This is a genomic window from Chlamydia sp., assembly GCF_017472245.1.
Taxonomy (GTDB): domain Bacteria; phylum Chlamydiota; class Chlamydiia; order Chlamydiales; family Chlamydiaceae; genus Chlamydia.
Genome location: NZ_JAFUQR010000008.1, coordinates 1 through 115343, shown reverse-complemented (window position 1 = coordinate 115343; position 115343 = coordinate 1). Strand labels below are relative to the sequence as shown.

Here is a 115343-nt window from a genome sequence, read left to right as displayed (position 1 = left end):
GTTACAGAAGCATTGAAACATCCGAGAGCTATTGATATGGCTTTAGTGAATGCGCAGCAGGCACGACGGTTTCTTGATCGCATAGTGGGATATAAAATTTCTCCTATCTTAGGTCGTAAGCTGCAACGTTGGTCTGGAATTTCCGCTGGTAGAGTGCAGTCTGTAGCTTTAAAATTAGTTGTCGATCGCGAATATGCTATAGAGAAGTTCGTTCCTGTCGAGTTTTGGAATATCCGTGTACATCTCAAAGATCCTAAAAGTGAAAAGGCTTTTTGGGCTCATTTACATTCTGTAAATGGGAAAAAATGGGAAAAGGAAATTCCAGAAGGAAAAACTCCAGAAGAAGTTACTTTAATTAACTCTAAAGAGAAAGCAGATCAAATTGTTGTTCTATTAGAATCTGCTAAGTATTTTGTAGACCGTGTAGAGTCTAAAGAGAAAAAACGGCACGCATATCCGCCATTCATTACTTCCACTTTACAGCAGGAAGCTAGCCGTCACTATCGCTTTTCTTCTTCCAGAACCATGAATATTGCCCAGACCTTGTATGAAGGAGTAGATTTAGATAATCATGGTACAGTGGGATTAATTACCTACATGAGAACAGATTCAGTTCGGACTGATCCTGAAGCAGTAAAACAAGTGCGCAATTACATTAAAAATAGTTTTGGAGAAGAATATGTCCCTCCTTCTCCAAATGTATATGCCTCAAAAAAAATGGCTCAAGATGCTCATGAAGCCATACGTCCTACGGATGTTTCTTTAACTCCAGATGCTGTTCGTAGTAAGTTAACAGACGATCAATATAAGCTTTACGCCCTGATATGGAAGCGTTTTATAGCTTCGCAAATGACATCTGCGATTTATGATACTCTTACTATTCGTATTACGACGAATAAAAAGATTGATCTGCGGGCGACGGGATCTTGTTTGAAGTTTAAAGGGTTCTTAGCTGTCTATGAGGAGAAAACAGATGAGGAAGGAGAAGAAGAAGAAAATATTCATCTTCCAAAGCTTCTGGAGCAGGATGCACTTGATAAGGAAAAAGTAGAAGCAGAGCAATCACATACCAAACCTTTACCACGTTTTACAGAGGCTTCTTTAGTTAAGGAGTTAGAAAAATCAGGAATAGGGAGACCTTCCACCTATGCCACTATCATGAATAAGATTCAGAGTCGGGAGTATACCTTGAAAGAAGGGCAAAGATTGCGTCCTACCGAACTTGGAAAGGTCGTATGTCAATTCTTGGAGACAAATTTCCCTCGTATCATGGATATCGGTTTCACGGCCAAGATGGAAGATGAGTTGGAACTGATCGCCGATAACAAAAAACCCTGGAAGCAGTTATTACAAGAATTTTGTGAATTGTTCCTGCCTTTTGTTGTTACTGCTGAGAAAGAAGCGTTTATTCCTCGCATTGTGACAGAAATGGATTGCCCAAAATGTCATAAGGGGAAATTAGTGAAGATTTGGGCTAAAAATCGATACTTCTTTGGCTGTTCCGAATATCCAGCTTGTGATTACAAAACTTCAGAAGAAGAACTGACGTTTGATAAAAATGAATACGCTGAAGATACTCCCTGGGATGCTCCTTGTGCTCTTTGTGGAGGACACATGAAGGTTCGACATGGAAAATTCGGAAGCTTTTTAGGCTGCGAGAATTATCCACAATGTCACCACATTATAAATCTTTTTAAGAAAGGGGAAGTTGGTTCTGAGCCTGAAGAAATGGTAGGATGCCCTGCAGAAGGTTGCTCTGGCCATCTTGTTAAAAGAAGATCTCGATTTAATAAAATGTTTTACTCTTGCTCGGAATATCCTTCTTGTAGCGTGATTGGGAACACTATAGACGCAGTTCTTGAAAAATATACAGGAACACAGAAGACTCCGTACGAGAAGAAACCGAAGAAGAAGAAAGTAGCTTCTACTAAAAAAGGAAAAGAAAGCAAAATAACGAAGAAACCAGCACTCTCGAAAAAACGAACTGTTCCCACTTACATGCCCTCTGCAGCCTTAGCTGCTGTGATTGGTCCAGATCTTGTAAGCCTTCCAGAGGCTACAAAAAAGATCTGGGCATATATTAAAGCTAATGGATTACAATCCCTCGATAACAAAAGAGTTATTGTCCCAGATAGTAAGTTGAAAGGAGTTATAGGGGAAGAGCCCATTGATATGTTCGCCTTATCAAAAAAATTGAGCGCCAATTTAATAAAAGGAGAATAGGTGGTCTTTTTTCTATTCAGAAAAGAGTTCTTCAACCTCTTCCTGGGGTTCTTCAAAATTTTCAATAAGTTGATAGATTTCCTTTGCTGAAGAAGCTTTGGCTAAACCTGCGCGCAAAGAACGTACTTTAGGAGAAAGTATTAAGTAATAGCCGCAAAGTTTTCGCGTGTCTGTTAATAGTTTTTCTTCGCTTTGGTAATACTCCTCTATCCATTGTAAATGCTGTATGAAAGCTTGTTTTCTCATGGAGAAGGAAGGAGTGGAGTATGTCCCTGTCGTTAGGTAATCTTCTATTTGCTTCCCAATCCAAGGAGCTCCCATAGTACCTCGAGCAACAAGGATTCCATCGCAAAGAGTGGTTTCTAGCATAGTTTTAGCGGCCTCTGGGGAGAAAACATCTCCGTTTCCGAAAACAGGAAAATGATTACCTGCAGCTTGTTTTGCTTGTGAAATAAAATCTAAGTTACTGGGCCCGTTATATCCTTGCGAACGGGTTCTTCCATGTACAAAGACAGCGCTAGCACCACTTTCTTTGATAATACGGACGGTTTCTTCAACGTTAATATGTTCGAAATCCCAGCCAGAACGGATTTTAACAGTTACAGGAAGAGAAACAGCCTCTACCATCTTCTCAATGACTTTGCCTATTAGCTCTGGAGTTTTAAGCATTCCGGAACCGCTACCATCTTTAGTAATGCGGTCTGTGGGGCATCCACAGTTAAGATCTATGAGATCAAATCCTAAATCCTCTAGTACTTTTGCAGATTCTCCAGCAAGCTCCGGGCGGCTACCACAGAGTTGGCCACCGATAGGGCGCATAGATTCTGAAAAATCTAGTAGACGTAACGTTCGTTTAGGACAGTAGTGCAGCCCCTCCATTTTAACCATTTCGCAAAACATGAGTGCGGGATGGTATTGGGCTGACATACGGCGATAGGGGTAATCAGAAAATCCGGCTAAAGGGGCGTAAACTATCGGGGATTTGAGAGGAAGATTTTTTATAAAAATTGTAGAAGCCATGGTGATTGAAACACATTCAAAACAATGAAATGTAAAATTTTTAGAATCATGAAAGGAAGAATTCCAAGACAAAGGAGAGCAATCATTGGGCTAATGTCGATAAATCCTATGCGAGGTACAAATTTATGAAAAATACGGAGATATGGGGTTACCCAACGACGAATGACTCGATACCACTGCATATTGTGGCATTCTGGCAGCCAAGAACAAAGAACGTAAATTAGAATTAAAAAACTATAAATATTAACTGCAGTTCTAAGCAAATAAGAAAGCATTTTAAAACTTTGTTTGTTGTTAATAATGTTTTTCTTGAAAAAGATGCTTTTATTTTCTAAAATGTGCGTTTTTCATTTTAAAAAGAAAAAGAAAAACGCTAAATGGATTTTAAGCTGCCTATTTACTGCGTCGGAGTGACCCAAAATGCAGAAAACGTCACCAGGATAGCAATTTTACAGAAAACCTGTAAAGCGTGGCGTCTTTGTCGTTGCGAAGAGCTCGCGGAAGGGGTTCCATTATCTTTGCCTAAAAGATCCTTATCTTTAAAGATTGTTTTGTACTTACAAGGAAGAGAGACTTTAGTAAAAAGTGTTATCTCTTCTTTAAAAAGCAAAAAATATTTTTTAAAAATGGTCTATGCGGAGCAAGAAGCTACTGCAGCGCTCCCCTTGAAAAACCTCGTTGTTACACATAGTCTTGGAAAATGGAATTCTCATCAAGAAAGGGCCGTTACATTATGGATGTTACAAAGACAATCTGTTGTTAAAGAGATGGCTGTTTTAGAAGAAAAAGGGGGGATTGCCACGACGATCTCTTGTCGAGCTAAAGATATCTTTTCTGCTCTTCAACACTCTCTTTTACATCAGCTCACAGCTTATTTTTTTGTATATGAAAGTATAGACGAAACGATATGTATCTTTGTTCAAGAAGGGTCCTTACTATTGTCTCGGGGATTTAGAAATGATGCTACAAACCTGTTGGATGACTTGTTGGCATCTTTCGTCTATGTTCAAGAGACATATAAAGTGTCTTTGTCAGAAATTCATGGGGCTTATCTATCCAATTCTTTACGTATTTTATTAAGCCGACGGGCTGGAGTGCCTGTAATCATTAGCCCCCTGTTCCCAGAGCTTTCTGCAGATCAAGAACCTTATCGCGATGCGGTCGCTGCAGCCTATCATGAAGTACGTGGTAAAGATCCTTGTTTTTCTTATGGAATGCAAGACTTTTCTAGAAAAGCATGTCGTCGTTGGTTGCAAAGAAAAATATGGACTATCACTAAGTTCGCTTTAGCAGGTGCCTTTGCTGTATTTGTAGGCAGTGGTTTAGAAACCCTGCTGGTAGTTCGAAATACTCGACGAGTCTTTGAAGAAGTATCTTTTGGAGAAACATTACCGTACACACTTCGCTCAGCTCAACAGGTAGTGAAAGAGGTTTGTGATTCTGATCATAGTTCAGGATATGAGTATTTTCCTACAGTCCCTACGAGCCAAGAAGTGATGGAGAAGCTGGGTCAGATGACAGAGGGTCTTCCTTCTCTTTCCTTCTCTCGCTATGTGTATAAACTAGAAAATATTCCTTATGAGAACAATCCTTCGGGAGAGTATCGAGCTTATGTTTCCTTACAAGGATTTGCTAATGATGAAGATTTTTCATCTTTCGTGGACAAATTATCGGTTTGGTTGGGTTCGGCGGTTCTTTCTACAAAGTTAGCAGACCGAAATTTTGATGTACGAATGGCTTTGAAAGGGAGGGGGTAATGCGGCGGCTCTGGATTTTGACTTTACTATTTTTGGCTAGTTGTGTTGCCCCTCTTCCTGCGATAGGTGTGTGGTGCTGGCGGCAACGTATCAATGCAGCTTGGGAAGATTTGCTTAAGGATATGCAAGCGTTGCAAAATAGACGGGATCGTGTTCACCGGGTAGCAGTCAAGAATGCTCAGTGGAAGGCGTCTCGACAACAAGTAGATTTTTCTGACTGGATCGCAAAGGGAGAGCAGCTTGTTTTTTTAAATAGGGAACGGGAAGCAGTTGGTCAGCTTCCTATCACGACTTGGGTAGGAAGAAGCCGTGAGATCAAAGATCGGCAAGCTTTCTTACAAGATAACCGGTTGTTTTGGGAAGAAAAAGAGTTGGGAAGCCATCATAAGTTATTTTCTTTACGAAAAAAGATCCAAGTAGAGGGAGAAGATCTTCCTAGTTTATTGAAGTTATTTGATCTTAAAGATCCTCAAATCCCTTTGGTGTTTCTCTCTTATTGGGAAATGACTAGACAGACTTCTTCATTAGGAAACGAGGTGTGGGTTGTGCACGCGGAGGCTTGGGGACGATGTTTATAACTAGAAGCATCAAGTTGTGTTTGTGTTTTCTTTTACTTAATGGATTAGTAGATGCGGGAGTTTATGATAAACTTCGCCTTACGGGGATTAATATTATTGATAGGAATGGTCTTTCTGAGACAATTTGCTCCAAAGAAAAATTACAAAAATATACGAAGGTTGATTTCCTTTCCCCTCAACCCTATCAAAAAGTCATGCGTACCTACAAGAATGCTTCGGGGGAGGCTGTTGCCTGTTTAACGACTTACTATCCAAATGGACAAATTCGGCAATATTTAGAGTGTTTGAATAACCGAGCTTTTGGACGTTATCGTGAATGGCATAGTAACGGAAAGATTCGTATTCAAGCTGAAGTTATCGGCGGTATCGCAGATTTACATCCTTCTGCAGAAGCGGGATGGTTATTCGATGGAATAACGTATGCTTATGATAGTGAGGGACAACTAGAGGCTGTTATTCAATATGAAAAAGGCTTTTTAGAGGGAGTCTCTACCTATTATCACTCTAACGGAAATGTGTGGAAACAATGCCCTTATCATAAAGGAGTGGCTCATGGAGATTTTCTGATATTCACTGAAGAAGGGAGTCTTTTAAAAAAGCAAACTTTTTGTAAAGGGTTGTTGTCAGGAAGCTCGTTACGCTATGAACCCAATTCTCAACAACTACTTGCCGAAGAAGAATTTTTTCAAGGAAAACTTTGGACAGGAAAATATTACGATCCAGCCACTAAGGCAGAACTTTTTCGTGTAGTAGATGGTAAAGGAAAACAAGCGGTTTACGGAAAATATGCAGTTATAGAAACACGACAAATCCTTCGTGGGGTTACACATGGAGAGGTCGTGGTTTTCGATGAGACAGGAACAGAGGTTCGACAAACTTATTCTCTAATCAACGATCACAAAGAGGGGGAAGAGGTATTTTTTTACCCGCTGGGAGGAGGGAAAAAAATGTCGTTAACCTGGTCTAAAGGTATTTTACAGGGATCAGTAAAAACTTGGTATCCGAATGGAACTTTAGAGAGCAGTAAAGAACTTGTCCAAAATAAAAAACAGGGACTTTTGATGCTGTACTATCCTGAAGGACAGATTATGGCAACCGAAGAGTACGCGGAAGATCTGCTGATTAAAGGTGAGTATTTTCGACCCGATGATCGTTACCCATACGCTAAAGTAGAAAAAGGTTGTGGGACAGCGGCCTTTTTTAGTCCGACAGGAGGACTTTTAAAAAAAGTTTTTTATGAAGATGGTAAGCCTGTTATTCACTCATGAAGACAATTGTAGAGCAGAAGTTTTGTTTACGGCGAGAGGGATTAGCTAGACGTGAGCAAATTCCTCCTTTTCGAAGGAAGGAAGCTGCTCGTCATTTGTGGGATTTTGTTGTTCATCATATTCCTAAAGGATTGGTGTTGTCTTACGTTCCCTTTCGTGCCGAGCTAGATGTTCATGCAATTAATATTTGGTTGGCTCAACAGAAACGGGTTCTTTTTCCAAAAATACAAGGATTGGATTTAATCCCTGTTGCATTTTCTTTTGCGGAGACGCAAAGACTTTCTTCTCCGAAAGACTTAGATGCTGTAAAAGGAGAGGCAGTGGATGCACGATGCATTACAGCAGCCTTGGTTCCCGCTGTCGTTTTTGATCAGAATAAATTCCGCTTGGGATATGGCGGGGGATATTATGATCGGTTTTTGATGAGATATCCATATATTTGGACTGTAGGGGTAGGTTTTAAGGAGCAACAGATAGTACATCTTCCTAGGGAAGAACATGATATTCCTTTAAATATGCTGTATTTGACGTAATAAGAATTTATGTTTTTATGAGGAAAAATGGCAGGTGTTTTTTGAAATTCTAGCACTTGACTGTTGCCTTTGAAATATTGCAAACTGACGCCACGAAATACAAGAGGTTGTAGGTAGCAACCTCCTAGAGTAGAGTCTTCTAGGAAGCGCAACAAGGAGTATACATGAGCGTTCCCGACCGAAAAAGGGCTTTGGAAGCCGCCATTGCTTATATTGAAAAACAGTTTGGCGCAGGATCCATCATGAGTTTAGGAAAACATTCCTCTGCTCATGAGATATCGACTATCAAAACAGGTGCATTGTCGTTAGATTTAGCCTTGGGAATAGGTGGGGTTCCTAAAGGAAGAATTATAGAGATTTTTGGTCCAGAGTCTTCTGGAAAGACAACTCTGGCAACGCATATAGTAGCTAATGCTCAAAAAATGGGGGGAGTAGCAGCCTATATCGATGCTGAGCATGCTTTAGACCCTAATTACGCGGCATTAATAGGTGCTAATATTAATGACTTGATGATCTCTCAACCTGATTGTGGAGAGGATGCTTTGAGTATTGCAGAGCTTTTAGCACGATCCGGAGCTGTAGATGTCATCGTTATCGATTCTGTTGCTGCTTTAGTTCCAAAAAGTGAGTTGGAAGGAGAAATTGGAGACGTGCATGTGGGCTTACAAGCTCGTATGATGTCGCAAGCTTTACGAAAATTGACAGCAACTTTAGCACGAACAAATACTTGTGCAATTTTTATTAACCAAATTCGTGAGAAAATAGGCGTGAGTTTTGGTAACCCGGAAACAACAACCGGGGGGCGAGCGCTTAAGTTCTATTCTTCTATTCGTATAGATATTCGGCGTATCGGCTCCATAAAAGGAGGAGAAAACTTCGATATAGGAAACCGAATTAAGGTGAAGGTTGCTAAGAACAAATTAGCTCCTCCATTCAGAACTGCTGAATTCGATATTTTATTTAATGAAGGAATCTCTTCCGCAGGATGTATTATCGATCTTGCTGTAGAGAAGAATATTATTGATAAGAAAGGCTCTTGGTTTAATTACCAAGATCGCAAGTTAGGTCAAGGACGAGAAGCTGTTCGAGAAGAACTAAAAAGAAATAAAGAGTTGTTCCAGGAGTTGGAGCGACGCATTTATGAATCTGTACAAGCTTCCTCGATGCAAACTCTTGCATCCTCTTGTATGGAACAGGAACCCCGAGAGGTTGTCGAGACAATTAAATAGCTTTAGGTACCTACTGAAGTTGGTTGTGACACAAGGGAAAGAGGTGCACTCTTTCCCTTTTTGTTGCGCACGTTTTTATGATTGTCCCCCCCCTCCCTCCGAAATCACAGAGGAACTTGTTTTATACTTTTTCTTTGAAAGGTTAAATTTTTTTGATATAAACTCCACAACTCTTTAACGGGTTGCTTTTTGTACTGTTGAAGTGAACTAGGCAGCTTAGATAAAAAGATCCGACTTAAAAGTAAGGTATTTTAAGGAAAGAGAAGGCTTTGTGGTTCGCATTTTCTTGCTAGTGGGTTTTCTCCTCTCTTGTTTTTCTGCAGGAGGTAAGTTATATCTGTTTTTTGCTTCTAAAGACTCTTCGTTGGCACAACATGAAAGTAAATATCGGACCATCGCAAGGCTCCGAGAAGGAAGCACCTTGGCAGAGGGGCTCCCTGTAGAGCAAGAACAAATGTATTTACTCTGCTGTCAGGGATTTGCTTTGCAAATTCAAAAAAAATTCAAAGAATCTGAAGAGATTTTCTCTCGTATCTATAAAAGAAAGACAACTGCTCCCTTCTTTTTAAATAGGGAGTTGTTAGAGGGACGCATTCTGAATGCGTATTTTTTAGATAATATGCCGCTAATGGCGGAATATATTGCTGAGTTAGAAAAAGAGAAAGGAGTAGAAGCGCATCTTTGGTTTTTCAAAGCTTTATATGCACATCGTGTCAAAGAATATAATGCAACTATCGAAGCTTTTTCTTTATGGTTTGAGCATGTGGATCAGAATAAGCCGCTATGCTTAGATACAAACATTTACGAGTTGTTTCCTCCCTATGTTTTGGAAGATATAGCCGCAGAGAGCTTAATTTGTTCTGGGCAATATACAGAAGGGCGGATCGTTCTTGATAGAATTTTTAATAAAATTCTTTCTCGGGAATACGTTTGGTCCACGGATATGTACAACCGCTTAGTATTAATGTTGGGGAAAAGTTATCTACTGGAGTTGCAAGAAGGTGTACGAAGCGACTTATTACCAGAATATTATGCAACGATTATTTTCTATCAGAAACAAATGCGGGGATTTGACGCGTTTGTTTACAAAACATTTTTCCCAGAAAGTTCTCTTATTCCTACATTGATGCAGCACATTTGTGTTGTTCCAGAAACCATGCTCCCTCTTTTCATGGATGCGCTACTGCTTTGGGAGAATAGTTATGTACACCCGAATTATGCGTTAGTTTTAGATGGTATCAAAAAAGAAGTGGTGGCAGGTTCCGGATATGCGCAAAAGATATGCCATGCAATCGCTAATTCAAAAATTCAAAAATTAAAAGAGAAGGCTATTGAGTCTTTTAGCGATGAGCTTGTCTTTTGGGTAGCACAAGGGAATACCCGATTGGCTAGTGAGTACTTAGCATTGTTAAAGATTTTGGAACCACGAACTTCTTGGGGATATAAATTACTGCTTTCTAAGCAAGATATTATGAAAATGGTTTGTGAAGATGATGAACACTATACGCGCCTCAAAGAATATTTGATTTTATGGGAAGAGCAAGATGTTTCTGATGTAGATCGGCAACAGTTAGTGCATTATCTCTTTTTCAGTGCTAAGCATTTATGGAGAAGCGGACAAGAAAAAGCGTGTTTGCGCTTACTCAAAGAGATTATGTCTTTTTCTCAACGAGAGAAGGCATGTCAAAATCGAGTTCTGCAATTTGTGAAGCGTTTTTATAAACAAGCTTTAGCTATGCGGACCTTCTCTCAACTCATGTTGATAGAAAATTTTTTAGATGAAGAGGATTTCCCGAAAACATTAGCTTGTGATGCAGAAATTGCGAACTGTCTCGCGGATGCGCAATATCTATTCTCTAAAGGAGATTACCAGCTTTGCATAATATATAGCTCTTGGCTTGTGCGAGTATCTTCTTCTAAGGAAGCTTTACGATTGCTGGGGTTAAGCCTAGTGGAACAGAAAGAATATCATCAGGCTTGGGAAGTTTTGCAAAAACTTTCGTCGAAAGAGGATGGTTGCAATTCTCAAGTGCAAAAAGCATCGCTTTTATGCTATAAGCATGTAGCGCAAAGGTAGAAAAATTCTTTTCTCTGTGAACGTACATTCGCTTGTTCAAGATAGTTTACAATCTTTAGTAGATCAGCATGTCCTTCTTCCTTTTGATATTGCTTTTGCTCAAAAACACTTGTCTCAAAAGGATTCTCCCCCACAAGCAGAGGCTTTTTTGGCTGTAGCATCCGCCTTGTTGCGTTGCGGATATCCATATTTCTCCATTCATGAAGAGGCAATGAGTCCTACTCTTCCTGGGATTACAAATCGGGAGTTATTTCAATGGTTTCAGGCTCTTCCTCGTGAGGTGAAGACCGCTCTTTTTGAAGTTGTTAATGAGAAAATTTATTTGCGGCCACTTTTTCTTTTACGTGAGCAGGTTTTTCAAAAACTTCAGGTATTGGTGAAAGCAATTCCTCGCATCCCTCTTGTCTTTGAGGAGATTCCTCAGCTTTCAGAAGAACAGAATCGAGTGTTGAAAAATGTGTTAAATTCCTGTTTTTCCCTTGTTTGTGGAGGGCCTGGAACAGGAAAGACTTTTCTAGCTGTACAAATGATTCGGTTGGTGCTTTCTCAAATTCCTTCGGCACAGATTGTGGTTGCTTCTCCCACAGGGAAAGCGTCTACTCATTTACACAGCGTGTTAACTTCTCAGGGGATTATTGGAGATTCTGTAGAAGTAGTTACTATTCATAAATTTTTGAAAGACACGCGTAACGGACGCTCTCCAGCGGATTTGCTCTTAGTAGATGAGGGATCTATGGTGACCATGAATCTTTTACATGGTCTGATAAAGACTATACGGGGAGAGTATCGAGGGGAAACTGTATTCACAGATAGAATAGTCGTTTTTGGGGATGCCAATCAGCTTCCACCGATAGGAATTGGGGTAGGAAATCCTTTTCGTGAGATTGTTTCAGGATTCTCTAAGCAGACTTTCTCCTTATCTACTTGTCATCGAGCGAAGCATAAAGAATTACAAGAGTTAGCCTATGCTGTTCTTCAGAAACAACCGATACCCTTTCAGCAGTTACCCAGTCGTCGCGAAGCAATTCGAAGACTGTCGACTGCATTTATGCGAGCAGCTGAGGAAGGGGTATCATTATGTGTATTGACTCCCATGAGACAGGGGCCTTGGGGGTTTTTACAATTGAATCAACTACTATTTAATGAAATGCAAGAGCATTATCCGCAGGTATCTATTCCCATTATGGTTACAGAGAGATATGAAACTTGGGGATTAACAAATGGAGATACAGGAGTTCTGGATCCTCTGACACACAAACTTTGTTTTATGAATGGAGAGATTCTACAAAAAGAGGATTTTCCTCATTACTCCTACAATTATGTTATGTCGGTTCACAAAAGTCAGGGTAGTGAGTATGATCGTGTGATCATTATTTTTCCCAAGGGAAGCGAAGCTTTTGATTCCGCGATTCTTTATACAGCGATCACAAGAACGAAACAGCATGTAGAAATTTGGGCAGACCGTGAGACGTTGGATGCACTCATTTTGAAAAAAGGGCGTTATTAAGGGAACTGGCACAGTTTTTGCTCCTAATAAGAAGTGAACGATTCCAGAAAAAAGGAGCGGCCATATGGATCGGTTATCTCAGGTACACCAAGAGTTAGCCCGTTTAGAATTTATTAATGATCAACTTCAGTCAGAAAGAGCATATATCCATAACTTATTGTGTGCTATAGGATTTCCTGAAGGTTTGAAGACTATAGCTGCGATAGCGAATGAGGTACTTGCTGAGGAAGATCCTCAAGGATAGAGCAAGCTCCTTTTCTTTTGTGATACAAAAAAGTTCTGCCCTGGGTTTATTCGGGCTGTGAACAGGTTATCCAGAAGTTTTTTGTCTAACTTTAAGAAAAAGAGTCTCCCAAATAGTGCTGTCGTACCATGGGATTTGCGATCATTTGTGCGGAAGATCCTTCAAAAAAGATCTTCCCATCAATAATGAGGTAACATCGATCAGCAATAGACAGCAATTCCTTAGCATTGTGATCTGTAATTAAGATGCCGATGCCCCGACTGGCTAAAATTTTGATGAGATATTTAACATTTTGAATCACAAGAGGATCTACGTTAGCAAACGGCTCATCTAATAAAAGGACGCTGGGATTCAAAGCAAGAACACAAGCAATTTCTAATCGGCGCCGCTCGCCTCCGGACAAAGAGCCTGCTTTTTTATGTAAGCTGGTTGTCAACTGAAGATCATCGATAAGGGCATTCAGTAAATGAGTTTGTTCCTTACGTGTTTTGTAGATAATTTCAAGGACACAAATCAGGTTTTCTTTAACGGTGAGCTCTTTAAAAATCGTAGGTTCTTGTGCTAGATAGCCAATCCCCAGGCGGGCGCGATAGTCCATAGATTTTTTGGTGATATCTGTATTTTTAAAGAGAATTTTCCCTGAATCGGGGCGGATTAATCCCACAGTTTGATAAAAAGCGGTGGTTTTCCCTGCTCCATTTGGACCTAATAATCCAACGATCTCTCCAGCGTTGACTTGAAAGGATACGTCGTTGGTAACGGGTTTTTTATTATATTTTTTGACTAGGTTACAAACAGATAGTACTGGCATAAAAAAGTTAGTCCCTAAGTAAGGAAAGAGAGAGAACTTTCATTCCGCCCTCAGCAATTCCCTTATTGGTTTCTGATGTTGTATCCGAGTTCGTATCGGGGTCATTAATAGAAAAACAACAATTATACACGCTCAAAGAATAATCTTTGTAATTAAGGAGCCCTCCTGTTCCTCGAAAAAACATAGCACGCTCTGCTGTTTCGGTTTGTAGACTCCCTGTCAGATGCGATAGGAGTTCTCGACAGTATACATTTGCATTTGAGAGATGCAGCTCCATACAAGACTTGTCTATCGCACAGTAAAAAAATTGTTTTTCAGGGGAAATAATGCGCTTGCGTACACCAAGTTTCTTTATTTTTAAAAAAGGAGGCGAGGGGAGAGAGGAATCTTGGGGTACGAGAGTGAGATTCGTAAAATTTCCCATTTTGACGACAGCTAATGCTGTGCCGCAAACACATAATACTAAAATAAAAGTGCACCAAATTCCGTGAAAAAGAAATTTTGTCATACAGAAACCGTATCCATTTCTTGAATGTAGGAAAAGAGCTGAGCCCAAGAAGGAAGTAATCGCTCTAGGTCTTTTAGAGAAAGCATAGAAGCAGCATCACTAAGAGCGGAAGTGGGGTTTGGATGAGTTTCGATAAATAATCCGTGTACTCCAGCAGCGATTGCTGAGCGGGTTAATACTGGGATGAATTCTGTTTGTCCGCCACTTTGGCTGTGTAACGCCCCCGGAAGTTGTACAGAATGTGTGCCATCAAAGATAACAGGAAAGCCAAAGCGGCGGAGAACTTCGATGGAACGCATGTCAGAAACAAGATTATTATATCCGAAAGAATAACCTCTTTCAGTCAGAATGATTTTATTATTCCCTGTGGAAAGGACTTTATCGATCGGTCCTTGCATTTCCCAAGGAGAAAGAAATTGCCCTTTTTTAATATTGACAATAGCTTGGGTCTCTCCTGCAGTAACAAGTAGATCTGTCTGCCGACATAAGAAGGCGGGTACTTGGATAATATCGCAGACTTTAGCGGCTTCGCGAGCTTCTTCAGGAGAATGCACATCGGTTAAGATCTCCACATCTAGCTCTTCCTTAATTTTGGCAAGAATTTGTAGGCCGAGTTTTAGTCCTGGTCCGCGATAGTTTTGTATGGACGAGCGATTAGCCTTGTCATAACTACTTTTAAAGATCCAGTGGACAGAAGACGAGTAAGGAGCAACTATCTCTTTTAATCGTCGTGCAGTTTCGAAAACAGAATGGTTTTCAATAACACAGGGGCCTGCTATCAGAAGCATTTTGTTATTCGGGAACATAAAAAATTATCCTTCTTTAGAGTAGATTTTGCGCGTTTAGTCTGGGTTATAGAAAGCTCTTTAGATGACAGAAACTTGACTATACACCATTTATGTTTGATTGGTATGAGAAACCTTACAAAATCCCGAAGAAGGAAGAGGGCTTCCAGAAAATCGAAATCTGCGGTATAGTATTTCCAGCACCATAAGGAGTGATCTCTTTCTTTTTGGACCGATAGCTCAGTGGATAGAGCATCCGCCTTCTAAGCGGATGGTCGCAGGTTCGAATCCTGCTCGGTCCGAAACACATGGCGCGTCCTTTGCTGGATTACGCATCTTTCTCTTGTGAAAAATACTTTTGCCTCAAGTAAAATACAAAAAAGTCTTTGTGCTTGGGGAGTTGCTTGTATGGACACACAGTTCGTAACGGATCGATCTGTTCAGAACCAGAAAATGCCTTCTGTTGAAGGAAGATTGAGAAATGAGACTGTTCCCTCCACCATGACTTTTGATGGGCCAGTGCGTTCTTTAGATCAGTTGCGTCAGGCTCTTATTGCTAAAATGGGAGAGCAGAAAGGGCAGGAAATGTACGACCGCTTCTTGCAATCCTTACTTATCTCTACATTTACAACTGTCCATAAGGAGATGGATAGAGCCCAACGTGCCTCAAAAAGAATGCGTTCTGTTTACAAAGACTGATGGAAATCCTCTACTTCTTAGCTTTTCTTCTGCGTGAGGAAGAGATAGACAGGTTGAGCAGTGATCAAAGCACAACTGTCCTATTCGATGCTGAGAAATATTTGATGCCGATTCGCTATAAGCAGAGGGTTTACTTAGCAAAGCCTGTAAAGAAGTTTCCTATGTCTGTGGAGGCCTGGCAGCTACAGGTAAGACATGTCACAAGCCTATGGCAACAACGGTTTCATTTTTTTCTGGATCGTGATCCCTTGTTACTCGCTTGCGAGGCTAAACAAGTGATTATGGAAGGGGTTTTCGATCTTTTTATTAGCATTTCTTAACGATTGGTGAGGTTGAATAAAATCTTTTCCGAGCGATATCATAATCGGGTTGCAAATAGATAAGCTGTATTCTAAGGAGTTCTCCCTTGGAAATCGTTGCCCCATCAACTTTTTTTTCTTTTGTTGTTAACGAGGCGTTGATAGGACGCCTAGATAAAGGCCTTGTCTTGTATCATGGAGCCTATTCTCGCGCCTTTTATCAGCAACAGATAGAGAGTGGGCGCGTTCGTGTCAATGGGCAAGTGCGAACACGCGTTTCGTATTTGCTGGTTCCCGGAGATGAGGTGGAGGTTGATCTGATTGAAGAAGAGGCTCCCTCCTCTCTATTACCAGAGGATATTCCTCTGGATAAGGTCTATGAAGATGATATGGTTTTAGTTATCAATAAACCTCGCAATATGGTGGTTCATCCAGCACCGGGACATCTACAAGGAACGGTAGTGCATGCCTTGCTTCATGAAATCGGGGAGCGCCTAAAACAAGAGTTCCCTGAGGAGCCTTGGCGTCCAGGGATTGTACATCGCTTAGACAAAGACACTTCAGGGCTTCTTATTACAGTAAAAACACGGCGAGCTAAGGCTCTATATGGTGAGCTCTTTGCAAAGAAACAGATTAAGAAACTCTATATTGCTATTTGTATAAAAGCCCCTACTCAAGAGAAGATTCATACGCGCATAGCACGTCATCCTGTAAAACGAAAGGAAATGATGGTAGTCGCTAAAAACTCGGAGGGAGGAAAGGAAGCTATCACACATTGCCGTGTTTTAGCTTCAAATGGACAGTTGAGTGTAGTTGCCTTATATCCAGAGACGGGGAGAACTCATCAGCTTCGTGTACATATGAAATATCTTGGAACTCCGATTCTCGGAGATCCCGTTTATGGGCTCCCTGCCATAAACTTTCGTTACGGTCTTGACAAACAACAATTACATGCCTATAGCTTAGTTTTTACTCATCCGGAGAGTGCGGAGCGAGTAGAGCTAGTGACAAAGCTTCCAGACGACATGAGTTCCCTCATAGAAAAGGAGTTTAGAGAAGGACTTTCTGTAATGGATAGTTCGTGTGATTGGTCTGAAATGACTAGGTAGTTTTGTTTTTTAAATAAGAAATGTAAAATTATATTAAGTTATTATTTTATTTTTCTTTCACATCTTCGAAAAAGCTTGTGTAGGGTTTGCTTCGCATGAAAGAGTTTTTAGCATATATTGTCAAAAATCTTGTTGATAAGCCAGAGGAAGTGCATCTGAAAGAGGTGCAGGGGACGAATACGATTATTTATGAACTCACAGTTGCTAAGGGAGACATTGGTAAGATTATTGGGAAGGAAGGACGAACAATCAAAGCGATTCGTACCTTGCTCGTCTCCGTTGCAAGTCGAGACAATGTGAAAGTTAGCCTAGAAATCATGGAAGAACGATAAGCGTGAGCTTCTTTTGTCTTCTGTTTTCACGGTTTTGTGGACGTGCAGTACACATGCGTCGTGATGCAGATTTTTTTTCTTCGGAAGGAAGGTAATCTTTATTGATATAAAGGTTTGTCTTACTTCAGGGTTAGAGAGTCTTCTTCATGAAGGGTCGTGGCTTCCCTAACTTTCTTGTGAGTGACCGCTTTGTCAGAGGGTAAGCTTTCAAATATTTCTATTTTTGTCTTTCGTTTTCCGAGATGCTTGTAGGTATCAAGAAGTTTTTTGATATAAAGAATCGTATATTTTTTCAGTTGATCCAAATCTTTCTGTACTAGCCCGCGCTTTTTCTCTAAGGAGGCCAGTTCCTTTTCGTACGAGCTTTCATCAAAACAAAGTATTTTTTTGATGGTTAACGAAGCAAGTTGTGTGGTTGCTTGCTTATCGGGAGGAAGCAGTGTTCCAAGAAAAGGTGCTAAAGCTTCTAGAACTGCATTGTGAATCGCACTTGTTGAGGGTACCGTTTTTCGTTTGGAAAGCATAGCACGGACAACATCATAGAGCTTGTGTTTGATAAATAGATATTCAAGCGTTTTATGGTAAAGTTCTCGATTGAGCGAGTTTTCTAAAATCAAGAGTTCTTTTTTTAGATAGTTTTGGAGAGTCTCAGTGTGTAAACGTAGGATCTCGCTAATGGTAGTTTCCCAAGGTTTCCCTTGATAGATAGCCGTGGGTCTAGAGGTTAAGACAACTTGACACTCAGTATAAGCATACAGAGGTTGTAGTAGGTCCTTAGCATGTACTCCTTTAGGGAGTTTGATTTCAATATGAGGAAGATCTGTCGAGAAATCTTGAATAGAATCGATTTTGATGATCCCACGTTTAGCAGCATTTTCAATGGAGCGAATCAGAGTTTCTGTCGTTGTTGATGGGCAGATCTCTTTAATTAGTAAAGTTTTATCGTTGATAATGTCTATGGTTGCACGGATAGTGATAGATCCTAAGCCATCCTGGTAATCGGAAGCATCCATGACTCCTCCGGAGGTAAAGTCCGGAAGAAGAGAGAACGAACGGTCATTGAGTATAGCAATTTGAGCTTCTAGTAATTCGCAGAAGTTGTGAGGAAAGATTTTTGTAGTCATGCCTACGGCAATACCATCTACTCCATGGAGAAGCAATACGGGAATTTTCGCGGCTAGAATATCCGGTTCTTGTTCCCGTCCATCATAAGAATCATGAAATGTCATGAGATCGGTATTAAAAAGTACTTCTTTCGCTAAAGGACTCAGACGAGCTTCTATGTAACGAGCTGCAGCATGAGGATCTCCTGTGAGAGGATTCCCGAAATTTCCCTGTGTTTCTATAAGGAAGCCTTTGTTTGCTAGAACAACAAGGGCTTCCACAATAGGTGCATCACCATGAGGGTGTAGCGCCATCGTCCGGCCAGCAATATTGGCTACTTTATGCATTTTCCCGTCATCCATGCGGAATAAAGTCCAAAGGAGACGCCTTTGCACAGGCTTAAGCCCATCTAAAACATGAGGAATTGCGCGCTCTAAGATTACGTAAGACGCGTATTGTGTGAAATGAGTCTTAAATAAGTCTGAAATATCGCTCATACATTGGTAACTAGATTTTCAATAATAAACTGTTTTCTTTCCTTGGTATTTTTCCCCATATAGAACTGTAAGAGAGAATCTAAAGTGTCTTTGTTAGGGAGAGAGACAGGCGTTAGGCGCATATCTGCACCAATAAAAGACTTAAATTCTTTAGGGGAAATTTCTCCGAGACCCTTAAAACGAGTGATCTCAAGAGCAGCTTCTTTTTTTCCAAGTTGCTTTATTGTAGCCAATTTTTCTTCCTCTGAGTAGCAATAAAAGGTGTCATCTTTATAACGAACTTTAAAAAGAGGGGTTTCTAAGATAAACAGATGGTTGCGCTCAACGAGAGGAAGAAAAGTTTTTAGGAAAAAGGTAATCATTAAATTACGAATATGCATTCCATCAACATCAGCATCTGTAGCTAAGATAATGTAATTGTAACGAAGATTTTCAAAAGAATTTTTATGTAGCCCCAGAGCTGTTGCTAGGTAAAAGAGTTCATCATTCTTGTAGATAGTTTCATCTTTTGATGAAAAGACGTTCATGGGTTTCCCTCGTAGAGAGAAGACAGCTTGTGTTAAAGGATTTCGAGAAGCAAGGATGGAGGCAGAAGCAGATTCTCCTTCGGTAATGAAAATCGAAGAATTCTTGCCATACAAAGAGTTGTCTGTGAAATGGAACTTACAATCCCGAAGCTTCGGAATTTTATAGTGCAGTTTTTTTTGTTTATCTTTGAGCTCTTGCTTAAGAAGTTGTACATTTTTTCGGGTTTTTTCATTGAATTTGATTTTTTCTTGGATGCGCTCTGCACTTAAGGGATGTTGTTTCAGGCAAGAGAGGACAGCTTCTTTCACACGTTTGGCTAAGTCTGCGCGGATGTCAGTATTCCCAAGTTTGTTTTTTGTTTGAGATTCAAAAATGGGAGAGGCGATTTTAATCGCGATGCAGCCAGCAAGGCCATCGCGAATATCTTGGGAGGAGAAATTTTTCCCGAAAAATTCGTTAATACCCTTAACCACACCTTCCTTGAAAGCTGTGAGATGTGTCCCGCCATCTGTGGTCTCTTGTCCATTAACAAAGGAGCGGTATTGTTCCGAAGAGGTCTCTGTATGGGAAAAGAGAAAGGATAGATCCGGATGCTGGAAAGCAATAGGAGGATAGAGAACCGCTTGTTGAATCTCTTCTTCGAAAAGATCTGTTAGGCCAAATTGAGAGATAAAGGATTCTCCGTTGTAAAAAATCTTTAAGCCAGGATGGAGATAGGTATATTGACGAATTTTCTTTTTTAAAAATTCAGAGTGAAAAGAAAAATGAGCAAACAGTTCTTGATCAGGAGAAAAGACGATTTCTGTGCCATCGGGATCTTCAGTATATCCTTGCTCTGTGTTCAAGAGAATACCCTTGGAGAAAGAGGCTTTCAGAAATTTTTTGTTCCGCACAGAACGTACAGAGAAATGTTGTGATAAGGCGTTGACTGCTTTGAGTCCCACACCATTTAGTCCAACAGAAAAATGAAAGACATCTTGGGTATACTTAGCTCCAGTATTAATCTTGGAAACACAATCAATAACCTTGCCTAAAGGGATTCCTCGTCCTTCATCTCGGACGGAAAGTTTATGAGCATCTCCAGTTATAAAGATAGTTTGTCCATACCCCATGACAAATTCATCGATGGCATTGTCAACAACTTCTTTAAATAGAGTATATACCCCATCTTCCGGTTGAGAGCCATCTCCTAGTCGTCCAATGTACATACCAGCTCGGAGACGAATATGATCTAAAGAAGCTAAAGAGACGATAGAAGCTTCTGAGTAGGACATTTTTTTTCGCATAAGAATTCTTAGAATAAAATTAAGATTTAATAAAGGATGCTATGGTTTCTAAAAACAAACGGTTATAGTTATGCTCTCTTTAGAAAATTAATGTAAGGCGTAGTATTTCTTTTATCTCGCACCTCTATATGTGGCGACATTCTGAATGGTAAGAGCCTTTTTAACGTTTTTGTTATTTTAAGCTCTAGAGTACAAGTGGGTTTCTTTTTCGAAATAGCAAGAGGGGAAGAGCAGATCAAAAATATTGGTATAAAATCAAGAAACAAGGAGAATAAGCCGACGGGAACCACAGTGGTTAGAGAAGGAAAAGACGAATGAGGACAAAGCTTTCGTTAGGTGTTATTGGAGTAAGCTATCGGGAGACTCCTTTGCAACAACGAGAGCAAGTTCTTCAGATTTTACAACAAGCACAGGTTTCTTTAGATCAAGATCCCTTTCTAGAAGAGGGCAACTATGTTTTGCTATCCACTTGTCATCGGGTAGAGTTGTACGGTATCGCTACGGATGAGTTGTTTTTCGCCTTAAAAAAGGACATGCTTGCTTTAGGGGCAACGCCCTATTTTTATCGGAATCATGAATGTTTTTCTCATTTGTTTTGTGTAGCGGGAGGCTTGGATAGCCTAGTTCTTGGAGAGACAGAGATTCAAGGGCAGGTTAGACGCGCTTATTTGCAAGCTGCTGGAGAGCGGAAACTTTCTTTTATTCTCCATTTTCTTTTTCAAAAAGCTCTTAAAGAGGGGAAGAGTTTTCGGGCAAAAGGATGCGCTCCTCGCTCGGGGATCACAATCTCAACCTTTGTTAATCAAGAACTACAAAAACGAAAGATTGCTCTGAACTCAGCCTTGTTATTCATGGGGTATTCCGAGATTAACCGTATGGTTGCTCATGATTTGCAAAAGCAAGGGTTTTCCTGTCTTACTTTCTGTTCTCGTCAAGAACTCCCTATGTTATTAGCTCATCAAGTTTTGCGAGAAGAAGTGTCTTTTCGTGATCCTTATCAGGTAGTGTTTTTGGGTTCTTCAGAACTTCTTCGTACTCCTCCTTATCCGAATTGGGAACAAATTTGGGATTTCCCAGAGCGAGTAGTATTTGATTTTGCAGTTCCTCGAGCTCTTTCTGCGCAAGCAGCCTTTTGTCATAACTATATCGATATGGAACAAATCAGCGAATGGTTAAGGCAACATCAACTTCAAGTTAGCGTAACACAACTCCAAAGTTTACAAGAGGGGGCTTATCGTTGCTGGGAGTCTTTAGATCGTCGGCTTGAACGTCGTTTTTGTGTTGCGCCTCATGCTTAAGCAAATGCTCATATATGTGAAACTTAAGAAAAGTTTTCTCAAAAGATAAGACAACAAAATGCAGTTTGTGAAAGCAAAGAAAAATAGATGAGAGACTATTTGAGAGCCTTTATAAAAAAAAGACCAAAAACGAATTTTTTTTTCGTTTTGTTACGGACTTTTTAAAGCAAGAACTTTCAAGTTGACATATTCGTGTATTAGAGGTACGTTGCCCTATTTGGCCTTTCATTCGGAAGCTTGCGAATTCCCTAGATGATGGAATGCAAAGTCTTGATAGAAAGCAGGGAGGGGGGATCTGTTAAGCTACGCTTAACCTAAGAACAAAGATCAAAAGGAAGATGGGCTTCTCTTGAGATTTCTTAGATACGTGTTATTTCTTGTATAGATGATTTTTTTGATGAAGGTGCATGTTCTCCGTATGTTATGACACAAGATCTACTTTAACCCAGAGAGTTGTGTCTAAGGGAGACTCCAAAGGAAGTGTGCTTAGGAGATGTCTTTAGAAATCAAAGGAACGAGTCGATTATATCCAATTTTTCTGGAATTCTTTTCTGCTTTACATTGAAAGAGATAAAAGAAAAAACAGAAAAGGCCTTGCTGTCGAGATGAGAAATCGTTTTTCTTTTTAAGGTGGGTATTGGCATAACTCAGCATAAGGTCAGTGGGTCTTTTTCCAACAGCTAAGTATAGAGTATTGCAGACCCAGCGCTTTCTGCTAGAGATAAACTCGTGAACACATGTTAGAAAAGTTGGTAAAAAATTTTGTGGCTTACATGGGAGTGGCGTCCGAATTAGAATTCGACGCCGATGGAGCCTATGTGCTGCCAATCAGTAGTCTTGTACGGCTACGTGTTCGCCAGAATGCTGATGAAGAAATTATCATCAGCGCTTTTTTGGGAGAAATTCCCACATCTATGGATATAGAAAAAGCATATACCCGAATGATGGAAGGCAATTTATTTGGTCAGGAAACCGGGGGAGCTGCTTTAGGACTTGATAGTGACGGACATGCAGTGCTTGTGCGGCGTGTTCCAGGCGAGGTCTCTCAAGAAGATTTTGCCAATTACGTAGAAAGTGTCTTGAATTATGCCGAGGCATGGCTTGAAGATTTAGGGTTAAGTAGAACGGAGCAGGAGTAAGGGATGGGGATACGCTTAGTTGTTGATAAAGGGCCCTTGTCTGGAACCGTCATTATTTTAGAGAATGGAACCAGCTGGTCGCTCGGAAGTGATGGAAAGGCAAGTGACATTCTTTTGCAGGATGATAAGCTTGCTCCTATTCAGATTCGTATAACAGCGAGGGGGGGCAAGTATTATCTCGAAAACCTAGATTTGTCACGGCCAGTTTCTGTGAATGGCTCTGTTATCAGCGACCCTGTCTTATTGAAAGACAAGGATTCTTTCGCTATGGGAAGCTGTCAGTTTTCCTTTTTTGAGGGAGAGGCTGTAGAAGGTGATATAGAAATATCAATACAAACGGGAGATAATAGTGAACAAGAGCAGGTAGAGCAGAACGTTTCTAGCTCTTCTGCAGGAACAGGGAACTCATCTTCTCCGAAAGCTTCTTCCACTTCTGGAGAAGCTTCAAGTCAGGCAACAGAAAAAGAACAAGAATTAGCGGCGTCTTTTTTAGCTTCTGTTAAACAGGATGGCAGTGAAGCAAGAGAGAATTCTCATCAAAATATTTCTCCGGAAGAGGGGAAAGCAGCTCCTGTTACCGAAGAGGCTAAAAATCTTAAACCGTCTTTAGTAAATCAAGAACAACCTAAACAAACTACTCCATCAGGCAGTGGTGAATCAACCCAATCTCAAAACGTGAGTATGGAAGAGAACAAAACATCGCCCGATCAAAATCAGCAGTCGCAGCTTTCTTCTGCTTCAGAACCTGTTTTTTCAAGCCCCGAGAGCGAGGAACAGCCTGCTCAAACACCACCAGCCCCTGCGGATGCTTCTGAGCAACCTGCAGAAACTGAAGATTTAGCAGAAGAAAATCCTTCAGCTCCAGTTGAAGGTACTTCTGAGAAAGAAGAAGAAAATCCTGAATTAAGTGAAGAAGAAAAAAGACCTGAAGAGGAGGAGCCTGTCGAGGAAAAAACAAATACAGAGCAATCTGAGGCAGCGTCTAACGAAGAGAAAAAAGAAGAAGTTTTGGCTCCCTTTAATGTTCAAGATTTGTTCCGGTTTGATCAAGGAGTCTTTCCTGCCGAGATAGAAGATCTCGCGCAGAAACAAGTGGCCGTAGATTTAACACAGCCTTCTCGATTTTTATTAAAAGTTCTTGCAGGGGCTAATATTGGCGCAGAGTTTCATTTAGACAGTGGAAAAACTTATATCATTGGAAGCGATCCTACAGTTGCAGATATTGTTTTGAGTGATATGAGTATTTCGCGTCAGCATGCGAAAATCATCATAGGAAATGATAACACGGTCTTAATTGAGGATTTAGGCAGTAAAAATGGGGTAATTGTTGAAGGTCGAAAGATCGAGAATCAATCCACTCTTTCTGCTAATCAAGTTGTTGCTCTAGGAACAACATTATTCTTACTCGTTGACTATGCGGCTCCTTCCAACACAGTAATGGCAACCATTTCTTCGGAAGATTATGGTCTATTTGGGCGACCACAGTCTCCGGAAGAGGTTGCTGCTAGAATAGAAGAAGAAGAAGAAGAAAAGAGAAAGCGAGCGACATTACCAACAGGGGCATTTATTTTAACGCTATTCATAGGTGGATTAGCGCTTCTTTTTGGAATAGGAACAGCTTCTTTATTCCATACAACGGAAGTCGTTTCTGTAGATCAAGTAGACTTGATCCACGATATCGAGCATGTTATTCATCAGTTTCCTACTGTACGGTTTACATTTAATAAAAATAATGGGCAGTTATTTTTAATTGGTCACGTAAGTAACAGCATCGATAAGAGTGAATTACTATATAAAGTCGATGCGTTGCCGTTTGTCAAATCTGTTGATGATAATGTCATTGATGATGAAGCAGTATGGCAAGAGATGAATATCTTGCTCTCTAAAAAGCCTGAATTTAAAGGCATTAGCATGCAATCCCCAGAGCCAGGGATTTTTGTGATCAGTGGCTACTTAAAAACGGAAGAACAAGCAGCTTGCTTAGCTGATTATTTGAACCTACATTTTAATTATCTTTCGTTGTTAGACAACAAAGTTGTGGTTGAATCCCAAGTCATGAAAGCCCTTGCTGGGCATCTGATACAATCTGGCTTCGCCAATGTGCACGTTTCTTTTACTAATGGAGAAGCTGTTTTAACAGGATATATCAACAACAAGGATGCTGATAAATTCCGAACAGTTGTGCAAGAATTGCAAGATATTGTTGGAATTCGTGTTGTGAAGAACTTTGTTGTCTTGCTGCCTGCTGAAGAAGGGGTTATTGATTTGAATATGCGGTATCCCGGTCGTTATCGGGTAACTGGGTTTTCTAAATGTGGGGATATCAGCATCAATGTAGTCGTTAATGGGCGTATTTTAACTCGAGGTGATGTTTTAGATGGAATGACGGTAACGAGCATTCAGCCGCATTGTATCTTTTTAGAACGGGAAGGGTTGAAATATAAAATTGAGTACAATAAATAGGCGATTCGAGGTTTATTTAATTCTTCCAGGTAGGAATAAATCTATGTTTAATATGGAAAATTCGGCAGCTAAAGAAGAAAAGGCTGCACGACAGTTATTTGATCTAGAGCAGGACATGCACGATTTAACCAAAGCCCATGAAATAAACACCAATGTACAGAATAAAGTACAAATGCTGACATCTTCTCTTCGAGAAGGAGCTTCTAAAGAGTCTTTTGAGAAACAACAAACATTACTCGCGGGATATGTAGCTCTTCAAAAGGTGCTAGGACGTATCAACCGTAAAATGATGTAATGTAAACGGTAAAGGAGAGAGTATCTATGGCGAGCGGTAGTTGTTCGGCTTTTAATTTCAATCAGATGCTGGATGGCGTATGCAAATACGTTCAAGGAGTACAGCAATATCTAACAGAATTAGAAACATCCACGCAAGGAACTGTAGACCTGGGGACAATGTTTAATTTGCAGTTCCGTATGCAAATTTTGTCTCAATATATGGAGTCGGTATCCAACATCTTGACTGCGGTGAATACAGAGATGATCACCATGGCAAGAGCTGTTAAAGGAAGTTAATAAAATAAGAGATGAGTCATGGCTGATTTGGATGTATTTAAAGAAGATTTTGCATTGTTGTTTGAAGCGGGAATGGTCGCTATCAAACAGGGGGATGAGGCTAGTGCTAAAGCTTTGTTTCAGGCATTGCATGTGTTAGATCCTGAGCATGCAGGATATGAATTAGGGGTGGGTCTGATTTATTTGCATAAGATGGAACTAACAAAAGCAGAAAACCTATTTCGTGCTGTTGCTGAAAAAGATCCAGATAATTGGAGCGCTAAGGCATTTCTATCATTAACGTTAATGATGATCGTGCTTCAACAGGGAAGTTCCTTTGAAGTTCGTAGAGAAAGTTTAGAGCGTTGCTTACTTTTAGCTGAGCAAGTACTAGAGAATTGTGAAATAGAGTCAACAAGAGCTTTAGTAAGATCGGTTCTTGATTGGCACGATGGGTTAGTTGCTAAAAGTGGTGGCCCTTTAAATTAGATTAGAGGAAGAACGAGGTATACTGTGATAGATCCTCTTAAGCTTTTTCCAAATTTCGATGGGGATCAGGAGAATGTTGGGGTTAATAAACCCGCAGCATCTCCTATGCCCAGCGAATTAAGTAAGAATATAGCCTCTTTTTCTTTAGGAGGCGAGAATGCAGCTTTTGATTCGAGGGTATCCGCTGAGAAATTATCTTTGATGGCTATGATGCAAGATAAAAATTCAAAGTTGATCGATCCAGAGTTAGAAGAAGCTTTAGATTCTGAAGAGTTGCAAGAGCAAATTCATTTGTTGAAACATCGTTTGTGGGATGCGCAAATGCAAATGCAAAATCAGAATCCAGATCGGTTAGCTGCAGAGCATATGGATGCTTTGGATGTAATCGTTAATTTGATCAATGGAGATTTGCAGACTATAGCTGAACACACACAACAGACGATCCAGCACGAGAACAGTGGTGAGGAAAGATCAGTAACACGCAAGATGGTAGATTGGGTTTCTTCAGGAGAAGAGATTTTAAATCGGGCGTTGTTATATTTTTCTGATCGTAATGGAGAAAGAGAAACGCTTGCAGACTTCTTAAAAGTTCAATATGCCGTTCAGAGAGCTACGCAACGTGCGGAGTTATTTGCCAGTATTTTGGGCGCGACAGTAAGTAGCATAAAAACGATCATGACAACACAGTTAGGTTAACATGGAAGAGCTCACGACCGAGTTTGATTCGCTCATGACGCAATTGCCTGATGTGCAATTGACAGCTGTTGTTGGGCGTATTATCGAAGTTGTCGGGATGTTAATCAAAGCTGTTGTTCCCGATGTTCGGGTTGGCGAGGTGTGTTTAGTGAAACGCCACGAAATGGAGCCCTTAGTCACCGAGGTTGTTGGGTTTACGCAAAACTTTGTATTCCTTTCCCCTTTAGGGGAGTTAACAGGAGTGAGCCCTTCTTCCGAAGTGATATCCACAGGCTTACCTTTACATATTCGGGCGGGAGCGGGGCTGTTAGGTCGTGTGTTAAATGGTCTAGGAGAGCCTATTGATACGGAGACGAAGGGGCCTCTCCAAGATGTCGATGCTATTTATCCTATTTTTAAAGCTCCCCCAGATCCATTACATCGAGCAAAGCTACGTACAATTTTGTCTACGGGAGTTCGATGCATTGATGGTATGCTTACTGTTGCCAAAGGACAACGAGTCGGTATTTTCGCTGGAGCGGGAGTAGGAAAATCTTCTTTATTGGGGATGATTGCTCGTAATGCGGAAGAAGCAGATATTAACGTAATTGCGTTGATCGGGGAACGGGGACGAGAAGTTCGGGAATTCATAGAGAATGACCTCGGTGAAGAAGGAATGAAACGTTCTGTGATTGTTGTTTCTACGTCTGATCAGTCCTCACAATTACGATTAAATGCTGCTTATGTAGGTACTGCTATAGCGGAATATTTTAGAGACCAAGGTAAGACAGTGATTCTTATGATGGATTCCGTGACGCGTTTTGCTCGAGCTTTGCGTGAGGTTGGTCTTGCAGCTGGAGAGCCTCCTGCCCGTGCTGGATATACACCTTCTGTGTTTTCGACCTTGCCTAAATTATTGGAAAGAGCGGGCGCGTCTGAAAAAGGAACAATCACTGCGTTTTATACCGTGTTAGTGGCTGGGGATGATATGAATGAGCCTGTAGCGGATGAAGTTAAATCCATTTTGGATGGACACATCGTTCTTTCTAATGCATTAGCACAAGCTTATCATTACCCTGCAATTGATGTGTTAGCGTCTATTAGCCGATTATTGACAGCGATTGTTCCTGATGAACAGCGACGTATTATTGGTCGAGCTCGAGAAGTTTTAGCAAAATATAAAGCGAATGAAATGTTGATTCGTATTGGGGAATATCGTCGAGGATCTGATCGCGAAGTGGATTTTGCTATTGATCATATTGATAAATTGAATCGTTTCCTCAAACAAGACATTCATGAAAAAACGAATTATGAGGAAGCTGCTCAACAGTTACGGGCAATATTCCGATAAGTCTAAAAAATAGTAGGATCGTGTGGTTAAGTATCCTTTAGAGCCTGTCTTATCCATTAAAAAGGATCGTGTAGACAGAGCAGAAAAGGTCGTTAAAGAGAAGCGCAGACTTTTAGAATTAGAGCAGGAAAAATTGCGTGAATGCGAAGCTGAGCGTGACAAAGTTAAGAATCACTATATGCAAAAAATTCGACAGCTCAGAGAGCAGTTGGATGATGGGACGACAAGTGATGCGATTCTTAAAATGAAAGCTTACATCAAGGTTGTCGCTATACAGCTTTCTGAGGAAGAAGACAAAGTCAATAAACAGAAAGAGAATGTACTAGCAGCAGCGAAGGAGCTGGAAAGAGCTGAGGTAGAGCTGACAAAGCGACGTAAAGAGGAAGAAAAAACGCGCTTGCATAAAGAAGAATGGATGAAAGAAGCGCTTAAAGAAGAAGCTCGCCAGGAAGAAAAAGAGCAAGATGAAATGGGGCAGTTGCTTCATCAATTACGTAAGCAAAAACAACGGGAATCTGGGGAGAATTAGTGTATGGAATTAAATAAAACTTCTGAATCTTTGTTTAGTGCAAAAGTTGAACATAATCAACCGCGAGCGGATGCACACGAGCCAAGAGATCAAAGAGAGGTTAAAGTTTTTTCTTTAGAAGGAAAATCTTCAGCTAAACAAGAGAAATTGGATCGTATGGCAGGCAGAACGACTTCTCGTCAAGAATCTGCAAAAAATTCTGAAGAGAATGTGGTTGAAGATAATTCCAAGAACGTTTCTTCCAGAGAGGAAGAGGAGAAAAAAGAAGACGGATTCTTTGCTGGAAGCAATCCAACATCCGGAATGGCTCTCGTTGATACACCTATGGCTGTAGCAAGCGAAGTCATGATGGAGACAAGTTCTATAACAGTGAGTCAAATAGATTTACAATGGGTTGAGCACCTTGTTTTGTCTACAGTTGAGTCTTTATTAGTTGCTGATGTAGATGGAAAACAGTTAGTGGAAATTGTTTTGGATAACAGCAACACAGTTCCAGAAGCTTTTTGTGGTGCGAATCTCACTTTGGTGCAAACTGGAGAAAACGTTGCAGTGTCGTTCTCGAGCTTTGTCGATCAGACTCAGGTTGCAGAAGCTATTCAATTAGTTCAGCAAAACCCTGAGCAGTTAGCATCTTTAGTAGGTTCTTTGAAAGCTCGTCAGTTAAATCTCACAGAGTTTGTTGTCGGTAATGTTGCTATGAACTTGCCTACTATTGAAAAAATGGAAACTCCTTTGCATATGATTGCTGCTTCCATTCGTCATCATGATCAAGAGGGAGAGCAAAAGGATAAGGGCCAACAAGAACATCATCAAGAACATCATCAAGAAAAGAAAGTAGAAGAAGCTCAGATATAAGGTATCCCCATGGCAGTTGCAGCAGAGCCTAGTAGTGGTTGGTTAAAAGCTAGAGAAGAATTACTACGTTCTTTGCAAAAACAGGAGGAAGAGGCTTCTTCTCTTCCTGTTTTCCCAAAGCAAGAGTGTGAGCAGAAACTTAAAGATAAGTTTCAATTAGAAGAAGTTGAGCTATCTTTTGTTTCGCGAGGACTTCTTTCTGCTGCAACTGCTGTGCAGGAGTACGGAGAGCATGTTTTATTACAATCTTTTTTGGCGACTCCTTTTGAGTCGGGAGAGTTTTATTTAGTTTCTTCAGAAGAAGATTTGCAAGCTCTGATAGGGACGATTTTTAATGACAATTCTCTAACTTCCTATTTTTACGAAAAGGACCGGTTGTTGGGATTTCATTACTATTTTGTTGCAGAGATTTGCAAGCTCTTCCAAGAAAGCGTTTGGATTCCTTCTATGGCTTTACGGGTCACAGGTGATGTGGCATTTTCTGCTCGCTCGTTGCAGGGAGACTATCATGTCGTACAAGTTGTCTGCCGCTTAGATAGTGCCTATGTACGCTTTTCTCTTTTAGTTCCTGAGACTACAGCTCAAAGCGCTTACAAATTCCTGGCGGAAAAAGATCAAGCTTTCGATATGCAGAAAGTGGATCTCCTAGCTCCTGTCACACTCGCTGTAGAAGTGGGCTTCTGTCAGATTTCTGAAGAAGATTGGCATCAAGTTGTTCCTGGGAGTTTTATTCTTCTAGACGCATGTTTGTATGACCCAGATACAGGGGACGCAGGAGCTTTTCTGTCTATTCAAGGCACACGGTTTTTTGGTGGACGGTTTTTAGATAAGCAGTCTGGATCTTTTAAAATTACCGGCCTGCAAGAACTTCAATTGGAAAATCCTCCTGAGGAACAAAGCGCAGAGGTTCCTGCGGCTCCTTTGCCGTCAGCAATGAAGATTGTTGCTGAAGTAGCTCGGTATTCTCTTTCTGTCGGAGAGTTTTTGAAGCTGGGCCCAGGAGGTATTTTACCCTTGGAAGGCGTACATCCTGCTTTAGGTGTCGATATTATTCTTAATGGAGCTAAAGTTGGACGTGGCAATATTCTTGCTTTGCAAGATGTTCTAGGAATTCAAGTTTTAGAAGTATAAGAAACGCTCTTTTAACGAAAAGTATAAGTCTTTATGCTTGGATTGGGTATACCATTTTCCTCATCTATAGCGAACTATCTCTTAACGCGAGAACTCAGTCGTAAAGTAGGATTAACTGTTTATCAAGGGATCGACGAAAGATCTTCTCGTCCTGTAGTTATCAAGACCCTGGTTTCTCCAGGAATTCATGATCAACGCTTTCTACGAGCTTTTGAGAAGGAAGCGAGAATCATGCAGCTTGTAGACCATCCTGCTTTTGTTCGACTAGAGGAAATAGGAGAATGGGAGCGAGGACGTTATTTTGTTTCCGAATATATTTTAGGAAATTCTCTGCGAGAAAGTATCCTCTCATCTCAAATAGCCTTAGATAAGGCCATTTCTATTGTTTTACAAATAGCACAGGCGATCACTACCCTTCATCAACATCAAGTTTTACATCTTGATATCAAACCAGAAAACGTAGTGCTGTCTCAATTAGGAGAGATTAAATTAATCGATTACGGGCTTTCGGCTTGGCAGTTCAATCATTGGGGTTCGCCCGCATACATGAGCCCTGAGCAAAGCAGACAGGAAACACTATCTCCAGCATCAGATGTATATGCTTTAGGGTTATTAGCCTACGAACTAATCATAGGGCAACTTTCTTTAGGAAAGGTATATTTATCTTTACTTCCGTCAAAAATTAGTAAAATTTTAACGCGTGCGCTTCAACCATCACCGGCAGCACGCTTTCCTTCTATGCGGGAGTTTGCTCTGGCATTACAAGAATATCTTGTGCATGATGTGCACGAAGACTATCGCCAAAAAGATCGTGTCCTTTCTCAACTGGAACAGATGCACCAACAAAGTTTATGGTTGTCTCCAGAAAAACTTTCTGCTCCAGAGGAAATGCTCGTTCAGATATATACACATAAAGAGTCCTATTATTTACATAATATTTACTATGATATGCTTGTGTTTGGAGACGTAGTGGAATTTTGGTTTTGCTATGCTCAGGGGAATTGTAGTTTTGCTTTCAGTATGATCAAACAGTTTCTTCATCAAAGGCAAGAGGCAACAAAGGATATTTTAACAGTAATAAATACAATCGATAATCTTTGTAAAACAATGGGAATCCCTATTTGTGAAGGGGGGATTTCCTGTTGTTGTTTTATATTTTTACCAGAAGAACTCATGTGCTTTTCTTGTGGGAAAACTGATTTCTCGTTAAAAAAGCAAACAAAGGGGGTGCAACGATTTCAAGCGGAATCGCAAGGAATTGGGGAGGAGGTTTCCCTAGAGATCCACGAACAATCCGTTGTGTGGGAACTTGGTGATGAGCTAATCGTGCATACTCCAAAGGCTAGAGATTTGGTCTATTTGTATTGCCCTTCTTTCCTGAAGTTGCAAGATAGAGGGCAAATAGATATATTCTGCCAAACAGGTGACCTACAAAAGGGAATAAGGCAGAAGCTTGACGGAAGTCTTTATCCTTCAACACTTATCAGCTTAAAAAGAGTCCGGTGAACATAGTGACGTCGAAAATAGGAAGCAAGATTTTAAGAATCATTCAAAATAACAAGAAATTGGGCCTCTTGTCTGCGTTAGTTGTTCTAGATGCGGCGTTGTTAAGTGTGAATTCACAGTCTAAAGAGGGTCTAAGCAATCCATCCATATCTTTGCAGAACTATCATGATACGGATCAGCATATAGCAGCTTGTCCTAAGAATATCGCGAAAAATTTAGCTAAAAAGAGTGCTCCGGGAGCGAAGCCAGTAACGGGACCTTCATCACCCGCACGCTCTGTATCGGTAAAAGCGAGCCCAGCTACTCCACAAGCTCCCATGACGCAAACACGTCATTTTAAGAAAAATCATCAAATTTTTTCGCCTAACTTTACGCAGCAGGCTCCTCAGCCCATGCCAAGGTCTGAAGAGAGACGCCGTCCTGAGCCTCGATATTTGCCGGGTACAGCTAAGCAGTCTGCAGTGACTAAGGAAAAAAAGGCCAGCGAACAAGATATTTCTAAACAAGAGGAAGAGGCTTTTAAGCTTTGGGAGGACAAACAGAACTACGCGCGTCGTGCAGTTAATGCGATTAATTTCAGTGTAAGAAAGCAGATAGAAGAGCAGCATAAAGCAGCTTCTACTAAAGGAAGTGAGGGCCCTCAATCAGGAAAACGAGATCTTAAGGGTTCCGAAGACCCTTCTATCAAAACTGTACAAGATAGCAGCCAAGATCAAGAAGAAGAAAAAAAAGTTCTTGAAAGATTGAATCAACGCTCGTTGACTTGTCAGGATTTGAAAGATGTTGGCTATACTGTAAATTTCGAAGATATCTCTATTTTAGAGCTGTTGCAATTTGTAAGTAAAATTTCAGGAACGAATTTCGTTTTCGATAGTAATGACTTACAATTTAATGTGACCATTGTTTCTCACGATCCTACTTCTGTAGATGATTTAGCAACGATTCTCTTACAAGTATTAAAAATGCACGACTTAAAAGTCGTTGAGCAAGGGAACAACGTACTAATTTATCGGAATCCGAAACTTTCGAAATTATCAACCGTAGTTACGGATGGATCTGCGAAAAATACGTGCGAAGCTGTAGTGGTTACACGTGTTTTCCGTTTATACAGCGTAAGTCCTTCTGCTGCTGTAGGAATTATTCAACCACTTCTTTCTCATGATGCTATTGTCAGTGCATCAGAATCTACAAGACACATTATTGTTTCTGACATTGCAGGGAATATTGAAAAAGTTCGAGAGTTACTGCAAGCATTAGATAGTCCTGGTGCTGCTATTGATATGTCTGAATATGAGGTGCAGTTTGCCAATCCTGCTGCGTTGGTTAGCTATTGCCAAGATGTTCTTGGAGCCATGGCAGAAGAAGAGGCTTTTCAGATTTTCATTCAACCAGGAACAAATAAAATTTTTGTTATTTCGTCTCCACGATTGACAGCGAAGGCTATTCAATTGTTGGAGTCTCTTGATATTCCAGAAATGGCACATACTTTAGATGATGTGACGAGTCCTGCAGCTGCTTTAGGCAGCTCCGGGGCTGCGAATCCCAAGAGCCTGCGTTTTTTCATGTATAAATTGAAATATCAAAATGGTGCTGCCATCGCGCAGGCAATCCAGGATATTGGGTACAATCTTTATGTTACAACAGCGATGGATGAAGATTTCATCAATACGCTGAACAGTATTCAATGGTTGCCTGTCAATAACTCCATCGTCGTTATTGGAAACCAAGCTAATGTAGATAAAGTTGTGAGCTTGTTAAATGGACTAGATCTTCCACCAAAACAAGTGTACATTGAAGTGTTGATTCTAGAGACTAGTTTGGAAAAATCTTGGGATTTTGGAGTCCAGTGGGCAGCTCTTGGCGATGAGCAGGGTAAAGTAGCGTACGCTTCTGGGTTATTAAGCAATACAGGTTTAACGGAGCCTTTCCGCAATCAAGCATTGCCTATAGCTCCAAATCCAGGAAATATTTCACTGCCAACTCCAGGTCAGCTAGCAGGGATCAGCGATATGATGTACGGATCTTCTGCTTTTGGCTTGGGAATTATTGGAAATGTTCTCAGCCATAATGGGAAATCTTACTTGACGTTAGGGGGATTATTAAGCGCTTTAGATCAAGATGGGGATACAACAATTGTGCTTAACCCTAGAATCATGGCGCAAGATACGCAGCAGGCGTCCTTCTTTGTGGGGCAGACGATTCCTTTCCAAACTACAAGTACGATTATTCAAGAAACAGGCTCTGTTACACAGAACATTGAGTATGAAGATATTGGAGTAAATCTTGTAGTAACTTCAACGATAGCTCCTAATAACGTTGTGACTCTACAGATTGAGCAAACAATTTCAGAGTTACATTCAGCACAAGGAGTGCTCACTCCTGTGACAGACAAAACGTTTGCGGCTACAAGGTTACAAGTACCTGACGGATGTTTCCTTGTGATGAGTGGGCATATTCGGGATAAACTGACAAAAGTAGTTTCCGGTGTTCCTTTGCTCAGTTCTCTTCCTTTAGTTAAAGGTCTCTTTAGTCGGACGATTGATCAGCGTCAGAAACGCAATATTATGATTTTTATTAAACCAAAAGTCATCAGTAGTTTCGAAGAAGGAACGGCCTTATCTAACAAAGAAGGATATCGTTATAACTGGGAAAGTGAAAGAGGATCTTTAGAAATTGCTCCTCGTCATGCTCCCGAATGTCAGCATATTCCTAAGATCCAAGCAGAAAGTGATTTTAAAATGCTGGAAATAGAAGCTGAATAATGTTATAAGGATTGCAAGTTGGTATTCTAACGCCATGGAATAGCTTCTGACTCTAATGTTTTTGCATAAGGGGGAAGTCAAGAGGGACTGGAGTTAGCCGTATCTCCAGTTCTCTTGGCTTTTTATTGAGTTGGCCTAAATAGCTCAGTTGGTAGAGCAACGCATTCGTAACGCGTAGGTCGTCGGTTCGATCCCGGCTTTGGGCATGCTCGGGTAGGGTGTATTGGTTAGGGGAGTCCTTAGATATTTGTTCATGTAACAAGCCGTCAGTGTCTAAGTACGAAAGAGGAAAGCAATCATTCCTTCGTCCCCTCTTTCAGACTCGAATAGTCAATCGCTCTGCCCGAGGTTTTGTTGTCTGAGCTCGTATCTGAGCAATCACTTCTTTCTCAATGGTCTGATTTGAAGCGTCTTGGTTGTATAAAACAAGATGGCCTCGGCGTAGTTCCCAGAACATAGGATCCCATAAAGGGTGTTTTTCTTGATCTTCTATCCATTGCATACTCATTCCTAACCGTATCCAACTTGTTGCATCCAAGGCTTCTTGTAAATCTAAACAACAAGAATGTGTCAGCATGCCTATAGCACGAAGTATCCGGTTCTTCACTTCTGTGGAATGTTCTTTTAAGAGCAAAGCTCTAGCTTCAGTCTCTGAAGATAAAATTTTCGTTACAACAAATCTTAAAGAAGAAAGAATCTGCTCTTCGGATAGGCCTAGCGAGCATATATTGGATAAACATAGAATATCCCCTAAAGATTCCTGAGATAACGGAAGTAATGAAGAACACGTAAACTCACGTTGGTGAGGAGTTAATAGCTCTGTGAGTTTGTTTCTGTGCTTAAGTGCAGGAACATGCACAAAAGCTCGAGCAGTGAGCGCCGTTCCGCAGCGTAAAGGATCCGTAGTTAAAAATCCAAAATCAGTAGAAAAAGCAAAAGAAAGACTCTTTTGTAAGCGTATATCTAAATCTATCAACTTTTGTAGCAAAACTTCTGGCTGCCATACAAAATCGATACCGTGTATGATCAAATGATCACAAAGATTAATCCCTATCAGGAGAGTTCCTGCTCGATTAACCATCAGAGCCTCTCCCTCTAAACAACTTCCTAAATCATAGGGGAAAAGATAGTGCTCCAATAGACACTCTCGTTGCCAAACCGGTAAATCTTTAAGCGGGAGAAGATAAAATTCTTCTCCTTCAATATTTAAAAACGGTTTTGCGATTGTCTCTAAAATATCTCGTTTATTCTCTTTAGAGAGACAGGGCACGAATTTAGCAACAGAAAGATTCCTTGATAAGGAGAGTGTAGAAATAGGACGTAAAGTCTCTATTCTGGACGAGTACTTAGTAGCAGCAATAGCTGTAAGGATATCGTTAGGAAGCATCGGTAGTATTCTGATTTTTTAGCTGATTAATCTGATCACGAATTTCTGCGGCTTGCTCATAATCTTCTCGGCGCAGAGTCTCTTGTAAGGCTTCATGTAAGGCGATCAATTGCATAGCGGGGGTGACACTAGGTGTTTCTACATTTCCCAAAGCTCGGCCGATATGAAAGTGATTGGTCTTGTCTGATGTATAGGATGAAATGGCTTGATAACGCAAGAGCCTAGATAGAATTAGAGATTTAAAGGTCCTATAGCATAACGGACATCCTAATAAGATTTTATCAGTATCGCGAATGCACCATTTCGTTTTACAGTTGCCGCATTCTAGAATGAGTTCGAGATTGGTAGGGGAAGCAAGAAGGGTTTCTCGGTCATAATACCGAGAGGGATATGGGCAGTTGTCGCATACGTAGCATCGCGAGGTGATGGTATCAGAAATCTCCGTGAAGCAAATCGTCGCAGGTTGCTGGCAGTTATAGCAAAGAGCAGAAGACTCTGAAAGGGTCATACCAAAAGCCTTATCAATTACAATGAAGTACTTTCAGCAATAACAGAAAAGACAAAGGAAAGAAATGTTTTTGATAGGAAGAAAAAAGAAATGGGTCTTGAAGGATTCGAACCTTCGACCCTCTCATTAAAAGTGAGATGCTCTAACCGCTGAGCTAAAGACCCATATTTCTTTTTACTAATGACCCCAAGGGGATTCGAACCCCTGTTACCGGAATGAAAATCCGATGTCCTGGGCCAGGCTAGACGATGGGGCCAGGACGGAAGTAATGCTACCATTAAATCCTTTTTTTCTGCAAATTCCTTTTTCTCTTAACTCGTTTACTTTGAAGAAAAAGTCGACTGCAAAAAAGCAGATTATACCGAAGCTAATTCTGCCTCTTTTTGCTTCGCAAGCTCTTCTATCTGCTTACAAAACTTATCTGTGAGTTCTTGAATTTTCTTTTCCAACCCTTTCACAGCATCTTCTGTTAGACTGTTGTCTTTTTTCAGTCTATCATTAAAATTACGGCGAATACCACGAATAGAAACCTTCGCTTCTTCACTTTTTCGTTTCAGTTGCTTGATAACTTCACGTCTGTATTCTTCCGTAGGCTCGGGAATATTGATCCGAACAGTAGAACCTTCCACCACAGGCTGAAGGTTTAAATTCGCAGCTAAAATCCCTTTAGAAATAGCAGAAACAGTCCCCGCATCGTAAGGGGAGATTAAAAGTTGTCGCGTATCAGATACACTAACTGATGCGATATCTGAGAGCCGCATCGTAGTCCCATACACTTCAACGGTAACCGTCTCTACCAGAGCCGGGTGTGCTTTCCCAGTTCTAAATCCACGAGTCTCTTTCTGGAAAAACGTTAAAACCCCGGACATCTCTTTCTCTGCAGAAGCGAGCGTCATAGTTGCCCTCCTTCTGTAGAAGATACTACTGTACCAACAGCATTAAAGATTGCCTCTTCCAAGGAGTGTCTGGCAAAGCTAAACATTTTAATTGGGATTCCTGAATCCATACACAAAGATACTGCTGCAGGATCAATCGCTCCTAGCCCTTGAGAAAGAAAATCTCTATAAGAGATGTGGTCGTACTTTACTGCATCAACGAATTCACGAGGATCTTTATCATAGATACCATCCACATGCATCGTTGCCTTAAGCAAAACATCGACTTTTAATTCACAAGCACGCAAAGCTGCGCCTGTGTCTGTTGTTAAGTACGGTGCGCCTGCCCCCATCGTACAGATAACAACTTTGCCCTGGCTTAGGGCTTCAGATGCCTTTTGCGGATTATATAACTCTGCTAACTGTGGGCACGACAGAGTCGACGTCAACAGATTGGGCACATCCTCAGTCTTCAGAGCATCTGCTAGCGCCATTCCATTGATCAATGTCGCTAACATTCCCATCTGATCAGCCGAAACTCGATTGATCTGTAAGTTTTGACTTTGCGAGAGGCCGCGAAGAATATTTCCCCCACCAATGACCACTGCAACCTCAACATCTGCATTGCGGACAACTTTTAACTCCGCAATCAACCGAGAGAGACGCTCTTCGCTGATTCTATTGTTGGAATTCGCATCAGAGAGAGCTTCCCCAGAGATCTTGAACAAAACTCGTTTTACTCGTTTTTTCATCATCTCGCCACTTAGTTTACGCACCTATTTTCCAAAAAATAAAGTGATCCACCTTCAGAGGCTCCCCACTAGCCTTTGCTGTTCTATTAACTAAATCCTGAACAGTGATCTCAGGATCTTTAATAAAGGCCTGCTCTAACAGGCAAACTTCTTGGAAAAACGCCTTAAATTTCCCCTTAGTAATCTTCTCAATTACCTCTTGGGGTTTTCCAGCAACCTGGGAAGCAAATACTTCTTGCTCACGTTCCAAAACTTCTTGAGGTACGCTTTCCTTACTCAAGAAAAGTGGCTGGCTAGCTACAACATGCATAGCAATATCTTTTGCCAACGCTTCTTGTTTGTCAGAGCCAGAAAGAAAAACTACAGCAATAGCTTTCCCATTCCCGTGAGAATAAATTCCTACACTTTGGTCGGAGTTAACAGGCATATAAAGCGCACGGCTTATACGAATGTTTTCTCCGACTGTCTGCATAGTTACAGCCTTGAGCTCCTCCACAGACAAAGAAGGCTCTTGAGAAGACATTACACGAGCCAACGCCTCAACATCGCTAAGTCTATTGTTGAGGAGATCAGATAATAAACCAGAAACGAACGCTCGAAAGACGCCATTATTGGCGACAAAATCTGTCTCAACGTTCACCTCGATGATAGCTGATCCTCGTTCATCGACTAACGCAGCAACAACGCCTTCTTTTGTCTCTCGGTGTTCCTTTTTACTTGCAGAGGCAAGCCCCAGCTTCCGTAAATAAACAACAGCGTCCTCCAAATTACCCTTTGCGTGTTCAAGAGCCTCTTTACATTTGGTCAGGCCTACACCTGTCTGTTGTCTTAAACTTTTCAATGCTTCCATGGAAAAATTGCTCATTTCAATGCCTCACAATTTTCAACATCAGTCCAAAGGAAAAAACCCTCTTTAGAATCAGAGTCACCCTGAACTTCTCTTGAAAAAGACAACTCCTCCATGACCTCTTCTATAGATTTTTCTATAGGACGTACAGGAGATAAAATTGCCAACCCTGCATGTTTTTTCGCATCGATAACAGCATCTTTGAGTACATTTATGATCAAACGAATACTCTTCATTGAATCATCATTACATGGAATAACATGATTTATGGGTGTTGGATCACAGTTTGTATCAACCAAAGCCATCACAGGAATACCAAGCTTTCCGGCCTCTGCTACAGCAATACGCTCGTAGCCTGGATCAACAACAACCAAAAGCCCCGGAAGAGTACTCATGTGACGAACCCCTTCTAGGTTGTTAAGCAGCTTACGATGTCTCTTAGCTAACAAAGAGATCTCTTTTTTCGTGAGAATAGAATTAGGAGTTTCAAGATCAAGTTCAATTCTGTTTAACGTTTTTACAGAATTTCTGATAGTGGCCATGTTGGTCAACATGCCTCCCAACCATCTCTCAGAAGCAAAAAATTCCCCACATTCAATAGCAGCGTCTTTGATAATTTGCTTGGCCTGTTTTTTTGTCCCAACGAACAAAATAGATTTTTCCTGCTCAACAATTTTCTGAATACAAACAACAGCCCTCTTTAACTGAGAGAGAGTTTTTGCTAGATCGATAATATAGAGGTCATTTTTTTCTTCAAAAATGAAAGGGCGCATCTTCGGATTCCAGCGACTCGTCTGGTGTCCAAAATGTGCTCCGGATTCTAAAAGTTCTTTCAATGTTAATTCGCAGGAAAATGCCAAGCTTTGTCCCTCCTCTTACGTGTCAACAAGGCATCTGAGATAAACTCAGATTTCAGACTTGGTAAAGTCATTTTTTATTTCAAATTTAGCGCCCGATCAGAATCGAACTGACACCGGTAGCTTGGAAGGCTACAGCTCTACCATTGAGCTACGGGCGCGCTCAAATGAACTGATATACTAGTGAAAGTTAAGTTTTTATGCAATAGTGTTTTGGATAAATTTTTGATTCGTAACGAAGAAAAAAGAGAGAAGGAAAAGAAAATATTAGAGATGTTTTGAAAAAACTGGACTCGACCGAAGCCGAGTCCAGAAACACCAGAAGTGTCTATTGATGAAAATAAGCTTAATGAAAAATTTTTTATAAAATCACACCGTTATTAGAAACGGAATTGAGCATTTACGTGAGCTGCTCTTTCATCGATTAAACGAGCTTCAACAGTAACTGCATATTTATCTGCATCTACAACCGTTGTTCCAACAGCTATACCACAAGATTTTCTAGATTTCATCTTGTTGATCTGCATGGAGACAATTTGTAAAGTATCTGCTAAAGCATTTGCTTGTTGTCCGTCGGTGTTTTCTGTCGTTGACCCTGCCCCAGCAATTGTAGGGTTCCAAGTGGTCACTTCCAAAATTGGTTGCGCAAGTTTCGGTTGAGCTATACGAATTGCATCTGCATCAAAGCTAGCTCTGGACCATTTAACCCCAATATATGGAGTAAACATATTTAGTCTATAAGACAAAGCCAAACTTGCTTGCCACTCATGGTAATCGATGGAAGCATCTTTAGTTCCTGTAGCGTTCTCCGTTCCCGCTGTGATATCTAAAGGAAATGTTTGACCAACATAACCCTTAGGTTTATTAATTGTGAACTCTGCGGCGTTGCAAAGAACGTTTAACTCTTCGACCTTAGGTTTAGATTGAGCATACTGGAAGGACGCGCCTAAAGTTGCACAACCACACTCCCAAAGAGCAGCGCGGGCCCCAACGCTCCAGGCAAAAGCTGTGTCAGTGTAAAGTTCAACAACTGCTTGCGATAGGGAAACGTTTGGGACTGTTTTAGCCGTCGCAACGTTATTCACTTGTGTTGGATCCCCAAATAAACCAACCAAGTTAAAAGAGGCAGAATTCCCCTTGAGGTAACCACTAGCGGCCCCTAGTGTACAGAATACATCAAAACGATCCCAAATGTTCAACGCCATGAAAGCTGCATTCGTAAACATTTCGGCATCCTGGAAATGCTTACCATAAGCAGGATTCGTTCGGCTAACCAATGAAGTAGGGGAGGTTACTGCGTCCCCAGTATCTGCTATTGTAGGAGTCGCTCCCATCTCAAACTCTTTACTCACATCTGTTTTCAAAACACGATCGAAAACAAAGTCACCATAGTAGCCTAAACGCATGCTGATAGCATCACACCAGGTAGTGCAAGGATCACAAGGGTCCCCGCCAAAACCTTCCCAAAGAATCCCGTCAATCATAAGACTTGGTTCAGCAGGATTCCCCACAGGCAGAGCGTGCAAGGAGGAAGCAGAACCCAAAGCGGCAAACATTAATACCGATTTCAGGAGTTTTTTCATTCTTACCTCTAAGATTGTATATTTAGCTCTCTTTGTGCTCGCTATCTCTTTCTGGCGGCACTGTGTCCAAGTTAAAGCCAGACAAGATATCCTGTAGCAATGAATGGCTTTGAGGAGTGTCTTGCAAGTATAAAGCAGCCTTAATCAAGAACATTTCGTTCAATGCTCGAGACCATAACAAAAATTTCTTATTATCGTAAAGTTGATAAGAAAAATGCCTGTCTCAGGAAGAAGCCCTTAAGCGCCTCCTGTCCTAGCAATAAAGCAGATTTCTATTTTTGTATATCTTTTTGTTTGTTCTTGTGTCAAAAACGGACTGAAAACAGAGTATGGAGCAAGAATAGAAAAACGTTAGTCACTCAAGATAAGAATGCTAAGAGTTAATTATAAAAGAAGGGGGGTATGATTTTTAATTCTAATAACAGGGATTTTTATTTGAAGCATCTGTAGATTAAAGATTCCATGAAAGCAGATGATTTTTTTGTAAGAAAAGCGAAATTTTTGTTTTGATGGGAACGTTTTTGACAATCATCTAAGAATGTAAACGACACAGTCCGTACATGAGAAGAAAACAACGCAAACTGCTTTCTGTCCCAGAAAAAGCGAACCGATTACTTGTGGGATTTATTATTGCTCTTTCTATCATTACTTTGCGTATATGGCATATCGCTGTCGTTCAACACGAGAAAAAAAAAGAAGAGGCCTATCGTCCACAACGAAGAATTATTCCGGAACATTGTGATCGTGCCCGGGTGTGCGACCGTTTTGGAAGAACGCTGGCAGAAAATGTTTTACAATACAATGTGGGAGTTTCTTACCGCGCAATCCGAGATATTCCCGCTCGTGTTTGGCATACTGATGAGCAAGGGTACAAAAGGTTAGTTCCTGTTCGTAAGGACTATATTAAAAAATTCGCAAATTTTTTAGCTCAAGAACTCAATATGGATCAGGATTTTGTTGAAGATACAATCCATGCTAAAGCTTCTATATTGGGTTCCGTGCCTTATATTCTTCAAGCGAATGTGTCAGAACGCACTTTCTTACGACTCAAGATGATAGAAAAAGACTGGCCAGGATTACATGTCGAATCCTCTGTTCGTAGACATTATCCTGAAGGACGTACAGTCTCGGACTTATTGGGATATGTGGGCCCAATTAGTGCAGAAGAGTACAAAAAAATCACTCGAGAGCTAGGGAAATTAAGGGAATGCATTCGCGCTTATGAAGAAGGTGAAGATCCGAAGTTTCCTTTAGGGATATCGAGCATAGATCAGGTTCGTAAGCTTCTACAAGAGTTGGAGATGCATGCATATGGATTGAACTCTTTGATTGGGAAATTAGGTATCGAATCTTTTTGTGATCGAAAATTAAGAGGATTGATTGGCAAACGATCTATGCTCGTTGATCGCCGAGGAAACTTTATTCAGGAAATGGAAGGGGCTTCAGCAGGGAGTTCTGGAAAAAAAATACAGCTTACGATTTCTACTGAATTACAAGCTTTTGCTCATGAGCTTCTTGCAGAACATGAGCGTGGAGAGACTTTTCGTGATTATCGGCAGTGGCGTCAACAACAATACCTTCCGCCATTTTTCCCTTGGATAAAAGGCGGGGCTATTGTAGCGATGGATCCGAAGAATGGTCAGATTTTAGCTATGGCCTCTTCTCCTCGTTACGACAATAATGACTTTATTAATATGAAAGACTCTCCGCATCAGGAAGAATGTCGTGCTTCTGTTTTGCGATGGTTAGAGAATCTCGAATACATTGGGGAGGTCTTTAATAGACGTATTCCTTTGAGAAGAGAGCGGTTGGATCCTTTTTCTAAGAAATATTTTGATGAGGAACTCTCTTTTTCTTACCGCGCTTTTTTAGACTTTATCCTTCCAGATACCTCTACGGTAAAACAGTTAGTATTGGAGAAAGGTTCTGTGGGATTGTCTATTTATCTGCAAGGGAAGGTAGATCAACTTTTGGAAATCTTTGATTGTGAACCAAAAGATTGTGGGCTGATGTTTGATGTTCTTTTCCCAAAAGAAGATGGTCATGAACCCATAGGAGAGGTCACTTCTCTTAGACGGCAAAAGCTATTAAGAGAAGTCCTTATAGAAAAAAAAGAAGAAATTCAAGCTCTTAAAGAAGAACTACTTCCTATTTTGATCAAGCTTCCAGCGAACTATGATAAGATACTATTTTTGGATTTATTGCGAACGGCGATAGATCCTGAAAAAGTCTCCATCTCTTTGTTAGCGGAGATCGGTCATATGTCTGTGCTAGACTTTGTAGATTATCAAGGGCATTTTGTTGCTTTGAGAAAATCTTTTTCTAAGCTAATGGAGAATGTGTTTATAGATCAAGATTTCGCTGCTTGGAGGAAGGAGTGTTTCGCACAGTTTATCAAAGAGAAGCGTGATGACGAGTTAGCGCGTAAACAACGATTCCCAACACCTTATGTAGATTATTTATTGGAAGAGAGGCTACGGCAATATGCTCTTTTTTGCGAAGAGCATATGGATGCTTTTGTAGCTTTTTTGTTGTCTGATAAAGACACACCTCCTAATCATCCTTACTATAAAGAAATCGCTTGTTGGCGCGATGAGCTGCGTTCAGGGGCGCATCCAGCTTTGGAATGGCGTGAGCATTATGATTTTTTAAGCAATCGTTTGTCTCAAGTTTCTTGCGATCCATGTGAGCTGTTCGCTGCTTTTCGTGAATTTTCTGAACTTAAACGTCCTTTATACGGACAGTATCCACTTACGCTTACGCGGAATAAAGAGCAAATAGAGCAAGATCTTATTGCATCTTTTTATCCTATCTATGGTTACGGTTATCTATCCACTCATGCTTTCGGTCAAGCGGCTACTTTAGGATCGATTTTCAAACTTGTTTCTGCTTATTCAGTATTGGTCCAGCATCTTTCAGATTCTGAAGATTTGTCTAAGTTATTGGTGATTGTAGATAAGCAGTCGTTAGGGTATCGCTATGGAAAATCTCATGTAGGGTTCTTTAAAGATGGCTCTCCCATTACTTCCTTTTTTAAAGGAGGAATGCTTCCTGGGAATGATTATGCGGGGAGAGGATATATCGATCTTATCTCCGCTTTAGAGATGTCGAGTAATCCTTATTTCTCTTTGCTTGTTAGTGAATATCTTTCAGATCCAGAAGATTTGTGTAAGGCAGCAAAGCTGTTTGGATTTGGAGAAAAAACGGGTATTGGTCTTCCTGGAGAATACGCAGGAAGAGTACCTGTAGATGTCGCGTACAACCGTTCAGGGTTATACGCGACTGCTATAGGGCAACATACTCTTGTTGTGACTCCTTTGCAGACGGCTGTTATGATGGCCACACTAGTGAATGGTGGAATTGTTTATGAGCCTAGTCTTATACAAGGAGAGTGGAGTGAAGGAACATTTTCTCCAGTTTTTGCCAAAAAAAAGAGAGAGATTTTTCTGCCTGATTCGATAGTAAATCTGTTCAAGCAAGGAATGCATAATGTGATTTGGGGGCAATATGGGACAACGAGACTTATGCGTCAACGATTTGCTCCTGAACGGTTATCTCGTATCATCGGGAAAACTAGCACAGCGGAGGTTGTTACACGTGTTGGGTTAGATCGTGAGCGAGGGCGGATGAAATTGAAAGATGTATGGTTTGCCGCGGTAGGGTATGAAGATGAGGCGCTCACGCTTCCTGATATTGTTGTCGTTGTCTACTTGCGACTAGGAGAGTTTGGAAGAGATGCTGCTCCTATGGCAGTCAGAATGATAGAAAAATGGGAAGAAATTCGTAAAAAATTTTCGATTAGTCGGTGATTGGCACAGTTTTTGCTCCTGTAATGAGTAAGGTTTTACTTTGACAGGGAACGACTATGGAAGAAGCGGAAAAACGTTTAGCGAAAGAGTTTTTGTGCTCTGGGATCAATTTATTTTTGAGTGGTGAATACGAACAAGCTGAAGAAAGGTTAAAAGAGTCTTTAGAGTTAGATTCAGAAGCTGGATTAGCGTATTGTTACTTAGGGATCATTGCTTTAGAAACAGGCCGTACACCAGAAGCTTTAGTTTGGTGTAAGAAAGGTTTGGATGCCGAACCCGGAGATAGTTACTTAAGGTATTGCTATGGTGTTGCCTTAGACAAAGCAGATCGTACAGAAGAGGCGATCGAACATTATCAAGCATATGCAGAGTTTCATCCTGAAGATATAGAATGTCTTTTTAGCTTAGGAAGTGCCTATCATCGTACTCTGCGCTACGAAGAAGCAATAGCTTGCTTCGATCGTATTATGCAAGTCGATCCTTGGAATCCTCAAGGCCTTTATAACAAGGCGGTTATTTTAGCAGATATGGAAAACCAAGAGGAGGCCATCGCTTTATTAGAATTAGTGGTCAAAAGAAATCCTTTATATTGGAAAGGTTGGGTGAAGTTAGGATACCTACTTTCTAAGAATAAGATGTGGGACCGGGCAACGGAAGCGTATGAGCGTGTTGTTCAATTACGCCCTGATTTGTCCGATGGGCATTACAATCTTGGCTTGTGTTATTTAACGCTTGATAAAACCCGGTTAGCTTTGAAAGCCTTTCAAGAATCTTTGCAGTTGAATGCTGAGGATGCTGATGCGCATTTTTATATAGGATTAGCACATATGGATCTTAAGCAAAATGAGTTGGCCTATGATGCCTTTTACCGGGCTTTGGGTATTAACTTAGACCATGAGCGCTCGCATTACTTGCTAGGATATTTACATCATATGCAGGGAGAGTCTGAAAAGGCGGAAAAGGAGCTTTCTTTCTTAGTCGCTAAAGAATCGATATTCGCACCTCTTTTACAAAAGACTGTGAGTAGTCCTTCTTTTTTCAGTAAAAAAGAGACTCTTTTTTGAAGAACGGAGCATAGAAAAATTTTTATGGCATAGGTAGCAAACTTTCAGGAAGCCATTAAAATTTTCCTGTCTTTTTTGTTTATTTATGTTGTAGAAAAATTCCATTTTTTTTACGATCCGTGTCCAACAAGTTTTTTTCTTAAGGACTGTTAGACAGTCCTTTCCTTGGGTCTAGGGAGAGACAGTCTCTCTTCCTAGGCTGTCTTTTTGAGGGGAAGTAGAAGTAATAGTTTTTCTCTGCGAGTTTCGCTCAAGGCAGAACGGTAGCCTGATGAGGGAGGAGGATCATGGACGCGCCGGTAGATCATTTTCTGCAGCAGCAGGAGTATCCTTATGGATTTGTGACTCCTATACAGTCTGAAGGGTTAGCTCCCGGGATCAGTGAGGAGCATATTGAACAACTGGTTCATTTACGAGGTGAGCCAAAATTTTTATTGGATTTTCGATTAAAGGCTTTTCGTCTGTGGCAAAAGATGGAAGAGCCGCGATGGGCCCGTATCCACTATGCGCCGATTGCTTATGATAAAATTGTGTATTTTTCAGCGCCTAAATCGAAAAAGCCTTTAGGGAAATTAGAAGACGCCGATCCTGAAATCCTCGAAACGTTTAGAAAATTAGGTATTCCTATTGATGAGCAAAAACGACTGCTTAATGTGCAGGATGTTGCTATGGATCTAGTGTTTGATTCCGTTTCGATAGGAACGACTTTTAAAAAAACGTTAGAAGAAGCGGGTGTAATTTTTTGTTCGTTCCGGGAAGCTATTCGTTGTTATCCTGATTTGGTGAAGCGTTATCTAGGATCTGTAGTTCCTGCTCGAGATAACTTTTTTGCTGCCTTGAACTCTGCTGTTTTTAGTGATGGGTCGTTTGTTTACATTCCTAAGGGAGTACGCTGCCCAATGGAGATTTCCACTTACTTTAGAATTAATGATAAAGAGTCTGGACAATTTGAGCGTACCCTCATCATTGCGGAAGATGATGCTTATGTAAGCTATCTAGAGGGATGTACAGCTCCATCTTTCTCTTCACATCAATTGCATGCTGCTGTTGTTGAGCTCATAGCGAATAACCGTTCTGTTATTCGCTATTCAACGGTGCAGAATTGGTATCCTGGAGATCGTGAGACAGGGAAGGGAGGGATTTATAATTTTGTAACAAAACGAGGATTGTGTGCAGGAGAGCGATCTAAGATTTCTTGGTCTCAAGTTGAAGTTGGTGCTGCGATTACTTGGAAATACCCGAGCTGTATTTTAAAAGGAGAGACTAGTGTCGGGGAGTTTTATTCTATAGCATTGACAAATGGGAAGATGCAGGCAGACACAGGAACGAAAATGTTGCATATAGGCAAAGGCACCTCTTCGACTATAGTTTCTAAAGGGATTTCCGCAGAAGAATCCCACAATACTTTTCGAAGTTTAGTTTCGATTTCTGAGCAAGCTGTTGGAAGTTGTAATTATACGCAGTGTGATTCCATGCTTGTTGGCACCTCATGCGGAGCTTACACGGATCCGCAAATTGTTGTTAACAATGGAGAGAGTTGTGTTGAACATGAAGCGACAACTTCTAAACTTCGTGAGGAACAACTGTTTTACTTACGGAGTCGAGGATTGAATACCGAAGAGGCTGTTAGTTTAGTGGTGCATGGTTTTTGTAGAGAAATTATTGAACTTTTGCCTTTAGAGTTCGCTCGAGAAGCGACTAAGTTATTAATGATTAAGTTAGAGAATAGTGTAGGCTAAAGATGCTTCATCTGTGTGATGTACATGTGTGTTGTGAAGAACAACGGATATTGGAAGGGTTATCATTGTCAATTCGTCCAGGCGAGTTGCATATTATTATGGGGCCAAATGGGGCAGGGAAATCAACTTTAGCTAAAGTATTATCTGGAGATGGGAGCGCAGAGGTTATTTCTGGGACAATGACTTTAGAAGGGAAGGATTTAATTGAAATGTCTCCGGAGGAACGGGCACACGCAGGTATGTTTATTAGTTTCCAACATCCTCCAGAAATTCCTGGAGTGAACAATCGTGTATTTTTAAAAGAAGCTTGTAATGCTTGTCGAAAGGCTCGTCAGCAGCCAATTTTTGAGGATATCGCTTTTGATGAGTTTCTTTCTTGTTTGGAAGAGGCCTACGGGTTTCCTGGTTTTCATTTTTTTGCAGATAGAAATGTCAATGAGGGTTTTTCCGGGGGAGAGAAAAAGAAAAACGAGCTTTGGCAAATGTTAGCTTTAGAGCCCAAAATGGTTGTTCTAGATGAACCAGATTCAGGTGTCGATATCGATGCTCTTAAGGGGATTTGCTCTGTTTTACAAACTTATCGAAGCAAGCATCCTGAAGCAGCCTTTTGTATAGTGACGCATAATCCAAAAATGAGAGACCTTTTACATCCTGACTATGTGCATATTCTTTTGAAGGGACGCATTGTTTTTTCAGGAGATCAGCATCTCATGGAAGAGTTGGAACAGAAGAGTTATCAAGAATTACTCGATGTCGTTACCCAGGAGTAAACAATGTGGGGGACCCATCAGCAAAAGTTTATATGTTCTGATGTTCGATTATCAGAAATGGGACGTTCTTTATGGGAGGCATATAAGCATAATCGTATATTTCGAGAGGTTTGTTCTTGGTTATGGGATATGACACAAAGCATAGGGACTTGGTCCCATTGCTTTGGAGGAGAAGAGGCGCTTGTTACTATCCCCGAAAGGAAGGAGATAGAGTGTGTCTTAATTAATGGGTGCTTTATCCCTTCTTTATCGAACCTTCCTTCGGGAACTATTGTGGCTCCCTTACGTGAGGCGCGGGCGTTTTTTCAAAACTCTCAGAGTGCAGATCCATTAGAAGCTTTGCATTCTTTTCTTCGTTCTGAAGAAGGGCTAGTGATTTATATTCCTGAGGGGCAGGAGTTTACTGTTTCTTGGATGGTGCGTCATTATTATATCTGTGAAGAAGAGAATTATCACAAGGTATGTGTTCCCTATATTGTTTTCATTTTAGGCAAGGGAACAGCTGCTTCCATAGAGATGGAAATATTAGCGCTTCCGCAACATTTCCATCTCTTTGGACAAACGCTCTGTTTCCTTGGAGAGGAAGCAGAGCTGATTTTGACTATGCGCTCGCTTCCTAAAGGAGTAGAAAATATTCTTTGGTCTCATCATGTGGAAGTAGAGCGTCGCGGGGCATGTGCTATTGTTCAGGAAATGGACTCAATGGGTAAAGGGTGGTTTCGTAATCACTTTTTATTAAAAGGAGAAGCTGCACATGGGGAGTCGTTGGTTAAAATTCATAATGGAGAGTGTTTAGGTGTGCATAACATGATGTATCATGATGCACAAGCAACCTCTTCTCGCCAAAACATCCGTTCTATTTTAGAGGAAGGATGTTTTGCTTTTGAAGGAGGCATTCATATTAGTTCTAAAGGCAATTTATCGAATGCTTATCAGAAGCACGATACTCTGTTATTGAGTCATCATGCTTCAGCACGAACTTTTCCTCGATTGGAAATATTAACTGATGATGTCAAAGCTTCACACGGGGCTACAGTAGGTTCTTTGGATGCTCATCTACTTGCATATCTTCGTTCTAGAGGATTCAGCTTAATGGATGCGAAAAAAGCTTTGCAGAAAAGCTTTTTAGCTTTGGGTATAGAAAATGATTATTTCCGAAAACTGCAGAAAAAAGGTCTTTCAAATGTATGATGTGAAAAAAGACTTTCCTATTTTTCGAAGTCAGGGAGATTCTTATGTGTATTTGGATTCTGCGGCAACAGCACACAAGCCTCAATGTGTGATTGATGCTGTCACAGATTACTACAGTTCTTCTTATGCTACGATAAATCGTGCACTTTACAGTGCTTCTCATGATATTTCTTCAGCACATTGGCAAGTTCGCTCAAAGGTCTGTTCTTGGATTGGAGCGCAATACGAACAAGAAATTGTATTTACCAGAGGGACAACGTCTTCTCTGAATATGTTGGCGATAGCAGCTAATGATAGTTGGTTAGCTGGGGGCACGGTTGTTATTTCAGAAGCTGAACATCATGCCAATCTTTTGTCTTGGGAAATTGCTTGTCAACGTTCCGGAGCCAAAGTAAAAAAAGTGCGTGTTGATAATGAAGGTATGGTAGATCTTAACCATTTAGAAAGCTTGTTGCAGCAAGGGGTACAGCTAGTTTGCTTAGCACATGTGAGCAATGTTTCTGGAGCCATTTTACCTTTGCAAGAGGTTGCTCTTTTGGTTCATCGTTACGGTGCTCTTTTTGCTGTAGATGGTGCTCAGGGAGTAGGGAGAGGACTTTTGAACCTTTCGGAGTGGGATGTTGATTTCTATGCTTTTTCTGGTCATAAACTCTATGCCCCTACTGGTATAGGAGTTTTGTATGGTAAGAGGGAACTTTTGAAGGCTCTTCCTCCTGTCGAAGGTGGAGGAGATATGGTTATCGTATACAATTCAGAAGAGCCTTACTATCAAGAGCCGCCTTTGCGTTTTGAAGCAGGGACGCCTCATATTGCTGGAGTTTTAGGATTAGGTGCAGCTCTTGATTATTTGCAATCGCTGCCTTTTTCTATTTCTGACCGTTTAACCGAGCTGACGAATTTTTTGTATGAACAGCTACTTACAGTGCCTGAGATTCAGATTGTGGGTCCTCAACAAGGAGCTCCGAGAGGTTGTTTATGTAGTATCACTGTTCCTAAGATGCAAGCTTCCGATTTAAGCTTTTTACTAGACGGAAGAGGTATTGCTGTACGTTCAGGTCATCAATGTTCGCATCCTGCAATGGTGCGTTGGGATTTGGGTCACGTTCTACGAGCTTCTTTAGGTATCTATAATGATCAGCGAGATATTTTTCTCTTTATTGAAGCATTGAGTGATATTTTGCAGTTATGCCATCCGTAAGCCTGTAGTATATGTAAGTGGGATATATGGCTAGCTTCTCCAACTTGATTTGGATTGTGGGATTTTGTATCTTGAGTTTTTGAATTAGGAAAATATTGTGAATAGATTACCTAGTGAAGATACGCTGTTAGAAGTCAATATAGAAGATGTTCGGGTCAGTCCTTTTCAGCCTAGACGTATATTCCTTGAAGAAGATCTAAAAGAGTTGATCCTTTCTATAAAGGCTGTAGGGTTGATTCATCCTCCAGTAGTGAGGGAGATCCGTAACGGAGATAAAATATTATATTATGAGTTAATAGCAGGAGAGCGCCGTTGGCGCGCTCTTCAATTAGCAGGATATAAAACGATTCCTGTAGTTGTGAAACCGGTTTTAGCTGATGATATCGCTGCGGAAGCAACTTTAATAGAAAACATTCAAAGGGTGAACTTGAATCCTTTGGAAATGGCAGAGGCTTTCAAACGACTGATTGTCGTTTTTGGTCTCACTCAAGATAAAGTGGCTCATAAAGTGGGAAAGAAACGTTCAACAGTAGCAAACTATCTGCGTTTATTTTCTCTTTCTAAAGAGATTCAAGAAAAAATCTCGTCTGGGGAGTTGACTCTAGGCCATGCTAAAGTCATTTTATCTTTAGAAGATGACAATTTAAGAAAGATTCTTAGCCAGAAGATCATCTCTTGTAAGCTAGCCGTTCGCGAAGCAGAAATGGAGGCTAAGCGTTTAGTAGAAGGCAAAGAAAATACTTGTAAAAAAGAGATTCCCCAAACCTCTTCTCGTTTAAGCTTATACCAAGAACGATTAGCAACCACGACTGGCTACCCTGTGATAGTCAAGCCTCAAGGGAAACGGATATGTGTGTCATTTTTTGTAGAGGGAGAAGAGGCATTAGAAGCTTTAGAGAAGGCGTTGACCACACCTTCTTCAGAAGCTATTTTGTAAGATTATCCTTTGGAATCTGAAAAGACTCATCTGTTGTTAGAGGAAGATGCAAGTCACGACGATCTTCAGGGAACTCTGGCAATTGCGAATGAAGGAGCATTCGTGTATACGGATGCTGAGGATGACAAAAGATATCTTCTGTGGGCCCCGTTTCTACAAGTTGTCCTTTGTACATGATGAGTAGATCTGTGCAGAATGAACGGACGACGGCAAGATCATGTGAGATGAATAAGTAAGTCAGCCGAGCTTGCTGTTGCAGCGAGGTCAGCATATTGAGGATCTGAGCCTGCATAGAAAGATCCAAGGCAGAAACGATTTCATCACAAATAATTAATTGGGGAGCTCCCAATAAAGCTCTAGCAATAGAAATCCGTTGCAGCTGTCCTCCAGATAACTGATGTGGATACACATATAGATAATCTGTAGAGATACCTACTAAGGAAAGGGCTCTTTCTACAGTAGTTGCTAGTTCTTCTTTAGAAACTAAACGATGATATAATAAAGAGTGGCTTAGGGCATCAAAAATCGTTTTACGAGGGTTTAAAGATGAACGTGGATTTTGAAATACCATGCGTACCTGCGAACTCAGGTATTGACGTCCTTGCTTATTGTGTAAAGGGATGGGTTTATCATTGAGCGTAAGATACCCCGATGTCAAAGGAATAAGGCCTGCAAGCCCTAAAGCTAACGTGGTCTTACCTGATCCAGACTCTCCTATCAGACCAACGATTTTGTGTTTAGGAATAATAAAGGAAACATTATTCAGAGGTGTCGCAGCGATCTTTTTTTTTTGAAACCAGAAAGACCTCTTGTAATAATGCTTTGTCAAGCGACTCGCTTGGAGTAAACTAGGATTATTCATATAACCAGCACCTCACATGATGATGATCGTTTAAAGATGTCGTTTTTGGAGGCTGTTTGAAACAGATCGGAAGAGCTTTACGGCAACGAGGAGAATAACAGCACCCTTCGGGGAGGCGTGTGTAGTGTGGCGGATGTCCCGAAATAGGGATGAAGCTTTGTTTCTTATACTGAGAAGGACGAGAGGCTAAAAGATCCTCAGTATAGGGGTGCATAGGAGAATGAAAGATCTTTTGTACAGAAGAGTATTCCGCCATACGACCTGCGTATAAGACAAAGACATCGTCTGCCATTTCTGCAACGACTCCCATGTCGTGAGTGATTACGAGAAGACTCATCCCTGTTTTTTTCTGCAAAGTTTTAAGAAGTTGTAAAATTTGGTATTGCACAGAGACATCTAAAGCAGTTGTAGGTTCATCTGCTATTAATAGCTCAGGAGATGTCAGTAAGGTCATAGCTATGGCCATGCGTTGAAGCATTCCTCCAGAGAGTTCATGAGGATATAATTTCATACAGCGTTCAGGATCTTGAAAGCCTGTTTCTCGTAGTACCCCTAGAATGCGCTCATGTGCAATTTTCCTTGTTAAATCCAGATGCGTGTGGATCATTTCATGAAATTGTTGTTCGATAGTGAATACGGGATCGAAAGAGGCGAGTGGATTCTGAAAAATCATGGCGATTTTCGATCCGAATAGTGATTTCGAAGTCGTATTTTTCCGATCAAGCAGGTTTTCTCCACAAAAGAGAGCTGTCCCAGAACAAGAGAAATGTTCTTCGGGGAGAAGCTGCATAAGAGATTGCGCAGTGACAGATTTACCTGATCCAGATTCTCCAATGATTGCTAAAGTTTGTCCAGGGAAAACATTGAAAGAGAGCGATTCAACAACAGGAAACGACACCCCATTTTTAGTCAGAGATACAGAAAGATTTTGAACTTGGAGAAGAGGCTGAGCACGCATAGCTATGTATCTCCTACTAGTTTCTAGGAAGGGATTCTCTAGAGAAGAAAAATCCTGAAACATCAAAAAGAGACAAAGTAGCAAGCCTTAAGACATTCCAGATTGCAATTATATATGGGAAGAGAATATATTACGAAGAGCATTTTCTCGAAGACAATGAAAAAGGCTTTTATGCAGGTTCTAGCAAGTTTATTCGGCCAGTCTCCTTTCGCTCCTTTGCAGGCACATATAGAGCTTGTTTCTTCTAGTGTGAGTATTCTTCTTCCTCTTTTTAGTGCTCTTAGGGAGGGTGATTATGAGAGAGTCGAAGCATTAGCAAAGCTCATTTCTTCGAAAGAGCGACAAGCGGACGGTATGAAAAATGATGTAAGAAAACATCTTACGTCAGGGGTGTTCATTCCTGTGCCCCGTCTTGCTATGTTGGAAATTATTTCGATACAAGATTCCTTAGCTGATAACGCAGAAGATGTCGCAATTTTGTTGACAGTGAAAGAGCTACGGTTTTATCCAGAGTTTGAAGAATTATTTTTTGAATTTTTGCAGAAAACTCTGGAGTCTTTCGAAGCTGTTGCGAAAACAATACGAGAGATAGATCGGCTTTTGGAATCTTCCTTCGGGGGAAGTCGAGCAGAAAAGACTCGCACCTTGGTGAGTGAGGTATCGAATCTTGAGCATGAATGCGACGTATTGCAGAAGGAATTAATGAAGATATTCTTCTCCGAAGAGTTTGCTATCGGAACAAAAGATTTTGTTTTATGGATGCAAATTATTAAAAGGGTAGCGGGAATATCCAATAATTCCGAGAAGCTAGCCTATCGAGTGAGTATGACACTAGAAGAGAAGTAGGCATGTGGTTGCTGCTGATTTGTGTAGTTGTGGGCGGATTCTACACAGCCTGGAACATAGGTGCTAATGATGTAGCGAATGCTGTGGGGCCGAGTGTAGGGGCTGGAGTACTCACTTTAAGACAAGTCGTTGTCGTTGCTGCCATTTTTGAATTTCTTGGAGCGGTATTGTTGGGAGATCGGGTTATCGATACCATAGAGAGTGGTTTGGTAGCTCCTTCTGATCTGGTCTTATCTTCTCAAGATTATATCTTTGGAATGGCTGCGGCCCTTTTCGCCACCGGAGTTTGGTTGCAAATAGCCTCTTTTTTCGGATGGCCAGTGTCGACGACGCATGCCGTCGTCGGAGCTGTTCTGGGATTTGGTCTTGTTCTCAGAGAAGATGCTGTTATCTACTGGAATTCTTGCGGTAGAGTTTTCGTTAGTTGGTTGATCTCTCCCATTATCGGAGGATATTTTGCTTTCCTAATCTTCTCCTTTATTCGTAAAGCTATCCTTTATAAAGAAGATCCTGTTTCTGCAATGGTGCGCATTGCTCCATTTTTATCAGCGCTAATTATTTTTTCATTAGGTTTGATCCTTATTCTCGGCGGAGCTATTTCTCGGTTAGTTTCGTTTCCTATAGCTTTTCGTATTGTTTGTGGGTTAGCTATATTCGCTTTCTTTTTTACAATATGGGGAATGCATTTTTTCAAGTTGGCTATGCTTCCCCCAAGCATTGTTCCTGGAACATTGCTGGATCGCTTACTATCTAAAAACACTGGTTACGGACGAAAGTATCTTGTCGTTGAAAGAATTTTTGCTTACTTACAGATTATTATTGCATGCTTTATGGCGTTTGCTCATGGATCCAATGACGTTGCTAATGCGATAGCACCCGTCGCTGGTATCTATCGAACCCTGTATCCGCAAAATTATTCTTCAAAAGTGTTATTTATTTTTATGTCTTTGGGAGGATTTGGCTTAGTCTGTGGATTAGCAACCTGGGGATGGCGAGTGATTGACACTATTGGGAAAAAAATTACAGAGCTCACGCCATCACGAGGGTTTTCTGTAGGGATGAGTTCCGCTATCACAATTGCCGTAGCTTCTGCTTTCGGATTCCCGATATCAACGACACATGTCGTAGTCGGATCGGTTCTAGGTATAGGATTAGCCAGAGGTTTACAAGCCATTAATTTACGAATTATCAAAGATATTGTGCTGTCTTGGTTTGTTACGCTTCCTGCAGGAGCTGCTCTTTCTATTATGTTTTTCTCGTTACTACGTGCTGTGTTCCGTTAAATGTGAGTCCCCGGGTTTAGGGTCATTACATTTTTTCTCTAGAAGTTCTTTATATGTAGCTTTGATAAAGGCTTGAGTTTTCCGTTGCTTAGGCGCTATAAGGAATTTTAGGTTAAAGATCGGATGAGCATGGATAAATTATCGATAAGAGAGATTTCTCCCGAGGGGAAAAAGGTACTGGTTCGTGTAGATTTTAATGTTCCTATTAAAGATGGGAAGATTTTAGACGATGTGCGTATTCGTAGTGCAATGCCCACGATCGATTATCTACTTAAAAGAGATGCTGCTGTTATTTTAGTGAGTCATTTAGGTCGCCCTAAGGGAGGCGTATTTGAAGAAGCTTATTCTTTGGCTCCTGTTGTTCAAGTATTAGAGAGATACTTAGGGCATCACGTTCCTCTGTCTCCGGATTGTGTTGGAGAAGTTGCACGGCAGGCCGTTGCGCAACTATCTCCAGGAAGGGTGCTTCTTCTAGAAAATGTACGTTTCCATAGAGGAGAGGAGCATCCTGATGAAGATCCCGGTTTTGCTGTTGAGCTCGCTGCGTATGCAGATTTTTATGTGAATGATGCTTTCGGAACCTCTCACCGCAAGCATGCTTCAGTGTATCGAGTTCCGCAGATGTTCCCTGGGCATGCTGCAGCGGGATTCCTGATGGAAAGAGAACTCGAATTTTTAGGCCAGAATCTGTTGGTAGATCCTAAGCGTCCTTTTACTGCGATTCTAGGAGGAGCTAAGGTTTCTTCTAAGATAGGAGTGATAGAATCTCTCCTCTCTCGAGTAGATAATCTCATTTTAGCTGGAGGTATGGGCTATACTTTTCTAAAAGCAATGCATCGTCAGGTTGGGGATTCTTTAGTTGAAGAGTCTGGTATTCCTCTAGCGAAAAAGGTATTGGAGCGAGCGCAGGCTTTAGGAGTAAAGATCTATCTTCCTGTGGATGCTAAAGTTGCTAAGCGCTGTGAAACTGGAGAGGATTGGACAGAAATGTCTATAGGGGATGGCATCCCTGAAGGGTTAGCAGGTTTCGATATTGGGACACAGACGATTTCTTTATTTTCTCAGGTGATTCAAGATTCTGCAACGATATTTTGGAATGGCCCCGTTGGAGTTTATGAAGAGCCTCCTTTTGATCAGGGATCGAAAGCAATTGCGCAGCGCCTCGCAAGCCATTCTTCTGCAGTGACTGTTGTAGGCGGAGGTGATGCTGCTGCTGTAATTGCTCTTGCAGGGTGCACGTCTCAAATTTCCCATGTTTCCACAGGAGGCGGAGCTTCTTTAGAATTTTTAGAGAAAGGATATCTTCCGGGGACGGAGATTTTATCGCCCAGTCGAAACTAGGATTTCTAGTAGGTTAGGTTCTACTGTTAAACGCTAGATGCATTAGGAACAAATGTTAGAATCTTTTATAAAAAATAAAATTCTTAAATCGTTGTTTTTATTTGATTAAAAAATCAAAAAGGTTGTTTTAATAAAAATTAATTGTTTTTCTTAAAAAGAAGATTTTAAAATTAAAGGAGATTGTTGGAATGTAAAAGATATTGCATTGGCGGAGGATCTATGAGCATTCGATCTACTGGCGGGAATAATGGGTTACAACCTCCCATTACCCCTTCTGGAGACGGCGACAGCGATAGCGTACAAAGCAGCAACAGCAGCAGTAGTGGAGTCCTAGGGGATCATACAATTTCTTCTCAGGGGGAACCTCAAGGATTGTGTGTGCGTATAATGAATTTATTCAGAAATCTTTTTTCTGGAACGAGAGATGCCCCCGCCCCAACAACGAGACGCCTAGATGCTTCAGATATTCATCATCCTTCTCTTTCTGGACAAGGAGCCACTCCAATTGTCTCTACCGGAGATAAAAAAGTAGACGAGGTCATTGTTCAAGCAGATATACGTACACAAAATAAACAAACAATAGCCACGTATATTCAAAACAAGCTGAAAGGCTTAGAGGGACAATCTCCTTCTGGGTATAAGGCTAGTGTATATGAATCTATGCGGTATGCAATGTTTACTCCTGGAGGAACTTCAGTAAACAGTGAACGGGCACGTCAAGTGTGTATTCAGGGAAGAGATTTATGGCAGCAGGCGGCAGAAGATCTCGCTAGCAATGAAAATTCAGATGGTTTGATGATGCTTTCCTGTCTAGTTTTAGGAGGGAAACATCTGCCTCCAGGGCAATTGAGATCATTCATGGAGACGGTCAAAGGTACTTTTTCTGACGAAGCAGACCCTGCAGACCCAACGGCAGATGATGTGATTGCGTTAGCTGGGCAGATAGATGCTGCGGAACAGTCTAATCCTGGAAGTGCGATCAGTATTTTAAATTATATCGGCAATTGTGGGAAAAGCGCTCTAGATAACAAAGAGATGAAACAGCTTATTTTAGGGGATCAGGATGGGCACGATCTTCAAAGTATCCAACATAACGCACAAGAAATAAGCAAATTACTAGATTATGCTCTAGAAACAGATTCGGAGGTATATTTACAAACTCTAACTACTGTTGCCTCGGATCTTTTCTTTGAAGGAGGCGAGAGCACAACAGATCCTTTCGATTATTAAGAGGAATACACATAGTGAGTAGTTTAAGCCCTATCGGAGGAAATGGTGGCCCTGAGGGACCTATTGGGCCTCGGAATGATGAGATAGAAACTCCAGAGGCCGAAGAAGAGAATGAATTTGAAGAACGTGTTTCTAATCATGCTGAATCTGTGATTGCAGAGAGTTCGGAATCTATTCTCCGTACCACTTCTTCCGAAAAAGTAAACGAAGATCTTCAGCAGCATATTAGCATAGAAGAGTCTCCTCAACACCAGGGTTTTCTCGGCAGAATTCGTAATGCGGTAGCTTCCATCTGGAGACGTCGAATCTTGCGACGCAGTGGAAACTATGACGTGAGAAAAGCAGAAGAGAAACAAGGAATCACAAAGATTCTACAGGATTCGAAAATGCCTTCCTCGACGGATTCTCGCAGTCAAAGATTAAGTTCATCTTGTTTGAATAGTATTCGAGACTTTTTTGCTAAAATTTTTCATTTTTTACGAGATGCTTATTATCGGAATTGCACGCGTTCAGGAATTAATTTCTGCGGAGCTAGACGGGATTCTTTAGAAGTACTTGCTGCGGTTGGATTACTTTTACGCATGGCCACGCTTCGTTCTTTTGACAAAGTCGATGGGAAATATGAAGAACGGTTGGATAGTCACGATTCTATCGTAATCGATGTAGGTAAAACGTTGTTAGATGATGTCGAGGCTAATATCGAACACATACTAAGTTCTAGGATTGACTGGTCCCAGAATATGATGTTAGGGTTTTCTCGTGGGCTTGTACAACTATGTGCTACTCCTTACTATGCAAACTCTTTTGAGTGTTTAAAATCGATCACAAATTTAGAGAAGAAGGATCCGAAGGCGGATTATTCCCAAGCATTGTTATTGGCGAGTGAGATTGATCGGTTGGCAGAACGGGATCCTTTCGCGGCAAGAAATGTTTTAGACGCTCTTCGATTTCGGACTTCAGAGCTCCTAGGAGAGTTGATCACGATGGATATTCTTCCTCCTGTGGGGAAAGTTGGTCGAGGAGGTGTGTTTCCTCCTGTGAATGAGCATCTTGTTGTGCAAATTGTCAATGCTAATGTCGAGCATCTGTACACGAATTTTATGCATGACCAAAGAGCTTATAGGCAGATGATTAACACATTAGTTCAAGATTTCTTTTTTCTTCCCAGTGAAAAAGATCCTTCTTCTGTTGGAAACGTTTAGAGGTATTTTCTGAAAGGAATAGGATAAATAGCGTGAAATAATACCTATTATGTGAAGAATAAACGAAAAGACTCGACTTCGTTATGCTATTAGATTCTCGTTTCCCTACAGATTACTATTTACGTATCCTAGAATTAGTTATTCGGGATCCTTCTTGTAGATTAGTGTATAATCGGCAGCTGCGGATGCTGGAAGCGGTGCCTTTTGAGCAGAAGCTTTCTTCTAATCAAGAAGGAGATTCGAGTATTTTGCGAGAAGTGATTAGTGAGCTTCTCGCTCACTCAGGCGAAAGCTATGCTATTTCTGCAAGATTACTTGCTATTATTGATATTTACTTGAAGCAGGCGCAACCTTCGAATTCCTTTTTTGCGAGAGTTTTTCGAAAAAAAGAGCGGGCTAGAAAACGACGCATCGCTAATAAATTGTTGTGCTTAAAAAGTATCTTATTCTTTGAACGACAACGGCCAGTAAAAAAAGTTGCTTCCGTTGCCGGTTCTATTCTGCATAAGCCTAAGGGAAATTTTTCCTCTTGGGAGGATTTTACGCATGATGTACAGCCTCAAAAATCTAATGCAGAAGAAGGAGCTTTAGACTCATTACGAGACAGAGTAGAGGAGGACGCTGCCTCTCAGACAATCGTGGAAGTCTTGTTAGCTTTTTTGGACGATCAGGACATGTATCTTTCGGTGAGCTTTGAAATTCTGCGTTATTTCTTAGAAGAAAAGGTTTTGTCTAAAAGAAGCTTGTCTCCCCGTAGTCATAACGCGATTAGGCAGATAAAAGACTTATATTTAGTCAGCCCAGAAGATTTTCAAACATTTATAGGCGGAATCATTACGGAGTCTCTTTTTGAAGAGGAAGATCAACTTGTTGTAGGTTGCGTCATTTTTTCTCAAGAAGGGAAAAAACTTTTTGAATCTTGGAAAGGGGTTACTCAGAAATACCCGCATGATATGTTGTATACCCAAGCGTTTTTGGCAGAAGTGGTGTTACATGTTGTGCAACACCATATCCATTTAAATGCAAAAGTTAAACCTACATCTCCAGAACAGGTTGGTAGTTTATATAGTATTCGAGACCATAGCCCTCGAGCCTGGGCAAGAATGATGCGGGTATTACTAATGCGCTGGCTTCTCGATTATCATTTCGATGTATATGCCTACCTGAAAGAGGAGATTCTTCGTTGTCCACCTCGTCAGCCTTTTTGGCAAATCGTCCCTTCAGAATCAGGAGATGGGACTTTCCGTAGAGAAGCACGTTAGTCTGGATATTGAGCCAAGCGGGAGCAGATGGGACAGGTTTCTACTTTGTGGTGAAGAGCTGGACAGAATTCTCTTGCATAATAGATAAGTTGCAGATGTAGTTTTGGGGAATTCATTGGACCGAAAAAGGCAACTAAATCCTTTTCTACAGCAGAGGGGCTACGTTTCGTAGAAAGCTTCCATCGATGTGCTAAACGCAGAATATGCGTATCTACAGGGAAGGTATTTTCTCCATAATAAATACTAAGGAAAACAGAGGCTGTTTTCCTTCCTACTCCAGGAAGCTTGATGAGTTCTGAAAGGGTTCGGGGTGGTTCTTGAGCATAGCGTTCTACAAGAATACGGGAAAGTTCTTGTATATAAGTAGCTTTCCTTTCTCCTAATCCACAAGGAGAGATCAGCGAATATATTTCTGCCAAGGAAAGTTTGCTCATCAATTCTGCATTCGGGGCCTTTGTGAAAAGACGTGGTGTAACTGAATTGACCGCTTTATCTGTCGAGTTGCCAGAGAGGAGGATAGCAATGAGCAGCTGAAAGGGGGATTGCCATCCTTTTAGAGAAGCTTCTGGGGATGGGAAATAAGTATTTAATGTATCTAAAATCAACGACAGTTTGGATAAAGCATTCCGCTTATTCATAAAAGATTATTTCCCAATACAAAACTTACTAAAAATCTCGCCTAAGACGGTTTCAGTAATTTCAGCCCCAGACAAAGTTCCTACAAAATGTAAAGCTTGACGGAGATCTAAGGCAATGCATTCGTTAGGAAGATCGGTTCTGAATCCTTCCAATGCAGACATCAAAGATTCATAGACATTATGCAGTAAGCTATGATGGCGTGCGGATACTAAAAAAATCTTAGAAGATTTCCCCAAGTCCGTTGTATGGAGCCATTCTCGCAGTGCTTGTCTCAATGCACAAAGACCTTCTCCCGTTTTAGCAGATATAGAGATCTGTTGAAAAGGAACCTCCAATTGGGGGGGGCTTGCGATATCACATTTGTTCCAAAGTAGAATTGTGGGTTTTTGATACAAGATTTCAGGAAGCTCTGGAAGAGGTTGTGAAGCGTCCATAACCCAGAGAATTCCTTCTGCTTGACTCATAGCTTGTCGAGCACGCTCAATACCCTCTTTCTCGATCGGATTTTCTGTATCTCGAAGTCCTGCAGAATCAATAAGACGTAGGTTTTTCCCTTGTAATACCCAGCTTTCTTCTAAAATATCGCGAGTAGTTCCTGGGATGTCTGTAACAATAGCACGATTTTTTTGAGTAAGAGCATTTAGGATAGAGGATTTCCCCGCATTGGGAAGCCCTGCTAAGACTAAACTCGTGCCTTGAGCAAGGCGTTGCCCTTCATCAAAACTAGAAAGAAGCTCTTGTGTAAGTGCAAAAGCTTCTTTGATTTTATTTTGAGGCAGAGCATGCTCTGCCTCAATCCCTTCTTCGGGGAAATCGGCCAAAACTTCCAGATAGGCTAGCGCTTCTATGATTAAAGAAGAGATTGAAGAGATAGCTTGCGAGGTATGCCCTTGAAACTGATTTTGTGCTATGCGAAAGGCATCGATATTGTCTGCTGAAATGAGTTGTTGGATAGCTTCTGCTTGAATGAGATCGATTTTCCCATTTAAAAAGGCTCGCTGTGAGAATTCTCCAGGTAGAGCAGCGCGAGCTCCCGCTTCTAATAAAGCATTTAAAATTTGAGAACACGCAAAATACCCTCCATGGCACTGGAATTCCACAATATCTTCTCCTGTAAACGAGCGAGGAGCGCGCATCACTAAGACTAGCGCTTGATCTATACAAATTCCATTTTGAGACGCGATGCCCAGGTGAGCTGTATGCGAAGCATAGCCTGCAATATTACCAGAAAAAATTTGATTGGAAATGGAAACAGCTTTGGGACCGGAGACGCGAACAATAGCAATACTACCCTCTCCGGGAGGAGTTGCGATGGCTGCAATCGTATCATTTTGAAGCATAAATAGAAGCCTTCTGGCTAAACAAAGAGACCATTATACTTTTGGAAGATCTTTCTAAGCAAGGAGGGCTATAGGGTGGAAGAGGAGTTTGTGTTTTTGAGAAAAAGGATCTTCTTTATACTCGTTGCGCTTTGAAATAGAAGGATTGGTAAGCTGGGGGCAGAGCAGGAGAAAGCATGGCAGGACAGGAAATTTGGTACATCAATCGTGAAACGGGACTTTTAGAGAAAGAACCCGTCTTGTGTTCTTCCCTTATGCAATATTTTCTTGAAAACAGAATAGGAAGGGCGGTGTACGCCTGCCTATGTAAGAACAGTTGGTTTTCAAGGATAGTGGGAAGATTGCAAAGGCTAGGAGTAAGTAGATGGTTCATCAAGTCTTTTGTGGAAAAATATCATCTTCGCGAAGAGGAATGGTTGCTCCCTCTCCACAAGTACACATCGTTTAATGATTTTTTTATACGAAAGCTTAAGCTCGAAGCACGACCTATTTTGAGGGACAAAGAAATATGTTGTACTCCTGCTGATGGGGCCTATTTCGTTTTCCCCTCCATAGAGGAGGTCTCCACATTCACTATTAAACATAGAATTTTTTCATTAGAAAATTTTTTACAAGATAAGCAGTTAGCTAGTGAATATGCAAAGGGAAGCATGGTGATTGCTAGACTAGCTCCTTTCGATTATCACCGATTTCATTTCCCTGTTGAAGGGGTCGTAGGAGAATCTAAACGTATCAATGGTTATTTATTTTCTGTACATCCTCTCATGCTAAAAAGGAATTTAGCAATTTTTATAGAAAACAAGCGAGAGGTTACATTGATTGACTCTAAGGAATTCGGTAAAGTTGCTTACATAGAGGTTGGAGCTTTAAATGTCGGATCTATAAATCAAACCTTTTCTTCTGGTTCTTTCGTAAGAAGAGGGGAGGAGAAAGGGTTTTTTGCATTCGGGGGGTCGACAATTGTTCTATTGTTTCAGCCACAACGCATTACTTTTGATGCAGACTTGGTTCAGCATTCCGCTCAAGGGTTAGAAACCCGTTGTCGGATGGGAGAATCGTTAGGAAAGCGGTTCTCTTCATAAAAATAAAGACTTAAAACGTTTTTTTTGGTATTGCAAGAGAGAGAAAACTCAAAAGTTGCGCATTATGTGGCTAATCGTAGCATGGATATCACTGACTTGCTTGGCGATGGCTTTAGTCTTTAAAGCTTATAGACATGTTGTCTGCTTTCGCAGTCACGTGAATCAGGTGATGCGCGATGTGCGTTTAAACATGGGTCTAAAGGAGTGGGCCGTTGCAGAAAAATATCTAGCTCCCATCCTAAAGAAGCGTAAGTATAGACGGAAGTATTTGTTTAAATATATCCGGATTCTCCGTGAGTTAGAACGTTTCGAAGAAGCAGAAAAACTTTTAGGAGAAGCAAAGAGATTAAAATTATCTGGCTCTTATTTTTTCTTAGAAGTCGCACATAAAGCGTTTCGGCATGGTGCTTATAAAGAAGCCGCCCACGCTTTTTCGCTTCTTCCTTCTGAGTTGTTAGAAGAGTGTGAAGTTGCTCGATATACTATCTCTCTCGTGTATCTTGGAGAGGTGGATCTTGCTTGTCGGATAGTGGAACCTTGGATAGGCCCTCTCGCTCATCAAGAGATTTATATCAGCGTAGGGCATATTCATTTCGCTACGAAGCGTTACGCGGAGGCCATCGATTTCTATCGTCGGGCAAGATCTCTAGGGCTTTGCCCTGTCGACGTTGTATATAATTTAGCGCATTCTTTGCGCATTTGTGGGCATTATGTCGATGCTGGTATGCTTTTTAGAGAATTGTTGAGCGAGCCTATCTATAAAGACGAGGCTATGTTCAATATCGGTTTATGCGAGCATAAACTTGGAAATTCAAAAAAAGCTCTACTGATTTACCAAAATAGTGAATTGTGGGTTCGTGGCGATGCGTTAATGATGAGATACGCAGCTCTTGCTGCTGCAGATCAGAAAGATTATCAACTTGCTGAGCACTGTTGGACACTGGCTTTCCGTTGTCAAAGTTATACTGAGGATTGGAACTGCTGTGTCCATTATGGCTTAGCTTTATGTCATTTGAAAAAATATTCTGAAGCAGAAAAGGTGTATTTGCGTGTTATCCAAAAAACGCCTGATTGTCTTGTTGCTTGCAAAGCACTTGCCTGGTTGGCTGGTGTCGGATATGCTACGATGATTTCTGCTCAAGATGGGATAGCTTATGCCAAGAGAGCATTACGGATTAAGCGATCTCCGGAAGTGCTTGAGCTATTAAGTGCTTGTGAAGCTCGAGAAGGAAATTTTGATGTTGCCTATGATATTCAAGCTATTTTAGCGGAGCGTGATACCACTCCTCAGGAACGAGAGCGGCGTTCTCAGATCCTGAAGAACTTGCGACAAAAACTTCCTATTGATCAGCAGCATATTGTAGAAGTTTCTTTATTACTGGCGGCCTAAAAAGTTCTTTTTTTAAGTTAGCCTAACATAGGGGTTTAGCCTCCGTATCACGTGAGTGCTTTTTGTTTTCTTTTTCTCTAGGAAAGTCTAGAATGTGCTTGAATGCACGGATTTCTTCTCTCTCGAGAGGCCTTCTCTTTGAGAGATTTTGTGTATAAAAAGATAATTATCAAAAAGAAATAGAAAAGAATCTTCTTCGTCGTATAGGCGCCTTTAGACGAGAGAGGGATCTTTTCAAAAGTATGTATTGAACTATGATGGATTTCCTTAAGCGTTTTTTCGGATCTTCTCAGGAGAGAATATTAAAACGATTTCAGAAGTTAGTCGAAGAGGTGAATGCTTGTGATCAGAATCTCTCGTCATTATCTGACGATGAGCTTCGTCAGAAGACTCCCCAATTGAAAAAACGGTATCAAGAAGGGGAGTCTTTGGATGAGCTTCTTCCAGAAGCTTATGGAGTTGTGAAAAATGTGTGCCGTCGTTTAGCTGGAACTCCAGTTGAGGTTTCTGGGTACCATCAGCAATGGGACATGGTTCCTTATGATGTTCAAATTCTCGGTGCTATCGCTATGCATAAGGGCTTTATCACTGAGATGCAGACAGGAGAGGGAAAGACTTTGACTGCGGTTATGCCGCTCTATCTAAACGCACTGACTGGTAAGCCCGTTCATCTTGTAACAGTCAATGATTACTTGGCACAACGAGACTGTGAGTGGGTGGGCTCTGTTTTACGTTGGCTTGGCTTGACAACAGGCGTTCTAATTTCTGGCATCCCTCCAGAAAAACGAAAAGCAATCTACCAATGCGATGTCGTTTATGGAACAGCTTCAGAATTTGGATTTGACTATCTGCGGGATAATTCAATCGCTACACGGAAAGAGGAACAGGTCGGGCGCGGTTTTTATTTCGCTATTATTGACGAAGTTGATTCTGTGTTGATCGATGAGGCAAGAACGCCTCTCATCATTTCTGGCCCTGGAGAGAAACATAATCCTGTTTATTTTGAGTTAAAAGATCGTGTTGCTGACTTGGTGTATTTTCAAAGAGAAATGTGTAACCAGGTTGCAGCCGAAGCAAGGAAATATCTTGATCCTTTTTTAGGGACAGATGTACTCCCTAAGGATAGGAAGGTTGTAGAAGAAATTTCAGAAGCTTGTCGGTCTTTATGGCTGGTAAGCAAGGGAATGCCTCTTAACCGTGTATTGCGTCGTGTGCGAGAGCATCCAGATCTTCGTGCCATGATCGATAAATGGGACGTTTTTTATCATGCAGAGCAGAATAAAGAAGAATGTCTAGAGAAGTTATCTTCTTTATATATCGTTGTTGATGAACACAATAACGATTTTGAGTTGACCGATAAAGGAATGCAGCAGTGGATTGAAAAGCTCGGGGGCTCTGCGGATGATTTTATTATGATGGATATGGGGCATGAGTACGCTTTGATAGAAGAGGACTCGACGCTCTCCCCTGAAGAAAAATTAAATCGTAAAATTGCAGTTTCTGAAAAAGATACACAGAGAAAAGCAAGAGCTCATGGATTGCGGCAGCTACTACGAGCGCATTTGCTTATGGAGAAAGATATCGATTATATTGTTCGAGACGATCAGATTGTGATCATCGATGAGCATACGGGCCGTCCTCAGCCAGGGCGTCGTTTTTCAGAAGGATTGCATCAAGCTATCGAAGCAAAAGAACAGGTAACGATACGTAAAGAATCTCAGACATTCGCAACGGTCACGTTGCAAAACTTTTTCAGATTGTATGAGAAACTTGCGGGGATGACCGGAACAGCAATCACAGAGTCGCGAGAGTTTAAAGAGATCTACAATCTATATGTTTTGCAAGTTCCCACATTTAAACCTTGCTTGCGCATCGACTACAATGATGCGTTTTATATGACGGAGCGAGAGAAGTATCAAGCTATCGTTGCGGAGATCGTTTCTGCGCATCGTTCTGGTAAACCTATTTTGATAGGAACAGAGTCTGTAGAAGTCTCCGAAAAATTATCCCGTATTTTGCGTCAAAATCGCATTCATCATACCGTGCTTAATGCAAAAAATCATGCTCAAGAGGCAGAGATTATTGCTGGAGCTGGAAAGGTAGGAGCTGTAACGGTCGCTACGAATATGGCTGGTCGGGGAACAGACATTAAATTGGATGAGGCAGCTGTAGCTGCGGGAGGACTATATGTCATAGGAACCTCTCGACATCAATCGCGACGTATTGATAGACAGTTAAGAGGCCGTTGTGCACGTCTAGGCGATCCTGGAGCTGCTAAATTTTTCCTTTCTTTCGAAGACCGACTAATGCGGCTTTTTGCTTCTCCTAAACTGAATACATTAATTCGTCATTTCCGTCCTCCAGAAGGAGAGGCGATGTCTGATCCTATGTTTGATAGGTTAATTGAGACTGCACAGAAGCGTGTGGAAGGGCGTAATTATACCATACGTAAACATACTTTAGAGTATGATGACGTAATGAATAAACAGCGTCAAACAATTTATGCTTTCCGGAATGAAGTTCTTCAGGCAGAAGATTTGTTTGTGGTTGCTCGAGAGCAAATAGAGCATGTCGCTTTAGTTTTGGCCTTTTTAATTTTAAAAGATGCTCACGCGGATCATTGTTCTCTCCCCAAAATAGAAGAGTGGTTGAGTTATTCCTTCCCTGTAAAACTAGATGATCAGGAAATTCATCGGCTTGGAGATGTGGATGCTGTTGCCCATTATATAGAGGGCTTGTTGTTAGAAGCTTTTGAGACTAAGTTTTCTTCCATGCTTGCGGAGTTTACAGAGGTCATAGGATCTGCATCTAACGCAGAAGGTATCTGCAGTGATATTCTTCGTTCTGTGATCATTTCGCACATTGATGAGGAATGGAAAATACATTTAGTAGATATGGATTTACTTCGTTCTGAAGTTGGGCTACGTTCTATTGGACAGAAAGATCCTCTCATCGAGTTTAAGAATGAGTCCTTCCTACTATTTGAGGGGCTAATTCGTGATATTCGTATCGCTATAGTCAAACACTTATTTGCTTTAGAGTTGTCATTAACACGAAGTGATCGCCCTGATAATGCAATTCCCACTGTAGCAACCGCTTTCCATAATCACGATAACTTCCGACCTATGGAGCTAACGATTATCGGAGAAGAAGAATCTTAGGATTCTTAAGGCAATCTTCTTAATAGAGGGGATTGCCTTTTTTTCTTTTAGAAGGATTGTGGGATAAAAACAGGCTATTGATTACACAAAAGTCGTCCACTTAGACCAGATTTTCCCGTCATGATGACGAATCCAAAACGAGCGGTGGTCTTCTCCTATTAAAAATTGCACTCGATGCTCTCTATTCAAAGTAGTCATACAGATGATCATGTTGTCTAAGTGAGCATTTTGAGAAGGAAACTTTTCAGGAGCATTGATAAGCTTTTTTACGTCCGTTGTGAGTAATAGATCGGGTTGAAGGAGAGTGTCAAAGTTATATTCAGTGGTGGTAATTTTTTTAGGAGGAATATTAAACCAGCTCTCCCAACGACCTTGATAATAACTACGGGTGTATGCGTAATTCTGGTCGCTAATATAAAATTGGCGAATAACGCCATTCAATACAGATTCTCCTAATACAATCAGCAGATCCCCATTTTCTTTATCATCTTCTTCTATATATACGCCCGTCTCATGATAAACATCTAATGGTTTGGTCTTATCTGACTCGCAGATGAGAAGATCTAAGTCTAATTTATCGTCCGATTGGGATTCATCGTATAGTTCGTAGTGCATAGGGATTAAAATCTCCAAGAAATAACTAACTTTAGTTTTTATTATTTCTAATAAAAGATTTTTATTTTTTTACAAATTAATTTGATTTTCTAGAAGGTTTTGCTTTGTATTCTAAATCAAAAGGAATTCCGTATAAATTAAAAGCAGATTTTAAAGTGTTTCTTAAATACAACTCATAAGCTTTCGTGAGCAACGTATGAGAGTTAATAAACAGTAAGAAGGTAAATGGCGTTACTATCTTATGAATTGCATAGTAAATGCGTAAGCGTTTGCCATTAATCACTTGAGGATGATGTCTTTGCATAGCAGATGCGAGTATTTTATTAACCAGCGAGGTCGAAAGTTTTGTTGTTGCAATAGTATAGACATCCTCGATCGCTGAAAAGATGTGTGAAAGATTGCGGCGCTCTTTTGCTGAAATGCACAGAATTCGGGCTTGCCCTATGTAAGGATCTACTTGTCGTAAATCTTGAATATAATGCTCCATCCGAACGCCAAACATTAAATCCCATTTATTCACGAGAATAACATGAGGTTTTTTATACCTTGCAATCATCGAAAGGATGCGCTTATCTTGATATGAGAGTTTTTGCGTAGCATCTATTACCAGCAAACAGATATCTGCTCGGGAAATCGCTTTCTCTGTTCGAGAAGAAGACATCCATTCTACAGAATTTTTAATGCTTTTGGCTTTTCTTAAGCCTGCAGTATCTATAAAAACGTACTCTTTGTTGTTATATGTATAAGCAACATCAACGTTATCTCGTGTGGTTCCAGGAGAATTATCTGTTATACAACGGTCTTCCTTAAGAAGAGCATTAATGATAGAAGATTTCCCAACATTAGGATGTCCGATCAAAGCAACTTTCAATGGGCGATCTACAGGGGGAGGCGTTGCTGTTTGTGAGACTAATTCTTCTAAGAAAGAGGCCTCTTCTTCAGATAACGATTCGTTTTTGAAAAGAATCTCGTCTGCAAAAGTATGCAAGGATACAGCTGATTCTTTAGTTAAAGATATATTCTCTTGGATATCATCCTGTTGTTCTACAGAAGAAACAGGAATCTGTGCTACCTGACGGATACGATCTAACAGTACATCAATATACTTGTCGTGGCTGGCTGAGGTAGCAATCATCTCAGAGATCCCTAAGCCATAAAATTCATGAATGCGTTGCAAATCTTGTTGAGAATCCGCTTTGTTCATCACAAGAATTAACGGTTTGTTTAAAGGGAGAAGGCGCTTAGCAAGTTCTTCATCTTGGTGCGTGATGCCACATCGAATATCTACTACAAGCAAAAGAACAGCAGCTTCTTCAGCAGCTACCAATGCTTGTTGATGAATTTGTTTTTGGAACCGATCTGTGGATTTTTGATCTACCCCACCAGTATCGATAACATGGATAATAGAATCCCAAGCTCGAATTTCTCCGTACAAGCGATCTCGCGTAGTCCCTTCTTGAGAGTTCACGATTGCCAAAGAGCGTTTACATAAACGATTGAAAAGAGAAGATTTCCCAACATTAGGTCTTCCTAAAATAGCTACATGCATAAACAGGTTCTATTAATCCAGAGTTGAATAATTAGGGAAGAATGATAAAGAGTAAAAAATTAAATCTAAAGGAATAAAATAAACTATTTAAGAAGGTTTTATCATTTCTGAGGAGGACTATTTCCAAAATCCTTGATTTTTCAGTAAAGATAAAATTTTTTCTTTGTCTGAGCATTCATACTCTATAGATAGAGCTTCGGCTTCTCTAAGAAGCTCACCAAGCAATCGTCCTGGAGCAATTCCTTTGGCCATTAGATCTGGTGCGGAAACGAGAGGGGAACCCGTTTGAATTCTTTCTATGAAGAGAGATAAACGGGTTTTAAGATCGTGTACCCTAGTAATAAATACTTCTTGCTCTTGGGGAGATTGTTGCAATGCTAGGAAGAGAGAGAGAAGCAGAGAAGAGGAGTGGGAGGCAAAAAAATGTGCCCAAAATACCTTGTCATTTCGCTTTGCTCGGAATTGAGGAAGGGCTTCATACCAATCTTCCAGTAATCCAAGTTCTTTATTAGATACTTTTAAGCGGGAGAAAGCCGCTATCCCATCTTCTTTTTTCACCTCTTGGAACAAAGGAAGCAAAAAAGCAATTTCAGGGGTGTGAGGATCCTGGATTTTTTTCGCAAAAGCAATAGTAGAATATAAAGCTCCCTTAGGAAAGACTTTCAACTCTGGGAAGATGACGGTCAGGACTTTCAGTTTGATAAGTAACTGAAGAGATTCATAAGGTGCCTTACGAAGCATTTTTTTGAGTTCTTGCCAAATTCTCTCTGGAGATACAGAACTCGTAAGAGTTGGAGCTTCTTTAATAATTGCGAGCTCTGTCTGTGGGTCTAAAGAAAATCCCAATGTTGCGGCAAAGCGAATTGCTCTAAGAATACGGAGTTTGTCTTCTAAAAATCTTTGTTTAGGATGGCCAATTGCTCGAACTACTTTTCTTTCTAGGTCTACTTTCCCTTCTACCAAATCAAAAAGCTTTTCTTCGAAAGGATCATAATACATACCATTGATTGTAAAATCTCTTCGAATAGCATCGTCTTTCATAGAAGCAAAGACAACACGATTAGGATGACGACCATCCTCATAATCTTCATCGCTTCGGAAGGTAGCTACCTCAAACAACTGTCCATTCTCTTTTACGGCAATGATACCGAAAGCAGCTCCGATGGACAAGGTGTCTGGGAATATAGTTGTCACAATTGTGGGAGAAGCATTCGTTGCTATATCCACTTCTTCAATAGGACGTTCTAAGAGCATATCCCGGACACTCCCTCCAACGAAATACGCCTGATATCCAGCATTACGTAATTTACGAACGATTTTTTTGGCGGCTTCCAGAGTGGATTGGGTCATGCAATTCCTAACAGTTAAGCAATAGCTTCAGGAGATTTTTGGATGATTACAGGCGGTTTATTTTGCGTAATCGTATCTTCCTCTATCCGAATAGCTTCCACCGTAGGATCGGAAGGAACTTCGAACATGAGATCCCTAAGAAGATTTTCCAAAATCATTCCTAAGGCTCGAGCTCCTGTTTTAGCTTGTTTTGCTTTCTGGGCTATAGCATAAAGAGCTTCTTTTTCGAAGATTAACTTGACGTTTTCTTCTTCAAATAGTTCTGTGTATTGTTTAACAATAGCATTAGCGGGTTCTGTAAGAATCTCAACAAGCTCATCTAAAGTGAGTTCTTCACAATTAACAATGCAATTAAATCGACCGATAAATTCAGGGATCATCCCAAACGCAATTAAGTCTTCTGTTTCTACTTTAGCAAGAAGATGATCGCGGTTGGTTACAACAAGATCTGTTTCTTCAGAAAATCCTATAGTCGTCCTTCCAAGTCGTTTAGCAATGATTTTGTCCAAATTGACAAAAGCTCCCCCCACGATGAAAAGAATATTTTCTGTATTTACACGAATATATTCCTGATTGGGATGTTTTCTTCCTCCTTTAGGGGGAATATTCGCAACCGTACCTTCTATGATTTTCAATAAAGCTTGCTGAACTCCTTCTCCAGAGACATCTCGCGTGATGGATACATTGGCAGTTGTACGACCAATTTTATCAATCTCATCGATATAGATGATTCCGCGCTCTGCGCGGGCAACATCATAGTCTGCTGCTTGAAGAAGTCGTAAGACGATATTTTCTACATCCTCTCCTACATAACCTGCTTCTGTCAGGGTTGTTGCATCAGCAATAGTGAAGGGGACATCTAAAATTTTTGCTAACGTTTTAGCAATTAAAGTCTTCCCTGATCCTGTTGGTCCTAGTAATAATACGTTGGATTTTCCATAACTTACTTGCTTATCCTGCATAAGGGCACGAATGCGCTTGTAATGGTTATAGACAGCAACAGAGATAGTTTTTTTCGCTCGCTCTTGTCCAATGACATAAGAATCGATGTGCTGTTTGATTTTTTTTGGGGTTAAAACTTTCAGGTTCATCTGGGAGGTCGTAGAAGATGTTGAGGTTTCTTGTGCTACAGGAGCTGGATTCTTATCCAGGATCCCGGAACACAGCTTGATACAATAATCACAAATGTAAACTGAAGGCCCAGCAATCAGTTTCTCAACATCTTTCTCAGATCGTCCACAAAAAGAACAGACCGCAAGATTTTTTTTTGTCATAATAATTCTCTAAGACACAATGTTCTTATCTTTCGTCTCTTTCGCAGAAGAGACCACTTTATCTATTAAACCATAAGCGATAGCCTCTTCCGCTCCCATAAAGAAGTCACGTTCCGAGTCTTCAATAATTTTTTCCACAGGTTGACCAGTACATTCTGCAAGAATGTTGGCAAGATGTCTTTTCAATGTTAAAATTTCTGCCGCTTGAAGTTGAATATCTGCGGAAGTCCCAATAATTCCTCCGGACGGCTGGTGAATCATCATACGACTATGAGGCAGAGCATAACGTTTCCCTTTTGTTCCCGCAGAGAGAAGTAATGCTCCCATAGAAGCTGCTTGTCCAATACAATACGTATTAACATCACACCCAAGGAAACGAATAGTATCGTAAATAGCTAGACCTGCTGTAATGTATCCCCCTGGAGAATTGATAAAAATTTGAATGTCTTTCGAGGGATCTTCAGACATCAGAAACAGAAGCTGGGCTATGACCGTGTTAGCTAAGGGCTCAGTAATTTCTTGCCCAATCATGACTATACGATCCTTGAGCAGCCGAGAATATATGTCCATAGCTCGTTCGCCGCGACCCGTGTCTTCAACAACGTATGGTACCAACGTCATATGTATGCTTCCTCTCAAATCATTTGGTTACAGGTGTGCGTATGCTATTCTACTCTTAACCCTAGAAGAAAAGATCCTATCTAATTAAAAATATACCTACGCATCAAAATGATGAATTCTATGTTTAAGTCTCTCTTGGGTCAAGCGTTTTCCTGCGATCAAAAACTAAGAGGGGATGATCTCCAAATCTTTTTTCATAGATGACACCGCTTCGATTGCTTTGTGGTAAGTCAATCGATCACGGGCAGCGAGAACTAATTCTTGAATTACCTCGTTAGAAATGTCTTTCGGAGGATGTGATCCAAAACGCTCTCTTGAACAGATATCCATCATCTGTTGAAGTTCTTCTCTTGAAATAGACAGCCCTTTCTCTGAGAAAACTTTTTGTGTCAGGAAGAGAAGTTTAATAGCTTTTCTTGCGTCTGCTTTTGCCTCTTCCAACAAAACTTGTTTTTGTTTTTCCAATTCCTCATCTGAGCAATATTTGACTAAGCGAGCATTTAATAGTTTTTCTCTGGAAAGAAGTTCTTCTCGCTCCTGTAACAGGCTTTGCGGTAAATCAAAATCTACAAGTTGAGCTAAAGCATCCTCTGTTGCAGACAATCGTTTTTGGTGTTGAGCTTCCTTAGCCTGATTTTCCAGCTGTATACGAAGCTTGCTCTTCAAATCCTCTAGAGATTCTGCCTGGAGCTGTCGAGCTTTTTCATCATCCATTTCTGGAGATGAAATTTCAATAACAGCATTCACGGTAAAAGTAAGAAGATCTCCATTTAGAAAAGCTTGAATGTCCTCGGATCTGATTTCCTCCTCTACACGATGGCCTGTAGATACGTTTAAAAACTTTGCTTTAAACTCGTCTGTCATGTCTTCTTCGCTAATTTTGAAATATTTGTTTTCAAAAATAGCCGCTGGAACAGAGTTCACATCTCCTTTCTTAGACACATGTAAAGACAGGGAGATAAAATCTCCTTCTTGTGAAGGTCTCGTAACAGGTGTTTTTGTTGCAAAGAAATAAGCAACATTCTGTAAACCTTTTTCTAAATCTTCATCAGAAATTTCTTGTACAGGCTCTAAATCTGGTAAACTTAACTGTTCCCATGGAAGAGAAGGGATCACAGGGAAAGCTTCATAAGAGAAAGAAACCACGCTCCCCTCTGTTGCACTACAGGAGTCAATAGCAGAAGAGCGAACAGCTCTTGGAGACAAAGGCTTTCTATCGCACATTTGGGAAAGGGCTTCAAAAGAAGCTCGAAGTAACAAACGTCGAAGCTCCTGTTCTACCTGGACTGAGTAGCGAGACTCAACAATGTTGTCCGGAGCTTTCCCCTTACGGAAGCCTGGGAGGACAACGCTTTTTTTAACGGTCTTGAGAGCTTCTTTATGACATCTTTGCGTAACCGCAGGATTGGCTTGGACTTTTGCTGACACAACACAGCCTGGGTTTTCTTCTATTTTTATAGAAAACAAATCATTAGAAAAATCTCGAGAAGACACAGAATACCCTTTTGGTAAGTTATCCGGGAAAGAGAAGCGGGTGATGAGGCTTGAACTCACGACCTTCACGTTGGCAACGTGACGCTCTACCACTGAGCTACACCCGCGAGAAGGAAGCATTCTAGATAATCTAGGGAGTTTTTCGCAATCCTTTGATTAGAGGTTTTGCAAAAAAAATTGGGATTAAGGTTTTTGAGAAAAAAAGGCTTGATGAAAGAGAAAAGTAAGGGGAGTGAGCGGCTCAAAATTTTCATTGATTTAGCAGATGCAAACAGGTACAAGTAACAGGTCTATCAACCCCCTGCGATTTAGAGGAGAAATGCTTAATTTTCGTAAATTAAGAAGAGATTTTACTGCTAACATACTGCAAGATGGAAAGGAGCTATTTACTCAAGGAGCCGTAGTTAGTGCAAAAATCTTATCCATGAATGGTGAGACGGTGTGTATCAGTGCACAAATTCGCGGTTCTTATGACAACGTTTACGATTGTGAAATTGAAGTGGATCGTGCGGAATCGGATACTGTGGATTCCAATTGTGATTGTTCTTATAATTACGATTGTCAGCATATTGTCGCTTTGCTGTTCTACTTAGAGCAGTACTTCAATGAAATGGTTGTCAATTACTCTAAGGAAGCAGATCTCTCTTCTAATGAAGAGGTGAGTAAGGAGTTGCAGGAGACTTTTGTTGTTGCTGCAACCCGAGAAGAAGAGCGCAGGGATCGTGAACATCAAAAAGAGATCCTTCGAGAGTATAATCATGCGGCACATGTGTTGAGCGAAAATCCTTTCTTTTTACCTTCGGAATATTCTGAGAAAGATAGTGCAGAACTTGCAGTTTTGTTCGTTCCTCAGAAAAATGAGGGAGAGGTTTTTTCGTCGAGCCAACTAATAGAATTTCAACTTGTTTTACGTCTTCCTGGTCGTTCAAAACCTTTCTATATCTCCAATATCAAAACTTTCTTAGAAGGGGTGTTGTACCAAGAACCCATTGTCTTTAGTGGTAAACGATTTTTCTTCACCTTGCAGTCGTTCAGTGCCTCAGATAGGAAGTTGATTGATTTACTGATTCGTTATGCACGCTATGCTACTGGAAATTCCGAAGAAAAATTGTTAAAATCAGCCTTTTTAACGCCAGCATCTTTAGGAATGATTCTATCAAAGATGTTTGAACACCAAATGGCAGAAAGTGGAGGTTCCCAATTAAGAGAGAAGGAGTGTTTCCAGGGAATTTTTTGTGGAAATTTAGAGGAGCCGTTACTTTGGTCTGCATCTCCAGCAAAGATGAAATTCCACTTGGATTATTTCGATACTCCTTACAAGGCTTTATTAATGAAGCCTTTGATTGTAGTAGATGAAGAAGAGATAGAGCCAGAGCAGGCTGTTCTCTTGGAATCTAACTGTCCGGGAATCATTCATAAAAACGTTTACCATCACTTTTTGCCTCAGATAAAGCGTGCTCATTTACGCACTTTTGCAGGATTACGTGATGTAGCGATTCCAGAAGCTTTATTTGGATCTTTTTGTGAAAATGCTTTGCCGGTGTTCCGTAGTTATGCGGAGTTATCTAATTTAGAAGCGCTGAATGTCTTCAGTACGTTACCGTATACAGAAGAATTGCAAGGGGTATGTGATATTAGCTATCTAGATGGGGAGCTAGAAGCAAGGCTCTTTTTCTTATATGATGGACAAAGGATCCCCGCTACTGCGTTTTCTTTACAGTATCAAGAAGTTCGTGCTTTTGTTCGTCCAGATGGGATTTTAGCACGGAATCTTGTTGAAGAGAGAAAAATTTTAGAAGAGGTGTTTTCAGGATTTGTTTATGACGAACGCGATGGAGCTTTTCATGTGAAAAGTGAAAAGAAAATCGTTGAGTTCATGACAGAGACGATTCCAAACAATCAGCATCGAATTACATTCAATTGTCCGGAAACACTTTCAGATCAATTTATCTATGATGAAACTGTATTTGATCTTACTCTCCGTGCTGGAGAGGATATTAATTACTATGAGGCAGAGCTGAAAGTCCATGGCTTGTTAAAGGGAATCAGTTTGGACCTATTGTGGGATTGTGTCAGTTCGAAGAAACGTTTCTTGGAATTACCGAAGAAAGGCGGCCAGTTGAAAAAAGCTCGTCGAGGTAAAGCTTCGACTTCTAAACTTCCCTGTATTCTTGTGTTAGATTTAGAGAAGATAGCTCCTGTGATTCAGATATTCAATGAAATTGGATTTCAGGTTTTAGATGATTTTGTTGAAAAATGTCCTTTATGGAGTTTATCCGGGATTTCTTCTGAATCCTTCCAAGGGCTTCCTGTAAACTTTTCTATGACAGAAGATCTTGCTGAGATACAGAGACAGATTCGAGGGGAAGTAGATTTTGAATTTCAGGAAGTGCCTGCTCAAATTCAGGCAACTTTACGAGGGTATCAGAAGGAAGGAGTGCATTGGTTAGAGCGTTTGCGTAAGATGCATCTCAATGGAATCCTTGCTGATGACATGGGATTAGGAAAAACACTACAGACGATTATTGCTGTTACGCAGAGTCGATTGGAAAAAGGCCACGGATGTTCTTTAATCATTTGCCCAACATCCTTAGTTTATAACTGGAAAGAAGAATTTCGAAAGTTTAATCCAGATTTTAAAACACTTGTAGTTGATGGTATTCCATCTCAGCGGCGAAAACAGTTAGCTTCTTTAGAAAAGTATGATGTTGCGATTACTTCATACAATTTGTTGCAAAAAGATATCGATATCTACAAAGACTTTCTTTTCGACTACGTCGTGCTTGATGAAGCGCATCACATTAAAAATCGTACTACGCGGAATGCGAAATCTGTAAAAATGATTCGTGCATGTCATAGGTTGATTCTCACAGGGACTCCGATTGAAAATTCATTAGAGGAACTGTGGAGCCTTTTTGATTTCCTCATGCCTGGGCTTCTTAGCAGTTATGATCGGTTTGTGGGTAAATATATCCGTATTGGTAACTATATGGGGAACAAAGCAGACAATGTGGAAGCTTTGCGAAGGAAGGTAGCGCCGTTTATTCTACGCAGAATGAAAGAGGATGTGCTCAAAGATTTACCACCTGTTTCCGAGATTCTTTATCACTGTCATCTTACAGAGTCTCAGAGAGAGCTTTATCAATCTTATGCTGCTTCTGCTCGGCAGGAGTTGTCTCGCTTAGTGAAACAGGAAGGTTTTGAGAGAATTCACATTCACGTCTTGGCAACGCTTACGCGTTTGAAACAAATTTGCTGCCATCCAGCGATTTTTGCAAAAGATACTCCAGAACCTGGTGATTCAGCAAAGTACGATATGTTGATGGATTTATTAGGCTCACTAGTAGATTCTGGACATAAGACGGTTGTTTTCAGTCAGTATACTAAGATGCTCGGCATCATAAAGCAAGATTTAGAAGTGAAAGGTATTCCTTTCGTATATCTTGATGGTTCCACCAAGAACAGATTGGAGATAGTACAACAGTTTAATGAAGATCCTAGTTTATTAGTTTTTTTAGTGTCTTTGAAAGCAGGAGGAACAGGGTTAAATTTGGTTGGCGCTGATACAGTGATTCATTACGATATGTGGTGGAATCCGGCTGTTGAAAACCAGGCAACAGACCGAGTTCATCGTATTGGCCAAAGTCGCTCGGTCTCTTCCTATAAGCTTGTTACGTTAAATACCGTTGAGGAAAAAATCTTGAGTTTGCAGAACAGGAAAAAGGGTCTTGTAAAGAAAGTGATCAATTCTGATGATGAAGTCGTTTCTAAGTTAACTTGGGAAGAAGTGCTCGAACTTCTGCAGATATAGTTTTATGAGCCCACACCGTAGCTTATATAAGATTAAAAATTTTTCTAATCGCCTATATAATAAGGCTTTAGGTCGTTTCGATCGTGTATTCAATTTTTTTTCCGGGAACGTAGGCATAGACCTAGGGACTGCAAATACCCTGGTCTATGTTCGTGGACGAGGGATTGTTCTTAGTGAGCCTTCCGTCGTAGCTGTCGATGCTCAGACTCATGCAGTGTTGGCTGTAGGTCATAAGGCAAAAGCTATGTTAGGGAAGACCCCACGCAAAATTGTTGCCGTTCGGCCAATGAAAGACGGCGTCATTGCGGATTTCGAAATAGCTGAAGGGATGTTAAAGGCTTTGATTAAACGAGTGACTCCTGCGCGCAGTATGTTTCGCCCTAAGATCCTTATTGCTGTCCCTTCAGGAATTACTGGTGTAGAAAAACGAGCTGTTGAGGATTCTGCTTTGCATGCTGGTGCTCAAGAGGTTATTCTGATTGAGGAACCAATGGCAGCTGCCATTGGTGTGGACCTCCCTGTTCATGAACCAGCTGCGAGTATGATCATTGATATTGGGGGAGGGACTACTGAGATTGCGATTATTTCCTTGGGAGGAATTGTAGAATCGCGTTCTTTACGCATAGCAGGGGATGAGTTTGATGAATGCATTATTAATTATATGCGTCGTACTTATAACCTGATGATAGGACCGCGGACTGCTGAGGAAATTAAAATTACCATAGGTTCTGCTTATCCTTTAGGGGATCAGGAACTGGAAATGGAGGTGCGTGGGCGAGATCAGGTAGCAGGGCTCCCTATTACCAAAAGGATCAACTCCGTAGAAATTAGGGAGTGCTTAGCCGAGCCTATTCAACAAATAATAGAATGTGTGAGGCTAACTTTGGAAAAATGTCCTCCGGAACTTTCTGCAGATTTAGTAGAACGCGGGATGGTGTTAGCTGGAGGAGGAGCTCTTATAAAAGGGTTGGATAAAGCTTTAAGTAAAAATACTGGGCTTTCTGTTATTACCGCTCCGCATCCCCTTTTGGCTGTCTGTTTGGGAACAGGAAAAGCTTTGGAGCATCTAGATCAATTGAAGAAACGTAAAGAGAGTTTAGTATGACTGGCGATTGGATGTCTAAAATAACCCATACAGGATTAAAATCTTGGATACATGAGGTAATCACTCTAGTTTCTCCTGATGATGTGAGGTTATGCGACGGCTCAGAAGCTGAATATCAAGAGCTTTGTCATCAGATGCAAGATTCGGGGGTAATGATCCCTCTGAACCCAGCATTTCATCCAAATTGTTTTCTAGTTCGTTCTTCTCCTAATGATGTTGCTCGTGTCGAGCAGTTTACTTTTATTTGTACCAAGACGAGGGAAGAAGCTGGGCCAACTAATAACTGGCGCGATCCTGAAGAGATGCGGAAAGAACTGCATGCATTATTTCAAGGATGTATGCGTGGACGTACGATGTATATCGTTCCGTTTTGTATGGGACCTTTGCATTCTCCTTTTTCTTTAATTGGAGTGGAGATCACAGACTCTCCTTATGTTGTGTGCTCTATGAAAATCATGACACGTATGGGAGCTCCTGTTTTAGAAATGTTGGGTTCTTCCGGAACCTTTTATAAATGTTTGCACAGTGTGGGAAAACCTCTAGCTCCTGGGGAGAAAGACGTTGCATGGCCCTGTAATCCAGATCATATGCGTATCGTTCATTTCCAAGATGATAGTAGTGTCATGTCTTTTGGTAGTGGATACGGAGGGAATGCATTGCTAGGTAAGAAATGCGTGGCCTTGCGTTTAGCTTCCTATCTGGGACGTAAGCAAGGGTGGTTGGCTGAGCACATGCTGGTTATTGGAGTGACTAATCCTGAAGGAAGAAAAAAATACTTCGCTGCAGCATTCCCTAGCGCTTGTGGGAAAACTAATCTTGCCATGCTGATGCCGAAGCTTCCAGGATGGAAGGTGGAGTGTATCGGAGACGACATAGCATGGATTCGTCCTGGTGATGACGGAAGATTATATGCCGTTAATCCAGAATTTGGTTTTTTTGGAGTGGCTTTAGGGACTTCAGAGACGACGAATCCTAACGCTTTAGCTACCTGTCACTCAGATTCACTCTTTACTAATGTTGCTTTGACGGCAGACGGAGATGTTTGGTGGGAAGGAAAGACAGCTACACCTCCACAAGGAATGATTGATTGGAAAGGAAGGGATTGGGTTCCTAGGGGGGAACCTGCTGCACATCCTAATGCGCGTTTTACGGCTCCACTGGATCACTGTCCTTCTTTAGATCCTCAATGGAATCATCCTCAAGGAGTTCCTTTAGAGGCCATTATTTTTGGGGGAAGACGCACAGAAACAATTCCGTTGGTTTATGAAGCATTGAGTTGGGAGCATGGGGTCACTATGGGGGCAGGAATGTCTTCAACCACAACAGCGGCTATTGTTGGGGAGTTAGGGAAATTACGGCACGATCCCTTTGCTATGCTACCATTTTGTGGATACAATATGGGGACTTATTTTTCACATTGGTTGTCCTTTGCGAGCAAAGGCTTACGGTTACCGAAAATTTTTGGTGTAAATTGGTTCCGCAAGGACGAGAACGGGCAGTTTATTTGGCCTGGTTTCTCTGAGAATCTTCGTGTCTTGGAGTGGATTTTCCGTCGTACGGATGGGGAAGAGTCGATCGCACAGCGTACGCCAGTAGGCTATTTGCCTACGGAAGAAGGATTGAATACGACTGGGCTTGATTTGTCTAAAAACGCTCTACGGTCTTTACTTACAGTGGATACACAAGGATGGAAGGCTGAGATAAGCAATATTCGAGAGTATTGTTCTATCTTTGGAGCTGATATGCCGCAGCGAATTCTTGAAGAATTATCCAGAATAGAAAATGAATTGAAATAATTAAAAAGAAAAGATTTTTGATTCTAACAATTCAGAAAACTATTGTTTTTAGTTTTTAAAAAACATTTTTTGTTTTTAAAATTAGAAAAACAATAGTTTTCTGGATAATCTCGTGTCAATACAACCAACGTCCATTTCTTTTTCTAAGAATATAACGGCAGCATTGATCTGAGAGCAGATAGATGCTACTGCGGTCTATATGCCTCAGGCTGTTTTCTTTTTTCAGCAGTTGGATGAGAAAAGCAAAGTTTTGAAAAAAGCTTTAGGACTGCTTGAAGAAATTGATCTAGAAAAAGTTAACACAGTTTTAGAGCCAACTCCAGAGACTGCCTTTTCAGGTACAATAGGGAAAATTTCTGCTGATGGGATAGAAATCAGTAGTTCCCTCTCCTATACCAAAATTTTAGAAGATCCGGATAAGGCTGCAGCTCAAGTTTTTGGAGAAGGTCTCGCAGATAGCTTTGATGATTGGTTGATGCTATCTGAAAATGGAGGAATTCGGGATCCTTTGCCGGAAGAACAAGAAATTGTTACTAAGTATCAAACAGAGCTCAACACGCTGCGTAATAAACTCAAACAATCGGCTTTAACTAACGAGGAATATGCCAAACTCTACGCCATCCCTCAAAATTTTGTGCAAGAGATAGAAGACTTAAAGGATGATAATGATGTTCGGATAGTTCCTCATAGTAAGGTAACGAATTTTTGGCAGAATATCATGATTACCTATCAATCAGTAACATCGTTGGCGGAGCCTGTTTCTGATGCGATGAATACTGCTAAGGCGGATTATTCTCTTTATATTGAGAGGGCTTCAGAAGCTGCAAGTTTGATTCGAGAGATTACGAATACAATTAAAGACGTGTTTAATCCTGTTTGGGATTTGCGTAGCCAAGGTGACGTATTTAAATTAAAAGAAGCTGAGTTCAATGCTTTAGAAGGCAATATGATTCAGAGCTTATTAAGTTTTGCTGGTCTTTTTCGGCAGCTAATGAGTCGTACGTCAACGGTGGATGAAATTGGAGAGCCTTATCCTAAAAATGGCCAAAACCAGGATATAATTCATGAAGCTATTGATGCATACGTTAACTCTCTTGCTGGTTTGAAAGTGAATAGTCAAGTAGACCTAAATGGATTGCTGAGCCTAGTTTATGCTTACTATGCAGCAACTTTAGGTTTTGTTAAGAAGGATGTATTCGATAGTGTACTGGTTGTACTTGGAGATTACACCACCTTCCTAAACAAGGAAATGCAATATTGGACTCCTAGAGAAACAGCGAATTTTAAGATTTCAGATCAAGCTTTAAAAACATTTAAAGATAAGCCTTCCGGGAGTTACCAAGGGGTATATTTGTTTTATGCTAATGGGTTAGAAACGAATCTGTTTAATCCTACGTATTTCTTTGACGTTGTGAGTCTTATGACTACAAATCCAACGCAGACTATGACTAGAGAGGATTACAATAAAGTAATTATTGCGTCAGAAGCAAGTATCCAGAAGATCAATCAGGCAATTGCGGCTTGGGAAGAAGCTATCGTAAAATGTGATGAGCAGAGAGCAAAACTGACCCCTTCGAGGCTTAAGTATTTTGATGCGATGGTTTTGGCGAAGAAGACTTTTGTAGAAACGTCTCCAATACAAATGGTCTATGCATCATTGATGTTGGATAAGTATCTTCCTAATCAGCAGTATACTCTGGAAACTTTAGGAAGTCAGATGACTTTCTCAAATAAAGCAGCACGATATCTCAATGAGATTATTGCACATGTAGTAGGTTTTCAAACGGCAGATATTTACTATTCTTTAGGAATGTACCTTCGGCAGATGAACCAGCAGGCATTCCCAGAAGTCGTTTCTCGTGCTCAAGATACACTGAGAAAAGAGATCTCTCGGAGTCGTGCAGATCTCTTACACTGCAAAAAAGCTATAGAAGAAATCAATAAATTAGCAAATGCTGTGAAGGCAGATACAGAATTAACAGAATCACAGCAGCGAGAGTTATTAGAAACTTTGGCTAAATATGCTTTTGAGTTCGATAACCTTTATCATAATCTCTCTAATGTTTACGTCATGGTTTCTAAAATTCAGATTGCTGGCGTAAGCAACCTTGATGAAGTTGATCAAGCTTTTACTTCAAAAATTGGGACTAAGGAGTTTGATACTTGGATTCAGCAACTCACTACTTTTGAAAGTGCAGTTATTGAAGGGGGGCGTAATGGTATCATGCCTGGAGGAGAGCAACAGGTATTACAAAGTTTAGAGAGCCAACAACAAGATTATATCTCCTTCAACCAGAATCAACAACTTGCATTACAAATGGAATCTGCAGCCATTCAGCAAGAATGGACGATGGTGGCAGCAGCTTTAGCATTAATGAATCAGATATTTGCTAAGTTAATTCGTAGATTTAAATAAAATCGTTTTAGGGGGCAAAAACGATTATGAGAAACCAACCTATTCAAGAAGGACAAAAGTGTTTCATTCCAATGATAGAGACGGCAGCTCCTAAAGAGCGTCGAGTCTCTCCTGCAGAAGTTGCTGCGGATTATACACAGCTACATGAGGCGTCCACATACCTTCAGGTATTTCAAGATTTGCTAGAGGATGCACATCAACTAGGATTAAATAAAGAGTTTGTAGAGAGTTTGCGCCAAGATTTCTTAAAAACCGGCTCTGAGATGTCTTTGATGCAAGCTTTATGGACAGAAGAGAGCCAGAGAGAAGCGCGTAAGAAAGAGCGTAAGGATCTCCACCAAAAAAAGCTAGAAGTGAAGATATTAGGGCCGCAGGCATTGACAACTGCTGAAGAGTTACATCCTGTTGATGACAGTATCATTAATAAGATGCCATTCCAATCTGCGTTCGCTTACATTCTTCTCGATAAATATATTCCTGCTCAGGAAGAAGCATTGTATGCATTAGCTAGAGATTTAAATTTTTCGGGATATGCACAGACCCTATTTAGTCCCATTTTAGAATTAGTAAAAAGCTTTAACAACGCGCCAATTACTTATAACTTAGGCTCTTATATTGGTCAGACGGAAGGTACTGCGAACTTTAAATATGGCTATCAAATGGTTTTAGATCGTTACGAGACGGAGAGTAGCCAATTAAGAAAGGATATAAAAAATGCCGAAAATGCTAAGCAGCAGCTTGCCCAGATTATTAAGAATGTGGAAGCGAATAGTTCATTAACAGCAACGCAAAAGACGCAATTAAAAGACATGGCAAATGGATACATACAGACATTAAATGTCTGTATTACACAGATGCAAGAGTTATCTGCAGGGTTAAAAGGTATTGCTTTCATCCCAGGAAGGGATGAATATAGTCCTGCTTATGAAATCATGGGCGCTTCATTTTCTGTAGTTACTTTGCAGAACTTAGAGGCAAAAGTTGTTGACGGAGAGATCGATGTTTCTTCTGGGGAGGCAACAGGCGGTTTGTTGCATTTTTTCACATACTTCCTTGCTGATGTGCAGAATTTCGGCGATTTAGCGCAGACAAACCAATTAATGTTAGAATTGCAAATGCGCGCCATGCATCAGCAATGGAGTCTAGTCACTGCTTCTTTGAAACTATTACACAACGTTTACAGAACTTTGGCTTCTAACTAAAAGATCTTCTCTTAATCCCTCAGAAAAGGGGTCAAGAGAGCCAAGAATTAGAACTGAAATCCACCAGAGATATTGACTGCTCGTTGACTTCCCCATCGTCCTTCTACATTGTAGAAGAAGTTGTCAGCAATATAGTTAGTCGCTCCGATGCAGATATTCCCTCGGTGAGAGCTTGTGATTTTACGGACTTTGAATTTGAGGTTTGTGAATCGGTCTTCTAATTTTTTGAAGCTATTATCTGGGGCTTCTCTAGAAACGTTCCCTACAGAAAACGCAATGTAAGGGAGAATGTAATCATTGACATAGGTTGTGAGTCCTAAAGAAACGCTCCATTCTTTAAGACTCAGTTTGCCTTCCGAATCTGCAATAAATACTTCTGGGTTTGCTTGGCTATTTGCAATCACGTAATCGATAGGACAAGACGCATGGCGATAATCGACTCCTACGCCAACGAATGAAACCCCATCTTTCCATAAAACTTTTTTCACCCCAATATCCCAGACAAATCCATAATTAGACTGAACTTCAATGAGCCCGTCTGTAGCTTCAGATTCTGAGTTTAAAGGATCAGAAGTGAAATCTCGATAGGCATTCATAGGGAGTCGGTAGTACTGCTTTAATCCCCCAATTTTTAATGCAAAACTGACATCAAAAAGAGGAATGGTACTAAATGTTTGATCTGGAAGAGAAAATGCAGCAGCTATGCAATTGGAACTAAGACTGCAATCTACAAGATCAAAATTTTGATTTTTTGTTGTTGAAGTGATAGCTGGAAGAGGACCTATTCCCGCCGTCGTTACCGAAGTAACAACAGGTACATCTTTTACCTGAGCTTCTTCAGAGAAGACATAATCTCCGCAAAAATAGAGCTTTAAGTTTCCAGAAAAAGCAGATAGCACATCATAAGAATTGCATAAATCGAAAACACAGGCATGTTTCTGCTCAATATTAATTCCGGGGATAACCGGGAATGCTGGGTTCCCCGCAGGCATAGCGTCTAATGAGGTGGATGTGATCCCTAAAAAAGATAGGAAAGTCAAACGGAGATAGTTCACTAGCTTGCTACTCATTTAGTCAAGGGCCTTTCTTTATAGTCTGGGACTGAATCCGTATCTTTAGCAAATGCCAAAAAATTGTACAAAGGAAAAACGCTATCCCTCTGATGGGGCAACTTATCAGCATTTCTTTTGTTTGTTAAAGAAGAACACTACAAATATTCTTCTTTGGTGTTTCTTTGGAGGAGGAGAGCTATCCCTTCCTGAATATCTAGATTTTCATAGAGAACACGATAGACACTCGTGGTAATAGGCATATCTATTCTATGATGTTTGGCAATTTGATGAGCAGAGAGAGCTGTGTAAACTCCTTCAACTACCATTCCAATTTTTGCTTTTGCTTGTTCAGGAGTTAAGCCTTCAGCCAACAATTTTCCAAAAAGAGTGTTTCTGCTGAAAGAAGAAAAGCAGGTGGTACAAAGGTCTCCTAACCCAGCAAGTCCATTTAAAGTATCTGGGCGGCACCCCATGATAGTGGCGATTTTTCGAATTTCGTGGAGACCTCGCGTCACAAGTCCAGATTTCGCATTATCTCCAAAGCGGAACCCATCAGAGATACCACAGGCTATAGCAATGACATTCTTTAGAGCCCCCCCTAAAGCTACTCCTTTAAGATCGCTGTTCGGATAGACACGAAACGTGGGGGTGAGGAATGCTTGATGAATATGTTTCAGAGTACTCGGGTCATACGCGCTGATAACTACCGAACATGGGCATCCTCGAAGGACTTCACTAGCGATAGATGGACCACTCAGATAGCCTAAATACTGGGCAGCGGAGCGGCCAAATATTTCCAATGCGATTTCGCTAAGAAGCAGGCCTGTATTTTGTTCGATACCTTTCGATGTAATAACTAAAGGAATTTTCAGGTCTGTCAGAGATTTGAGTTGAGTGAGTACAGGCCGCATCCCTGCCGAAGTAACCCCTTCAACAATCATAGTTGCTCCATCCAAAGCCTCTTCCATGTTAGATGTGAAGGAGAGATTTTTAGGGATAGTAATATGAGGAACTGCTGGGTGTTGGCGTTGAGTAGAAAGTTGTTCAACGAGAGAAGGGTTTCTTGCCCATCCCACCACACGATGACCGTTGTTAGCAAGTAGATGGGCTAAGGAAAATCCCCACATGCCCATTCCTAAGTAGGCTATAGTTTCTTTCATGAAGCCTCAATAATTGGTTCCTGAAAAAATATTTTGTTTTCCCATTCTAAGGAAGTATGAGAGGAAGGGTAATAAAAATCTGCTTCTAATTCAAATATTGTGTTTGGAGAAAGTTCTCTTTCTGTGACTGCAGTAAAGAGAGCCTGTTCTCTTTTGCGCAGAGCTTCGCGGACAGTTGCTGGGCTATAGTTTCCCGCATAGTTTTTAAGAGGGGCAAAGCATTCATGACGGGGATATACAATAGCTTGACTTCGTCTACTGTAATGAAACAAGTCAAAAATAAATTCTTCGAATTTCCATGCATTTTTCTCTGCTGGAGAAGGATGTAATTGCTTAGCGTACTTGTTTACTTTGTAAATGGGTAAGGGTTTATCGGCTACTTGAGCTAAAAAATCCATAGATAGGCAATACAAGCCGATATTCGCGAGTTTGTATGTAAGATCTCCTGTTGATGTTCTTGCAAAACGTTCTTGATCAGGAATTTCTGAGTACTCGACTACAGAAATTTTGTGTTCTGCTAATTCTATGAGAACGCCAACATCTTCTTTAGCATTTTGGCGTAAAGTTGTTTTTATTGTGACATCATTGCGTTCTGCTGTGTGGAATCCGAATAATTCTCTATCAAAAGGTAGCGCTAAGGGGTTATCGATAGGAATCACACTCACCATTTCAATGCCTGCTTGGTGCCATTTATCCCAAATACCCGAAGTTTGCAGTAACGAAGCCAGACAGCCGTTCCCTGTAGGCCCAAAGGCTATCCGGTCCACAGACTCTAAGAAAAGGTCTCCCGATAAGGAAAGAAGAGGCCAGAGTGGTTGGCAAAAAAAATCTACTTGAGAGGGATCCAGATTAAAATATCGATTAGCTGCAAAGTAAGAAAGAGTCTGTTTATGGTTGAGAGGAGAAGTCATAAAGGCTATAGGTAAAGGATGGCCTACCTGCTTGCTTGCAGCGACTACCTTTTCTGCAACTAGTTGGTAGAGAGGTTTTTTCTTTACAGAAGAGACAGGGTAGAGCCCTTTAGGCCCATCAAATTTTAATCGAGATCCTTGGCCCCCAGCTAATACGATACACCCCACTTTCCCTTTTTGACAAAGTTGAAACCCGAGTTGTGTATAAGCGGGAGTATCTCCTGAATAATACTGAGGGGATAAGGGGGTGCATGTTTGATGAGGAGATCGAGAAGTCTGTAATAAGGTTTGTTGACGGAGGAAAAAAGGAACGTGAATTTGAGAAATTTGGGAGCCCAAAGAATGCTTTTGTTGAGGAGATAAAGAGTGCCAGTGGTCGAGTAAATGTTCTTGTCGAATGGGAATCAGTTTGTCTGATAAAAACGATAAATCTACACAGGTAGAAGAGGAGTCGGTCATTGTGTAAAGCCTTAGTTATTCGTGCTTTTCGTAGAATATTTACTAGCACGGATCTTTTCGATAATTTTTCTTTGGTTTACTTGTTTTTGTATAGCGGCATAAGAGTCTTGTAGACGTGTTTTTAATAATAGCCGCTGTTTATATAGAGAAGTTTGCTCTCTTTGTAAATGTTCTAAATGTTTGTCATATTCGTAGACGCATGATCGGTAAAGAAATCGTTGGTGTCTCGCGAGGGAAACACGAGCGATATTCTCCTTTACTTGGTATAACAGATTTTCGATATGAACAATTTCTTGTTTTAACTCTTTGAGAAGAGCGCGTTTTTTGAGAAGCCTAATTTTAAGTAAGGTAGAGAGATTATGAAGTTTTCTATTCATGCTGTAACAGCTGGCATAGTTGTTTAATGGTATCTTGGATCGCTGAGTAGTTAGAGAGTGGTTGGGATAGAAATTCTCGGAATGAAGGAAGCAAGCGAATAGCTCTATCTAGTACAGCATCTTGGCCAGCGACATACGCTCCTAATTGAATGATATCGATAGCTTCATGGTATGCTTTTAATAAAGAGAGTACCTCTTGTGCAGCTGCATAGTGATGCGGGAGGGATAATTGGCGAGCCGATCGAGAAAGGCTCGTTAGAAGATTAATAGGAGGAGAGGAAATGCTTTTTTCCTGAGGAATGAGAAAGAAATGTCCATCTAGAAGAGATTTAACATAGTCATTAAAAATATCTGGATGGTTCGCATAATGGAGAAGAGCATAGAAAGAAGTCATAGATCCTTTGTCATTATTACCAGCACGTTCAAGGAATTCTGCAACATGATGGAATACTGAGGCTGCATAATGGTGAGTAGACAGTGTTTCTCCTCTAGCAAGCGCTACTTCCTGAAGAGATTCTATCCATCGAGATAAAGAATCCATAATAAATAGCACACGCGCTCCTTGATCGCGAAAATATTCTGCAATAGTGATAGCAGCACGTCCCGCAATAACTTTGCTAGCCGCTGTTTCATGAGCAGTGGAGGCAATGATCACTGTGCGTTGGGTGGACAAACCTTCCTTATGTTGGTCAATATATTCACGCACTTCTCGACCACGTTCGCCTATAAGAGCAATGACATTGATGGTTTGTTGAGAGCCTTTTGCAATCATAGATAGGAGAGAAGACTTCCCTCCTCCAGGCTCAGAGAAGATCCCTACCCGTTGCCCTTCTCCTACAGTAAGCAGCGCATCAATGGCTCGGATTCCTGTTGGGAATACTTCTTCTATAGGTAATCGGGACATGGGAGAGGGAGGAGATGAGAATAGTGACGAGAGATGAGTTTTAGGTAAAGGAGGATTTCCATCTAATGGATTACCAAATCCATCGATGACTCTCCCAAGAAGGTGGTGAGAGAGAGGGAGTGAGGCTGGTCTACGTAAAGGGATAACTTCCGATCCTAAAGCAAGATGGTGCATGGGAGTAAGAGCTTGCAGTAATGTCGTTTGATTATGGATGCCAATGACTTCTGCAAGAAGAGAAGAGGATCGAGATAGGGAGATTTGACATAGCTCTCCTAAGCATGCAGATAGTCCCTGAGCCTCTAGAAGAGTTCCTGATATGCGAGATAAGATTCCACATTCTCGATAGGGGCGCCACTGACGTATCAACATAGCTTCTTGTTGTAAGTCGATCATATGATGTACAGAGTTGGGGTTTTAGAGTCTTTTATGTGAAAAGATCAAATTTTCAGATTTAAGGAGCGAGAACACTCAGAAGATGGGAAAGTTCTTCTCCTATATCTTGGCGTAAAATTCCTGAAGGGAGTTCCATCTTGTAGCCAGCTTTTTTACACAAGGGATCGGCAAAGAATTCAACATGTTTTAATAAAGGAACATCGTTAAGCATGAGCCATTTGGTGAGAGTAGAGAAATCTTCTGGATGAAGGCCTATTTTTATTGGAGTAATGGCATGAGCTGCTAGATGATGTTGAAGGGCAGCAGAGATAAGAAGTGAAAGTTCGTCCGCGCAGGCCAGTTTTTTATACAGGAATTTTTCACAAACGAGTATGGCGATTTCAAGAAGTTCGGGTTTAAGTCTCTGAGATAATTTTTCCATCTCAGAAAGAAGGTGATTCGATAATTTGCGGAAAATTTGAATAAGAGAAAGAAGCTCGTGAGAGAGCTCTCTTTGCTCGAAAAGGGAACTTTCCATTGGAAGTTGAGGGGCTTCTAGAGAAGCTGGGGGATGTAGATGGGGAGAAGCCACGTAATCCTCCGAATGTTATGTTCGTAACTTCAGTACAGCGCTTTTCATTTCCTCTGGAAGTTTATTAAAAAGTTCTTCCGCTTTGTCTGAATCTAGGTAAGAGAGAATCAGAGCAATCTTTTCTGGAGATTCTCTCTTCATCATCTCTATCAGCTTTGGTATATTTATGCTTTGTATTTTTTGCTTTTGCTGAGAAACGTGGTCATAAGCATGGAAAGCGAGATAAATGGTTGCCGATCCTAGGATACTAACGCTTAGCAAGACAATCACTATACTGAGTACTATAGAAGAGAGCCGGGAAGTTTTGGGGGCTGTAGTTTTTAGGAAAGGAACCACGTCTACCGATGAATGTATTTCTGGGAAGGTAGTGAGGATTTCTTGCGTATGAGAGAGTAGTTTAGCGCGAGAGTCTTTAGAAAGAGTATTGAGATAGTCTTCATCAACAAGAAGTTGAAGATGTCCTTCATTAGAGAGCGGTATATAGTTCAGCGTAAAATGTTTTTGAGGGAGAACCGTTTGTAAAGAACGAGCTAAAGAGTCGGTAAATAAGGTTGCGTTCTGTTCAAAAAGGGGAGAGTAGAGATTGCCTTGCTGATCGGATAAGGTGATATGTTCTTTAGTTAGTCCGGGAATACTACGCATTAAGTAGTCAGTAATGGAGTGAACAAGGGATGGGGATAGTGTTAAAGCATGTGGAAGAGAGAGGATGACAGATATTTCTGTAGGAAGATCTTCTCCTTGAGATAAAGCGATGGTAGCCTGGAGAACAGGATCAAACATGGTTAAATCTCTTTCTAACTGCTCTTTTTTAGCTTGCAGTTCCATAGATTGAAGGTTCCCGAGATGCGTGAGTTTGAGCCAATGAGAAGCCTTTTTCTCTACAGGCGCTACGGAGGGATTGGGTTGGGGAGAAGAGGGTCTATATACAATAATCAATCCAATAAAGATAACGGCTAGAATGTATCCTACAGATTTAATGGAGGCGATCTTATTGTTTAGAAAGCGAGGTAGCACCAGTGTTCTCCATAAGGAAAGTTCTTACAATAGCTCTATGTTAAGGGGGAATAGAGCAAGGTAGAGCCTGAAGGTATTCTGCAAAAAAATAAAAAAAGAAGGCTTCTTCTTGTGGATAAGAAGAAGTACTAGCAAATAAATGCCCAAGGCTCAAAAGGACTTTTTTGTGAAAAATAACCCTTTTGCGCTCTGTAGCAAAAAAGAGCTATTAAAAACAATTATTATCTAAAATAGGAGAGATTGTTCATCAACTTTGATTTCGAGCAAAGGATACACATGAGCTCGGAAAAGCTGTCCTATGGAATTCAGCGTGGATCCTACGGCAGATAAACAGGATGAACAGTTCCCAGAGTAGGAAATAGTTACAGCGAGACCTTCGAAGTGAACAATGCGGACATCACCTTCGTCCATAGTTACCAGGGGGACGATTTTTTCTTTCATCATAGTGTTTAAAGCAGCAAGTTGCTCGTCGTAGGAAAGGTTTTCCCATGCTTCTTTTGAATATGGTTGCCCATCATGCAAATGTAGAAGAGCATCTTTGAAAGGGAAAGGACCATCATCGACAGGAATATCTATACATTGTTCAACAGCCATATCTAAGACATCCATCACTAGGTGATAGAGAGGGGAAAGATCTTCAAGGAAAATAGCAGAAGGAGCACGACCGCGGATTTCTTGATCGAGATCATCAATAGTGATCTTATAAGCTGCAGCAAATGTTTTCCCGATAACTAGGGAGCATACAGCTTCAGCAAGAACAAGTAGATAGGGGTGACCAAAGTATTGGAATTTAGCTTCGTGGATGATGCCATTAGTTTTATCTACAAGCCAGTAGAAAAGTAGGGTGTTCCCCATTAGCAAATGTCCCTGCTTTTGGATGACAACCTGCATCTGTTCATTTTCTTGGTCTTGAGAGAGAGAACCTCCATGTTTAGGCTGGAAGAAGAAGCGTAGCGATTTTGGAGGGAAGCTCCCCCATAAAGGAAAAGGATAAAATGGAATGGTCATAAAGATTGTGTGACAAGTGGTTGTAGATGATCGATCCCTTCTCGCAAGGCCGATGCTAAAGCAGAGAAGTGTGCAGTAGAGGTACGTTCTGTGAACGATACGTGTAAAGAACTATGACATAAAAAGGGAGAAATGCCTGAGCTTTGTAAAATTTGAGATAAAGGTTGAAAACGCTCATATCCCAAGCCCACAAAAATATTTTTCTGAAAAAGAAAGAAGCTAAGAGATTCTGCAGGAATCCCGGGAATAGCAAAAACCGATACGTTAGGAAGGCGGGGTTCTTCGTTTTCCAAAAGGAACTGTATTTGAGGAACAGTTTGTAAAGCTTGTTTGAGAGCTGTTCGTGAGGAAATAGCTGAGAGTACGAGTGAAGAAAAAGCGGATGAGCGTTCCTGACAGGCTAAAGAAAAAGCTGCAAGGGAGCTGAGGCAAGGGGAGAGTCTTTGATTTTCAGGCAACCAAAGGGAAAAATACGGCATTAAGGAGGGTTTAATAAACATTGCTCCCGAAGGGCCGATTCCACCAAGAGCTTGCGAAGAAAAGGTGAGGATGTCTGCTTGATAGATTTCTAGAGGGAGAGCACATCTTCCTAAGATATCACTAAGGTCTACATGGAAAATCACGCCTCGTTCTTTGCATAAGGCTCCAAGTTCGGGAATTGCTTCGAGAGCTCCAGTCATACCATTAGCTGCAGATATCGAAAACAATAGGCTACGAGGAGAAAGAGATTCTGCTAAATCAGCCTCTTTCACACGACCTGTTTTGCTTGTTACCCAATCGTAGGTTGTTCCCAGATGTTTTCGACGACATAGAGCGTGAATGATCTGCTGCTGTTCGCAAGAAGGGATTAGTAAGTGATTTCTTCCTTGGAAGGCTTCTTGATTTTCGAGGAGAGCTGTGACAATTATAGAAGTTACGTGGGGGTAATAGGGGATGAAGTGAAAAGCGAATGCTTTTTCTTGACATCCTGTGAGTTTACGAGCAGAAGCTTCTGCTTCTGCCCATAGAGAAAGGGTTGAGGTATTTGCGGCCCAAGAGAAGGTATTTGCATAACGCTGAAAAGCCTCCTTAACCATTTCGGAAGGAGGGATGGCTTGCTGATTATTTAACCAGAAGAATGCTCGCTCTTCTTGAAATTGTGTCCTGTCCATTCGTATACAATAGGCTTACCTGTTGGTAACTCCAAAGAGAGTACCTCTTCTTCAGTTAATTTTTCTAGATCCATGATGAGGGAGCGTAGGGAATTTCCATGAGCAGAGACAAAAATATGGTTTCCTTGCTGGATTAAAGGGAAAATACGTTCTTTAAAATAGGGGAGTGTTCTTTGCCCTGTATCGAAGAGGCTTTCTCCATGAGGGGGAGCTATTCTATAGCTGCGGCGCCAAAGCTTGACTTGCGCTTCTCCGAATTGCGCAGCGACCTCTTGTTTATTCTTTCCTTGAAGTTCTCCATACATACGTTCATTGAGAGCACTGGATTGGAAAAGAGGAATCATTTGTTTTTCTTCTTTCTTGCTATAAATCCGACTCATATCGGGGCGTTCTTCATGGACAATATAAGGAGTTTTTTGAGAATTGTGGTTCGTCATGGCTAAAAGAGCTGTCATGAGACTTCGGACTAAGGTAGAGGTAAATATGTAGTCAATGGGAAGATTTTTGATCATAGCTCCAGCAGCAAGGGCCTCTTGAATTCCCTGTTGACTGAGAGGAATATCTACCCATCCTGTAAAGAGATTTTTTTGATTCCATACAGACTGGCCGTGGCGAAGTAAAATAAGAAGAGTCATAAAAGCACAACTATAGGGGGTTACTATGAAAGGGGTCATCTTCCTTGTTTAGGGATTATCTTTGCAAAGATTTTTTGTTATGGAAACTGTAAGGACGTAGCTTCCCAAAGGCAGAACTTCTTCTGGACTCTCTACTGAAATCTTGATATGATGGAGGGCCATTTTTGTTTTACCTTCAAATCTGAGAGCTTCCCGCGGTTAGCTGGAGATTCCAACTCTCGGGTAGGCGCTGATCAAAGAATTTCAAACCATTAAGAGTCGAAAGACTAGAGGGCAGGCATGGCCAAAGTTCGCCTCAATAAATTTTTAGCATCTGCAGGGGTCGCTTCGCGAAGAAAATGTGATGAGATCATCTTTGCTGGGTCTGTTACGGTAAACGGTAGGGTAGCTGTAGGGCCTTTCGTCCTTGTGGACGAGGAGTTTGATTTTGTAGAGGTTGGTGGGCAACGTATTGGCGTTGAGAAAAAAGTGTACTTCATGGTTCATAAACCTTTGGGATATCTGTGTTCTTCTGAGCGTAAATTCCCAGGATCTAAGTTAGTAATCGACTTACTGTCGCATTGTTCCTATCGCCTGTTCACTGTCGGTCGTTTAGACAAAGAGACTTCGGGATTGATTCTGGTAACTAATGATGGGGAGTTTGCCAATCGTGTGATTCACCCTTCTTTTGGGATCACGAAAGAGTATTTATTGAAAGTGAATCGTGATGTTACCGCAAAAGATCTGGAAACTTTGATGGAGGGGACTGTAATTGATGGAAGAGTTGTACGGCCAGTTTCTGTTAAAAAAGTACGTCGTGGCACTCTGAAAATTATTGTGAATGAAGGGAAAAAACACGAAATTCGTCTTTTTGCTGAAGCTGCTAAGCTACAGCTTTTGGAGCTGAAGAGAATCCGTATAGGAAGCTTAGTATTAGGGGGGCTCCCTTATGGGAAATATAGGGAATTGACCGATGCTGAATTAGACAGCTGTCTACTTGGGAAATCTGCTGCGCTAGTTGCTTAGATTATAAAAAAGAGGGAGTCTTTCTCCCTCTTTTTTTTGTTTAGGAGTAAAGTTCAGAGATAGAAGACAGGGAAACCTAGGAGCCTGTATGTTATTTTGGGGACTCTGCAGTTTATTCTTCGGAGGATTATTAGGGGGCTATTGTCGCTTGCGCTATGCAGCAAAGATGCTTTTCCTATCTTGGCAACAGCTCGTCGACCTTGCTTTGAAAAAAAGAGAATTATTTCACGAAATGGTTTTGTCTTTCGCGCTCCCTCCTTTCGAGAGAGAAGAAGAAATCTCTTTTTTACGACGAGTTTCTGCGTATAGTCTCCAACAATTCCTTAAGGCTAGTAACGAAGACTTCCTCACTTTTTATGAGATGGAGCAGGTATTTACCTTCCAATTAAAACGAATTCTAGCAGCATTAAAAGAGCTTACTCATGAAGCTTCTACGCAAGATTTCATTGAAGAGTTACTTGCGTATGAAAATGCTTTTTCTTTCAGAGCTTATGCCTTTGAAAAAGCAGCGGAAACCTATGTGTCTCTACAAAACCATTTAATGGTTCGTCTTGCAGGGAAATTTTTTGGTTTTCCGAAAGTGCCTCTTTTATCTTTTAGCTAAAGCTATTTAGATGGGGATGAATGAAAGAAATCTATTACGAAATAGCGAGAGCAGAGTCTACAAACACAGTAGCAAAAGCCGGGATTCCTTTATGGAATCCCTATGCACTCACTGTGATAACGACTAATCAGCAGACTGCTGGTAGAGGTAAATTTGGTAGATATTGGCATTCTACGGATCGCGATCTTTTAGTGTCTTTTTGTTTCTTTTTGCGTGTGGATAGCATCGATAGTGTGTTGTTATTTCGTATAGGTACGGAAGCGGTTCTTCGTCTTGGGGATTCTTTAGGGATACAGGGAGCAGTTATGAAATGGCCCAATGACGTGTTAGTTCAAGGGAAGAAACTGTCGGGAGTCCTTTGTGAGACAGTCCCCGTAAAAGGAGGGACATGTGTGGTGATTGGTATAGGTATAAATGGGAATGTAAGCGCTGATGAGCTGCTAGTCATAGACCAGCCAGCAACTTCCCTTCAGGAATTAGTGGGGAGCTCATTAAATCTCGAAGAACAGTTGTATCGACTTACGAAAGAAATCAAAGAGCTCATACAATCTCTTCCTTTGTGGGAATAACCTTAGTACTTGGCAAAACGTCGGCTGTAGATACTTTGTAAGATGCCTAAAGAAGCCATTGTTGAAATAACGGAAGACCCTCCATAAGAAATTAGGACCAAAGGGACTCCTGTAATAGGTAAGAGTCCGCTCATCATGCTAACATTAATGAGTACGTGCATGACAAGATGTACCGTGACTCCCCCTGCTAAGAATCGACCAAAATCATCAACAGCAACAGCAACGGTTCGACAGCCAAAGCATACTAGGTTGTAAAATAACCATAACACGAAGAGTAACCCGAGCAGCCCAAATTCTTCTCCTATTGCGGGGAAGACGGAGTCTGTATATCCATAAGGAAGCCATCCTCTTCCAGCAAATTCTCCAGATTTCCATCCCTGACCTTTTAATCCGCCTACTCCAATAGAAATGAGAGATGCATTTTGGTGATGATTGGAAGGACTTAGGCGTTCGTATTGGTATTCTTTTAGTACTTTAAGTGCATAGGGTTTAACCTTATCGTGAGGAATAATTCCTGAGAAAATCAGCAAGGAGCAAAGCATCCCTGAAGCAGCGAATATGGAACATACTTTCACTAGAGGGGGATAGATATTCCCTAAATAAAAAATCGCGAGTGCTATGGGACAAAGTACGAGAGCAGTTCCAAGATCTGGTTCTTTGAGAATAAGCAGAAAAGGAACCCCAACGACAATACAGGCAATACAAGCTGTAGTTTTTGAGGAAATACGAGATTTTCGCATTTCCAGAATGTAACTAAGCATAATTACAACGACAAGTTTGGCATACTCGGAGGGTTGTACGCTGAGGTTAATGATTGGGATACGATACCAGCGATGTACATTTTGTACGGCAGGAACGAAAAAGAGACCGATTAAGCTAAAAAGAATGAGGGCATAGAGAACCCATGCCCATTTTTTAAACTGATGGTAGTCTACATACAAGCAAATAAAATACGCACACCATCCCAGAGCGAAGTGACGGAGCTGCATCTTACTTTTTGCGGAGAATAGGCCTCGTGAAGTGTGAATTAACATGGAAGAAGGATCCTGTGACGAGATCACCACAACACTTATGCTCATCAGAAGAATAATGACTACAAAGATCCATAAATTGACTTGACGCAAGTATTTGTTTTTTTTCATAAGAGGGATTCTACTAGTTCCTCTCCCTTTGGCAGGAAGTCTTCGGGTCATCATTATGTATTTTTTAAGAGGCGAAGTGCATTCAGTCCTACCACAACAGTACTTCCTTCATGTAAAATCACAGCAAGCCATAGGGGGATAACTCCCATAGATGCCGGCCCTGAAATAAATAAAATAATTGCCAAAGCTAGAGCAAGATTTTGTGAAACAATACGGCGTGTTTGTTTCGCCTTCTTAATCAGCCAGGGCAGGGCAGAGAGTCCTTGGTTTAAAAGAACGACATCTGCAGCTTCTATAGCTGTGGCACTTCCTGCTTCTCCCATGGCGATTCCTACAGTAGACTGAGCTAAAGCCGGAGCATCGTTGATGCCATCTCCGATCATCATGATTTGCCGAGTTTTTGCTAGCTCCTGGATTTTAGAAAGTTTGTGATCAGGTGTTAGATCGTAGAACATCTCATCGATACCCAGAAGCTGCGCAGTATTCTCAGCACTAATCCGATGATCTCCTGTGAGCATACATACTGGATAGCCATTTTTTTTCAAGTAAGCAACAATGTCCGCAGCATCATGGCGCGGCGCATCGCGAAAATAGAAAAGAGAAACGTGATTCCCTAAACAAGCTATTGAACAGGTCTCCCCTCGATTTTGGGCTAATTGTGCGCGTTCACGGAGTTGTTCGCGATACTCGTCGGGGACGTAATGCAAGGCTGTGGATACTCGTCCTACAAAAGCTTTTTCTCCGTTAAATTCTCCACAAACACCTTCTCCTGGGATAGTTGTACACTGTGTTGCAGGTAAAGAAAGTACCTGTTTTTCTGTAAGATAGTTAACAATTGCTTGAGCAATCGGATGGGATGAAGATTGTTCCATCGCTAATACATAGGAATAAAACAGAGGAGATTCTGGTCCAAAATCTTCGCATCCGGAGCAGGTCAAGTTTCCTGAGGTAAGTGTCCCAGTTTTGTCCATAACTATGGAATTGCAGGAGACAAGGCGATCTAAGACTACGCCTCCTTTTAGGAGAACACCATGTTTAGCGCAGGCGTTGATAGCGCTGAGGTAGGCAATAGGGATAGCGATAATAAGTGCACAGGGAGATGCAGCAATTAGGAACGCTAAGGCGCGGTAAAAGGCACTATCAGGTCCAAGGAATGGTAGTGTTGTAAATAAAGAGCCCCCTATAGCTATGGATGCTGCGATAGCAAAAATAGTTAAAGCATATGTGGAAGAATAGCGATCTAATCGTTGTTGTAACCGAGGTTTCGAGCTTTGAGCTTGAACGACAAGATTAATAATATGGGCGATTGTGGATTCTGCTCCAATGCGGAGGACTTTGAGATCAAAGCTACCTTCTAGATTATGAGCTCCAGCGGGGATGATATTCCCTATGCCGCAGGATTTAGGGATCTTTTCTCCGGTTAGATGCATAAGATTAATAGAAGAAGCTCCTTGAATAATTTCCCCATCCAAAGGGACAACCTCTCCGCTTTTGACTCGGATAATTTCTCCGACTTTCACATTTTGTACGAGTTTTTTGTGTAAAGAACCATCTGGTTGAACGATCCAGGCTACAGTGGGTGCTAGATGTTTTAAGGAAGCAAGGGTGCTTTTTGCTTTCCCAGAAACCATAGAACCTAGGGATTCTGAGATCGCAAAGAGTACCAGTAGTAAAGCTCCTTCTAGTGCTCCTCCAATGAAAATAGAACCGAAGGCTGCAGACGTCATGAGAATGTCTATATTCACGGTTTTATTTAGAATATCTTCAAGAGATTTAACAAGAGCTGGGGTTCCTGCTAGAAAAAAGGTAAGGATGAGAAGCAAAGAGGAAAAAGGTTGATATCCTGTCCAATGAGCAACAAGAGCTCCTAAATAAAGAGCTAGGGATATGTAAGCAGATTTTAGAGTAAGGTTTTGGCTCAAAAGACGGTTTTTTGGAGAGAGTAAGGGGCTATTTTCTTCTGCCATTCCAGATTCAAAAAAATCACTAAGTAGTTCTCTAGAGAACGGAGAGGAGAAAAGTCGTGAAGACATAGGCTACCTGCTAGGAGTATAGACTAAAATAATTGTATTAGAGAGCAGCAAAGGCTAATTGCTGTAATAAAAATCCCTACACCCCAAACCATCGCTGGGGTAACCGGATTTTTAATGAGACGGGTTTTTATTGCGAGCAAAGCAGCGATAATTCCTGAAGCAAGAAGGACCGCTATCGTATAACTGACGGTGAGCGCTACGGGTACAAATAAGATAAACCCAAGAATCTCTCCAAGGGCTTTGATTCCTCCTTGTTTAAGAGGATGAGGATAGTCTTCCAATTGAATATGCAACTCTTCCCTGAGCATCGTATCTAAAAGAAGTGTAGAGTCTGAACACACAAAATCGGTCATTTGCGAAATCAAAGGTTCCTGAAACCCTCGATTAGCATAAAGAGCTTTTAGTTCCAGCCGTTCTTGTTCTGGGTGTTCCTCAACCTCTTTTTTTTCTTGCAGCATATTTCTATGGGTAAGTTCCATATAAGCCCATGCTGCATGGGCTCGGCGACAACCGGTATAAAAAATCCAACTGATCCCTACAGTAAAAAGGATTTTTCCGTAAGAAGCCACAGGAATAGTGGGGACGAGAAAAAATACCGTGCGTATAAAGAATATAAAAATACCGAAGTCTATGGCATCAGATGCTAAATGATAACAGAACCCTTTTTTCGTCTGATGAGGCTCTCCTTTACAAACATTGTGTAAATCCTGAACTTGCTTGATATGTTCTTCAGGAGATAAGTTTTCAAAATGCTCGTATTCCGATGGCATAATTTTGTTCCTCGGCCCTTTTTTATCTCACTATAAAATTATCTTTCCGTTTTGGGTAGGAGAATCTCTTGATGATTCATGTAGGGCCGAAGAACACGAGGAATGACTACGGAACCATCCTCTTGCTGGTAGTTCTCTAAAATAGCAACTAATAGTCTTGGAGTAGCTAGGCCAGAGCCATTAAGAGTGTTGACGAAATGGATTTTGCCTTGAGCATCGCGGTAGCGAGTCTCAGAACGTCGAGCTTGAAAATCCCCACATTTAGAAATAGAAGAGACTTCATAAAAAGCTTTCTGTCCAGGAAGCCAAACTTCAGCATCGATAGTTTTCTTCGCTGCAAAGGACATATCACCTGTAGAAAGTAGGGAAAGTTGATAAGGGAGCTCTAGCTCTGAGAGAATTTCTTCCACAATGCTAATCATTTTTTGATAAGCAGTCTCTTCTTGTTCCGGAGTGGTGAAAGCAAACATCTCTATTTTATGAAATTGATGGACACGCACCAATCCTCGCTCATGAGCTCCTCCAGCACCCGCCTCTCTTCGGAAACAAGGGGTAAACGCAGCGTAATAGAGGGGGAGATCTTGTTCATTTAAGATCTCTTGCAAGTGGAATCCATTCAGGACAACCTCTGCTGTGGGGACGAGGAAAAGAGATTGATCCCCATCCTCAACACGATAGTACTGTCCATCAAATTTGGGGATTTGTCCAGAACCAAAAAGAACCTCTCGTTTGACAAGTAGAGGAGGGAGCCATAAATGGAATCCATGAGATTGTTGTTTATGGAGAAGATAGGTAAGCAAGGCCCATTCTAGAAGCACTCCCTCATCTCTATAAGCCGGCCATCCAGAGCCCGTAGTCTTCGCAGGAAGTTTAAAATCTAAAATTTGCAAAGTCTCGTTGAGCTGTACATGGTGCTTAGGAGAAAAGGCAAAAGCGGGAACTTTGCCGCAACTTTTTATGACCTTATTCCCATCTTTATCGAGAGCAACGGGGACATCTTCTTCTGGATAATTAGGAAGTCTCGCCATGAGATCAGTGAGAAGAGCTTCCTGTTCTTGTAAATTTTTTTCAAAGGCAACCAATTGGTCCGAGATAGCATTAACTTCTTGGACAAGAGCATCCGTATCTTTATTAGCTACCTTAGCTTTATGAATTTGACTAGAAAGTACTTTGCGTTTGGCAAGTAAAGCTTCTGAATCACCTTTTAGTTGACGCACTTTTTTGTCTAAATCTAGGAGCTGTCCTAACGAAATGGAGGGATCTTTTTTTTGAAGACGAGCTTCACATTCCTTTGGTTCCTTGCGTATTAATCGTATATCCAACATCCTTTCATCTCTTTCGCTATCCGATTTTTCAGGCTGAGTATATGGAAGTTTCGTCTGAGCAACAACTATTTTTTATGCGTAAGGCAGTTTCTCTAGGAGAAAAGGGAAGGATTTGTGCTCCTCCTAATCCTTGGGTGGGGTGCGTAATTGTAAAAAATGGGAGTGTGATAGGAGAAGGATGGCATAAAGGAATAGGATCTCCTCATGCAGAAGTTGATGCTGTTCAAAATCGGAGTTGTTCTTTGGAAGGTGCCGAAGTATACGTGACCTTGGAGCCTTGTTGTCATTTCGGCAGAACTCCGCCCTGTGTAGATCTTTTGATCAAAAATAACGTTAAAGCAGTCTATGTTGCTCTTTTGGATCCGGATCTTCGAGTGTGTAAGAAAGGGGTAGCGCGGCTGAAAGAAGCAGGGATTATAGTTCGTGTAGGAGTGGGGAGCCAAGAAGCTATGTCCTCTCTGAGACCTTATTTGTATCAAAGGGAAACGGGATTGCCTTGGGTTGTTATGAAGACCGCGGCATCTCTTGATGGGCAGACAGCAGATAGGAGAGGTTCATCAAAGTGGATCTCAGGAGACCAGGCTCGAGCAGATGTCGGAAAACTTCGTGCTGAGTCTCAGGCTATCATTGTAGGAGCGCGTACCGTTTGCTTAGATAATCCACGTTTATCTGCCCGTCTTCCTTCAGGGGAATTGTATGAACGACAGCCATTGAGGGTAGTAGTGGATAGCCGAGGCATTGTCCCATTAGATGCCCAGGTATGGAATACGGAGTCTGGGAATGCTCTACTTGCTACAACGGAGCAATGCTCTCAAGAGTATATTCAGAAATTAGAGTATTTAGGGGTAAAGGTATGGGTATGCCCTTCTGAACAAGTAGATTTAAAAGGGTTATTACGATTTTTAGCTAAAAAAGGATGTTTGCAAGTACTCGTTGAAGGTGGAGCTCAGTTACATTCTGCTTTCTGGAGACAAGATCTTGTGAATGCTGGAGTATTCTATTGGGGGCCAAAAGTTTTAGGGAATCAAGGTCAGCCTATATTGCACGATCTCGGGTTGAGCTTAGCTAATGCGGCATCTATGAAAATTACAGAAACTTCTTTACTTGGAGATTCTGTAAAACTGTGTTTTGAGAAGGAGGTCTGATGAGAGAGTGGGGGTCGCAGAAAGTAAAGGTTTATGCTATACTCTGGGCACAGCGAAGAGACAAGCCAGCAAAGAACTAGTTGCTGGCTAAGGTTCCCTCAAAAAGTGGGGTGAGAATGGTTACATGTGAAGCAGGAACAGCTTCAGTACAGCAAGCGATAAAAGATGTCGCTGAGGGTAAATTTGTCATAATTGTGGATAATGCTTCTCGAGAGAACGAGGGGGACTTAATCTTAGCAGGAGAGCACATCTCTGTAGAGAAAATGGCCTTTCTTTTATCCCACACGACCGGTATCGTTTGTGTTTCAATGACCCAAGAACAAGCAAAGATTTTAGATTTGCCTGTAATGGTTCAAGATAATCGATGTCCGTTCCGCACGCCTTTCACAGTTTCTGTGGATGCTTCATCAGGAATTACTACAGGAGTTTCTGCTGCAGATAGAACAAAGACTGTCCAGCTATTAGCAGATCGGATGTCTACCCCAGAATCTTTTGTTCGTCCTGGGCATGTTTTCCCCCTAGTTAGTCAGCCGGGAGGTGTTGTTCAACGGCCTGGCCATACAGAGGCTTCTGTAGATCTGATGCGTCTTGCGGGGGTACAACTGTGTGGGGTTTTTGCTGAGCTTGTCAATCCTGATTATTCTATGATGCGACAACAACAGATACTTGCTTTTGCTAAACAACATGATATAACAGTGATTACAGTGGATGATCTTATTACTTATCGCTTGACCTATGACTCTTTAATCACCAAATTTTCATCGGCTCGGCTTCCTACTAGATATGGGGAATTTTCTATTCATGTTTATGAATCCGTCATTGATGGGATGCAGCATTTTGCCCTAGTTAGGGGAGATGTTCGAGGAAAAGAAGGAGTTCCTGTGAGAGTGCATTCGGAGTGCTTGACAGGAGATATCCTAGGTTCCTGTCGTTGCGATTGTGGGGCACAACTAGATATGGCTCTGCGATATATCGCAGAGCAAGATTTAGGTATCCTTGTATACCTTCGAGGACAGGAAGGGCGTGGTATAGGCTTCGGGCATAAGATTCAAGCTTATGCCTTGCAAGATCTCGGATACGATACTGTAGATGCTAATCTTCAATTAGGTTTCCCCGCAGATGCTCGTGAGTACGGAATGGCTGCTCAGATTCTTAAGGATTTCCAATTGACAAGCGTGAGATTGATCACACATAATCCTGCAAAATTTTTTGAATTACAAAGACTCGGGATAAAAATTTTGGATCGGGTCGTCTTACCCGTTAGTATTTCTGCTGAGAACGGGGGGTATTTGCGAACAAAAAAGGAACGAATGGGTCATTGGCTGGATCTTCCTGCTCTTGATGACTCTGAGGAGGAATATGATGAAGCTGTTGAAAGGGTTTCCTGTCACTAAAGATGTACGCGTAGCCATTGTTGGGTCGTGTTTCAATACGCCTATTGCTGATAGACTTGTTACTGGAGCGCAAGATGCATTTTTAGATTTTGGGGGAGATCCTTCATCTTTGACTGTAATTCGGGTTCCAGGTGCTTTTGAGATTCCTTGCACCATTAAAAAATTACTTTCTGGACAAACTAATTTTCATGCTGTTGTTGCTTGTGGGGTTTTGATTAAGGGAGAGACTTCTCATTATGATCATATTGCGGATAGCGTTGCCGCAGGTATTAGTCAGCTGTCTTTAGAATTTTGCCTTCCTATTACGTTTTCCGTGATTACAGCTCCTAGTGTGGAGGCTGCTTGGGAGCGTGCAGGGATCAAAGGTCCAAATTTGGGAGCCTCAGGAATGAAAACAGCTTTGGAAATGGCATCGTTGTTTTCTAGAATAGAAAAAGAATAAATGTAACCGAAAGCGGCGCCCGAAAGACCCGGGCGCTTTAGAGTAGAGTTATAGGTGGATACTTACAGCTCCATTTAGGTGAATTTGGACAGCTACATTTTCAGAAAAGATATCTAATCCTTGGCAAGAAGCCGCAGTCTCTGAAAAATCTAATACAGTTTCCTTAGAAAGAATTTGTTTGCTGAGCATTTCCTGATGTGCTTTTAGACTTTTCGATACCAAAGACAAAGTCGTAGCGTAAATCTGTTGAGTTCGCGCTTCAGCATTGGTGTTGCCATGAATAGTTTTTGTCAGTTCTGTTATCAGAATAGGAAGCCCCCGCAAGGAAAGAGCTAAGGAATCTCCCTTATGGTTATAAAAACTATTGACTAATCCTTCCGCTTCTTCTGGAGAAAGAGATTTAAAGCTATTGGTTAAAATAGTTGCTTCTGCAGAAGAAAGATCCATTAGAGTGGCCATTCTAACCAAAGCCATATCTGTTCGTGATGAGCCTTCAAACCCTAGACGATGAGCTCGGTAAGTAAAGTAGCGAGAAAAAGCTTCTTCAACAGTAGCATACTGCTGTAGCATAGATTGTAGAGGAGAAAAATTGGCATGAAACTGAGAAGAGATCCCTTGCTCTCCACAAGAGTCTAAAGCATAGAGATATAGGTCTAAAGCTAACAAAGCTCGTTGTGAGCGACCCGCAGATAATAGCTGAGCATTTGGAGTGTTAGTCAAAGCGAGTAGCTCGTCATAGTTCGCCAGTTTTCTCAAAGAGAAGAAAAGAGCTTTTTGTTCTGGAGAGAGTCTCGCGAAAGAAGGACTTAGCTCTGGGAAGGTACGTAGTACATGTAGGGCTTTTGTATAAAAAATTTCTTTTTGGGTCTCAGAAAAGTATGGTCTAAATGTAGTCGCTGCTTTCGTAGAGCATCCTAGATGGCGTAATACAATGGCGGTTTCTAAAACTTTGATAGAGTCATAAAACTCCTTAGGGGAGTTTAAAAACAGTGTCAATTGCTTGTGCAAGGAAAGAAATTGTTTAAATGTTAAAGGTGAGTCATTAGCTTGTAGCTGAATCAGCTGTGCGTATGCTTGGCGAGAGCCCTGAATAAGCAAATGCAAATGAATCAAACTGCGAACCGCTATGTCAAAAGCAGGAATCTTTTTCTGGAAGAGTTGGGGAGAAAAGACAACCCCTGAGGGAAGCTTTAGCGAAGCTCCAGAAGAAGATGGTTCCACCAACCATAAAAGTTCTGGATATTGACGAACCTTTTGTTCTATCCAGGCTTCCGATCCGATTTTTGCTGCTGTACTAGGAAGCGCTGCGTGAAGCTGGGGTGCTGAGAAAATAGGAACGCTAGAAAGTGCGATAAGGAGTAAAAGACTGCTGCGAAAGGTAAAGTTTACTAACATATAATCCTCTGCTACTCCGGGAGCTTCTCCCCCCTTTTATTGACCAGAAGGGGAACTGTAAAGAGCTAACGTGGAGTTGTGTGGGTTGATATCAATGCTATGGTGGGACTTTAACAAGGAACCTTAACAATAAGCGTCTTTTGAAACGGAAGACTCCTACGATTCTCCTTTTGCTCTAGAAATCCTACCGGCCTCATGCTAGCACGATTTTTTGTTCAGAGCAAGATTCTTGCAAAGATCTTCTTATGCTTAGTAGAGAGAGTATAAAGATTTTTATTCAAGATGACCTACAAATAAGTTTTTATAAACTGCTTAGTTAATAAGATTTGTGGTATAATTCTACAAATTTATTTTTAATTTCAGCAGGTTTTATGAACAAGTTTATCTATAAGTACAGTTTTGGAGCTCTGTTGTTGCTTTCTGGTTTAAGCAGCTGTTGCGCCAACTCTTATGGATCGACTCTTACAAAAAATACCACCGAGATAAAAGAGGAATCTGTTATACTGTGCGAAAAGTCGGAATCCGGCTGTAGAAAGAAATCTTGTTGTTTGAGAAGATTCTTCTCGCGCAAGAAGATGAAAGAGAAAGTAGATCCTGTGTTGCCAAACTTTAAGTCTTATGCAGATCCAATGACAGAGTCCGAAAGAAAAGACCTTTCTTTCGTGGTATGTGCTGCTGCTGATAAGTCTTCTATTGCTTTGGCAATGGCTCAGGGAGAGATCAAGGGAGCATTATCTCGTATTAGAGAGATTCATCCTTTAGTGTTGTTGCAAGCGCTCGCAGAAGATCCTGCTTTGATTGCTGGTATGAAAAAAATGCAGGGGCGGGATTGGGTCTGGAATATTTTTATTACAGAATTGAGCAAGGTTTTCTCTCAAGCAGCGTCTTTAGGAGCTTTCGGTGTAGCAGATGTTGCTGCGTTCGCGTCAACTTTGGGATTGGATTCGGGGACCGTTACCTCAATTGTTGATGGGGAAAGGTGGGCTGAACTAATCGATGTTGTAATTCAGAACCCTACTTTATAAGGCCATATTAGAGGCCCCCTTTCCCCGGGATAGGAGAAAGGGGGCTTTTGTATTCCGCTTACTTGCCTCCAAAGCGGGTTTGAGCATGAGAGTAGGACGATGTTACAATTTTTAGAGCAAATTAATCATTTTTTAACTTCTTTTTGTGTATTTCCTCTAATTCTTTTTTTAGGGGGAGCGCTGACTTGGAAATTTAGAGGAATGCAACTCACTTCCCTCGGGCTAAGTTTTCGATTGATGCTCAGTAATAAACAGGAAAAGGCTATTACTGAAGGTGGAGAAGGAGTCTCTCGCTATGAAGCTGTTGCGGGGATGCTAGCAGGGAATTTCGGAACTGGGAATATCGCAGGAATGGCCGTTGCTGTTGCTAGCGGAGGCCCGGGAGCTCTGCTTTGGATTTGGGGAATTGTTCTTCTGGCTGCTATAGTTCAGTATGCAGGGGCTTTCCTTGGATGTAAATACCGCGAGTTTCAAGCAGGATCTCAAGAATATATTGGAGGCCCAATAGCTTGTTTAGGGTACAAAATGAAAAGCCGTTTTCTAGCTATAGGTTTTTGTATTGCCTGCTTAATCACGGCCTTTTCTGCAGGAAATTTAGTTCAGGTTAATAGCGTTGTCTCTCTTTGTGCTGACAATGTTTCCGGAAAACTTTTGGCAGGGATTCTGCTAGCTCTCTCCATTTATCCTGTTTTAGCTGGAGGTAATACTCGAATCCTTCGTTTTTCTGCGAAAGCGATTCCTTTCGTAGCCGGCTTCTATTTCCTCTTCTCTGGTATAGTTTTAGCTATTCATTTTGATAAAATTCTTCCTGCTTTTCAGCTCATTTTCTCTTCTGCTTTAGGAGTCAAAGCTGGGATCGCTGGGGTTGGAGGATATACTCTAGGGCAAGTCATCTCCACAGGTTTGAATCGTGCTATTATGGCTACGGATTGTGGAAGCGGAATGGTGTCTATTCTGCAGTCTAATTCCAAAAGTGCCAATCCGGTCACAGACGGATTAGTCACGCTCCTCCCTCCCATAATTGTTGCTATTGTTTGCTCTATCACGATGATGGTTCTCCTTGTAACAGGTGCTTATGATTCTGGGGAATTGGGAGTTTTGATGGTCATGAGAGCATTCAAATCTTCCTTAGGTATGTTAGGCGGAGGGGTTGTTCTTGTATCTATGGCTTTATTCGGGTACACAACTGTTCTATCATGGTTTGCTTGCGCAGAAAAAAGTTTAGAATATATGATCCCAGGAAAGCGAGCTAACCTATGGTTGAAGGCTGTTTACATATTAGTGATCCCCATAGGGGGAGTCTTAGGCATGCAGAATGTCTGGGCGTTATCTGATTTGGGTTTTTGCGGAATGGTTATTTTCAACTCAATCAGTTTGATTGTTTTGTTCAAGGATGTAATAGCGACTCGTTACGAGGTAGCTCTTCTTCGTAAAGAATCAAAAGCTCAATCCGATCCTTTACGACAGTAGTACGAGTGGGGCCGTTCTTTGGTGAGAGAGCGGCCTACTTCTTCGTTCAACATAGGAGACCTGAATTATGCAACTCACTTCCCAAGCGTTTTCTTACGGCCGCCCAATTCCTAAAAAGTATTCGTGTCAAGGTGTTGGGATTTCTCCTCCACTTTCTTTCTCAGATGTCCCCAAAGAGGCTAAAAGCCTTGTACTCATTGTTGAAGATCCTGATGTACCCGCCAATGTTCGGGAGGATGGGTTGTGGATACATTGGATAGTATACAATCTCTCGCCTATGGTTACGAATTTAGCTGAGGGAGCGCAAATTTTTGCTGTTCAAGGACTAAATACTGCAGGAGAAGCAGAATATTGTCCTCCTTGTCCTCCAGATACGAAGCATCGTTACTATTTTTATGCTTATGCATTAAATACTGTCCTTCCTGAAGAAGAGGGGGTCACAAAAGAACAGTTATTGGAAGTTATGGATGGACACATCATTGCCACAGCAGAACTGATGGGAACTTATGAAAAAGACTAAAACATTTATTCTTCTTCAGGGATAAATTCTTCTCTTTTTTTACGATGTTTCCAATACAAAGGCCCATAGTCGTAACATAGTTCATCTCCGGGGAGAATATCTTTAATTGCGCGAATGATTATATGGAATAAGCCGTTTTCAAAAGCTCCAGTAGCCTCTAAATTAGGGTTATCGCTGTGATTGATAAAACGTGTAATGTTTCCGTGAGTTTCACTATCAATAGTAAAGTAGCGGAGAGCGTAGCGAGGAACTGGGTAGCGAAAGCAATAATCATTTTCATCAAGCCAGAGGGCCTGTCTTCGTCGTAAAATCCCTGTGTACTCTCCAATGTAGCTCCAGGCAGGAATGAATTCACGGGCAAATACTCCATATCCTACATAACTATTAATCCAGCATATAGCGGTTGGAGGGTGCTTAGGAGCTCGGAGCTGTTGCTTGTGCAGTTGTCCTAGCCATTTGGCTAAGGAAGAAATTTTGAAAGATTTTTCTTCTCGAAGACATAATTGTTGGATGCGTTTTTCTGTTCTAGGGTCCTGAAACGCGAGTTGTGGAAGAAAAGAGAATTGTAAAAGTTTTTCGGCTCGTGCCACAGGGTAGGGATTAGCAGAGTGAACTCCTCCTTGCAAAGAAATATATATAGGATCCTTAACAAAGCTTGTGGTCATATTAGGCTCGGGACAGAAAAGAAAATAGGGTCAGTAATACCAGAACTTTGAGCAATTACCGGACAAACATCCGTCAGTCCTTGGATAGCAGATGACACAGTGTTCAAGGCTTTTTCTGTCGTATTGCATTCAAGGGAGAGATGAGCGAGATAAATGTGTTTTATTCGTGGGGTAAGTATTCGCTGAAGTAATGCTCCACATTCTGCGTTAGATATATGCCCTTGTTTGCCGAGGATCCGTTGTTTACAGCTCTCAGGACGAGAAGATTGTCGGACCATTTCTGGGTCGTGGTTAGACTCTATGAGCAAGTAGTCACAGTCATATAATAAATGGGAGATCCATGAAGTCCCCCATCCTAAGTCGGTACAAAATCCTAATTTTTTTCCAAAACATTGAAAGATAAATCCTACGGGATCAACTGCATCATGGGGGACATTAAATGTTTGAATCCGAAGATCTTCAAGGGTAAAACTATGGCCTGTTGAAAAGATCTTGAAATTAGGACAAAGATCAAGAAGCTGCCGCAAATTGCGAGCTGTTTCTATATTGCATATGATTGGAGTTCTATAAGTTTTAATGAAACTTCTCAGTCCTGCAATGTGATCTGAGTGTTCATGAGAGACTAAAATACCATCAATGTCTTCCGGATAAATGTCCATGGAACGAAGGGCTTCAATAACAGCTTGTTTACTGATCCCTAGGTCTATGAGCAATTTGCATGACTCCGTTCCTAAATAAGCACAATTCCCTTTGGATCCAGAAGCTATGGGAAAAAAACCTTTCATGAATCAATCTTCCTGATTTGACAACTGAACCAATATTTGACGAGGTTTTGCGCCCTCAGAAGGCCCTACAATTCTTGCTTCCTCCAGCTGGTCAATAATGCTCGCAGCCCTAGCGTAGCCAATTTTGAGTTTTCTTTGGAGGAAAGTTGTAGATGCATTCCCTGTTTGTAAGACTAGGGATTTGGCTTGGCTAAATAAAGGGTCCAAACTCTCTGGGTCCATAGAAGCTGCATCATCATAGGTATCAAAAGAAGGAATCACATATTGTGAAGGAAATCTTGAACACAAATCCTTAATGACTTTGTTAATGTCATCATCACAAATGTAGGCGCCTTGTACTCGGATTGGAGCAAAAGATCCTGGAGAAACGACTAGCATGTCTCCATTCCCCATTAGATTCTCCGCGCCTGGTTCATCGATGATAATCTGGCTATTGACTTTGTTTGCAACTTTGAAAGCTATTCGAGAAGGGAAATTTGCTTTAATTAATCCTGTGATCACATCTCGAGAGGGCCGCTGTGTGGCTAGGATAAGGTGAATTCCTACAGCTCTGGCCATTTGAGCTAAGCGCACAATAGGTGTTTCAATATCATGGGAAGAGGAAAGGAGAAGATCTGAAAGCTCGTCAATAATGCCAACAATAAAAGGCATTTTTTCTGGAATCTCTTTGTCGTAAGAAGTTTCAATATCGACGTTTCGAGTGCGAGAATTGAATGATTGGATATTTCGCAATCCTAAAAAACGAAGGATTTCATAGCGAAGTTCCATTTCTCGAACCAGCCAAATTAAAGCGCTATGAGCTTCTTTAGCTTCTGTAATAACAGGGGTTAACATATGAGGAAGCTGAGAATATCCCGTTAATTCTACTTTTTTAGGGTCTACAATGACTAGTTTTACGTTCGTAGGCGTAGAGGTCATAATGAGAGACATAACAATCGTATTAATGCAGACAGATTTTCCAGATCCTGTGGTTCCAGCAATAATTAAGTGGGGCATAGTCGCTAGATCTGTCCAAAAATTATCTCCGTTAGCTTTTTTCCCAAGAAGAAGAGGAACTTGGAGTCGTTGAGAGCTTTTTTGGTAATCTTCCAATAAATCTCGGAAATTTACAGGCTGAGGATCCGGATTAGGGATCTCAATTCCTACGGCTGCTTTCCCTGGAATTGGAGCAATAATGCGGATGCTAGACGCTTGTAAATTTAATGCAATATCATTTTCTAGCGCCTTGATTTTTTGTACTTTCACTCCAGTGTTGGGCAAAACTTCAAAGGCTGCAAGAGTCGGTCCTGAGCAAATGTTCCCTATAGCAGCTTCTATCCCGAAACTTGCTAATGTTTGTTGCAAAATAGCTGCTTTCTTTTTCAATTCTTCTAGGAGAGATTCTGGCCGTTGAATATTTTTCTTACTCAAGAGGTGGTATTGTGGCAAATCAGGAGCTTCTCCTGCCATTACGAAAGGAGAGGGAGCTGGCTCAGGTTCGGAAGATCGAAGTGTAGGGATGGGAAGGGATTCTTCTTTTGGTAGAAGATTGGGGCGTTTTTGAGGAGATAGGGTTCTTTTCGTGGGATGAGGAGCTAAGAAAATAGTACGATTAATAGAAGAGGCTTGATCAAGATCCTTGTTTTCCAGTGGAAGAGAGATCACAGGAGTAGGAAGTTTTAAAAGTTCTTTTTTAACAGTTGTGGGATGAGAAGGAACTCGAAGAGAAGGTTCCGGGAGATAGGATTGATTGTTAATAAGATTTTTTAAAAGCTTTTTGCAGGCGTTCCAGCATGCGTAACATTTGTTTTTTAGAAATACTAGAAGAGTGTCTAGAAGTATTTTTTTTTTTAGAACAAAAGACTTCGGAATGAGATAGAAAATCGCGCAAAATAGGATAGCAAGAAAAATTAGACCCGTCCCTACAGAGCCAATTAACATTTTTAAAGAACATGAGTTCCCATCATACAACAGATAAAAAGGAATCCCCCCTAAATACGCTTTTGGAGGTTGAAGATCCATGATGACTAGGGGAACTCTTGTAGCAAGAAAATGAGGAAGATTTTGAGCGGGAGAAATCATGGATAACAATACTGCGCAACAGACGGGAATAGCTCCGAAAGCTGTAGCTTTTCTAAAAGCCTGTGGGGAGGGGGTTTTTTTCATATTTAAGAAAGAAAGCCAACCGAAATGAAGCGGAATTAGGAAAGCTGCTACACCAAAGTTATATAACAGGAAAGAACTAAGGGACCAACCTAACAGGCCTATCCAGTTTTGCGTATAAGGTTGATTATGTTGGAAGCTCCATAAACTAAGTCCAGAAAAACAAGCTAGAGCTAGGTAAATGCAAGTTTTAATAGCAAACACAGTTTGTGGAGAAAGAGAAACGCTTGCTTTCTTTCGTTCTTTTCTCATGGTTCCTTCCCCTTAGTTAAGGCCCTTTTTTAAGAAATAGCGTTTAGATAGAGGCTTCTGTCCACTGTTGTAGGAAGCTTTCATCGAATGCAGCCTTCCAACATGCGCACATGCTTTGTTATAACAGGAAAAATAAAAGAATCGAAGCAGTCTTTTTAAGGATCTATAAAGAAGGGCGAACGACGGGGTTCGAACCCGCGACCTTCGGAACCACAATCCGACGCTCTAACCAGCTGAGCTACGTTCGCCATGACAAAAACTCCCCAACGAGGATGTGCAGGCATCTCACGCTGGGGAATAAGCAGTATAGTGGAGATGTTGTTTTTTATGGAAGATTAAGGTGAATAAAATTCTTAGCCAAGTTTTGTAGGAAGGGATAAGGGATAAGATGAGAAGTTGTGATTAAGGAAAAAAGATAAAAAAAGGTGCAAAAAAAATAGGGGGTAGCATAAGATGTAGCTTTCTTTCTGACGGAGGTTGGAAAGAACACTTCTCTGGAGAGAGGAGGCGCGAAAAGGCTTACGGTTGTAAGTTT

General features: G+C 41.1%; 97 protein-coding genes, 7 tRNA genes and 1 pseudogene (1 of these 105 running past the window's edge). 58 read left to right on the top strand and 47 right to left on the bottom strand.

The genetic code is table 11. The features are described from left to right. Window positions 1-2223 carry the 3' portion of a type I DNA topoisomerase gene (gene topA / locus IJ490_RS03580; RefSeq protein ID WP_291894236.1) on the top strand. 348 nt of this gene lie to the left of the window's left edge, so 2223 of the gene's 2571 nt are visible here — the last part of the coding sequence; the start codon falls outside the window, past its left edge; it ends in the stop codon at window positions 2221-2223. Window positions 2224-2235: 12 nt separating this feature from the next. On the opposite strand, the gene dusB is transcribed toward topA, so the two are convergent. Both dusB and IJ490_RS03570 read right to left on the bottom strand, forming a co-directional pair. Beyond that, window positions 2236-3243: a tRNA dihydrouridine synthase DusB gene (gene dusB / locus IJ490_RS03575; RefSeq protein WP_291894232.1), complete on the bottom strand. Its 1008-nt coding sequence runs from the start codon at window positions 3241-3243 to the stop codon at window positions 2236-2238. Then, window positions 3222-3518 carry a YggT family protein gene (locus IJ490_RS03570; RefSeq protein ID WP_291894229.1) on the bottom strand — a complete coding sequence of 99 codons (297 nt, stop codon included), beginning with the start codon at window positions 3516-3518 and terminating at the stop codon, window positions 3222-3224. The genes dusB and IJ490_RS03570 overlap by 22 nt, the downstream gene beginning before the upstream one ends. A gap of 102 nt (window positions 3519-3620) precedes the next feature. Here IJ490_RS03570 and IJ490_RS03565 point away from each other — a divergent pair, with 102 nt between their 5' ends. The 8 genes from IJ490_RS03565 (at window position 3621) to IJ490_RS03530 (ending at window position 12436) form a co-directional block, all read left to right on the top strand. Continuing rightward, the gene (locus IJ490_RS03565) at window positions 3621-5000 is read left to right on the top strand and encodes a hypothetical protein (protein ID WP_291894226.1); all 1380 of its coding nucleotides are present in this window, start codon (window positions 3621-3623) and stop codon (window positions 4998-5000) included. Beyond that, complete coding sequence (locus tag IJ490_RS03560; protein ID WP_291894223.1) at window positions 5000-5578, top strand: hypothetical protein; 579 nt, start codon at window positions 5000-5002, stop codon at window positions 5576-5578. Before IJ490_RS03565 ends, IJ490_RS03560 begins: the two co-directional genes overlap by 1 nt. Next, a complete protein-coding gene (locus IJ490_RS03555) occupies window positions 5569-6846 on the top strand; it encodes a toxin-antitoxin system YwqK family antitoxin (RefSeq protein ID WP_291894221.1) in 1278 nt (425 codons plus the stop codon). Before IJ490_RS03560 ends, IJ490_RS03555 begins: the two co-directional genes overlap by 10 nt. Further along, window positions 6843-7379: a 5-formyltetrahydrofolate cyclo-ligase gene (locus tag IJ490_RS03550; protein WP_291894218.1), complete on the top strand. Its 537-nt coding sequence runs from the start codon at window positions 6843-6845 to the stop codon at window positions 7377-7379. The genes IJ490_RS03555 and IJ490_RS03550 overlap by 4 nt, the downstream gene beginning before the upstream one ends. A 164-nt stretch (window positions 7380-7543) precedes the next feature. Then, window positions 7544-8608: a recombinase RecA gene (gene recA / locus IJ490_RS03545; RefSeq protein WP_291894215.1), complete on the top strand. Its 1065-nt coding sequence runs from the start codon at window positions 7544-7546 to the stop codon at window positions 8606-8608. Between the two features lie 271 nt (window positions 8609-8879). Beyond that, window positions 8880-10685 carry a DUF1347 family protein gene (locus IJ490_RS03540; RefSeq protein ID WP_291894212.1) on the top strand — a complete coding sequence of 602 codons (1806 nt, stop codon included), beginning with the start codon at window positions 8880-8882 and terminating at the stop codon, window positions 10683-10685. Window positions 10686-10701: 16 nt separating this feature from the next. Beyond that, window positions 10702-12192, top strand: coding sequence for an exodeoxyribonuclease V subunit alpha (gene recD, locus IJ490_RS03535; RefSeq protein WP_291894209.1), 1491 nt, complete (start codon window positions 10702-10704; stop codon window positions 12190-12192). Window positions 12193-12256: 64 nt separating this feature from the next. Then, window positions 12257-12436 (top strand): hypothetical protein, encoded by a 180-nt coding sequence (locus IJ490_RS03530; RefSeq protein ID WP_291894206.1) that lies wholly within the window; start codon window positions 12257-12259, stop codon window positions 12434-12436. A 91-nt stretch (window positions 12437-12527) separates the two neighbouring features. On the opposite strand, the gene lptB is transcribed toward IJ490_RS03530, so the two are convergent. From lptB to kdsA, 3 genes are read right to left on the bottom strand one after another with little or no spacing between them, the layout of a single operon-like run. Continuing rightward, complete coding sequence (gene lptB / locus IJ490_RS03525; RefSeq protein ID WP_291894203.1) at window positions 12528-13247, bottom strand: LPS export ABC transporter ATP-binding protein; 720 nt, start codon at window positions 13245-13247, stop codon at window positions 12528-12530. A 7-nt stretch (window positions 13248-13254) separates the two neighbouring features. Next, window positions 13255-13755, bottom strand: coding sequence for a DUF1137 domain-containing protein (locus IJ490_RS03520; protein ID WP_291894200.1), 501 nt, complete (start codon window positions 13753-13755; stop codon window positions 13255-13257). Beyond that, window positions 13752-14561: a 3-deoxy-8-phosphooctulonate synthase gene (gene kdsA / locus IJ490_RS03515; protein WP_291894197.1), complete on the bottom strand. Its 810-nt coding sequence runs from the start codon at window positions 14559-14561 to the stop codon at window positions 13752-13754. Before kdsA ends, IJ490_RS03520 begins: the two co-directional genes overlap by 4 nt. Window positions 14562-14769: 208 nt before the next feature. Between kdsA and IJ490_RS03510 the strand changes: the two genes are divergently transcribed. From IJ490_RS03510 to IJ490_RS03490, 5 genes are all read left to right on the top strand, one after another. Then, window positions 14770-14842 (top strand) — tRNA-Arg (locus IJ490_RS03510). Window positions 14843-14948: 106 nt separating this feature from the next. Continuing rightward, the gene (locus IJ490_RS03505) at window positions 14949-15239 is read left to right on the top strand and encodes a hypothetical protein (protein ID WP_291894194.1); all 291 of its coding nucleotides are present in this window, start codon (window positions 14949-14951) and stop codon (window positions 15237-15239) included. Continuing rightward, window positions 15239-15559, top strand: a complete 321-nt coding sequence (locus IJ490_RS03500) for a hypothetical protein (RefSeq protein ID WP_291894191.1) — start codon at window positions 15239-15241, stop codon at window positions 15557-15559. The genes IJ490_RS03505 and IJ490_RS03500 overlap by 1 nt, the downstream gene beginning before the upstream one ends. Window positions 15560-15645: 86 nt before the next feature. After that, window positions 15646-16647 carry an RluA family pseudouridine synthase gene (locus IJ490_RS03495; RefSeq protein ID WP_291894186.1) on the top strand — a complete coding sequence of 334 codons (1002 nt, stop codon included), beginning with the start codon at window positions 15646-15648 and terminating at the stop codon, window positions 16645-16647. Window positions 16648-16742: 95 nt separating this feature from the next. Then, on the top strand, window positions 16743-16979 hold the full coding sequence (locus IJ490_RS03490; RefSeq protein ID WP_009872031.1) for a KH domain-containing protein: 237 nt from the start codon (window positions 16743-16745) through the stop codon (window positions 16977-16979). A 119-nt stretch (window positions 16980-17098) separates the two neighbouring features. On the opposite strand, the gene IJ490_RS03485 is transcribed toward IJ490_RS03490, so the two are convergent. Both IJ490_RS03485 and IJ490_RS03480 read right to left on the bottom strand, forming a co-directional pair. Continuing rightward, complete coding sequence (locus IJ490_RS03485; protein WP_291894157.1) at window positions 17099-18580, bottom strand: DNA gyrase subunit A; 1482 nt, start codon at window positions 18578-18580, stop codon at window positions 17099-17101. Beyond that, complete coding sequence (locus tag IJ490_RS03480) at window positions 18577-20394, bottom strand: DNA topoisomerase IV subunit B (protein WP_291894155.1); 1818 nt, start codon at window positions 20392-20394, stop codon at window positions 18577-18579. The genes IJ490_RS03485 and IJ490_RS03480 overlap by 4 nt, the downstream gene beginning before the upstream one ends. 314 nt (window positions 20395-20708) lie before the next feature. On the opposite strand from IJ490_RS03480, the gene IJ490_RS03475 reads away from it, so the two are divergent. The 14 genes from IJ490_RS03475 (at window position 20709) to IJ490_RS03410 (ending at window position 35350) form a co-directional block, all read left to right on the top strand. Further along, entirely contained in the window at window positions 20709-21692 is a 984-nt protein-coding gene (locus IJ490_RS03475) for a glutamyl-tRNA reductase (RefSeq protein WP_291894153.1), read from the top strand. Between the two features lie 737 nt (window positions 21693-22429). Then, window positions 22430-22831 carry a CesT family type III secretion system chaperone gene (locus tag IJ490_RS03470; RefSeq protein ID WP_291894151.1) on the top strand — a complete coding sequence of 134 codons (402 nt, stop codon included), beginning with the start codon at window positions 22430-22432 and terminating at the stop codon, window positions 22829-22831. A gap of 3 nt (window positions 22832-22834) precedes the next feature. Then, window positions 22835-25294 carry a type III secretion system inner membrane ring subunit SctD gene (gene sctD, locus IJ490_RS03465; protein ID WP_291894148.1) on the top strand — a complete coding sequence of 820 codons (2460 nt, stop codon included), beginning with the start codon at window positions 22835-22837 and terminating at the stop codon, window positions 25292-25294. A gap of 43 nt (window positions 25295-25337) precedes the next feature. Next, window positions 25338-25589 (top strand): DUF5398 domain-containing protein, encoded by a 252-nt coding sequence (locus tag IJ490_RS03460; RefSeq protein ID WP_291894145.1) that lies wholly within the window; start codon window positions 25338-25340, stop codon window positions 25587-25589. Between the two features lie 26 nt (window positions 25590-25615). Beyond that, a complete protein-coding gene (cdsF, locus tag IJ490_RS03455; RefSeq protein ID WP_009872038.1) occupies window positions 25616-25867 on the top strand; it encodes a type III secretion system protein CdsF in 252 nt (83 codons plus the stop codon). 18 nt (window positions 25868-25885) lie between these two features. Beyond that, the gene (locus IJ490_RS03450; RefSeq protein ID WP_291894018.1) at window positions 25886-26335 is read left to right on the top strand and encodes a hypothetical protein; all 450 of its coding nucleotides are present in this window, start codon (window positions 25886-25888) and stop codon (window positions 26333-26335) included. A 24-nt stretch (window positions 26336-26359) separates the two neighbouring features. Beyond that, on the top strand, window positions 26360-27031 hold the full coding sequence (locus IJ490_RS03445; protein ID WP_291894015.1) for a hypothetical protein: 672 nt from the start codon (window positions 26360-26362) through the stop codon (window positions 27029-27031). Between the two features lies 1 nt (window position 27032). Beyond that, on the top strand, window positions 27033-28361 hold the full coding sequence (gene cdsN, locus IJ490_RS03440) for a SctN family type III secretion system ATPase CdsN (protein WP_291894012.1): 1329 nt from the start codon (window positions 27033-27035) through the stop codon (window positions 28359-28361). A gap of 22 nt (window positions 28362-28383) precedes the next feature. After that, complete coding sequence (cdsO, locus tag IJ490_RS03435) at window positions 28384-28890, top strand: type III secretion system protein CdsO (RefSeq protein ID WP_291894010.1); 507 nt, start codon at window positions 28384-28386, stop codon at window positions 28888-28890. 3 nt (window positions 28891-28893) lie between these two features. Beyond that, complete coding sequence (locus tag IJ490_RS03430) at window positions 28894-29745, top strand: DUF5421 family protein (RefSeq protein ID WP_291894007.1); 852 nt, start codon at window positions 28894-28896, stop codon at window positions 29743-29745. A 9-nt stretch (window positions 29746-29754) separates the two neighbouring features. After that, window positions 29755-30876 (top strand): type III secretion system cytoplasmic ring protein SctQ, encoded by a 1122-nt coding sequence (gene sctQ / locus IJ490_RS03425; protein ID WP_291894004.1) that lies wholly within the window; start codon window positions 29755-29757, stop codon window positions 30874-30876. 33 nt (window positions 30877-30909) lie between these two features. Next, window positions 30910-32382 (top strand): serine/threonine-protein kinase, encoded by a 1473-nt coding sequence (locus IJ490_RS03420; RefSeq protein ID WP_291894001.1) that lies wholly within the window; start codon window positions 30910-30912, stop codon window positions 32380-32382. Next, window positions 32379-35144, top strand: coding sequence for a type II secretion system protein GspD (locus IJ490_RS03415; RefSeq protein ID WP_291893999.1), 2766 nt, complete (start codon window positions 32379-32381; stop codon window positions 35142-35144). Before IJ490_RS03420 ends, IJ490_RS03415 begins: the two co-directional genes overlap by 4 nt. A gap of 133 nt (window positions 35145-35277) precedes the next feature. Then, window positions 35278-35350: transfer RNA gene (locus IJ490_RS03410), tRNA-Thr, on the top strand. 110 nt (window positions 35351-35460) lie between these two features. On the opposite strand, the gene IJ490_RS03405 is transcribed toward IJ490_RS03410, so the two are convergent. The 10 genes from IJ490_RS03405 to IJ490_RS03360 all read right to left on the bottom strand — a co-directional run bounded on the left by IJ490_RS03405 (window position 35461) and on the right by IJ490_RS03360 (window position 41953). Beyond that, window positions 35461-36531, bottom strand: a complete 1071-nt coding sequence (locus tag IJ490_RS03405; RefSeq protein WP_291893997.1) for a protein arginine kinase — start codon at window positions 36529-36531, stop codon at window positions 35461-35463. Continuing rightward, a complete protein-coding gene (locus IJ490_RS03400; RefSeq protein WP_291893994.1) occupies window positions 36521-37039 on the bottom strand; it encodes a UvrB/UvrC motif-containing protein in 519 nt (172 codons plus the stop codon). Before IJ490_RS03400 ends, IJ490_RS03405 begins: the two co-directional genes overlap by 11 nt. Before the next feature lie 91 nt (window positions 37040-37130). Further along, a tRNA-Lys gene (locus IJ490_RS03395) sits at window positions 37131-37203 on the bottom strand. Window positions 37204-37220: 17 nt separating this feature from the next. Next, a tRNA-Glu gene (locus IJ490_RS03390) sits at window positions 37221-37295 on the bottom strand. 100 nt (window positions 37296-37395) lie between these two features. Beyond that, window positions 37396-37935 (bottom strand): ribosome recycling factor, encoded by a 540-nt coding sequence (gene frr / locus IJ490_RS03385; protein WP_291893992.1) that lies wholly within the window; start codon window positions 37933-37935, stop codon window positions 37396-37398. Next, a complete protein-coding gene (pyrH, locus tag IJ490_RS03380) occupies window positions 37932-38669 on the bottom strand; it encodes a UMP kinase (RefSeq protein WP_291893989.1) in 738 nt (245 codons plus the stop codon). Before pyrH ends, frr begins: the two co-directional genes overlap by 4 nt. Window positions 38670-38682: 13 nt before the next feature. Next, complete coding sequence (tsf, locus tag IJ490_RS03375) at window positions 38683-39531, bottom strand: translation elongation factor Ts (RefSeq protein WP_291893986.1); 849 nt, start codon at window positions 39529-39531, stop codon at window positions 38683-38685. Then, the gene (gene rpsB, locus IJ490_RS03370; protein WP_291893984.1) at window positions 39528-40373 is read right to left on the bottom strand and encodes a 30S ribosomal protein S2; all 846 of its coding nucleotides are present in this window, start codon (window positions 40371-40373) and stop codon (window positions 39528-39530) included. Before rpsB ends, tsf begins: the two co-directional genes overlap by 4 nt. A gap of 87 nt (window positions 40374-40460) precedes the next feature. After that, window positions 40461-40531, bottom strand: a tRNA-Gly gene (locus IJ490_RS03365). Window positions 40532-40750: 219 nt separating this feature from the next. Then, window positions 40751-41953, bottom strand: a complete 1203-nt coding sequence (locus tag IJ490_RS03360) for a porin (RefSeq protein ID WP_291893981.1) — start codon at window positions 41951-41953, stop codon at window positions 40751-40753. Between the two features lie 560 nt (window positions 41954-42513). Here IJ490_RS03360 and IJ490_RS03355 point away from each other — a divergent pair. The 7 genes from IJ490_RS03355 (at window position 42514) to IJ490_RS03325 (ending at window position 52661) form a co-directional block, all read left to right on the top strand. Further along, window positions 42514-45762 carry a penicillin-binding transpeptidase domain-containing protein gene (locus IJ490_RS03355; protein ID WP_291893978.1) on the top strand — a complete coding sequence of 1083 codons (3249 nt, stop codon included), beginning with the start codon at window positions 42514-42516 and terminating at the stop codon, window positions 45760-45762. 56 nt (window positions 45763-45818) lie between these two features. Then, the gene (locus IJ490_RS03350) at window positions 45819-46826 is read left to right on the top strand and encodes a tetratricopeptide repeat protein (protein WP_291893975.1); all 1008 of its coding nucleotides are present in this window, start codon (window positions 45819-45821) and stop codon (window positions 46824-46826) included. Between the two features lie 287 nt (window positions 46827-47113). Further along, window positions 47114-48565: a Fe-S cluster assembly protein SufB gene (gene sufB / locus IJ490_RS03345; protein WP_291893973.1), complete on the top strand. Its 1452-nt coding sequence runs from the start codon at window positions 47114-47116 to the stop codon at window positions 48563-48565. Window positions 48566-48567: 2 nt separating this feature from the next. After that, window positions 48568-49335, top strand: a complete 768-nt coding sequence (gene sufC, locus IJ490_RS03340; RefSeq protein ID WP_291893970.1) for a Fe-S cluster assembly ATPase SufC — start codon at window positions 48568-48570, stop codon at window positions 49333-49335. 3 nt (window positions 49336-49338) lie between these two features. Further along, complete coding sequence (locus tag IJ490_RS03335) at window positions 49339-50526, top strand: SufD family Fe-S cluster assembly protein (RefSeq protein ID WP_291893967.1); 1188 nt, start codon at window positions 49339-49341, stop codon at window positions 50524-50526. Further along, a complete protein-coding gene (locus IJ490_RS03330) occupies window positions 50519-51724 on the top strand; it encodes a SufS family cysteine desulfurase (RefSeq protein ID WP_291893964.1) in 1206 nt (401 codons plus the stop codon). Before IJ490_RS03335 ends, IJ490_RS03330 begins: the two co-directional genes overlap by 8 nt. Before the next feature lie 97 nt (window positions 51725-51821). Then, window positions 51822-52661, top strand: a complete 840-nt coding sequence (locus IJ490_RS03325; protein ID WP_291893961.1) for a ParB/RepB/Spo0J family partition protein — start codon at window positions 51822-51824, stop codon at window positions 52659-52661. Here the strand turns inward: IJ490_RS03325 and IJ490_RS03320 are convergent. After that, window positions 52651-53523, bottom strand: a complete 873-nt coding sequence (locus IJ490_RS03320) for an ATP-binding cassette domain-containing protein (protein ID WP_291893958.1) — start codon at window positions 53521-53523, stop codon at window positions 52651-52653. The two genes, IJ490_RS03325 and IJ490_RS03320, sit on opposite strands and share 11 nt — an antisense overlap. Further along, entirely contained in the window at window positions 53516-54481 is a 966-nt protein-coding gene (locus tag IJ490_RS03315) for an ABC transporter ATP-binding protein (protein WP_291893955.1), read from the bottom strand. Before IJ490_RS03315 ends, IJ490_RS03320 begins: the two co-directional genes overlap by 8 nt. A gap of 171 nt (window positions 54482-54652) precedes the next feature. Between IJ490_RS03315 and IJ490_RS03310 the strand changes: the two genes are divergently transcribed. The 6 genes from IJ490_RS03310 (at window position 54653) to IJ490_RS03285 (ending at window position 61645) form a co-directional block, all read left to right on the top strand. Continuing rightward, entirely contained in the window at window positions 54653-55327 is a 675-nt protein-coding gene (locus tag IJ490_RS03310) for a TIGR00153 family protein (RefSeq protein WP_291894694.1), read from the top strand. A 2-nt stretch (window positions 55328-55329) separates the two neighbouring features. Further along, window positions 55330-56610, top strand: coding sequence for an inorganic phosphate transporter (locus IJ490_RS03305; RefSeq protein WP_291893952.1), 1281 nt, complete (start codon window positions 55330-55332; stop codon window positions 56608-56610). 129 nt (window positions 56611-56739) lie between these two features. Then, window positions 56740-57951 (top strand): phosphoglycerate kinase, encoded by a 1212-nt coding sequence (locus tag IJ490_RS03300; RefSeq protein WP_291894691.1) that lies wholly within the window; start codon window positions 56740-56742, stop codon window positions 57949-57951. Window positions 57952-58134: 183 nt separating this feature from the next. Further along, window positions 58135-59181 (top strand): hypothetical protein, encoded by a 1047-nt coding sequence (locus tag IJ490_RS03295; RefSeq protein WP_291893949.1) that lies wholly within the window; start codon window positions 58135-58137, stop codon window positions 59179-59181. A gap of 14 nt (window positions 59182-59195) precedes the next feature. After that, on the top strand, window positions 59196-60383 hold the full coding sequence (locus IJ490_RS03290; protein ID WP_291893946.1) for a hypothetical protein: 1188 nt from the start codon (window positions 59196-59198) through the stop codon (window positions 60381-60383). Between the two features lie 83 nt (window positions 60384-60466). After that, complete coding sequence (locus IJ490_RS03285) at window positions 60467-61645, top strand: hypothetical protein (RefSeq protein ID WP_291893944.1); 1179 nt, start codon at window positions 60467-60469, stop codon at window positions 61643-61645. Here the strand turns inward: IJ490_RS03285 and nth are convergent. Beyond that, window positions 61642-62283, bottom strand: a complete 642-nt coding sequence (nth, locus tag IJ490_RS03280) for an endonuclease III (protein WP_291893941.1) — start codon at window positions 62281-62283, stop codon at window positions 61642-61644. The two genes, IJ490_RS03285 and nth, sit on opposite strands and share 4 nt — an antisense overlap. A 6-nt stretch (window positions 62284-62289) precedes the next feature. Beyond that, window positions 62290-63624: a tRNA uridine-5-carboxymethylaminomethyl(34) synthesis GTPase MnmE gene (mnmE, locus tag IJ490_RS03275; RefSeq protein ID WP_291893938.1), complete on the bottom strand. Its 1335-nt coding sequence runs from the start codon at window positions 63622-63624 to the stop codon at window positions 62290-62292. A 176-nt stretch (window positions 63625-63800) separates the two neighbouring features. Here mnmE and IJ490_RS03270 point away from each other — a divergent pair, with 176 nt between their 5' ends. The 3 genes from IJ490_RS03270 to secA all read left to right on the top strand — a co-directional run bounded on the left by IJ490_RS03270 (window position 63801) and on the right by secA (window position 69257). Continuing rightward, window positions 63801-64706, top strand: coding sequence for a phosphatidylserine decarboxylase (locus IJ490_RS03270; RefSeq protein ID WP_291893936.1), 906 nt, complete (start codon window positions 63801-63803; stop codon window positions 64704-64706). Window positions 64707-64770: 64 nt separating this feature from the next. Beyond that, entirely contained in the window at window positions 64771-66096 is a 1326-nt protein-coding gene (locus IJ490_RS03265; RefSeq protein WP_291893933.1) for a hypothetical protein, read from the top strand. 254 nt (window positions 66097-66350) lie between these two features. After that, on the top strand, window positions 66351-69257 hold the full coding sequence (gene secA / locus IJ490_RS03260; RefSeq protein ID WP_291893930.1) for a preprotein translocase subunit SecA: 2907 nt from the start codon (window positions 66351-66353) through the stop codon (window positions 69255-69257). A gap of 81 nt (window positions 69258-69338) precedes the next feature. On the opposite strand, the gene IJ490_RS03255 is transcribed toward secA, so the two are convergent. From IJ490_RS03255 to IJ490_RS03225, 7 genes are all read right to left on the bottom strand, one after another. Continuing rightward, the gene (locus IJ490_RS03255) at window positions 69339-69872 is read right to left on the bottom strand and encodes a hypothetical protein (protein WP_291893926.1); all 534 of its coding nucleotides are present in this window, start codon (window positions 69870-69872) and stop codon (window positions 69339-69341) included. A 76-nt stretch (window positions 69873-69948) separates the two neighbouring features. Next, window positions 69949-71421 carry a ribosome biogenesis GTPase Der gene (gene der / locus IJ490_RS03250; RefSeq protein ID WP_291893924.1) on the bottom strand — a complete coding sequence of 491 codons (1473 nt, stop codon included), beginning with the start codon at window positions 71419-71421 and terminating at the stop codon, window positions 69949-69951. Between the two features lie 117 nt (window positions 71422-71538). After that, complete coding sequence (locus IJ490_RS03245) at window positions 71539-72771, bottom strand: CCA tRNA nucleotidyltransferase (RefSeq protein WP_291893921.1); 1233 nt, start codon at window positions 72769-72771, stop codon at window positions 71539-71541. 14 nt (window positions 72772-72785) lie between these two features. Next, on the bottom strand, window positions 72786-74045 hold the full coding sequence (clpX, locus tag IJ490_RS03240) for an ATP-dependent Clp protease ATP-binding subunit ClpX (protein WP_291893917.1): 1260 nt from the start codon (window positions 74043-74045) through the stop codon (window positions 72786-72788). 9 nt (window positions 74046-74054) lie between these two features. After that, complete coding sequence (locus IJ490_RS03235; protein ID WP_291893913.1) at window positions 74055-74666, bottom strand: ATP-dependent Clp protease proteolytic subunit; 612 nt, start codon at window positions 74664-74666, stop codon at window positions 74055-74057. A gap of 165 nt (window positions 74667-74831) precedes the next feature. Beyond that, entirely contained in the window at window positions 74832-76160 is a 1329-nt protein-coding gene (gene tig, locus IJ490_RS03230; RefSeq protein ID WP_291893910.1) for a trigger factor, read from the bottom strand. A 35-nt stretch (window positions 76161-76195) separates the two neighbouring features. Further along, window positions 76196-76267: transfer RNA gene (locus IJ490_RS03225), tRNA-Gly, on the bottom strand. Between the two features lie 212 nt (window positions 76268-76479). Here IJ490_RS03225 and IJ490_RS03220 point away from each other — a divergent pair. From IJ490_RS03220 to IJ490_RS03200, 5 genes and pseudogenes are all read left to right on the top strand, one after another. After that, window positions 76480-79971, top strand: coding sequence for a DEAD/DEAH box helicase (locus IJ490_RS03220; RefSeq protein ID WP_291893907.1), 3492 nt, complete (start codon window positions 76480-76482; stop codon window positions 79969-79971). 4 nt (window positions 79972-79975) lie between these two features. Then, the gene (locus IJ490_RS03215; RefSeq protein WP_291893904.1) at window positions 79976-81076 is read left to right on the top strand and encodes a rod shape-determining protein; all 1101 of its coding nucleotides are present in this window, start codon (window positions 79976-79978) and stop codon (window positions 81074-81076) included. Then, the gene (locus IJ490_RS03210) at window positions 81073-82872 is read left to right on the top strand and encodes a phosphoenolpyruvate carboxykinase (GTP) (RefSeq protein ID WP_291893901.1); all 1800 of its coding nucleotides are present in this window, start codon (window positions 81073-81075) and stop codon (window positions 82870-82872) included. Before IJ490_RS03215 ends, IJ490_RS03210 begins: the two co-directional genes overlap by 4 nt. 112 nt (window positions 82873-82984) lie before the next feature. Next, a pseudogene (locus IJ490_RS03205) lies at window positions 82985-85288 on the top strand (CT620/CT621 family type III secretion system effector). A gap of 26 nt (window positions 85289-85314) precedes the next feature. Further along, window positions 85315-86490 (top strand): CT620/CT621 family type III secretion system effector, encoded by a 1176-nt coding sequence (locus IJ490_RS03200; protein WP_291893899.1) that lies wholly within the window; start codon window positions 85315-85317, stop codon window positions 86488-86490. Between the two features lie 47 nt (window positions 86491-86537). Here the strand turns inward: IJ490_RS03200 and IJ490_RS03195 are convergent, their stop codons facing one another. The 10 genes from IJ490_RS03195 to IJ490_RS03150 form a co-directional block, all read right to left on the bottom strand. Continuing rightward, window positions 86538-87560 carry a hypothetical protein gene (locus IJ490_RS03195; RefSeq protein ID WP_291893896.1) on the bottom strand — a complete coding sequence of 341 codons (1023 nt, stop codon included), beginning with the start codon at window positions 87558-87560 and terminating at the stop codon, window positions 86538-86540. Between the two features lie 137 nt (window positions 87561-87697). Further along, complete coding sequence (locus IJ490_RS03190) at window positions 87698-88702, bottom strand: NAD(P)H-dependent glycerol-3-phosphate dehydrogenase (protein WP_291893893.1); 1005 nt, start codon at window positions 88700-88702, stop codon at window positions 87698-87700. Then, complete coding sequence (locus IJ490_RS03185) at window positions 88699-90072, bottom strand: UTP--glucose-1-phosphate uridylyltransferase (protein WP_291893890.1); 1374 nt, start codon at window positions 90070-90072, stop codon at window positions 88699-88701. The genes IJ490_RS03190 and IJ490_RS03185 overlap by 4 nt, the downstream gene beginning before the upstream one ends. An 11-nt stretch (window positions 90073-90083) precedes the next feature. Next, entirely contained in the window at window positions 90084-90449 is a 366-nt protein-coding gene (locus IJ490_RS03180; RefSeq protein WP_291893888.1) for a hypothetical protein, read from the bottom strand. After that, window positions 90442-91746: a type III secretion protein ATPase gene (locus tag IJ490_RS03175; RefSeq protein ID WP_291893885.1), complete on the bottom strand. Its 1305-nt coding sequence runs from the start codon at window positions 91744-91746 to the stop codon at window positions 90442-90444. Before IJ490_RS03175 ends, IJ490_RS03180 begins: the two co-directional genes overlap by 8 nt. Before the next feature lie 58 nt (window positions 91747-91804). After that, window positions 91805-92317, bottom strand: coding sequence for a flagellar biosynthesis protein (locus IJ490_RS03170; protein WP_291893882.1), 513 nt, complete (start codon window positions 92315-92317; stop codon window positions 91805-91807). A 15-nt stretch (window positions 92318-92332) separates the two neighbouring features. Further along, on the bottom strand, window positions 92333-93331 hold the full coding sequence (locus IJ490_RS03165; RefSeq protein ID WP_291893879.1) for a type III secretion system protein: 999 nt from the start codon (window positions 93329-93331) through the stop codon (window positions 92333-92335). Window positions 93332-93556: 225 nt separating this feature from the next. Next, entirely contained in the window at window positions 93557-94339 is a 783-nt protein-coding gene (locus IJ490_RS03160; protein ID WP_291893876.1) for an iron-sulfur cluster assembly scaffold protein, read from the bottom strand. Then, window positions 94336-95490: an aminotransferase class V-fold PLP-dependent enzyme gene (locus IJ490_RS03155; RefSeq protein ID WP_291893873.1), complete on the bottom strand. Its 1155-nt coding sequence runs from the start codon at window positions 95488-95490 to the stop codon at window positions 94336-94338. The genes IJ490_RS03160 and IJ490_RS03155 overlap by 4 nt, the downstream gene beginning before the upstream one ends. Next, entirely contained in the window at window positions 95445-96125 is a 681-nt protein-coding gene (locus IJ490_RS03150; protein WP_291894688.1) for a 2,3-bisphosphoglycerate-dependent phosphoglycerate mutase, read from the bottom strand. Before IJ490_RS03150 ends, IJ490_RS03155 begins: the two co-directional genes overlap by 46 nt. A 279-nt stretch (window positions 96126-96404) precedes the next feature. Here IJ490_RS03150 and IJ490_RS03145 point away from each other — a divergent pair, with 279 nt between their 5' ends. The 3 genes from IJ490_RS03145 to IJ490_RS03135 all read left to right on the top strand — a co-directional run bounded on the left by IJ490_RS03145 (window position 96405) and on the right by IJ490_RS03135 (window position 98303). Continuing rightward, window positions 96405-97130 carry a pseudouridine synthase gene (locus IJ490_RS03145; protein WP_291893870.1) on the top strand — a complete coding sequence of 242 codons (726 nt, stop codon included), beginning with the start codon at window positions 96405-96407 and terminating at the stop codon, window positions 97128-97130. An 88-nt stretch (window positions 97131-97218) separates the two neighbouring features. After that, complete coding sequence (locus IJ490_RS03140; protein ID WP_291893867.1) at window positions 97219-97734, top strand: hypothetical protein; 516 nt, start codon at window positions 97219-97221, stop codon at window positions 97732-97734. Window positions 97735-97754: 20 nt separating this feature from the next. Further along, window positions 97755-98303 carry a biotin--[acetyl-CoA-carboxylase] ligase gene (locus IJ490_RS03135; RefSeq protein WP_291893864.1) on the top strand — a complete coding sequence of 183 codons (549 nt, stop codon included), beginning with the start codon at window positions 97755-97757 and terminating at the stop codon, window positions 98301-98303. A 2-nt stretch (window positions 98304-98305) separates the two neighbouring features. Here the strand turns inward: IJ490_RS03135 and IJ490_RS03130 are convergent, their stop codons facing one another. From IJ490_RS03130 to serS, 4 genes are read right to left on the bottom strand one after another with little or no spacing between them, the layout of a single operon-like run. Then, a complete protein-coding gene (locus tag IJ490_RS03130; protein ID WP_291894685.1) occupies window positions 98306-99445 on the bottom strand; it encodes an FtsW/RodA/SpoVE family cell cycle protein in 1140 nt (379 codons plus the stop codon). Between the two features lie 53 nt (window positions 99446-99498). Further along, the gene (locus IJ490_RS03125) at window positions 99499-101478 is read right to left on the bottom strand and encodes a cation-translocating P-type ATPase (RefSeq protein WP_291893861.1); all 1980 of its coding nucleotides are present in this window, start codon (window positions 101476-101478) and stop codon (window positions 99499-99501) included. A 23-nt stretch (window positions 101479-101501) separates the two neighbouring features. Continuing rightward, window positions 101502-102248, bottom strand: a complete 747-nt coding sequence (locus tag IJ490_RS03120; protein WP_291893859.1) for a VIT1/CCC1 transporter family protein — start codon at window positions 102246-102248, stop codon at window positions 101502-101504. 38 nt (window positions 102249-102286) lie between these two features. Next, window positions 102287-103573, bottom strand: coding sequence for a serine--tRNA ligase (gene serS / locus IJ490_RS03115; RefSeq protein ID WP_291893856.1), 1287 nt, complete (start codon window positions 103571-103573; stop codon window positions 102287-102289). 41 nt (window positions 103574-103614) lie between these two features. Between serS and ribD the strand changes: the two genes are divergently transcribed. The 3 genes from ribD to ribH all read left to right on the top strand — a co-directional run bounded on the left by ribD (window position 103615) and on the right by ribH (window position 106554). Continuing rightward, window positions 103615-104718, top strand: a complete 1104-nt coding sequence (gene ribD, locus IJ490_RS03110) for a bifunctional diaminohydroxyphosphoribosylaminopyrimidine deaminase/5-amino-6-(5-phosphoribosylamino)uracil reductase RibD (protein WP_291893853.1) — start codon at window positions 103615-103617, stop codon at window positions 104716-104718. Between the two features lie 116 nt (window positions 104719-104834). After that, complete coding sequence (locus IJ490_RS03105; RefSeq protein ID WP_291893850.1) at window positions 104835-106112, top strand: bifunctional 3,4-dihydroxy-2-butanone-4-phosphate synthase/GTP cyclohydrolase II; 1278 nt, start codon at window positions 104835-104837, stop codon at window positions 106110-106112. Further along, on the top strand, window positions 106081-106554 hold the full coding sequence (ribH, locus tag IJ490_RS03100) for a 6,7-dimethyl-8-ribityllumazine synthase (protein ID WP_291894681.1): 474 nt from the start codon (window positions 106081-106083) through the stop codon (window positions 106552-106554). The genes IJ490_RS03105 and ribH overlap by 32 nt, the downstream gene beginning before the upstream one ends. Before the next feature lie 48 nt (window positions 106555-106602). On the opposite strand, the gene IJ490_RS03095 is transcribed toward ribH, so the two are convergent. Next, complete coding sequence (locus tag IJ490_RS03095) at window positions 106603-107949, bottom strand: hypothetical protein (RefSeq protein ID WP_291893847.1); 1347 nt, start codon at window positions 107947-107949, stop codon at window positions 106603-106605. A gap of 371 nt (window positions 107950-108320) precedes the next feature. On the opposite strand from IJ490_RS03095, the gene IJ490_RS03090 reads away from it, so the two are divergent. The 3 genes from IJ490_RS03090 to IJ490_RS03080 all read left to right on the top strand — a co-directional run bounded on the left by IJ490_RS03090 (window position 108321) and on the right by IJ490_RS03080 (window position 110964). Continuing rightward, on the top strand, window positions 108321-108974 hold the full coding sequence (locus tag IJ490_RS03090) for a hypothetical protein (protein ID WP_291893845.1): 654 nt from the start codon (window positions 108321-108323) through the stop codon (window positions 108972-108974). A 99-nt stretch (window positions 108975-109073) separates the two neighbouring features. Then, window positions 109074-110444 (top strand): sodium:alanine symporter family protein, encoded by a 1371-nt coding sequence (locus tag IJ490_RS03085; protein WP_291893842.1) that lies wholly within the window; start codon window positions 109074-109076, stop codon window positions 110442-110444. Window positions 110445-110511: 67 nt separating this feature from the next. After that, the gene (locus tag IJ490_RS03080) at window positions 110512-110964 is read left to right on the top strand and encodes a YbhB/YbcL family Raf kinase inhibitor-like protein (protein ID WP_291893839.1); all 453 of its coding nucleotides are present in this window, start codon (window positions 110512-110514) and stop codon (window positions 110962-110964) included. 5 nt (window positions 110965-110969) lie between these two features. Here the strand turns inward: IJ490_RS03080 and IJ490_RS03075 are convergent, their stop codons facing one another. From IJ490_RS03075 to IJ490_RS03060, 4 genes are all read right to left on the bottom strand, one after another. Next, a complete protein-coding gene (locus tag IJ490_RS03075) occupies window positions 110970-111629 on the bottom strand; it encodes an SET domain-containing protein-lysine N-methyltransferase (protein WP_291893837.1) in 660 nt (219 codons plus the stop codon). Next, on the bottom strand, window positions 111626-112414 hold the full coding sequence (locus IJ490_RS03070; protein ID WP_291893834.1) for an MBL fold metallo-hydrolase: 789 nt from the start codon (window positions 112412-112414) through the stop codon (window positions 111626-111628). The genes IJ490_RS03075 and IJ490_RS03070 overlap by 4 nt, the downstream gene beginning before the upstream one ends. 3 nt (window positions 112415-112417) lie before the next feature. Further along, window positions 112418-114808 (bottom strand): DNA translocase FtsK, encoded by a 2391-nt coding sequence (locus IJ490_RS03065; protein WP_291893831.1) that lies wholly within the window; start codon window positions 114806-114808, stop codon window positions 112418-112420. A 174-nt stretch (window positions 114809-114982) separates the two neighbouring features. Then, window positions 114983-115056, bottom strand: a tRNA-His gene (locus tag IJ490_RS03060). Between the last annotated feature and the right edge of the window lie 287 nt (window positions 115057-115343).

What these genes read in the sequence shown, in the direction of transcription:
- pyrH (WP_291893989.1), bottom strand. Translation starts at nt 38,669, where the DNA reads ATGATGAAAAAACGAGTAAAACGAGTTTTGTTCAAGATCTCTGGGGAA.
- IJ490_RS03090 (WP_291893845.1), top strand. Translation starts at nt 108,321, where the DNA reads ATGAACAAGTTTATCTATAAGTACAGTTTTGGAGCTCTGTTGTTGCTT.
- IJ490_RS03180 (WP_291893888.1), bottom strand. Translation starts at nt 90,449, where the DNA reads ATGAATAGAAAACTTCATAATCTCTCTACCTTACTTAAAATTAGGCTT.
- IJ490_RS03075 (WP_291893837.1), bottom strand. Translation starts at nt 111,629, where the DNA reads ATGACCACAAGCTTTGTTAAGGATCCTATATATATTTCTTTGCAAGGA.
- IJ490_RS03245 (WP_291893921.1), bottom strand. Translation starts at nt 72,771, where the DNA reads ATGACCCAATCCACTCTGGAAGCCGCCAAAAAAATCGTTCGTAAATTA.
- IJ490_RS03420 (WP_291894001.1), top strand. Translation starts at nt 30,910, where the DNA reads ATGCTTGGATTGGGTATACCATTTTCCTCATCTATAGCGAACTATCTC.
- IJ490_RS03130 (WP_291894685.1), bottom strand. Translation starts at nt 99,445, where the DNA reads ATGAAAAAAAACAAATACTTGCGTCAAGTCAATTTATGGATCTTTGTA.
- IJ490_RS03485 (WP_291894157.1), bottom strand. Translation starts at nt 18,580, where the DNA reads ATGAGCGATATTTCAGACTTATTTAAGACTCATTTCACACAATACGCG.
- IJ490_RS03480 (WP_291894155.1), bottom strand. Translation starts at nt 20,394, where the DNA reads ATGCGAAAAAAAATGTCCTACTCAGAAGCTTCTATCGTCTCTTTAGCT.
- IJ490_RS03315 (WP_291893955.1), bottom strand. Translation starts at nt 54,481, where the DNA reads ATGCGTGCTCAGCCTCTTCTCCAAGTTCAAAATCTTTCTGTATCTCTG.
- IJ490_RS03095 (WP_291893847.1), bottom strand. Translation starts at nt 107,949, where the DNA reads ATGTTAGTAAACTTTACCTTTCGCAGCAGTCTTTTACTCCTTATCGCA.
- IJ490_RS03190 (WP_291893893.1), bottom strand. Translation starts at nt 88,702, where the DNA reads ATGAAAGAAACTATAGCCTACTTAGGAATGGGCATGTGGGGATTTTCC.
- IJ490_RS03175 (WP_291893885.1), bottom strand. Translation starts at nt 91,746, where the DNA reads ATGATCGACTTACAACAAGAAGCTATGTTGATACGTCAGTGGCGCCCC.
- IJ490_RS03135 (WP_291893864.1), top strand. Translation starts at nt 97,755, where the DNA reads ATGAAAGAAATCTATTACGAAATAGCGAGAGCAGAGTCTACAAACACA.
- IJ490_RS03330 (WP_291893964.1), top strand. Translation starts at nt 50,519, where the DNA reads ATGTATGATGTGAAAAAAGACTTTCCTATTTTTCGAAGTCAGGGAGAT.
- IJ490_RS03505 (WP_291894194.1), top strand. Translation starts at nt 14,949, where the DNA reads ATGGACACACAGTTCGTAACGGATCGATCTGTTCAGAACCAGAAAATG.
- IJ490_RS03195 (WP_291893896.1), bottom strand. Translation starts at nt 87,560, where the DNA reads ATGAGTAGCAAGCTAGTGAACTATCTCCGTTTGACTTTCCTATCTTTT.
- ribH (WP_291894681.1), top strand. Translation starts at nt 106,081, where the DNA reads ATGAAGCTGTTGAAAGGGTTTCCTGTCACTAAAGATGTACGCGTAGCC.
- serS (WP_291893856.1), bottom strand. Translation starts at nt 103,573, where the DNA reads ATGTTGGATATACGATTAATACGCAAGGAACCAAAGGAATGTGAAGCT.
- IJ490_RS03270 (WP_291893936.1), top strand. Translation starts at nt 63,801, where the DNA reads ATGGCAGGACAGGAAATTTGGTACATCAATCGTGAAACGGGACTTTTA.
- IJ490_RS03530 (WP_291894206.1), top strand. Translation starts at nt 12,257, where the DNA reads ATGGATCGGTTATCTCAGGTACACCAAGAGTTAGCCCGTTTAGAATTT.
- IJ490_RS03400 (WP_291893994.1), bottom strand. Translation starts at nt 37,039, where the DNA reads ATGACCCTTTCAGAGTCTTCTGCTCTTTGCTATAACTGCCAGCAACCT.
- IJ490_RS03310 (WP_291894694.1), top strand. Translation starts at nt 54,653, where the DNA reads ATGCAGGTTCTAGCAAGTTTATTCGGCCAGTCTCCTTTCGCTCCTTTG.
- dusB (WP_291894232.1), bottom strand. Translation starts at nt 3,243, where the DNA reads ATGGCTTCTACAATTTTTATAAAAAATCTTCCTCTCAAATCCCCGATA.
- nth (WP_291893941.1), bottom strand. Translation starts at nt 62,283, where the DNA reads ATGAATAAGCGGAATGCTTTATCCAAACTGTCGTTGATTTTAGATACA.
- IJ490_RS03305 (WP_291893952.1), top strand. Translation starts at nt 55,330, where the DNA reads ATGTGGTTGCTGCTGATTTGTGTAGTTGTGGGCGGATTCTACACAGCC.
- IJ490_RS03430 (WP_291894007.1), top strand. Translation starts at nt 28,894, where the DNA reads ATGGAATTAAATAAAACTTCTGAATCTTTGTTTAGTGCAAAAGTTGAA.
- IJ490_RS03265 (WP_291893933.1), top strand. Translation starts at nt 64,771, where the DNA reads ATGTGGCTAATCGTAGCATGGATATCACTGACTTGCTTGGCGATGGCT.
- cdsN (WP_291894012.1), top strand. Translation starts at nt 27,033, where the DNA reads ATGGAAGAGCTCACGACCGAGTTTGATTCGCTCATGACGCAATTGCCT.
- IJ490_RS03070 (WP_291893834.1), bottom strand. Translation starts at nt 112,414, where the DNA reads ATGAAAGGTTTTTTTCCCATAGCTTCTGGATCCAAAGGGAATTGTGCT.
- lptB (WP_291894203.1), bottom strand. Translation starts at nt 13,247, where the DNA reads ATGCCAGTACTATCTGTTTGTAACCTAGTCAAAAAATATAATAAAAAA.
- IJ490_RS03080 (WP_291893839.1), top strand. Translation starts at nt 110,512, where the DNA reads ATGCAACTCACTTCCCAAGCGTTTTCTTACGGCCGCCCAATTCCTAAA.
- IJ490_RS03460 (WP_291894145.1), top strand. Translation starts at nt 25,338, where the DNA reads ATGTTTAATATGGAAAATTCGGCAGCTAAAGAAGAAAAGGCTGCACGA.
- recA (WP_291894215.1), top strand. Translation starts at nt 7,544, where the DNA reads ATGAGCGTTCCCGACCGAAAAAGGGCTTTGGAAGCCGCCATTGCTTAT.
- IJ490_RS03470 (WP_291894151.1), top strand. Translation starts at nt 22,430, where the DNA reads ATGTTAGAAAAGTTGGTAAAAAATTTTGTGGCTTACATGGGAGTGGCG.
- clpX (WP_291893917.1), bottom strand. Translation starts at nt 74,045, where the DNA reads ATGACAAAAAAAAATCTTGCGGTCTGTTCTTTTTGTGGACGATCTGAG.
- IJ490_RS03335 (WP_291893967.1), top strand. Translation starts at nt 49,339, where the DNA reads ATGTGGGGGACCCATCAGCAAAAGTTTATATGTTCTGATGTTCGATTA.
- IJ490_RS03500 (WP_291894191.1), top strand. Translation starts at nt 15,239, where the DNA reads ATGGAAATCCTCTACTTCTTAGCTTTTCTTCTGCGTGAGGAAGAGATA.
- tsf (WP_291893986.1), bottom strand. Translation starts at nt 39,531, where the DNA reads ATGAGCAATTTTTCCATGGAAGCATTGAAAAGTTTAAGACAACAGACA.
- secA (WP_291893930.1), top strand. Translation starts at nt 66,351, where the DNA reads ATGATGGATTTCCTTAAGCGTTTTTTCGGATCTTCTCAGGAGAGAATA.
- der (WP_291893924.1), bottom strand. Translation starts at nt 71,421, where the DNA reads ATGCATGTAGCTATTTTAGGAAGACCTAATGTTGGGAAATCTTCTCTT.
- mnmE (WP_291893938.1), bottom strand. Translation starts at nt 63,624, where the DNA reads ATGCTTCAAAATGATACGATTGCAGCCATCGCAACTCCTCCCGGAGAG.
- sufC (WP_291893970.1), top strand. Translation starts at nt 48,568, where the DNA reads ATGCTTCATCTGTGTGATGTACATGTGTGTTGTGAAGAACAACGGATA.
- IJ490_RS03360 (WP_291893981.1), bottom strand. Translation starts at nt 41,953, where the DNA reads ATGAAAAAACTCCTGAAATCGGTATTAATGTTTGCCGCTTTGGGTTCT.
- IJ490_RS03555 (WP_291894221.1), top strand. Translation starts at nt 5,569, where the DNA reads ATGTTTATAACTAGAAGCATCAAGTTGTGTTTGTGTTTTCTTTTACTT.
- sctD (WP_291894148.1), top strand. Translation starts at nt 22,835, where the DNA reads ATGGGGATACGCTTAGTTGTTGATAAAGGGCCCTTGTCTGGAACCGTC.
- IJ490_RS03490 (WP_009872031.1), top strand. Translation starts at nt 16,743, where the DNA reads ATGAAAGAGTTTTTAGCATATATTGTCAAAAATCTTGTTGATAAGCCA.
- sufB (WP_291893973.1), top strand. Translation starts at nt 47,114, where the DNA reads ATGGACGCGCCGGTAGATCATTTTCTGCAGCAGCAGGAGTATCCTTAT.
- IJ490_RS03565 (WP_291894226.1), top strand. Translation starts at nt 3,621, where the DNA reads ATGGATTTTAAGCTGCCTATTTACTGCGTCGGAGTGACCCAAAATGCA.
- IJ490_RS03150 (WP_291894688.1), bottom strand. Translation starts at nt 96,125, where the DNA reads ATGACTCTTCTTATTTTACTTCGCCACGGCCAGTCTGTATGGAATCAA.
- IJ490_RS03210 (WP_291893901.1), top strand. Translation starts at nt 81,073, where the DNA reads ATGACTGGCGATTGGATGTCTAAAATAACCCATACAGGATTAAAATCT.
- IJ490_RS03105 (WP_291893850.1), top strand. Translation starts at nt 104,835, where the DNA reads ATGGTTACATGTGAAGCAGGAACAGCTTCAGTACAGCAAGCGATAAAA.
- IJ490_RS03450 (WP_291894018.1), top strand. Translation starts at nt 25,886, where the DNA reads ATGGCTGATTTGGATGTATTTAAAGAAGATTTTGCATTGTTGTTTGAA.
- IJ490_RS03475 (WP_291894153.1), top strand. Translation starts at nt 20,709, where the DNA reads ATGAGGACAAAGCTTTCGTTAGGTGTTATTGGAGTAAGCTATCGGGAG.
- IJ490_RS03215 (WP_291893904.1), top strand. Translation starts at nt 79,976, where the DNA reads ATGAGCCCACACCGTAGCTTATATAAGATTAAAAATTTTTCTAATCGC.
- IJ490_RS03125 (WP_291893861.1), bottom strand. Translation starts at nt 101,478, where the DNA reads ATGTCTTCACGACTTTTCTCCTCTCCGTTCTCTAGAGAACTACTTAGT.
- IJ490_RS03145 (WP_291893870.1), top strand. Translation starts at nt 96,405, where the DNA reads ATGGCCAAAGTTCGCCTCAATAAATTTTTAGCATCTGCAGGGGTCGCT.
- IJ490_RS03220 (WP_291893907.1), top strand. Translation starts at nt 76,480, where the DNA reads ATGCTTAATTTTCGTAAATTAAGAAGAGATTTTACTGCTAACATACTG.
- IJ490_RS03200 (WP_291893899.1), top strand. Translation starts at nt 85,315, where the DNA reads ATGAGAAACCAACCTATTCAAGAAGGACAAAAGTGTTTCATTCCAATG.
- IJ490_RS03560 (WP_291894223.1), top strand. Translation starts at nt 5,000, where the DNA reads ATGCGGCGGCTCTGGATTTTGACTTTACTATTTTTGGCTAGTTGTGTT.
- ribD (WP_291893853.1), top strand. Translation starts at nt 103,615, where the DNA reads ATGGAAGTTTCGTCTGAGCAACAACTATTTTTTATGCGTAAGGCAGTT.
- IJ490_RS03570 (WP_291894229.1), bottom strand. Translation starts at nt 3,518, where the DNA reads ATGCTTTCTTATTTGCTTAGAACTGCAGTTAATATTTATAGTTTTTTA.
- IJ490_RS03285 (WP_291893944.1), top strand. Translation starts at nt 60,467, where the DNA reads ATGCTATTAGATTCTCGTTTCCCTACAGATTACTATTTACGTATCCTA.
- kdsA (WP_291894197.1), bottom strand. Translation starts at nt 14,561, where the DNA reads ATGTTCCCGAATAACAAAATGCTTCTGATAGCAGGCCCCTGTGTTATT.
- IJ490_RS03405 (WP_291893997.1), bottom strand. Translation starts at nt 36,531, where the DNA reads ATGCTTCCTAACGATATCCTTACAGCTATTGCTGCTACTAAGTACTCG.
- IJ490_RS03085 (WP_291893842.1), top strand. Translation starts at nt 109,074, where the DNA reads ATGTTACAATTTTTAGAGCAAATTAATCATTTTTTAACTTCTTTTTGT.
- frr (WP_291893992.1), bottom strand. Translation starts at nt 37,935, where the DNA reads ATGACGCTCGCTTCTGCAGAGAAAGAGATGTCCGGGGTTTTAACGTTT.
- IJ490_RS03520 (WP_291894200.1), bottom strand. Translation starts at nt 13,755, where the DNA reads ATGACAAAATTTCTTTTTCACGGAATTTGGTGCACTTTTATTTTAGTA.
- IJ490_RS03550 (WP_291894218.1), top strand. Translation starts at nt 6,843, where the DNA reads ATGAAGACAATTGTAGAGCAGAAGTTTTGTTTACGGCGAGAGGGATTA.
- IJ490_RS03355 (WP_291893978.1), top strand. Translation starts at nt 42,514, where the DNA reads ATGAGAAGAAAACAACGCAAACTGCTTTCTGTCCCAGAAAAAGCGAAC.
- sctQ (WP_291894004.1), top strand. Translation starts at nt 29,755, where the DNA reads ATGGCAGTTGCAGCAGAGCCTAGTAGTGGTTGGTTAAAAGCTAGAGAA.
- IJ490_RS03320 (WP_291893958.1), bottom strand. Translation starts at nt 53,523, where the DNA reads ATGAATAATCCTAGTTTACTCCAAGCGAGTCGCTTGACAAAGCATTAT.
- IJ490_RS03185 (WP_291893890.1), bottom strand. Translation starts at nt 90,072, where the DNA reads ATGACCGACTCCTCTTCTACCTGTGTAGATTTATCGTTTTTATCAGAC.
- cdsF (WP_009872038.1), top strand. Translation starts at nt 25,616, where the DNA reads ATGGCGAGCGGTAGTTGTTCGGCTTTTAATTTCAATCAGATGCTGGAT.
- IJ490_RS03155 (WP_291893873.1), bottom strand. Translation starts at nt 95,490, where the DNA reads ATGGACAGGACACAATTTCAAGAAGAGCGAGCATTCTTCTGGTTAAAT.
- IJ490_RS03350 (WP_291893975.1), top strand. Translation starts at nt 45,819, where the DNA reads ATGGAAGAAGCGGAAAAACGTTTAGCGAAAGAGTTTTTGTGCTCTGGG.
- IJ490_RS03255 (WP_291893926.1), bottom strand. Translation starts at nt 69,872, where the DNA reads ATGCACTACGAACTATACGATGAATCCCAATCGGACGATAAATTAGAC.
- IJ490_RS03160 (WP_291893876.1), bottom strand. Translation starts at nt 94,339, where the DNA reads ATGACCATTCCATTTTATCCTTTTCCTTTATGGGGGAGCTTCCCTCCA.
- IJ490_RS03300 (WP_291894691.1), top strand. Translation starts at nt 56,740, where the DNA reads ATGGATAAATTATCGATAAGAGAGATTTCTCCCGAGGGGAAAAAGGTA.
- IJ490_RS03235 (WP_291893913.1), bottom strand. Translation starts at nt 74,666, where the DNA reads ATGACGTTGGTACCATACGTTGTTGAAGACACGGGTCGCGGCGAACGA.
- IJ490_RS03065 (WP_291893831.1), bottom strand. Translation starts at nt 114,808, where the DNA reads ATGAGAAAAGAACGAAAGAAAGCAAGCGTTTCTCTTTCTCCACAAACT.
- IJ490_RS03140 (WP_291893867.1), top strand. Translation starts at nt 97,219, where the DNA reads ATGTTATTTTGGGGACTCTGCAGTTTATTCTTCGGAGGATTATTAGGG.
- IJ490_RS03120 (WP_291893859.1), bottom strand. Translation starts at nt 102,248, where the DNA reads ATGCCATCGGAATACGAGCATTTTGAAAACTTATCTCCTGAAGAACAT.